Below are 112818 nucleotides of genomic sequence, written 5' to 3' on the forward strand. Positions count from 1 at the left end.
TCCAGGACGCTGATGACGACCTCGCTGAGGTCGAGGCGGCCCTGCTCCACGAGGTCCTCGATGCGGCCGGGGGTGCCGATCACGATGTCGACGCCGCGCTGCAGCGCGCCGACCTGGCGGCCCTGGGGGACGCCGCCGTAGATCTGCGTGGTGAACAGGCCGACGCTGCGGGCGATGGGCTGCACGGTGCGGTCGATCTGGAGGGCGAGCTCGCGGGTCGGTGCGAGGATCAGCGCGCGCGGGGCGCGGCCGAGCTGGCGCTTGCCGCCGGACTTGCCGGACTCGGCCCAGAGCTGCATGAGACGCTCGACCATCGGGGCGGCGAAGGCGATCGTCTTGCCGGAGCCGGTGCGGCCGCGGCCGAGGACGTCCTTGCCCGCGAGCACGTCGGGGGTGGTGGCGGCCTGGATGGGGAACGGCGTCTCGGCGCCGAGCTCGGCCAGCGCGCGGACGATGTTGCCGCCGAGGCCCAGGTCGGCGAAGGTCACGCCGTCCACGTCCGCGGCCTGGATGGCCTCGGCCTCCAGACGCTCGAGGACGACGTCCTCCTGCGGGGCGAACGACTGCTTCTCCTCGCGCGACGGATAGAAGGAGGAGTCGCGGCGGGGGGAGCGGTCGTCGCGGTCGAAGCTGCGGCGCGGGCGGTCGGCGTCGTCGCGACGGGGACGGTCGTCCCGGTCGAACTGACGGCGCGGACGGTCGTCGAATTCGCGGCGCGGGGCGCGGTCGGCGCGGTCGAAGTCGCGGCGCGGGCGGTCGTCCCGGTCACGGCGGGGGGCCCGGTCGTCGCGGTCGAAGTCGCGGCGCGGGCGCTCGTCCCGGTCGAAGCGGCGCGGACGGTCGTCGTTGTCGCGGCGCGGCGCGCGGTCGTCCCGGTCGAAGTCGCGACGGGGACGCTCGTCCCGGTCGAAGCGGCGCGGACGGTCGGCGGAGTCGCGACGCGGCGCGCGGTCGTCGCGGTCGAACTGACGGCGCGGGCGGTCGTCGTACTCGCGACGCGGAGCGCGGTCGTCCCGCTCGAACCGGCGCGGGCGCTCGTCCTCGCGGCGGCCGGCGCGGGCGCGGTCGTCCCACTCGCGCTCGGTGCGGCGGGCGTCCTTCCCGCGCGGCTCCCAGTTCGGGCGCTCGCCACGGCCGGTGCGCTCGGCGCCCCGGGCGTCGCCGCGGGTGCCGTAGGTGTCGCGGCCGCGGGCGGCGCGGTCCTCGGCGCTCCAGCGGTTCTTCTTGCCGGTCTCTGCGGACTCGTCGCGGTAGCCGCGGTGCTTCGGGCTGCGGCTGCCCGCGCCCTTCGGCGCGTGCTGCTGCGCGGGTCGTCGGTCGTTCTTCTTGTACGGGGGCATGGTTGTTCTTCCTGGGTTGTTCTCGAGAAATGCGCGGCGGCGCGCTGAAGCGCACCGGAGTTATCCCCAGCAGACATCGCCCGGGGCCGTTCACATCGTGATGAATCCGCTCACCGACTGGCTGCGGAACCGGCCCACTTGACTGACAAACCCATCCGCGCGACAAAAAGGCGCGGTGTCAAGAGCCGACCTCCCAACGATACAGGATCCCGCCTGAGAGGACGCTGCCGATCCGCAACCCCCTCCCGGGCCACGACGGCCGGGGTATACATGGGGCATGTCCTCCGTCGACGCGATCGTCATCGGTTCCGGCCCCAACGGGCTCGCGGCCGCCGTCACCCTCGCCCGCGCGGGGCTGAGCGTCCGCGTCTACGAACGCAACGCGACGCCGGGCGGCGGTGTGCGGACGGAGGAGATCACGCTGCCGGGCTTCCGGCACGACATCTGCTCCGCGGTGCACCCGCTCGCGCTCGCCTCGGGATTCTTCCGCAAGTTCGGGCTGGCGGACCGGGTGCCGTTCATCACCCCGTCGGCCTCCTACGGGCATCCGCTGCCCGGCGGAGAGGTCGCGGTCGCCTACCGCGACCTGGAGCGCACCGCCGACGCGCTCGGCCCCGACGGCCCCGCCTGGCGCGCCCTCCTCGGCCCGCTCGCCCGGAACGCGGACGCGGTGGCGCAGTTCACCGGGTCGTCGCTCCTCCAGGTGCCGCGCGACCCGCTCGTCGCCGCGCGGTTCGGCCTCGCCGCGCTGTCGCAGGGCGGCCCGTGGTGGGACCTGCCGTTCCGCACGCGGAAGCCGGGCGCCCTGCTCACCGGCGTGATCGCGCACGCCACGCTCCCGCTGCCGAGCCTGGCCGCGTCGGCCGCCGGGCTGGCCCTCGCGACCTACGCGCACGCGCGCGGCTGGCCCATCCCGGTCGGCGGCTCGCAAGCGATCGCGGACGCGATGGTCGAGGACATCCGCGCGCACGGCGGGGAGGTCGTCACCGGTGCCGAGATCGAGTCCCTCGGCGAACTGCCCGACGCGCGCGCCGTCCTCTTCGACACCCACGTCGCAATCGCAGCGCGCCTCGGCGAGGACCTGCTGCCCGCCGACTACCTGCGCCGGGTCGCCCGCTTCCGTGACGGCAACGGCGTCTTCAAGATCGACTTCGCGCTGTCCGGACCCGTGCCGTGGACCAACCCCGAGCTGCTGGAGACCGCGACCGTCCACCTCGGCGGCGAGCGCGGTGCGATCGCCCGCTCCGAGCGCGTGGTGGCCGCGGGGCGCGAGAGCGACGACCCCTACGTGCTCGTCTCCCAGCCGACGCTGTTCGATCCGACGCGTGCGCCGGCCGGGAAGCACGTGCTGTGGGCGTACACGCACGTCCCGCGCGGCTCCACGTCGGACCGCAGCGAGGCCGTGATCGCGCAGCTCGAGCGCTTCGCGCCCGGCTTCCGCGACCTGATCCTCGCGCAGACCACGAGGACCGCGCACGAGCTGGAGGGCTACAACCCCAGCTACATCGGCGGCGACATCTCCTCCGGGATGCCCGACCTGTCCCAGCTCGTCATGCGGCCGGTGCTGTCGCCCGACCCCTGGCGGATGCCGGGCCGCGGGCTCTACCTGGCCTCGTCGTCCGCCGTGCCGGGGCCGGGCGTGCACGGGCTGGCCGGCTACTACGCGGCGCGCAGCGCCCTCCGGCACGAGTTCGGGGTGACCCGGATGCCGTCGCTGGCACCGGAGCGATCGGCCGCCGCGCCGGGCGCCCCGGCCAGCGGCTTCAACCAGACCACCGGCTTCATCGATGAGGAGATCGCCTGATGTCCGTCAACACCCGCCGTTTCGCCTGCACACCCGAAGAGGTCTTCCGCGCCCTCGCCGACCCGTGGGTCTTCCCGACCTGGGTGGTCGGCGCGTCGCGGTTGCGCGGCGCGGACGGGCACTTCCCGGAACCGGGTTCCCGGCTCCACCACTCCGTCGGCGTCTGGCCGCTCGTCCTCAACGACGAGACGACCGTCGAGGAGTGGGACCCGCCGAGGAAGTTCGTGATCGAGGCGAAGACCCGGCCGGTCGGGACTGAGCGGGTCGTCATCGAGGTCCAGCCGCGCGGCAGCGGCTGCGTAGTGCGGATGGAGGAGCGTGCGATCACCGGTGTCGCCGCACGGATCCCGCTCGTGATCGCCGACCCCATCCTGTGGATCCGCAACCGCGAAGCGCTGCGGCGGCTGGAGTGGGTGGCGCGCGGGATCGCCCGGCAGAAGTCGCGGAACTAGGTCCTCGGTCGCAGGCTCCCTCGGCGCTGGGGTCGCGGCATCGCTCCGCGCTGCCCCTGAGCTCCACCGCGGAAACCTCTCCGACATCTGGCGTCGCTACCATCGGCGCATGACGACCACGCGCGTGTCCGCCGAGCCCGCCCGCTCCCCCGGCGTCGCCGAGCTGCTGCGCCTGAGCGACGAGTTCACCTTCTCGCTCTACCCGGCCGAGAGCTGCTACCTGCTCGACGTCTCCGAGCTGGAGCGTCCCGGCGTGACCGTGTTCGTCGGACGCGACGAGGAGGGCGCCGCGCTCGGGATGGCCGCGCTCGTCCGCAAGCCCGACGGCGGCGCCGAGCTCAAGCGGATGTTCGTCCACCCGGACGCGCGCGGACGCGGCCTCGCCGGCGGCCTCCTCGAGGCGGTGGAGGCCGAGGCCGCCCAAGCCGGTGTCGCCACCCTGCAGCTCGAGACCGGCCCGCTGCAGCACGCGGCGATCGCGCTGTACGAGAGCCGCGGCTACACGCGCATCCCGAACTTCGGCGACTACGTGGGCGACCCGCACTCGGTCTGCTACGCGAAAGCGCTCTAGGTCCGCGCCGCCACCTTCTTCTTCAGGAAGATCAGCGGCAGCAGCCAGCCGCCGAGCGCCGTCACCACCCAGACCACGAGGGCGGCGAGGATCCAGGTCAGGAGATCGTCCACCCGGATGCCGCCGGGCAGCAGCGACGCGACCAGCAGCGCAACGAGCGTCGACACGAGCCCGATCCCGCCGAGCAGCGCGGACGCGTACTTCCGGGCGAGATTGAAGATGAAAGGCGCCAGGATGCTCTGCGCCACCGCGAAGACCAGCACCGCGACCAGGAGACCCTCCCAGTCGAGGTGGAACCCCGGAAGAACCCAGGAGGCCACCAGCAGGCCGAGCGCCGCGGTGACCACGAAGATCGCCGCTCGGATCAGGAATCGCACCATGCCCGAAGGCTAGCGGCCTCCCGAGCGGGCGAGAACACCCCTTCTGCCGCGCTGTCCGTCCCGCTAGCCTGGCGCCACCGTCCAGGAGGGGGCACCGTGACCGAGCAGAAGACGACCCCGCGCGCGACCCGCGCGCGCACGAACCGCCCGCGCACGAACCGCCCGGGCGGGTCGACCCTGGGGAACTGGACGATCGCACTGCTCGTCCTGGGCTGCGCCCTCGTCCTCATCGGCGGCGGGATGATCGCGGGCGGCTTCGCGTTCGCCGCGCTCACCGCCGGGCGCGGCGGCTCGTGCGACGCCGCGCGGGTCGCCGACGAGGTGCTGCCGAGCGTGGTCACGGTCAGCGTCACGGGCGCCCGCGGGTCGAGCAACGGCAGCGGCGAGATCATCACCGAGGACGGCTACATCCTCACGAACAACCACGTGATCGCCGACGCCGCGACGGGCGCGAAGCTCGCGGTGCGCTTCAGCGACGGCCACGAGCTCCCCGCCGAGCTCACCGGCCGGGACCCGAAGACCGACCTCGCCGTCATCAAGGTGAAGGCCGACGAGCCGCTGCCGGTCATCGCGACCGGCGACTCCGGGGCGCTCGTGGTGGGTCAGCCGGTCGTCGCGCTCGGTGCCCCGCTCGGCCTCTCCTCGACCGTGACGGCCGGGATCGTCAGCGCGCTCGGGCGGACGGTGCCGGTGCCGAGCGACGACGACAGGAACGCCATCCTGGCCGGAGCCATCCAGACCGACGCGTCGATCAACCCCGGCAACTCCGGAGGTGCGCTGGTCGACTGCGCGGGCCGGTTCGTCGGCGTCAACACGGCGATCGCCACGGTGCCCGGCTCCAGCGGGCAGGCGAGCACCGGCAGCGTGGGGATCGGGTTCGCGGTCCCGGAGTCGCTGGCGCTGCCGATAGCGAAGGAGCTGATCGCGCACGGCGAGGTCACGCATCCGGACGCCGGCCTGACCGTGGTGCCGATCCCGCCGGGCGCGGCCGCGGCGTTCGGTGTGGAGGGCGGGCTGTTCGTGCAGTCGATCGTGTCGGGCGGCCCCGCTCAGCAGGCCGGCCTCCGGGTCGGGGACGTGATCACCGCGGTGAACGGCAACCCCGCGACCGACATCGACGTGCTCACGGCGATCCAGGTCACGAGCAAGGCCGGCGACGAAGTGAAGGTCGACTACACCCGCGACGGCGCCGCGCACACGACGACGGTCACCCTCCGCTGATGCCGACGGGTCCGCGGGGTCAGCTGCCGCGGATGCGGCGGGAGAGCTCGGCCGCGGCGTCGCGAATCCGGGCGGCGAGCGCGTCCCACTCGGCGGGCGGCACGTTCTCGCGCGGAAAGGTCACGGCGATCCCGGCAGCGGGCCACCCGGCGTGGTCGCGCACCGACACGGCGACGGACGCGAAGCCGGGCGTCACATCGCCGTCCTCGGTCGCGTAGCCGCGCTCGCGGGCCTCGGCGACGAGCCGGCGCAGCTCGGCGTACGAGTGCGGGCCGGCGCCGGTGCGGTCCTCGAAGGCGTCGGCGTCCGGGTACAGCGCACGGAGCTGCCCGGCCGGGAGGGAGGCGAGCAGGGCGCGGCCGCTCGCCGTCAGGTGAGCGGGCAGCCGGACACCCACGTCGGTGACGAGCCGCGGCCTCCGGGGAGCCCGCTCCTCCACGATGTAGACGACGTCCCGGCCGTGCAGCACCGCGACGTGACCGGACTCGCCGATCGCGTCGACGAGCGCGGCGACGATGGGCCGCCCGAGCCGGCTCAGCGGCTGCTGTCGAGAGAACCCGCTCGACAGCTCGTAGGCGGCGACGCCGAGCCCGTACCGGCGCGCCTCGGGGAAGTGCAGGACGAAGCCGTGCTCGGTCAGCACGGTCAGCAGGTGGTACACCGTCGACCGCGGGAGGCCGAGGGAGGCGGCGATTCCGGCGGCCGGGACCGGACCGCGCTGCGTGGCGAGGTAGGCGAGAACGCGCAGGGTGTTCTCCGCCGCGGGGACCTTGCTCATCGAGGCTCCTCCCTGTCGGTCGACCACCTTGTCTGGTATCCCGGACACTGATGAGCCTAAACCCCGGGCGTGCCGGAGCGCCTCCGGCGCATGATCGGAGCATGTCCGCCTTCACCACCGGTTCCACCTCCGCAACCACCTCACGCGACGACGCCGAGGCCGCGCCCGTCACCGTCGGTGGCCGCCCGCTCACCATCGCCGAGGTCGTCGCGGTGGCCCGCCACGACGCACCCGTCCGACTTGATCACGCGGCCCTCGAAGCCGTCGAGGCGTCGCGCGCGATCGTCGAGGCGCTCGCCGACGACGTCGAGCCGCACTACGGGATCTCCACCGGCTTCGGCGCACTGGCGACCACCTTCATTCCCGCCGAGCGCCGCGCGCAGCTGCAGGCCTCCCTCGTCCGGTCGCACGCGGCGGGGTCCGGCCCGGAGGTCGAGCGGGAGGTCGTCCGCGCCCTCATGCTGCTGCGCCTGGCCACCCTGATGACCGGCCGCACCGGCGCTCAGCGCCGCACGGTCGAGACCTACGCCGCGCTGCTCAACGCGGGCATCACGCCGCTCGTCCGCGAGTACGGGTCGCTCGGCTGCTCGGGCGACCTCGCGCCGCTCGCGCACTGCGCCCTCGCCGCGATGGGCGAAGGCCAGGTGCGCGTCGACGGACGGCTCGTGGACGCCTCCGACGCCCTTGCGGCGGCCGGCATCGAGCCCGTCGTCCTCGCCGAGAAGGAGGGCCTCGCGCTCATCAACGGCACCGATGGGATGCTCGGGATGCTGGCCCTCGCCCTGCACGACCTCGGCGGTCTGCTCACAACGGCCGACATCACCGCGGCGATGAGCGTGGAGGCGCTGCTCGGCACCGACGCGGTGTTCGCGGCCGACCTCCAGGAGCTGCGTCCGCAGGCCGGCCAGGCCGTCTCCGCCGCGAACCTGCGCGCGCTGCTGGCGGACTCCCCGCTCGTGGCCAGCCACAAGGGCCCGGAGTGCACGCGCGTGCAGGACGCCTACTCGCTGCGCTGCTCGCCGCAGGTGAACGGCGGCGCCCGCGACACGGTCGCCCACGCCACGATGATCGCCGAGCGCGAGCTCGCCTCGGCCATCGACAACCCGGTGCTCACCCCGGACGGACGCGTGGAGTCGAACGGCAACTTCCACGGCGCGCCGGTCGCGTACGTGCTCGACTTCCTCGCGATCGTCGTCGCCGACGTCGCGAGCATGTCGGAGCGGCGGACCGACCGCTTCCTCGACCCGGCGCGCAACCAGGGGCTGCCGCCGTTCCTCGCGCACGAGGTCGGCGTCGACTCCGGGCTGATGATCGCGCAGTACACCGCGGCCGGGATCGTGTCGGAGCTCAAGCGTCTCGCTGCGCCCGCGTCGGCGGACAGCATCCCGTCGTCCGCGATGCAGGAGGACCATGTGTCGATGGGCTGGGCCGCCGCCCGCAAGCTGCGCCGCGCGATCGACGGTCTGACCCGGGTGCTCGCGATCGAGCTCATGACCGCAGCCCGCGGCGCCGACCTGCGGGCCCCGCTGCGCCAGGGCCCGGCGACCGGAGCGGTCACGTCGGCGCTGCGCGCCACCGTCCCCGGTCCCGGCCCCGACCGCCACCTGTCTCCCGAGATCGAGGCCGCCGTCGCCTTCGTCGCCTCCGGCGCCGCCGCCTCCGCCGCCCGCACCACCACCCCCCTCCACTAGCAAACCGCCGAGTACGCGGAAAATCAGCCATTTTCCGCCGAGTGCGCAGAGAATTCGCGTACTCGGCGGTGTGAGAAAGGACCGGACCATGCAGGGATCACGACCCGTGCGCGCGGCGCGCGGCACTCAGCTCAGCGCGAAGAGCTGGCAGACCGAGGCGCCGTTGCGGATGCTGATGAACAACCTCGATCCGGAGGTCGCCGAGCGGCCGGACGATCTGGTCGTCTACGGCGGGACCGGCCGGGCTGCGCGCAGCTGGGAGGCGTACGACGCGATCGTCGCGACCCTGCGTGATCTGGAGGCGGATGAGACGCTGCTGGTCCAGTCGGGCAAGCCGGTCGGGGTGTTCCGCACGCACGAGTGGGCGCCGCGGGTGCTGATCGCGAACTCCAACCTGGTCGGGGATTGGGCGACCTGGCCCGAGTTCCGCCGGCTGGAGGCGCTCGGCCTGACCATGTACGGGCAGATGACCGCGGGGTCCTGGATCTATATCGGCTCGCAGGGCATCCTGCAGGGCACCTATGAGACCTTCGCCGCGATCGCCGACAAACGGTTCGGCGGCACCCTCGCCGGCACGCTCACCCTCACCGGGGGGTGCGGCGGGATGGGCGGCGCGCAGCCCCTGGCCGTCACCCTCAACGGCGGCGTCGTCCTGATCGTGGACGTCGACCGCACCCGCCTGCAGCGCCGGGTCGACCACGGCTACCTGGACGAGCTCACCGAGGACCTGGACGACGCGATCGCCCGCGTCACCGCGGCCAAGGACGAACGCCGCGCGCTCTCGGTCGGCCTGGTCGGCAACGCCGCCACTGTGTTCCCCGAGCTGCTGGCTCGCCGGGTGCCGATCGATATCGTCACCGATCAGACCAGCGCGCACGACCCGCTCAGCTACCTGCCCGAAGGCGTCACCGTCGCGGAGTGGCACGACCGCGCCGCCGCCGACCCGGAGGCGTTCACCATCGCCGCCCGGTTGTCGATGGCGAAGCAGGTGGAGGCGATGGTCGGCTTCCTCGACGCCGGCGCCGAGGTCTTCGACTACGGCAACTCGATCCGCACCGAAGCCCAGCTCGGCGGCTACGACCGCGCGTTCGCGTTCCCCGGCTTCGTCCCCGCCTACATCCGGCCCCAGTTCGAGGAGGGCCGCGGCCCATTCCGGTGGGCGGCGCTCTCCGGCGACCCGGCCGACATCGCCGCGACCGACCGCGCCATCCTGGAGCTTTTCCCGAACGACCACAAGCTGGCCCGCTGGATCACCCAGGCCGGTGAGAAGGTCCACTTCGAGGGCCTGCCCGCCCGGATCTGCTGGCTCGGCTACAAAGAACGTCACCTCGCCGGGCTGAAGTTCAACGAAATGGTCGCCTCCGGCGAGCTCTCCGCGCCGATCGTGATCGGCCGCGACCACCTCGACTCCGGCTCCGTCGCCTCGCCCTACCGGGAGACCGAGGCCATGAAGGACGGCTCCGACGCGATCGCCGACTGGCCACTGCTGAACGCCCTGCTGAACACCGCCTCCGGCGCCACCTGGGTCTCGATCCACCACGGCGGCGGCGTCGGCATCGGCCGCAGCATCCACGCCGGCCAGGTCGTCGTCGCCGACGGCACCCCACTCGCGGCGGAGAAGATCGAGCGCGTGCTCACCAACGACCCGGGCACCGGTGTCATGCGGCACGTCGACGCCGGCTACGAGCACGCTGGCGACATCGCCCGCGCGCGTGGCCTCCGTGTCCCCATGCAGGAGGCCGCCGGAGCGGCCTCGGAGCCGGTCGCCCGATGACCCGCGCGACGCTGCTGACCGGGATCGGCGAACTCGTCACCCTGGACCCCGCCCACCCCGGACCGCTCGGCATCCTCCCCGACGCGGCCCTCCTGGAAGTGGACGGCCGGGTCGAGTGGACCGGTCCCGCGTCGGCGGCGCCGCGCGAGGACGCCGACGAGGTCGTCGACGCGGGCGGCGCCGCAGTGATCCCCGGCTTCGTCGACAGTCACACGCACCTCGTCTTCGGCGGCGACCGGTCGGCCGAGTTCGAGGCCCGGATGGCGGGGCGCCCGTATTCCGCCGGCGGCATACGCAGCACGGTCGCCGCGACGCGGGCGGCCTCCGACGACGAGTTGCGCCGGCGTCTGACCGGCTTCGTCCGTGAGCTGCGCGCCCAGGGCACGACCACGTTCGAGATCAAGAGCGGCTACGGCTTGACGGTGGAGGACGAGGCGCGCATCCTCCGGCTCGCCCGCGAGGTCACCGACGAGACCACATTCCTCGGCGCTCATGTCGTCCCCGCGGAGTACGCCTCCGACCCGGACGCCTACGTGGACCTCGTCACCGGGCCGATGCTGGACGCCTGCGCGCCGCACTCCCGTTGGATCGACGTGTTCTGTGAGACGGGCGCGTTCACCGTGCCGCAGTCGCGGCGCATCCTGGAGGCCGGCGCCGCGCGCGGCCTCGGAGTGCGCGTGCACGCGAGCCAGCTCGGCCCGGGCGACGGCGTCGCGCTGGCCGTGGAACTGGACGCGGCGAGCGTCGACCACGGCACGTACCTCACCGACCGCGACGTCGAGCTGCTGGCCGGATCGCGGACGGTCGCGACCCTCCTGCCCGGCGTCGAGTTCTCGACCCGGCAGCCGTACCCGGACGCCCGCCGCCTCATCGACGCCGGTGTGCGCGTGGCGCTGGCGAGCGACTGCAACCCCGGATCGTCCTTCACGTCGTCCATGGCGTTCTGCATCGCGGTCGCGGTGCGCGATATGGGGATGACGGTCGCGGAGGCGCTGCGGGCCGCGACGCTCGGCGGCGCGGAGGCGCTGCGCCGGGACGATGTCGGGCACCTGCGCCCGGGCGCGCGGGCCGACTACGCGGTGCTCGACGCACCCTCGTACGTGCACCTGGCCTACCGGCCGGGGGTTCCGCTGGTTTCGCGCACGCACGTGGCGTGAGCGGAGGGGCACCGGTCGCGGCCGACCGCCTGGGCGACGGCGCTGGTGCTGTCCCTCCCGCGATCTTCCCCGTCCCGGCGTGGCCGGACTGGTGGTGGCGGGTGGCAGGGGCGACCGCCCTGGTCGGGCGGTGGCGGCGGTCATCCCGCTCATCGTGCGGGCGTTCGAGGCGGGGATGCCGCCGCAGCCTCAGTCGGGCTCTCCTCCACCCGTGACGAACGCACCTCCCGCGACGAACCCCGGCTTCCCGCCGCCGCAGTAGCCGCGCGGACTCAGCGCGAGGCGAGCCCCGCGGCCGCCTCGAGCACCAGGAGCGCCGCGAGGCGGACCGTGCGCTGGTCGGGCGCGTCCGCGGTGGCGTCGACCTCTGCGATGTCGATCGAGCGGACGCGGGCGTCCGCAGCCGCGAGCCGCGCGAACCGCCGCAGTTCCCAGGCCGCGAGGCCGCCCGGCACGGAGGCGGGGCAGCCGGGCGCGACGGAGCGGTCACACACGTCCACATCCAGGTCGACGTGGACGGGTCCGCCGGCGGCTCCCGCGATCTCCAGGGCCTCGGCCATCACCTCGTCGATCGTCCGGCGGTGGAGCTCGTCGCGAGGGATGACGGTGATCCCGTACTCCATCGCCCGGAGCGCGTACGCGGCCGAGTTGGCGAAGTCGGCGATGCCGATCTGGACGATCCGGCGGCCGTCGAGGCCGGCCTCCACCAGTCGGCGCACGGGCGAGCCGTTGGAGACGCCGTCGCGCAGGTCGTGGTGGGCGTCGAGTGTCACCAGTCCGGCGGTCGCCACGTCATCGCCCCAGGCGCCGAGCGCGGCCGGGACGGTGAGGGAGTTGTCGCCGCCGACCGCGACGGTGAGCCGAGAGCGTGACACGGCCTCCGCCACGGCGTCGATCGCGCGGCGCTCACCCTCGGGACCGTCGGGCTCCGCCACGTCGCCGGCGTCGGCGAACCGCAGCGCCTCGACCGCCAGCTCGGGAACATGCAGCGAGTACCGGCGCAGCGCCTCCCGCACCGCGCCCGGCGTCGCGTGAGCTCCCGTCGGGGACAGCGACGTGCGCCAGGTCGGGAGGCCGATCAGCGCCAGGTCGACCTGCTCGTCCGGGAGCTCGGCGAGCGACGGCCAGGAACCGGCCCGGGGCCAGAGGGGATCGACGGAGAGGCTCATACCGCGACGCTAGCAACGCCCTCCCCCCGCCGTCGTCCTGGCGCGCCCCTTCGCCGTCTGGTATCCCGGACACGCACTCGACGCCACCCCGGCCGAGGGGCGGCCGGGGAGTCAGAGCTGGCGGCCCCCCGCGGGGGTCGTGAAGACCGGGGGCTCCGGAGCAGTGCCGTCGGGCCCTGCTCCACCCACGGGCCGCTCGGGCTCACCCGCACCGGCCGCGCCGCCGGCCTTCGCCGCCCGCCGCGCCAGCCGCCGCTCGCGCGAGCCCTCCACGAGGTTGTAGAGCGTCGGCAGCACCACGAGGGTCAGCACCGTGGACGAGAGCAGGCCGCCGATCACGACGATGGCGAGCGGCTGGGAGATGAAACCGCCATGGCCGGTCACGCCCAGCGCCATCGGCGTCAGGGCCGCGATGGTCGCGAGCGCGGTCATCAGAATGGGCCGCAGACGGCGCGAGGCGCCGTGCACCACCGCGTCGCTCACCGTCAGTCCGCGGGCGCGGTACTGGTTGACGAGGTCGATGAGGACGATCGCGTTGGTCACCACGATGCCGATCAGCATCAGGACGCCGATGAGCGAGGCGACACCGAGCGGGATGCCCGAGGCGAGCTGCAGCAGGATCGCGCCGGTCGCCGCGAACGGCACCGAGACCAGCAGCAGCAACGGCTGCCGCAGCGAGCGGAACGTCGCCACCATGACGATGTAGACGATCAGGATGGCCGCCAGCAGCGCGATCCCGAGCTGACCGAACGCGCTCGACTGGCTGGACGAGACGCCGCCGATCTTCGCCGTGGCCCCGGCCGGCAGGTCGGCGTTCTTGAGCGCCGTCGTCACCTCCGCGTTGGCGGTCGACAGGTTGTCGGTGGCCGGCGTCGCCGTGACCGTGGACGTCCGCAGACCGCGCGCGGTCGTCACGGTCGACGGCCCCTTGGCCTCGGTCACGGTCGCGACCGAGCTGAGCGGCACGACGCCCTTGGCTGTCGGGATCGGCAGGTCGGACAGCCCGGCGACCGTGGTCGGCGGGTTGGCGCTCTGCAGGTAGATGTTGAGCGTCGAGTTCTCGATCGCGACGGAGCCGATCTGGGTCGGCTGCATCGCCTGCGAGACGAACGTCCCGACGGCGACCTCGCTGAGGCCGGCCTCCGCCGCCTTCGTGCGGTCCACGCTCACCGACACGTACGGCAGCGAGGCGCTCAGGTTGTCGGTGACCTGCTTCAGCGACTGCTGCTTCTTCAGCTCGGCGACGACCGAGTCCGTGGCCTTCTGGAGGTCCGCCGCGGTGCTCGCGTTGATGTCCACTTGGATGTCGGTCGACCCGCCGAACCCGCTCGAGGCGGACACGGTGATGTCGCCGGCGCCGGTGATCGACGCCATCTCGTTCCGAATGGTCGTCTGGAGCTTGTCCTGGTCGGCGTTCGGGTCGGTTGTGACCGAGAACGTCGTGGCGCCCCCGCCGCCCGTGAAGGCGTCCCGCAGCGTCGAGCCGCTGGAGCCGATCGACACCTGCACGGTCTTCACTCCGGTGGTGTGCAGGAGCTTGTCCTCCACCTTCCGGGCGGCGTCGTCCTTCGCCTGGAGGCTCGCGCCCGGGTCCAGCGTCTGCGACACGGTCAGCGAGTTCTGGCCGCTCGACCCGAGGAAGTTGGTCTTGAGCAGCGGGAACGAGAAGAACGTCAGGATCAGCACGACGACCGCGGCGACGACGGTCAGCACGGAGTGCTTCAGCGTCCAGCGGATGATCGGGAGGTAGCCCCGCTGCAGGCGCGACGGATGCTCCAGCTCGTCGTGGCCGGAGGCCGTGGCCTCCGCGACCGAGAGGTGCGCGGCCTCGTCCTCCGCCTCGCCGCCTTCGTGCTTGCGGGCCTTCGGCGCGCGCAGGAACCAGTACGCGAGCACCGGCACGATCGTCAGCGCGACGAGCAGCGACGAGAGCAGCGCGATGGTGACGGTCAGCGCGAACGGCCGGAACAGCTCGCCCGTGACGTCGCCCACGAACGCCAGCGGCAGGAACACCGCCACCGTCGTGATCGTGGACGCCGTGATCGCGCCGCCGACCTCCCGCACGGCGCGGATGATCGTGACGGCTCGGTCCACGCCGGGCACGAGCTGCCGTTTGATGTTCTCGATGACGACGATCGAGTCGTCCACGACGCGGCCGATCGCGATCGTGAGCGCGCCGAGCGTGATGATGTTGAGCGTGTAGCCGCTCGCCCACATCACGATGAAGGTGATGAGCACGCTGGTCGGGATGGACACCACGGTCACGAGCGTGGAGCGCACAGACAGCAGGAACACCAGGATGACGATGACCGCCATCGCGAGGCCGAGCAGGCCCTCCTCGGCGAGCGAGTTGATCGACTGGGTGATGAACGGCGCCTGGTCGAACACGACGGTGATCGTGGCGTTGTGGCCGAGCTTGGTCTCCAGGCTCGGGATGAGCGCGGACACCGCGTGCGACACGGCGACGGTGTTCGCGGAGGGGAGCTTGGTGACCGCGATGGTGAGTGCGGGCTTGCCGTTGACGCGGGAGAGCGAGCTCACCGGGTCGTCGGTCTGGGCGACCGTGGCGACGTCGCCGATGGTCTTCGGCGTGGCGGCGGCTGCGGCCGCGGCCGCGGACTGGCTGGAGGCCGCGCCTCGTGCGCCGGCGCCCCCGGAGGCCGCACCCGTGCCGCCGTTCCCGCCGGTCGTCCCTGCGGCCCCGTTCGCGCCCGTCGCGCCTGCGGCGCCGGAGCCACCCGTTGCGCCGGAGCCACCCGAAGCACCCGACGCACCCGAAGCGCCCGACGCACCCGTGCTCGACTTGATCAGCGGCAGCCCCGAGATGTCCGCCACCGACGTCAGCTGCGCGCCGGACTGGATGGTGAGCGTCTGTCCGTTCTCGGTGATCGAGCCACCGGGCAGCAGCACGCCGTTCTGCTGGAGGGCGTCCTTGATCGCCGACGCGCTGAGACCCGCCGCGGCGAGCTTGGCCGTGTCCGGCGTGATGGTGATGCGCTGACCGACCTCGCCGACGAGCTGCGCGTCGTTGACGCCGCTGACGGCCTTGATGTCGGGCAGGGCGAGCTTGGTGATGTCGTCGCCGAGGGTTCGCTGGTCGGTGTCGCTGCTGACCGCGAGCTGGATAACGGGGAGGTCGTCGATCGAGCCGGAGAGCACCTGCGGGTTGACGCCCGAGGGCAGCGTCGACTTGATCCGGTTGATCGCCTGGTCGATCTTCTGCTCGGCCGTGGCGAGGTCGGTGCCGTACGTGAACTTCGCCGTGATGATCGACTGGTTGGTGCTGCTGACCGCGGACGTGGAGTCGAGGTCGGGCACGCCCTGGATGGCGGCCTCCACCGGCGTGCTCACGTCGTGGTTGACGACCTCGGGCGACGCGCCGGGGTAGCTGGAGAGCACGACCAGCTGCGGGAAGGAGATCGACGGTGCGAGCTCCTGCTTGAGGCTGGTCAGCGCGACGCCGCCGAAGATGGCGGCCACGATCGTGATCAACGCGATCAGGGCGCGGTTCTTCATGCTGAGAACGGCGAGATAGTGCACGGAGGTCCCCTTGGCGAATGTGAGTGCTGGCACGCGACGACGGCGGCGCTGCCAAAGTATCTCATTGCAGCCTGTGCAAGTTCCTCATCCCCAGGTACCACGTCTCCGCCGACGCAGGCCGTACCGGTGGAGGAGCCTCACACCACGCTGGGGAGCGCCGCCGCGTCGTAGTAGGGCGCGGGCTCGACCGAGGCGACGGCCCAGGCGCGCTCCAGCGCGGCGAACGCGCGCCGCGTCTCGTCCTCGCTGTACGTGATCGGCACGCGCAGGAACCGCTCGAACGCGCCGTCCAGACCGAACCGAGGACCGGCGGCGATGAGGAGGCCGTGGTTGCGCGCGGCGAGCGCGAGCGCCGAGCTGACCGGCGCGCCGATCCCGATCCAGGCCGCGAGCCCGCCGTGCAGCCGCGGGATGCGCCACTCGGGGAAGACCTCCGCCGCCAGCCGGCGCACAGTCTCCCGCCCCGCGGCCAGCTGCCCGCGGCGCTCTTCGAGGATCTCGTGCGTCTGCGGCAGCATCCGCGCGACGACGAGCTGCTCGATCATCGGCGTCCCCAGGTCGGTCGACGGCTTGGCCGCGATCAGGCGCTGGATCAACGGGCGCTCGGCGCGGATCCAGCCGATCCGGAGGCCGCCCCAGAGGCTCTTGGAGGCCGAGCCGATGAGCAGCACGGGCGGATCCCCCGCCGTGCGGTGGGCGTAGCACGGCAGCGGCAGGTACTGGCCGGGCCGGTCGATGTCGAGGTCGGCCGTCGTCTCGTCGCCCACCACCACCGTCCCGTGCGCGGCCGCCGCGGCGAGGATGCGCTCGCGGGTTGCGGGGGACATGGACGCGCCGGTCGGGTTGTGGAAGTCCGGTATCAGGTACGCCAGCGCCGGGCTCGCCCGGCGGATGGCCTGCTCGGCGGCGTCGGCGTCCCAGCCGTCCTCCTCGGCGGCCTCGCGGCCGTCCGTGCCGAGCGGGTGCGGGGCGTCCGCCGGCGGCGTGACCGTGATGGGGAGCAGCCGGGCACCGGCCAGCCGCAGCGCCTCGGTCGCGTGCGGATAGGTGGGCATCTCCACCAGCGCGCGGTCGCCGCGCGACAGGAAGGTGCGGGCGATGAGCGCGATGGCCTGTTGCGCGCCGACCGTCACCAGCACCTGGTCGGCACTGGTCGGGAGGCCGCGCTCGGCGTAGCGGTCGGCGATCGCCTGTCGCAGGTGCGGGAGGCCGACCGGGTCGTAGCCGGAGTCCGGCAGGAAGTGCGGCAGCTCCTCGGCCGCGGCGCGTGCGGCTGCCGGGAGGGAGGCCGCGGCGGGCAGCGCGGCCTTGGTGAAGTCGAGCATCCCCTCGCCGCCGGTCAGCGGCAGCGCGAGCGCCGGGCCGGGGAGGCGCGCGACGCTGCCCGAGCCGCGCACGCTGTCGAGGAAGCCGCCCTCCCGGAGTTGCCGGTAGGCCGCGCTGACCGTGGTGCGGCTCAGGTCGAGCCGGCCCGCCAGGTCGCGCTCGGCGGGCAGGCGGGTGCCGATCGGGATGCGGCCGTCCAGCACGAGCAGGCGGACCCGGTCGGCGAGCGACTGGTAGCCGGGGGCGGCCCCGCGCCAGTCGCCGAGCAGCGACTCCAGGGAGCGGGCGGTCAGTTGGGCGTCGGGCATGCGGGCCACTTTATCTGAATTGGCATCTTGTTGTAAGGCCAATCGAGCGATTGGATTGTCAGCATGTCCCGCTTCCTTCTCACCCGCCGCCTCGGCCAGCTCCTGGTCGGGCTGTTCCTGTACGGCATCGCCATCGCGCTGATGGTGCGGGCGGGCATCGGCGTCTCGCCGTGGGACGTGCTGGCGCAGGGGGTGTCGTACAAGACGGGCATCCCGTTCGGGTTGGTGACCAACCTGGTCGGCGTCGTCGTGCTGGCCTTCTGGATCCCGCTGCGGCAACGGCCGGGGCTCGGGACGGTGCTCAACGTGCTGTTGGTCGGGCCGAGCGCGCAGCTCGGGCTGTGGATCATCCCGCAGCAGACCGCGCTCTGGGCGCAGGTGCTGGTGTTCGCCGCCGGCCTGCTGCTGCTCGCGGTGGCCACCGGCCTCTACATCGGCCCCAAGCTGGGCCCGGGCCCGCGCGACGGGCTGATGACCGGCCTCCACGCGCGCACCGGCCGGCCGATCTGGGCCGTTCGCACGGCCATCGAGGTCACGGTGCTCATCATCGGCTGGTTCCTCGGCGGCAACGTCGGCGTCGGGACGCTCGCGTTCGCGCTGCTGGTCGGGCCGCTGTGCAGTCTCACCCTCCCGTTCTTCGCCATCCGGCTGCCGGAGACCGCGCCCGCGGACGCCGAGCTGGAGGGCGAACTCGAAGGCACGGCGGAGCAGGGCCCCGGCCTCCGCGCGGAGGGTGCGGACGAGCGGGATGCCGTCCGTTTCGACGTGCGAGACGGCATCCTGCTCGAGTCCGACGCGGCCACGCGCTCACGGGCGGTCGACCGGGCGGCTTCCCCGCTGGTGCGCGGCCCGCAGCCCGACCGCGCCCCCTCCGACCCGGCGGCGGCGCGCCGCCCCTCCCGCCTCATCGCCGCCCACTGGCTCGACGACCGCCTCACCGGCCGCACCCGCCGCCCCCGCACCCGCCGCGCCTAGCCGGCAGCTGCCGAGTACGCGAAATCAGGCGAAAACCGCCGAGTGCGCAGACAATCTGCGTACTCGGCGGTTTGCTACAGGGCCTCGGCGTAGATGCGGAGGGCGTCGCGGACGAAGGTGGCGCCGGCGGCGCCGCCGTAGTTGGCGGCGAAGCGCGGGTCGGCGACGTACATGTCGCCGAGGCCGGTCAGGTAGGCGGCGCGCGGGGCGCCGGTGCCGTAGCCGGGCGTGCCCGGGATGTCGGCCAGCCAGTCGGCGTGCCGGCGGGCGAGCGCCTGCGCCTCCTCCGACGCGGGGTCGACCCCGCGGGCGGCGGCGGCCATCCAGTCGGCGGCGAGCGCCTTCTGCCGCTGCTGCCACCCGGCGCGCTCCTCGGCGGTCATCCCGCGCCACCAGCGGTCGGACGCCGCGTAGGCGTCCTTCCCCCAGCGCTCCTCGACCTCCTCCTTGTACCGGGTGTGGTCGAAGCCGTCGAACATCTCCTCAGCCACGATCTCCCCTCCTTCCTCCACAGCGTGGATCGTCGACTCGACCGACGCGATCTGCCGCGCCAGCCGTTCCCGCTCGCTGCGCAGCCAGGTCAGGTGGTCGCGCAGGGCGGGGACCGCATCCTGCCGGTCGTCGAGCACGCGGGCGATGGCCGGGAGCCCGAGCCCGAGGTCCCGTAGCAGGAGGATGCGCTGCAGCCGCACGAGGGAGTCGCGGTCGTAGTGCCGGTAGCCGTTGGCAGCGACCCGGCTCGGCGACAGCAGGCCGAGCTCGTCGTAGTGACGCAGCGTCCTGCTCGTCGTGCCGGCGATGCGCGCGATGTCCTGGATGCTCCAGTCCACGGTCGCCTCCACCATGATCCGTCTCCTCTCGTGTGATGCAGTCACCACGTTAGAAGTTGACGTTACGTCAAGGTCAAGCCCCGGCGCGATACTGTCGTCCGGTGCGCGCAATCCGATCGATGACCACCGTCGCCCCCGGCATCCTCTTCGTCGAAGGACCGGCCTCCAACTGGACCGTCTTCCACGGGCAGGGGCGCGTCGAGCTGGTGGACTGCGGCTATCCCGCCGACCGCCTACTGGTCGAGGAGTCCGTCCGCTCGACGGGCCTCGACGTCTCGGCGCTCGCCCGGATCATCGTGACGCACGGGCACTCCGACCACCTGGGCGCGGCACGCGACTACAGTGAGCGCTCAGGAGTGGAGGTGCTGGCCACCGCGAGCGAGCTGCCGAACGTCCGGCGCGAGGTCACCGAGCAGGTCACAATCGCGGACCTGCTGCCGGTCGCTCTGCGCCGCGGCACGATCCCGTGGGCGGTGTCGGCCATCCGCGCGGGCGGCCTGGGCGACGTCGGCGTTCCATCCGCGCAGGCGATCACGGCCGATGTGCTGGAGCTGTCGACGGGCCACCGCCTGGAGGTGCTGCCCACGCCCGGCCACACGACCGGCCACGCCTGCTTGTTCGAACCGGAGGCCGAGGTCTTGATCACGGGCGACGCACTCGTGACCGGACACGCGCTGCTCCCCGACAAGGGCGAGCCGCAGCAGCTCCCGAGGTTCTTCCATCACGACGCCGACGGGGCCGAGGCGAGCGCGCAGCGGCTCAGCCTGTGCGACGCCCGCTGGGTGCTGCCCGGCCACGGCCCGGCGCTCCGGTTGTAGGCGCCTACCGCTTCGCCCGCGCCGGCACCGTCTGCTGCTCGTCCGAGCCCTGCGGCGTCCGCTCGTCGGCGGCCACGGGCGGCACCGCCAGCTCCCCTGGCGCCGCGAACTCGCTCGACTCGCTCAGCGTGATCGGCGTCGGGTGGATGTGGATGCGCGCACGCGCGGCCGACGCCGGCGCCAGCGGGCGACGGGCGACGGGCCGCACCGGCTCGCCACGGCGGTCCTGTCCCGGCAGCGGCCGCGACCGGCGGCCGTAGATCAGCGACGAGGAGTCGAGCAGCCACGGGACGAGCGCCACGGTGACGCCGTGGCACAGCATGAGCTGCTTGCTCAGGCGGCGGGCGCGATGGTTGTGCAGGAGCGACTCCCACCAGTGGCCGACGATGTACTGCGGCAGGTAGACCGTCACCACCTCGGAGCCGTGCTCCTCGCGGCGGTGTTTGAGGTACTTGATCAGCGGGACGCCGAACTCGCGGTACGGTGACTCGATGATCGTCAGCGGGACGTGGATGTTCTGCTCGATCCATTGCCGCTGCAGCTTCTGCGTGGCCTCCTCCTCGATGGAGACGTGCACCGCCTCGATCGAGTCGTGCCGGGCGGCGATCGCGTAGTCCAGCGCCTTCAGGGCAGGCTTCTGCATCTTGCCGATGAGGACGATGGCGTGGTCGCCGACGCTGCCGAAGGTGGTGACCGGGTCGACCTCGATCTCCTTCTCGACATCGCGGTAGTACCGGTTCACACCGAGCATCAGGAACCAGAGGATCGGCATGAAGATGAACACGAGGTACGCGCCGTGCGTGAACTTCGTGATCGTGACGACGATCAGCACGACGAAGGTCAGCGTCGCGCCGAACGCGTTGATGCAGAGCGAGCGGACGATGCTGCTGCGCTCGCGCTGGCTCAGCACCGCCGCGCCGTCCGTGCCGCTGCCGCGCAGCATCGTGACCCAGTGCTTCACCATCCCTGACTGGCCGAGCGTGAACGACACGAAGACGCCGATGATGTAGAGCTGGATGAGCTGGGTCAGGTTCGCCTGGTAGACGAGCAGCAGGACGGTGGCGGCGAGCGCCAGCAGGATCATCCCGTTCGAGTAGACGAGCCGGTCGCCGCGGGTGTTCAGCGCCTTCGGAGCGTACGAGTCGCGGGCGAGCACCGAGCCGAGCAGGGGGAAGCCGTTGAACGCCGTGTTCGCGGCGAGCAGCAGCACGACCGCGGTGGCCGCCTGCACTATGAAGAAGAAGACGGTGTTGTTGCCGAACGTCGCCGCGGCGATCTGCGCGATGAGCGAGCGCTGCGGGGACGTCGCGCACTGCGCCCAGCCCTGGAGGTCGCAGGGGTTCTCGGCGTAGTGCACACCGCTGATGAGCGCCGTGGCGGTGAGGCCGGCGAACAGGACGATCGCGATGCCGCCCATCATCGCGAGCGTGGTGCGGGCGTTGCGGATCTTGGGCGTGCGGAAGGCGGGAACGCCGTTGGCGACGGCCTCCACACCGGTCAGCGCGGAACAGCCGCTGGAGAAGGCGCGCAGCAGGAGCAGCACCATCGCGGCCTGCGTGACGCTGCTGCTGTGCACGCTGTAGCCGGCCGACTCGGATACGGGCGCGTGGCCGAGCGCGGTGCGGACCAGCGCCGTGACGACCATCACGAAGATGCTGCCGATGAAGATGTAGGTGGGGAGCGCGAACGCCTTGCTCGACTCCCGCACGCCGCGCAGGTTGACGGCGGCGAGGATCACGACGCAGAGCACCGCGAGCCCCACCCGCCACGGCGCGAGGAACGGCAGCGCCGAGATGACGTTGTCGACGCCGGACGCGACCGACACGGCGACGGTCAGCACGTAATCGACCAACAGGGCGGAGGCCACGACCAGGCCGGCCTTCTCACCGAGGTTCTTGTGCGCGACCTCGTAGTCTCCGCCTCCCGAGGGGTAGGCCTTGACCAGCTGCCGGTAGCTCAGCACCACCGTGACCATCAGGATGACGACGGCCGCGGCGACCCAGGGGGCGAACGTCAGGAACGACAGGCCGCCGAGCAGCAGGATCATCAGGAGTTCCTGCGGAGCGTAGGCGACGCTGGAGAGAGCGTCGCTGGCGAAGATGGGTAGGGCGAGGTGCTTCGGGAGCAGCTGTCCTTCGAGCTTCTCGCTCGGAAGCGGGTCTCCGATCAACCAGCGCTTCGGGGATCTCCCCTCATTTGTCACGAGGGACGAGAATACTCGCTGCCAAAACGCTGTCAAATCGGCGCGTCGCGTCGTCGGCGGAAGGCGATTCCGCAAACACTGGGTCGGCGCCCCGCGGAGCATCCGTTGCCGCGGATTCTCGCGGGAGTCGGCTCGTCATCGGCCTCAGTGGGAGCGAGATGAGCATGAGCTGAGTCTTCCTGGGGATCTTTATCGAAATCCGCTCTCACCGGGCGGTTCAGCCGCGGCCGATCGCCTCGACGATCGCGCGGCGAACGCGGAGCAGTTCTTCCTTGAGGAGGGGAACGACGCTCTCCGGGAGGCCGCCGCGCGCCGCCTGCGAGCGCAGGTCGGTGCGCAGCTGCTGCCGGAACTCGTTGATCGCGACCTCCGCCTCCCGCGCCGCGGCGTTGGCGGTCGCGCGGGCGTCGCGGCCCGCCTCGCGCGCCTCCTGCCGAGGGTCCACCCGCGTCGCGTCGCGCTTGGCCTCCCGCGCCGCCGAGGCCAGCTCGGCGCGGAGGGTGCGCATGGCGTCGTTCACGCCGGCACGGACCTCGTCGGCGAGCCGGCGGACGGAGTCGGTGACCTCGTCCTCGATCGCGTCCAGCTCGGGCTCACGGGCGGCGAGCTCGGCGCGGCCGGCGTCGGTGATCGCGTAGACGGTCTTGCGGCCGTCGGTCGTCTTGGTGACCAGTCCCTCCTCCTCCAGCTTCGCCAGTCGGGGGTAGATGGTGCCGGCGCTCGGGACATAGGTGCCGCCGAAGCGGTCGCTCAGCGCCTGGATGAGCTCGTAACCGTGGCGCGGCTCCTCCGCCAGGAGGCTCAGCAGGTAGAGGCGCAGGCTGCCGTGGGCGAAGACGGGGGTCACGCCGACGCCTGCCCCTGGGCCGCCGCGGAGCTGCGCAACACCGAGACGGCGCCGGAGACGGAGTTGACGGTGATGTCGACCCAGTGGCCGTCGAGGCTGCCGGTGGTCGCGGTGTACCCCTTCCCGGCGGATCCCACGACCATCACGTTGTCGAGCTGGACGCGTCCGGAGACGGTGTTGGCCCGGTAGCGGGCGCCGAGGGCCTCCGGGATGCGGATGGTCGTGTCCCCCGAGACGGTGTTGACCTGGATCTCGTCAGGGGTGCCGGAGATGTCCACCATGATGTCGGCGGAGACACCGTCCGCACTGAAGCGCGGAATGGCGCCGGTCGCGGTGATGTCCCCCGAAACCGTGTGCGCGCTGATGCGCCCGGTATGACCGCGGGCCGAGAGCTCGCCGCTGACGGAGTTGAGCTCCAGTGCGCCTTCGAGGCCGTCGATGACGACGTCGCCGGAGACGGTGCTGAGCCGCGCGTCGGTCTTCAGCCCCGAGATGAGCGCGCCCGCGGTGACCACTCCGAACTTGAGGGCGACGTCCCGCGGCACCAGCACGCTGACGTCGGCGCGGGCGCTCGACCGCATCGACTTGAAGACGTCGATGAAGTTGTCCCAGCGCAGCTGCGGGTGGTCGATCTCGAGGCGGTCGTCATCGATGCTGACCTTGAGGTCGCGGCCGGACACCGAGTGGACCTCCACCCGGGCTCCCGGCTCGTCGTGGCCGATGATGTCGATCTGGCCGCCCAGCAGCCCGACCTTGAGGGAGCGGACCAGCTCCACGTCGATCGTGCGGCTCTCGCCGGGCTGGATGAGCCACTTCTCATGTGCCATGCTCTCGCGCTCCTTGCGTCGTGGATATACGTGCTTCTGCGTTCAGGCTCCGGCGGAGCCCTCGGTGACTCGCGATATATCGCGATGTTGACGTATTCACGATATATCGCGAGTTCGCGCGACGCAACCCTCCGCCCCGAATCTCAGGGTCACCTCAGGGACATCCCCCACTCGCCCTCCATCGGTTCCGGAGTTCTGTACGCGACACGCCGGGGGGGGAGCGTACATAACTCAGGAACGGATGGCTGCGGGTGGTCAGCGGCGGGCGAGCCAGGGGTGCAGGAGGCGGGTTACGAAGGGCAGGAGGATGTAGGTCATCGTGGGCGTGAGCAGCAGTGTCGTGATGAGGACCGTCGCGAGCGGCCAGAGCTGGTGCCAGCCGGGGACCAGATAGAACGTGAAATAGGTGAAGGCGAGCGAGAGCGGGAAGAAGCCGAGCCAGATGGTGACGGCCTGCTTCCAGCGCGGCGGGGCGGCAGGGACGCCGGGCTGCGGCTCGTCGAACCAGCCCTCGATGCCGGTGCGGCGCTCCACGCGCGACACCTCGACCAACTCGCGGCCCTGATACAGCCACTCGGCGCGCTCGTCCGAGGCCTCCCACGCCTCCAGGGACGCGGCGTCGGCGAAACGGTAGAGCATGTGCCACTCGTGCGAGTGGGCGGTCGCGCGCACCCAGCCGGAGCCGAGGAAGCCCTCGAACGTGTTGGCGAGGTTGACGCCCGCCTGGACCCAGTGCGTCACCTCCGGGAGGCGAGCGGGGTCGACGCGGCGGGTGATGGAGACGGTGACGGGGATGCGCGGGGGGAGGTCCGGGTTCTGCGCTTGTGGCGCGGAGACGTTCGGCTCTTGTGGAGTCATGCGTCCATTGTCGCCGCCGCGGGTTTCGCGCGCGTTTCGCGAACGCGCTCAGTGCGAGCCGATCAGGCTCCCGCCCTCCCGCACCACGAGCTGCGGGGTCACCAGCCGGTGGCGCGGGTCGTCCACCGACGAGCGCACTCGGCCGCCATGCGCTCCGGTCAGCAGTTCGAGCACTCCCGCCGCCACCTCCTCCAGCGGCTGCCGCACGCTCGAGAACCCGAGCGACGCCGCCACCGGGGTGTCGTCGTAGCCGATCACCGGGATGCGGCCTGCCGTCGCCGTCAGCGCGCCGAGGGCGAGCGAGTCGGAGGCGCAGACCACGGCCTCCACCTCCGTCCGGGCCGTCAACCGGCGCATGGCCTCGGCGCCGAAGGGCACGCCGTCCTCCGCGACCTCCTCGAGCGTCGCGAGCGTGGCGTCGTCCACCGCGCGCGCCTCCCGCATCGCCTCGAGCCAGCCGGCCCGGCGGTCGTCGCCGGTGCCCGACCCGGCCGGCCAGCCGAGGTAGCCGATCCGGCGCAGGCCCCGCGCGAGGAAGTGCTCGGTCGCCTCGCGCAATCCCGAGCGGCCGTCCACGTCCACCCAGAGGTGCAGCGGGTCGGTCATGTCGTCGATGCCCCAGGGCCGGCCGAAGGTGACGAAGGACTGGCCGTGCTCGATCAGCCACTCCGTGCGCGGGTCGCCGTGGAAGGTGGAGGTCAGCACGAAGGCGTCCACGTCCGCGCCGTCGGAGAGCCGGCGGAACTGCTCGATCTCGTCCTGCGGATCGTCCGCCGTGAAGAGCAGGACGCGCAGCCCCTTGCGGTCGGCCTGCTCGGTGAGGGCGTGCAGGAAGCGGTCGAGCACGCTGCCGGAGATGCCGTCGCGGGTCATCGGGTCGAGGCGGATGCCGATGGTGGAGCTCTTCTGCGTGCGCAGCCGGCGCGCGGAGGCGTGCGGCCGGTAGCCGAGCGAGCGGATGGCCTCCTCGACGCGCTCCCGGGTCTCGGGGCGCACGATCGCGGGGGTGTTCAGCACGTTGGAGACGGTCTGCCGCGAGACGCCCGCGGCGTCGGCGACGTCGCTGACCGTCGGCTGTGCGCCCATGCTTCTCCTTCCCCACGCGCTCCGGCCGGAGACGCTGTCTCAGACCTTACCGCTGCGCGTTCGAGCCGGGCCGCTGCCCCCGCTTGACACGTTCCGAAGGCCGTGAGTATGGTGACAGCGTCCCGGTTTGATCGTTCAAAATGCACTGTAGCATCACCGAATTTGATCGATCAAAGGGATGTCGTACCCCGGAACGAGACCACAGGAGGTCGGATGCGCGCAGAGCAGCGGGCCATCGCAGAGCGGCGGACCGACCCCAGCGCTCCGCGTTCGTCCTCCACAGGCCCGCGTCCATCGCGAACGATCCACGACTTCCGCACCCCCACCGCGTGAGCCCGTTCGTTCGGGCACACTCACACCAAGGAGAGAAACACATGCGCAGAATCACATCTCGCTGGCTCGCGGGCGGCGCCGTCGCCGCCGCGGCCGCACTGGCCCTCACCGCTTGCGGCTCCGGCTTCGGAGGAAGCGGCAGCGGCGGCAGCGACACCGGCAAGCTGACCTCGTCGAACAAGGCGCTTACCGTCATGATCGGCTCGTCCGGCGACGCCGAGACGGCCGCGGTCAAGTCGGCTGTCGGCGACTGGTCGAAGAGCTCCGGCACCAAGGCCAGCGTCGTCGCCGCCAGCGACCTCAACCAGCAGCTCGCGCAGGGCTTCGCGGCGAAGAAGCCGGCGGATGTGTTCTACCTCTCGACCGACGCGCTCGCCGGCTACGCCTCAAACGGCTCGCTGCTCGCGTACGGCGACCAGCTCGCCAACAAGAGCGACTTCTACCCGAGCCTGGTCAAGTCCTTCACCTACAACGGCAAGTTCTACTGCGCGCCGAAGGACTTCTCCACGCTTCAGCTCGTCATCAACAAGGACATGTGGAGCGCGGCCGGCCTCACCGACAGCGACATCCCGAAGACCTGGGACCAGCTCCAGGCCGTCGCCAAGAAGCTCACCGCCAACGGCCACGTCGGCCTCGGCATCTCGGGTGAGTACGCTCGCATCGGCTCCTTCATGGTCCAGGCGGGCGGCAACCTGATGAACGACGACAGCACCAAGGCGACCGCGAACAGCGACGCCAACGTCAAGGCGCTCGACTTCGTCAAGCAGATGCTCAACGCGGGCGACCTCAAGTACGCCAAGAACCTCGGCGCGGGCTGGGGCGGCGAGGCGTTCGGCAAAGGCCTGGCCGCGATGACCATCGAAGGCAACTGGATCACCGGCGCCATGAAGTCGGACTACCCGAACATCAAGTACCAGGTCGCCGAGCTCCCGGCCGGCCCGGCGGGCAAGGGCACCCTCCAGTTCACCAACTGCTGGGGCATCGCCGCCGACAGCCCCAACCAGGCCGCCGCGCTCAAGCTCGTCGAGAAGCTGACCAGCAAGGGCGACCAGCTCGCCTTCTCCCAGGCGTTCGGCCCGATGCCGTCGATCAAGTCCGCGGCGAGCGAGTGGAAGTCGGCCAACCCCGACCTCGTCCCCTTCCTCAACGCCGCTAGCTACGCCAAGGGCGTGCCGACCGCCAAGGGCGCGGCCGACGTCGTGACCGACCTCAACAGCAAGCTGGAGACGCTGGCCACGAGCGACCCGAAGACGATCCTCGACGCCACGCAGAAGAACCTCGAAGCGCTGAAGTAAGGATCGCAGCCACCATGTCGCAAGCCACGAGTCGGTCTCGCCGTTCCGGAATCCGGCGCGGCGAGGCCGCCTCGGGGTGGTTGTTCACCGCCCCGGTCATCCTGCTGCTCGGTGTGTTCCTCGTCATCCCGGTGCTCATGGCGCTGTGGGTCAGCTTCTCGGACTGGGGAGGGCGCGGCAGCCCCTTCTCGTCCGACGTGAACTTCGTCGGCCTCAAGAACTACTCGACGCTCCTGGCCGGCGGCGGGCTCGCCGAGCAAGACTTCGGCATGGCGCTGAAGAACAACGCCTGGTACGTCGTGCTGGTCGTCCCGATCCAGACCGCCGTAGCGCTCTTCCTCGCGGTGCTCGTCAACCGGGCCGTGCTCCGCGGGCGCGGCTTCTTCCGCACGGCCTTCTACTTCCCGTCGGTGACCAGCTCGGTGGCCATCACCGTGCTGTGGCTGTTCCTGTTCAGCACCTCCGGCGCGGTGAACAAAGTGCTCTCCTGGTTCGGCGTCAACGGACCGAACTGGTTCAACGACCCGAGCGGGATCATCCACAACTTCCTCGGCCTGTTCGGCGTGACCACCGGCCCCGACGCCCTCACCCAGAACACGCTGCTCGGCGTCTCGTGGTGGGACTGGCTGGGCGGCCCGTCCGTCGCGATGACGGCCTACATCATCATGGCCGTCTTCACCACGAGCGGCACGTTCATGCTGCTCTTCATCGCTGCCCTGCAGAACCTGGGCGGCGACATCACGGAAGCCGCCATGATGGACGGCGCCAACGGCTGGCAGCGGTTCTGGCGCATCACGCTCCCGCAGCTGCGGCCCACGCTGTTCACGGTCCTGACGCTCGGCCTGATCGGCTGCTGGCAGGTCTTCGACCAGATCTACACCGGCACCAAGGGCGCGCCGAGCAAGACCACCCTTACCCCGGCGTACCTCTCGTACCAGACCTCGTTCACGAATCAGGAGTGGGGCCAGGGCGCCGCGATCGCGTTCATCCTGTTCATCATCATCGTGCTGTTCACGATCTTCCAGCGCTGGGTGCTGCGCGAACGGAAGGTGTCCAAGCGGCGCATGCGGCCCTACGACGCGCTGGTGATCGCCGCCACCGCGCCGAGCAACTCGTCCGGCTCCGCCATGAAGGGAGGCCTGGGGTGACCGCCACAACCTCCACCACCGTCTCGCCCGTCGCCGCCTCGCCGGGCGCCTCCGCTTCGCCTCCGGTGCGCCGTCGCCGCCGCACCACGGGCAGCATCGCCGCCACGTCGGTCAGCTACGCGATCCTCGTCGTGCTCGCGGTGGTGTACATCATGCCGTTCCTCATCCAGGTGGCGACGTCGTTCAAGACCGACGCGGACGCGACGGCCAACCCGATATCGCTCATCCCCCAGGTGTGGACGACTGCCGCGTACACGAAGCTGTTCCTCAACTCCGACTTCCCGATCTGGTTCATGAACTCGGCCGTCGTCACCGTGTTCGTGACGCTCGGCCGCGTGTTCTTCGACTCGCTCGCGGGCTACGCCCTGGCGCGACTGCACTTCCGCGGGCGCGGGTTCGTCTTCGCCGCGCTGGTCGCGGTGATGTCGGTGCCGATGGTCGTGCTGCTCATCCCGAAGTTCCTCGTGATCAACCAGCTCGGGATGTACGACTCGTACACCGGCATGATCCTGCCGCTGCTGACCGACGCCGCCGGCGTCTTCATCATGAAGGGCTTCTTCGAGTCCATCCCCGCCAGTGTCGAGGAGCAGGCGCGCATCGACGGCGCCGGCACGTTCAGGGTGTTCTGGTCGATCGTGCTGCCGATGGCGCGGCCGGCGCTCATCACGATCATCATCCTGTCCTTCCAGGGATCCTGGAACGAGCTCGCGCACTTCATCATCTCGACGCAGGACCCGGCGCTCACCACCCTGACGAAGGGCGTCGCGGGGCTGGCGAGCGGGCAGCTCAGCCAGGGCAGCCAGTACCCGATCAAGCTCGCGGCCGCGGCCATCATGACCATCCCGGTCGCCGTGCTGTTCTTCGTCTTCCAGCGCCGGATCATGAACTCCAGCGACGGAGCGGTGAAGGAGTGACCGCCGCCGCACCGACCATTCTGGCCACCTGCGGAGGGCTGGTCGCCGGAGACTGGACCGACTCACGCTACGGCCCCCTCCTCCAGCACGCGATCGAGCTGGCCCAGATCGTCGGCCGCACGCCGCGTGTGACGCACATCAACACGGCCGGCGGCGACCAGCGGCACGTCGAAGGCAGCGAGCTGGAGGCCGCGCGCGCGGCCGGTGTCGACGCGTCGCACGTGCGGTTCTTCCCGCACCCGAACATCCCGGACCTGCGTGAGCACATCCTCGCCCAGGATGTCGTGTGGGTAAGCGGAGGAAGCCTGCTCAACCTGCTGGCCGTCTGGCGCGCGCACGGGCTGGACGAGATCCTTCGGGAGGCCTGGCGGCGCGGCGTCGTGCTCGCCGGCGGCTCGGCGGGAGCGCTGTGCTGGCACGAGGGCGGCACGACGGCCTCCCGCGGTCCGGACATCTCCGCGCTCCCCGACGGTCTCGGCCTGGTGCCGGGATCGCTCGCCGTGCACTACGACTCCGACCCGCGCCGCCGACCGGCGCATCACGCCGCGGTCGCCTCCGGAGAGCTGCCCGACGGTTACGCGCTCGAGGAGGGCACCGGGCTGGTCTACCAGGGCTCGACGCTTGTGGATGTCGTGTCGGAGCGCGAGGACGCGGCAGTGTGGCGGGTCGGGCGTACAGAGGTCGACGGACGCGCGGTCGTGCGTGAGACCCGGGTCGAGCCGCGGGTGCTGCCGGCGCTGGGCGCGGGCTCCGGTCGTGCTCAGGGCAGCGCCACCGCCGGAGTCGCTGCCATCCCACCCGCGCCCAGCCCTCCGGCACCCTCCGCCACTCCCACTTCCCCCACCCCCACACCATCCACGATCGAGGAGGCGCGAACGCCACGATGACCCAGCCGCTCCAACCCTTGCTGCACGACAGCGTCGTGGTGCTCACCGCGCCCAGCCAAGCCTGGTCCGCCGCGGACGGCACCGTCGACGGCGGCGGGATCCACGGGTTCTACCACTCGGACCTCCGGGTGCTCGACCGCATCCTCCTGACCGTCGGCGGCGACGTGCCCGAGCACATCGCCACGGCCGGCCCTGACGCGGCGAGCGCCGTCTTCACCTCGCTCGCCCGCCGGATGGACGATGCCACGGCCGACCCCCGCGTCCGGCTGGACCGCACGCGCACGGTCGTGGCGGGGAGCCTGCGCGAGCGGATCGTCCTCCGCAACGCCCTCAGCACCCCGATCACCACGACCGTCGAGGTCTCCGTGCGAGGCGACTTCACGCCGATGCAGACCATCAAGGCGGGGCTGACGGGCGCCGAGCACGCGGTGTCGACCGAGCGGGCGGACGGCGAGACGCCGACCGGCGCGGCTGCGTCTCCTGCGGCTGCGACTCCTGCGGCTGGGTCTCCTGCGGCTGGGTCTCCTGCGGGGGGACCCGGCGCGGCCGACGATCGGTCGCACGCGGGCGTCGTCTTCCGTTCGGGACCCGTCACCGCGCGCCTGACCGCACCCGGCGCGCGCGTCTCGCTCGCCGGACAGGACGCCGCTCTCACCTGGGACGTCGAGGTGCCGCCCCACGGCGACGTCACCCTCGGCTGGACCATCGACGTCGACGACCCCACCGCCGTCGTCGCGGGCGCCGCGCCGTCGGCCGACTGGGCCGCGTTCCGCGCGGACACCGGCGACTCCCGGCTCGCGTCCTGGCTCGACCGGGCGCTCGCCGACCTCCAGTCGCTGCGCATGTCCACCACCGCGCGCCCGGACGACACCTTCCTCGCCGCCGGCGCCCCCTGGTTCTTCACCCTGTTCGGCCGCGACTCGCTCTGGGCCGCACGCCTGCTGCTGCCGCTCGGCACCGACATCGCCGCCTCGACCCTGCGCGTCCTCGCGCACTTCCAGGGCACCGAGACCGTCGCGGACACCGCCGAACAGCCCGGCAAGATCATGCACGAACTGCGTCCGTCCGCGCTCACCATCCCGGGTGAGGGGGTCGTGCTGCCGCCGCTCTACTACGGCACCGTCGACGCGACGGCGCTCTGGATCGGCCTTCTCCACGACGCGTGGAAGTGGGGGATGGCCGAGGACGAGGTGCGCGAGCTGCTCCCCGCGATGCAGGCGGCGCTCGCCTGGATGCGCGACCACGGCGACAGCGACGGCGACGGCTTCCTCGAGTACGTGGACACCACCGGCCACGGCCTCGCCAACCAGGGCTGGAAGGACTCCGGCGACTCCATCCAGTGGAAGGACGGCACGCTCGCGGACGGCCCGATCGCGCTCTGCGAGGTGCAGGGCTACGCCTACGAGGCCGCGGTCGGCGGCGCCGAGCTGCTCGACGCCTTCGGCCTGGACGGCGCGGACGAGTGGCGCGAGTGGGCCGCGCAGCTCAAGGCCCGCTTCGCCGAGGCGTTCTGGATCGACGACCCGGCCGGCGCCTACCCTGCCGTCGCGCTGGACGCCGCCAAGCGGAAAGTCGACACGGTCACCAGCAACATCGGCCACCTGCTGGGCACAGGGATCCTCACCCCCGAGCAGTCGGCCCTGATCGCGCGCCGGCTGGCGTCGCCGGAACTGTCGTCCGGCTACGGCCTGCGCACCATGTCCACGGACTCGGGCGGCTACTGGCCGCTCAGCTATCACGGCGGTTCGGTATGGGCGCACGACACCGCTATCGCGATCGTGGGCCTGTCGCGCGACGGCCACGCCGCGGAGGCCGACCTGCTCGCCGACGGCCTGCTCGCCGCGGCGGACGGCTTCGGCTACCGGATGCCCGAACTGCACTCCGGCGACTCGGCCGAGCAGACCAGCGCGCCGATCCCCTACCCGGCCGCCTGCCGTCCGCAGGCCTGGTCGGCGGCCGCAGCGGTCGCGGTCCTCTCGGCAAGGCTCGGCCTCCGCGCCGACGCCCAGGCCGGCTCGCTGGACGTGCGCCCGACCCCCGGCGCCGGCAGCATCCGCGTGCGCGGCCTCCGCTTCGCGGGCGCGCCCCGCGACCTGGAGGTCTAGCCGCGCGTTTCGTGCCGAATGTCGCCTCCCGCCCAGCGAAAGTCGACATTCGGCACGAATCCCGCCCTCGCGCGCTCGGCAAGCGATCCCCACATTCGGCACGAATCGCGGCTTTCGCGCGCGCAAACTCGACATTCGGCACCAATGTCGGCGCGGCAGGTCACGCGGGGCAGACCCCCACATTCGGCACGAATCGCGGCTTTTCGCGCGCGCAGAGTCGACATTCGGCACGAATGTCGGAGCGGGCGGAGAGGGGGGCGCTAGATCTGGGCCATGATTTGGCGGGCGATGACGCGGCCGGCGCGGTTCGCGCCGATCGTGCTCGCCTGGGGGCCGTAGCCGGCGAGGAAGATCCGCGAGTCCTGCCACGCCGCGCCGGACGCCACCGTCAGGCCGCCGGCCTTCTCGCGCAGCTTCAGCGGCGCGAGGTGCCGCAGTTCGGGGCGGAAACCGGTCGCCCAGATGATCGTGTCCGCCTTCGTCTTCGAGCCGTCCGCCCAGACGACACCGTCCGGCTCGATGCGGGTGAACATCTCGCGCTCCACGAGCAGCCCGCGGTCGATCCCGGCCGCCACGCGACGCGTGCGCGGGACGCCCGTCCCGCTCACGATGCTGGGGAGCGCCTGTCCGGCGCGGGCCGCCGCGTCCTGCGCCGAGACCGCCGCCACGCCGCCCTCGATCGTCAGCTCCGACTCGTTTCGGAAGTCCACCGGACGGCGGGTCGCCCAGGTCAGGCTCTCGGCGATCCCCTCCAGCTCCAGCAGGAAGCCGATCGCGCTCGTGCCGCCGCCGACTACCACGACCGACTGCCCGGCGAGCTCCTCCGCCGACACGTACGACGACGTGTGCAGGTGGCGGCCGGCGAAGTCGTTCATCCCCGGATACCACGGGATGAACGGCGCGCCCCAGGTGCCAGACGCGTTCACGACCACCCGGGTGCGCGTCTCGCCGCGGTCGTGCGCGACGACGAGGTCGGCGCCGCGGTCGAACACCCGCGAGACGGTCACCGGCCGCTGCACCTCGAGTCCATAGTGCTCCTCGTAGCGGCGGTAGTAGCCCGCGACGATGTCCTTCGCCGGGAGGGCGCGGTCGGCCGTCTCGAAACTGAGACCCAGCTCCGCCATTCCCGGGAGGTCGTTCACGTGATGGGCGCTGCCGAGACGCAGCGCGTCCCACCGGTGCTGCCAGGCTCCGCCGGTGCCGGGGCCGCGGTCCAGGATCACGAAATCCTGGCCGGGGACCAGCTCGAACCGGCGCAGGTAGTACGCGACCGCCAGCCCTGCCTGCCCGGCGCCGACGATCACCACCTGGGTGTCGGTCATGCCACTGATCACGCGCTCATTCCATCATCCGACGCTGTGCGGGAACTCGGGGTCCCTGGGGGCCACCATGCTAAACTCGATGCTAGTTTTCACTGTTTCTGTTGGATCCCCGGGTGCCATTCCCCGGGCAGGATCAAAAGGGGGTCACGCATGGGGCGCGGCCGTCAAAAGGCAAAGCACACCAAGATCGCACGTCAGTTGAAGTCGTTCAGCCCGAACGTCAACTACGATGCCCTCGAGCGTGAGCTCACCGGACATTCCCACCACGACGACGAGCACCAGTACGACGCGTGGGCCGACTACGACCCGGATGGCGACGACGATACCTCAGGGTACGACGACGCCGAAGAGGACGAGTACGAGGACAGCGAGTCCGAGACGCCGAAGCGCGCCTGAGCGCGCGCACGTCATCTCCGCGATCACCCGAGCGGCGATCACCCGGCCCGCGATCACCCGAGCGGGCGGCGTGGAACCACGCTGACGGGCCGTCGGCCGCGCGTGCGCGCCCGAGCGCTCACAACCAGCCCTGCCGCGTCGCGATCGCGACCGCTTCGGAGCGGTTCCGCGCGCCGGTCTTGCCGATCGCGCTCGACAGGTGGTTGCGCACGGTCCCGCCGCTGAGGTGGAGGCGGCGCGCGATATCGGTGATCGTCCCACCCTGGGACGCCACCGCGAGTACCTCGGCCTCCCGCACGGTCAGCGGTGACGCTCCGGACGCCAGCGACTCCGCGGCCAGCGCGGGGTCGACGACGCGCAGCCCGGAGGCGACGCGGCGGACGGCGTCGGCCAGCCGGCCGGAGGGCGTGTCCTTCACGATGAACCCGGCGGCGCCGGCCTCCATCGCCCGGCGCAGGTAACCGGGGCGCCCGAACGTGGTCACGATCAGCGACCGGCACGACGGGAGGTCGCGCGCGAGCTGCGCGGCCACCTGGATGCCGTCGAGGCCCGGCATCTCCACGTCGAGGAGGGCGACGTCGGCGGAGGAGGCCCGCGCCGCGTCGAGGACCTCGTCGCCACGGCCGACCTGCGCCACGACCTCGAGGTCGGTCTCGAGTTCGAGGAGGGCGGCGAGCGCGCCACGGACGAGCGCCTGGTCGTCGGCGAGGAGGAGCCGGATGGTCATGCCACCCTCCGCACCGTCAGCAACGTCCCGCCACGCGGCCCGGCCTCCACCGTCACCGCCGCCCCGAACTCCCGCGCCCGGTCGGTCAGCCCCATGATCCCGGAGCCGCGCACGACCTCGCGCCGCTCCGCGCCGAACGGGGCCGGCCCGCGGCCGTCGTCCTCGATCCGCAGCGCGTCCGGCTCCACCGTGACCCAGCAGTTGCGGGAGCCGGAGTGCCGGATCACGTTCGTCACGCCCTCCCGCAGCACCCAGCCGAACAGCTCGCGCAGCTCCGGCGCCACGTCCTCGCCGTTGCGCGGCAGGTGCGCCTGGATGTCCGCGGCCGCGAGACCGGCCTGGGCCGCCGCGAGCTCCGTCGACAGGCTCATCTCCCGATAGCCGGCGACCGCGGCGCGCAGGTCGGCGAGGGCGGAGCGGGTGAGACGCTCGATGTCGGCGAGCTCGTCCTCCGCGCGGCGCGGGTCGACGGGGATGAGGCGGCGCGCGAGCTCCGACTTCACCGTCACCACGGTCAGCGAGTGGCCGAGGACGTCGTGCATGTCGCGCGAGAACCGGGCGCGCTCCTCCACCACAGCCAGGCGGGCGATCTCGCCCTGCGCGTTCCGCAGCCGGCGGAGCGTGTCGATCTGGCGGGCGAAGGCGCTCATCATGGTCCCGATCGAGACCGTGATCAGGGCGATGAACCAGGCGTCCGCGAAGGTGCCGGTCAGCAGGAAGACGATGACCTGCACGGCACCGAGCGCGCCGATGATCGTGTTCGCCAGCCACGTGCGCGCGATCGACATCCCGGCGACGCACGCCACGTAGACCCAGGTCCAGAGCGCGTCGAGGCCGATGAACGGGATCAGGGTCAGCGTCAGCGCGAAGTACGCCAGCACGCCGATCAGGCGCGTGCGCTCGCTCTCCCACCACAGGATCGGCGGGAGGGCGAGGAAGCCCACGTACACCAGGGTGAGCAGGCCGGTCGAGACGAGCTTGACGGTCAGGGTGGAGGGCGAGGTCCACAGGCCGACCAGCACGGAGATCTGGTACAGCAGACCGATGAACGCTCCCGGATACCAGCGGTAGGCGGACCGGTGCGTCAGCCGCGCCCGCACCCCGGTGGGCCGGTACTCCTCGACGTCGCTGCTGAACACGTCCCTACCCTAGCCAGCCGTCGTCCCGTCGCCCGTCGCCCGCCGCTCAGCCCCGTGCCGCGTCGCGCCGGTAGCGCCACACGATCAGCGCGCCGAGGGCGAGCGTCCAGGCGGCGAGGACGAGGGCGGGCGTCAGGGCGTCGCCGCTCTGCAGCGCACCGAGCTGCCCGACCCGGTTCAACCAGTACGACGGGACGGCCTGCGCGACGTTCGCGACCCAGGCGGGGAAGATCTGCAGCGGGATCCACAGACCGCCGAGCACCGCCATCCCCATGAACACGGCCATGAACAGCGGCTGGGCGAACTCCGGCTTGGCGAACTGCCCGACCAGGATGCCGAGGAGCGCGAACGGCACGACGCCGGCCCAGATCGCCAGGCAGGCGAGCATCCAGCTCAGGGCGGGAAGGTCCGGGTGGTAGAGGGAGATCGACACGGCGACGATGACGACGATGCTGAGCAGCGCGAGCGCCAGGGCGGCGACCAGCTTGGACACCAGGTAGCCGGTGCCGCTGAGCGGGGTGACCCGGAGCTGACGGTTCCAGCCGAGCGAGCGCTCGGTGACGATGGTGAAGGCCTGCGACAGGGCCGCCATCATGCCGCCGTACGCGGACACCTGGATGGTCGTGACGACGATCCACGGGAGGTGGGTGACGGCGTCCACCTGGCCGCGGCCGCCGAACGTGCCGCCGAAGGCCAGCAGCATGACGAGCGGGACGGCGAGGGTGAAGATCATGGCGCGCATGTTCTTGAGCTGGCGCAGGGACTCGCGGCCCAGGTAGGCGATGCTCATCGGAGTGCTCCTTCGGGGTGGGTGGGCGCGGGGTCGGTGGGCGTGGGGTCGGCGGGGAGGGAGGGCGACGACTCGGTGAGGGCGAGGAAGGCGTCGTCCATCGTGTGCGCGGTGACCTCGATGTCGCGGAGGTCGTCGTGCGCGGCGAGGAGGGCGCGCAGGGTGATGTCGGAGTCGTCGCTGACGATCGTGAGGCGCCCATTGCGCTGGTCGACGGACCGGACGCCGGGGAGGGCGCCGAGCTCCGCCGCGACCTCCGGGGTCCACGCGAAGCCGGCGGTGGCGGCGATCCTCCGGCCGGACACGACCGCCTTCACCCCCGCCGGCGTGCCGTCGGCGACCACGCGGCCGCGGGCGAGCATGACGATCCGGTCGGCGTAGGCGTCGGCCTCGTCCAGATAGTGCGTCGCGAAGACGACGGTGCGGCCCCGGTCGGTGAACTCCCGCATCGAGAGCCAGAACGTGCGCCGGGCCTCCACGTCCATCGCGGCGGTCGGCTCGTCCAGAAAGAGCAGGTAGGGGTTCGACACGACGGCGACCGCGAACCGCGCGCGCTGCATCTGGCCGCCGGACAGCTTGGAGACGCGCTGCTTGGCGATCTCGGTGCAGCGGGCTCGCTCGAGGGCTTCGGCGACGCTGAGCGGATGCGTGTGCGCCGAGGCGACGAGGGCGACCGACTCCGCGACCGTGAGGGTGGGGAGCAGTGCGCCGCCCTGCAGCATCGCGCCGACCCTCCCCTGCCGGATCGCGGTGCGCGGGTCGCCGCCGAACAGCTCGACGGTGCCCGCGGTCGGGCGCGCGAGGCCGAGCGCGAGGTCGATGGTGGTGGACTTGCCTGCGCCGTTGGGGCCGAGGAGGGCGATGACCTCCCCAGCCCGCACGGTGAGGTCGACGCCGTCGACGGCGGTGAGCGACCCGAAGGTCTTGCGGAGGCCGCTGAGGCGGATGGCTGGTGAGGTGTTCACCGTCTCAGAGTGCCGGGCGCGCGGCGCCGCCCCGCAGGGAGTGCGTCAGTGATTCGGCGTGACGTTTGTCATGGTCGTGTCAGAGCAGCGCGTCGCGCTGGCGCACGGACCGGAACAGGCCGATGACGCCGGCCACGCCTCCGACCGTGATCAGGGCGGCCCCGAGGAGGAGCAGGAGGTCTTGGCCGACCGGCGCGGTCGCGACAGCGGTGTGGGCGGTCGGATCGCCCTGAGGGAGGGCGGAGGCCGCGGCAGCCGCGCCTCCCCCTCCGGCGCTCCCCGCCGCGACCGACGCGGGGGCCGCGGCCGGGACCGCCGGCAACGACACCATCGCAACGGCGCTGCCGACGTCCGCCGTCGCGCGCTGCAGGACGACGAAGAACACTGAGGCCGGCGAGCCGGGCGCGCGGGCGGGCAGGCTCACCGTCGTGGTCGCGGCGAGCTGGCCGGCGGCGAGGGCGAGCGTCCCGGACGCGGCGATGTAGTCGGCTCCGACGTGAGCAGTGCCGTCGACCGTCGCGAAGTCCACTGTGACCGGCTCGGAGGCGGCCGTGCGCGTGACGTGGACGCTGACGGAGGTGCTGCCCGTGACGACGCTGTCGGCCGCGACGGTGAGGGGACCGGACGCCGCCGTGACGGTGAGCGGCCCGGTGGCCGTCGCTGGGCGCAGGGTGGAGCCGCTCGCGGGGGTGTACGTGGCAGTGATCGTGTGCGAGCCGGCCAGCACGGGCAGGTCGGCGCGCGCGACTCCGCCCGCGCCGACCGCCACGGTCGTGGAGGCTCCGCCGTCGACGGCGAAGGCTACGGTCCCGGCCTCGGGCGGGCCGAGCAGGAACCGGGTGACGGTCGCGGACACCGCGACGGCGCCGGAGGCGGCGGTGGCCGGCGCGCTGAGCACCAGCGCGGTGGCGTCGGTGCACGCGGGCGCGGTCGCGTCGACGGCGATCGACCGGCCGCCCAGCGTCCAGGTCAGCGACGGCTCGGCCGCGGCATCCACCGTCAGCAGCCAGGCGCCGTGGTGCTCGCCCGGCTGGAAGGTCGACGGCTGCCCGCGGTCCACGGCCCCGGGCGACAGGTCGTCGCCGCCGGAGCCGGGGGTCACGGTGACCGGAGCGGAAGCCGCGGAGCGGTAGCCGAGGACGACGGTGCGGGAGGTGACGGCGCCGAGCGGGGCGTCCTGCACGCAGTCGACGAGCGGCGTGAGGGCGTCGGACGCGGCCGTGGAGGTGGGGATCGGCGTCGGGGTCGGCGTCGGAGTGCTCGCCAGCGCCGGCGCCCCTGCGAGCACGACGGCGACGAGCGCCGCCCCGAGCGCGCACGCCAAGCGGAGGCGGGCGCGGGGGGTCACACTGGCCACCCTAGCGGGAGGCCGCGAACGTCCGCGCCTCCACGAACGGGTCACGTCGCGCGGCGTCGCGAACGGAGGAGATCACCCGCCTGGAGGCCCCGGATCGCAGTGAACGGAGGAGATGGGCGGGTCCGGAGGGGCGATGTCCTCCGTTGGCGGCGCCCAGGTGCGGCGGGCTCAGGCCGCGTACGCCCCCACCAGCCGCACCGCGCCGCCGTCGACGCCCTTCGCGCCCTGCTCGAACCCGGTCAGGTCGCGCCCGGCCGTCGACACCGTACCAGCCGGCCAGGTCGGGATCCCGTCCGCCGTGATCGCGGCCGCGATCGCGTCAGCGGCCTCCGGCGCCACGACGGCGAACATCCCGATGCCGAGGTTCCAGGTGCCCTCCGACGACTCCAGGGTGCTGCCGGCGAGATCGCTCAGCACGCGGAACACCGGGCTCGGCGACCACGTGGAGCGGTCGACCTCCACCCACGAGCCGACCGGGAGCACGCGCGCCAGGTTCGCGGCGATCCCGCCGCCGGTCACGTGGCTGAGCGAGTGGACGGCGCCCGCGAACGCCGGGGTCCCGAGCACGCGCAGCAGCGGCGAGGTGTAGAGGCGAGTCGGCTCCAGCAGCGCCTCGCCCACGGTGCCGCCGAACTCGTCCAGACGGTCGGTGAAGGCGACGCCGCGCTGCGCGAGGATGTGCCGCACGAGCGAGAAGCCGTTCGAGTGGATGCCGGACGACGCCAGCGCCAGCACGACGTCGCCGTCGCGGACGCGCTCGGCGCCCAGGAGCTCGTCGGCCTCCACGGCGCCGACAGCGGCGCCGGCGACGTCGTAGTCGTCCGGGCCGAGCAGGCCGGGGTGCTCGGCGGTCTCGCCGCCGACCAGCGCCGTACCGGTCTCCTCGCAGGCGCGGGCGATCCCGGCGACGATCGCCGCGATCCGCTCGGGGACGACCTTGCCGCAGGCGATGTAGTCGGTCATGAACAGTGGGCGCGCGCCGACCACGACGATGTCGTCCACGACCATGCCGACCAGGTCCTGGCCGATCGTGTCGTGCTTGTCGAGCGCCTGCGCGATCGCGACCTTGGTGCCGACGCCGTCAGTGGAGGTCGCGAGCAGCGGGCGGCGGAAGGCCTTCAGCGCCGACACGTCGAACATGCCCGCGAAGCCGCCGACCCCGCCCAGCACCTGCGGACCCTGGGTGCGTGCGACGGCGGCCTTCATCAGCTCGACGGCGCGGTCGCCGGCGGCGGTGTCGACGCCGGCGGCGGCATAGGAGGAGGATGCGGATGGCTCAGTCACTGCTCCATGCTATCCGCGCACCTCACCCCCCGCCGACGCCATCCGTTCCGGAGTTGCGCACGCAACACGCCGGGGCGGAACGTGCAAAACTCCGGAACGGATGGTGGGAGGGCGCGCTACTCCTGGCGGCCGGGGTCGCCGTAGGCGATGAGTCGCTCGTACTCCGAGTCGGGACCGGGCTCGCAGCCGTCGCTCGTCGCGTCGGCGCCGGTATCGGTGGCCGCGACAGTTGCGGCGCGCTCGGCGGCCGCCTCCGCGGCGTCGTCGCCCGGGCGCTCCAGGAGGTTCTTGCCGAGGTGGTGCGCGTCGGGCAGCTCGATCGGGTAGACGCCGGTGAAGCACGCGGTGCAGAGGCGCTCGCGCGGCTGGTCGGTCGCGGCGATCATGCCGTCCTCCGACAGGTAGCCGAGCGAGTCGGCGCCGATCGACTGGCGCACCTCGTCCACGCCGAGGCCGGTCGCGATCAGCTCGGCGCGGGAGGCGAAGTCGATGCCGTAGAAGCACGGCCAGGTGATAGGCGGGCTGGAGATGCGGACGTGCACCTCGGCCGCTCCGGCCTCCCGCAGCATCGAGACGAGAGCGCGTTGGGTGTTGCCGCGCACGATCGAGTCGTCGACCACCACGAGGCGCTTGCCCTTGATGACCTCCTTGAGCGGGTTCAGCTTGAGCTTGATGCCGCGCTGGCGGATGGTCTGCGACGGCTGGATGAAGGTGCGGCCGACGTAGGAGTTCTTGACCAGCCCCTGGCCGAACGGGATGCCGGACGCCTGCGCGTAGCCGATCGCCGCCGGGGTGCCGGACTCGGGCGTCGGGATGACCAGGTCGGCCTCCACCTCGTGCTCGCGCGCGAGCTGGCGGCCCATCTCGACCCGGGCCTCGTAGACGCCGCGGCCGGCGATGGTGGTGTCCGGCCGGGCCAGGTAGACGTACTCGAAGACGCAGCCGGCGCGCTTCTCGGCGGCGAACCGCTGCGTGCGCAGGCCGTTCTCGTCGATCGCGATCAGCTCGCCCGGCTCCACCTCGCGCACGAAGCTCGCGCCGACGATGTCGAGCGCCGCGGTCTCGGAGGCGACCACCCAGCCGCGCTCCAGGCGGCCGAGCACCAGCGGGCGGACGCCCTGCGGGTCTCGTGCGGCATACAGGGTGTGCTCGTCCATGAAGACCAGGCAGAAGGCGCCGCGCAGCCGGGGCAGGACCTCCAGCGCCGTCGCCTCCAGCGTGTGGTCGAGGTCGCCGGTGAGCAGCGCGGTGACCACCGCGGTGTCGGTCGTGTTGCCGCGGGACAGCTCGCCGTCCAGTTGCGGGTAGCGGTCGTGAACGAGCTGCATCAGCTCGGCGGTGTTGGTCAGGTTGCCGTTGTGGCCCAGCGCGACGGTGCCGCTGGAGGTGCGGCCGAGGGTCGGCTGCGCATTCTGCCAGCTGGACGCCCCGGTGGTGGAGTAGCGCGTGTGGCCGACGGCGATGTGGCCGGTCAGCGAGTTGAGCGCGTTCTCGTTGAAGACCTGGGAGACCAGGCCCATGTCCTTGTAGATGAGGATCTTGCTGCCGTCGCTCGTCGCGATGCCCGCGGACTCCTGCCCGCGGTGCTGCAGGGCGTAGAGGCCGAAGTAGCTGAGCTTCGCGACCTCCTCGCCGGGCGCCCACACTCCGAAGACGCCGCAGGCGTCCTGCGGCCCCTTCTCACCGGGCAGAAGATCATGACTCAGACGACCGTCGCCTCCGGCCACAGCGGGCCCCTTTCTCGAGGAATGTCGGGATGTTCAGCTGTCGTCGGACGGGCGGGAGCCGTTGCCCCGCGGGTCGTCCGACTCGGGACCCGGCTCCGCGCCGCGCTCGGTGTCGAGCTCGGCGCCGGTGTCGGGAAGGCGCACGTCGATTCTATCCGCCTGCACGGTGCGGGCACGGCGGGTCACGGCCCGGTCGATCAGGAGGGCGACCAGCGCGCCGACGGCGACGCCGATCGTGGCGCAGATCGCCAGCAGGAAGCCGAAGACCTGGCCGCGGTCGTAGGTGGGGTTCGCCGGGAAGGCGAAGGTGAGGATGAGCGCGATGACGCCGAAGACGATGGCGCCGGTGAGCATGAACCGGAAGTAGCGCGGCGAGCGGTGCACGCGCACCTCGGCCGCGGTGACGGTGGCGTCCACCTCGGGGTCGGGCTGCGCAGAGGCACCGGTCTCCGGCTGCCCGGGTGCGGCGGTGTCGGCGACGCGCGCCTCTTCGGGCACGGCGGACTCCTCCGGGTTCGAGCTCATGCCTCCATTCTCTCGTACCGCACCTGAGCGGACGCCCACTGCGAGAGGGCTCCCGGCACGCTCAGTAGCGGAGCGGGAGGAGGCCGTCAAGGGTCGCGCGCTGACCCGACGCGTGGACCGAGCCGGAGGCGAGACCGTCCTCCCAGGAGAGGCTGCCGGAGGCCAGCGCCAGCCAGGTCGCGGCGTCGGTCTCGATCACGTTCGGCGGCGTGCCGCGGGTGTGCCGCGGGCCGGGGATGCACTGCACGGCGCCGAACGGCGGCACCCGCACCTCCACGGTGTTGCCCGGGGCGCGCTCGGCCAGGAGCTGCAGGAGGTAGCGCACGGCGGTCGCGGTGGTGTTGCGGTCGGCGCCCTCCGCGAGCGCGCCGCGGACCGCCGCGCCGCCGACCTCGTCGGTGATCTTCGCTCTGGCCATGCGTCCATCCTCGCACCGAGCCGTCACAGGTCGGACGGCCGGGTCCGCGCCCTCTAGCATGGGTCGCGTGAAGATTCTGGTCCTCGGTTCCGGTGCCCGCGAGCACGCCATCATCACCGCGCTCCTGGCCGAGGAGGCCGGGCACGCGATCGTCGCGGCCCCGGGCAACGCCGGGATCGCGGCGGACGTCCCGGTCGAGCCCGGCCTCGACCCGCTGGACGGCGCCGCGGTCGCCGAGTACGCGATCGAGAACGGCATCGAGCTCGTCGTGATCGGACCGGAGGCTCCGCTCGTCGCCGGCGTCGCCGACCCGCTGCGCACCCGTGGCATCCCGGTGTTCGGCCCGGGCCGCGCCGCCGCCCAGCTGGAGGGCTCCAAGACCTTCGCCAAGCGGATCATGGAGGAGGCCGGCGTCCCGACCGGCCGCGCCGCCCGCGCGAGCACCCTCGCGGACGCCGAGCGCGCGCTCGACGAGTTCGGCGCGCCGTACGTCGTGAAGGCCGACGGCCTCGCCGCGGGCAAGGGCGTCATCGTGACCTCCGACCGCGCCGCCGCCGTCGAGCACGCGCGCCACTACCTGACGCAGGGCGGCGTGCTGATCGAGGAGTTCCTGGACGGGGAGGAAGTGTCGCTGTTCCTGATCAGCGACGGCCACACCGTTCTGCCGCTGAGCCCGGCGCAGGACTACAAGCGCCTCCTCGACGGCGACGCCGGCCCGAACACCGGCGGAATGGGCGCTTACTCGCCGCTGCCCTGGCTGCCGGAGAACTTCGTGGACGAGGTGATCGACACCATCGCCCTCCCGACCGTGCGGCAGCTGGCCTCCGAGCAGACTCCGTTCATCGGCCTCCTCTACTGCGGGCTCATCGTGACGGCCAAGGGCATCCGCGTCATCGAGTTCAACGCGCGCTTCGGCGACCCGGAGACCCAGGTCGTGCTGCCCCGGCTGCTGACGCCGCTGTCGTCGCTGCTCTACGCGGCGGCCACGGGCGAGCTGTCCGGGATGCCGCGCCCCGAGTTCGCGTTCGACACCGCGGTGACCGTCGTGCTCGCCAGCGAGGGCTACCCGGAGGCGCCGCAGACCGGCCGCCCGATCACCGGGCTGGCCGAGGCCGCGCAGGTCCCGGAGGTGACGATCGCGCACGCCGCGACCGCCCTCGACAGCGACACCGGCGCGTTGCTCGCGACCGGTGGCCGCGTGCTCTCCGTCGTCGCCCGCGGCACGAGCTTCGACGAGGCCCGCGAGCGCGCGTACGACGCGGTCGCCCGCATCCACCTCCCCGGCGCCCAGTACCGCACCGACATCGCCGCCCGCGTCGCCCGCTCCTGACACCCCACCTGGCGCCGCCCAACCGCCGAGTACGCGAATAATCGGTCAGAAACCGCCGAGTACGCAGACAATCTGCGTACTCGGCGGTTTGCTAGCCGAGGAGGCGGGTGAGGAAGGGGTTGCGGAAGCGGGACTCGGGGTCGAGGGACTCGGCGAGGGCGCGGAAGTCGTCGAGGCGCGGGTAGAGCGACGGGACGACACCGTCGACGTCGAGGTAGAGCTTGCCCCAGTGCGGGCGCGCGCCGAGCGGAAGCAGCGCGGCCTCCAGTGCCGGGAGCACGGCCTCGACGCCCGCCTGGTCGCGGAACCAGGTGAAGTGGAGGCCGACCGCGTCCGTGCCGTAGGCGCTCGACAGCCACAGGTCGTCGGCGGCGACCGTGCGGATCTCGCTGATCTGCAGCAACGGCGCGATGACGGGGGCGAGCTCCCGGACCGCCTGGATGGCCTCCACCGCCCGGGCCCGCGGCACCAGGTACTCGGACTGGATCTCCTCGCCGTTCGACGGCGTGAACTCGAAGCGGAAGTGCGCGAGGCGCTCGCTCCAGGGGCCGACCACGCCGAGCTGCTCGGTCGTGTTGCGGACGTCCATCGCCGCGATCATGTGCCGCGCCTCGGTGAGCGCCGGCGCGCCGAAGAAGTCGTCGGCGATCGCCGTCGCGGCGCCGTCCAGCTCCTTCAGCCAGGCGAGCGAGACGGTGTCCTCGTCCCAGGTCGTGAAGAGCGAGACGCTGTACGCCGCCGAGGTGACCTCGTCGAAGCGGCCGGTCACGGCCTCCCACGGGACGCCGCCGAACAACCGCTGCCGCGCGTCGAAGGTCGGCCGGATGTCGAGCACGACCTCGGTCACGACGCCGAGGGCGCCCAGCGAGACCGCCGCGCCCTCGAATCCGGCGTCGCCACGGGCGATGTCCACGAGCTCGCCCGAGCCGGTGAGGATGCGCAGCCCCGCGACCGCTGTCGAGAGGTTGCCGTTGCGGTCGCCCGAGCCGTGCGTCGCGGTCGCGATCGCGCCGGCGACCGAGATGTGCGGCAGCGACGCGAGGTTGTGCAGCGCCCAGCCGGCCGCCTGGAGCTCACGGGCCAGGTCTCCGTAGCGCACGCCGCCGCCCACCGTCACCGTGCGCGCGTCCGGGTCGATGCGGATGTCCGCCGGGAGGCCGGACGTGCTGATGAGGAGTCCGTCCGTGTCGGCCAGGTCGTTGAAGGAGTGCCTGCTGCCGAGCGCGCGCACGGAGGTGGCGCCCGTCACGAGCTCGCGGAGCTCGTCCACAGTGGTCGGGCGCGCGATCCGCTGCGCCTGGTACTCGTGGTTTCCTGCCCAGTTCTTCTCGCCCACAGGGCTCCCTTCTCGACGTCGACGGTGATGTCCGCAGGGTCCCAGTCTAGGGATGTGACCGGGCACATTCCGCACCTCCGGCCTACCCGAAATCGGTCATTGCCGGGCTGAGTACGCCTGTGTATCGTCTGCCGTGAAAGCGGGACCGGCCCGCTGACGGAGGCGTGAGATGGCTGAATTCGAGTACGGCCCGGCGGAGTTCATCGTCGCCCAGTTCGACAACGACAGACCCTCGCCCGGGGTGGTCCAGGCCATCCTCGACCTGGTGGAAAGCGGCACGGTCCGCCTCCTCGACCTCGTGTTCGTGATGCGGCACGCCGACGGCGGGGTCGAGATCGTGGAGTTGGAGGAGATCGGCGACGAGATCGGCATGGCCGACATCACCCTGGAGGCCGGCGGTCTCGCCGGTGCCGAGGACGTGGACTCGATCGCCGAGCTGATCGAGCCGGGAACGACCGGCGCGATCCTGGTGATCGAACACCTCTGGGCGAAGGAGCTCGCCAGCAAGTTCTTCCAGGCGGGCGGCCTGGTGGTGCACAGCGAGCGCATCCCGGCGCCGGTCGTCAACGCGGTCGTGGCCGGGGAGTTCGAGGACTACGCGGAGTCCGACGCCGGTGTCGAGACGGTCGAGAGCTGAGAGCCGAGGAGTGGGGACATGCCTTTAGGACGAATGGGACGCCCGGGACTGATCGGGATGGCGGCGCGCACCGCCGTCGTGGCCGGGACGGCGACCGCCGTTTCGGGCAACGTGCAGCGGCGGCAGGCACAGCGCGAACAGGACAAGTACGAGCAACAGGCGTACGAGGAGCAGCAGCAACAGGCGCAGATGCAGGCGGCTGCTCAGCAGGCGGCCGCGCAGCAGGCGGCCGCGGCTCCGGCGGCGGCTCCGGCCGCGGCTCCCGCTGACGACATGATGGCGAAGATCCAGCAACTCGCCACCCTGCACTCGCAGGGGATCCTGTCCGACGAGGAGTTCACCGCGGCGAAAGCCAAGCTGCTGGCCTGACCGCCTAGCTGCCGAGTACGCGGATTGTCCGCGTACTCGGCACATTTCGCCTGAATTCGCGCGTACTCGACAGTTGCGTGCGGGACCACCGGCGCGTGGCGCGACCCCTACGATGGACGGGTGAGCGAACTGGCAGGCTGGAAGCACGTCTACTCCGGGAAGGTCCGCGACCTCTACGTGCCCGAAGGGGCGGAGGGGCTTGACGACACCGCCGCCGTCCTCGTGGTGGCCTCCGACCGGGTGAGCGCCTTCGACCACGTGCTCGAGCCCGGCATCCCGGGCAAGGGTGAGCTGCTCACCACGCTGAGCCTGTGGTGGTTCGACCGCCTGGGCGAGGTCCCGAACCACCTCATCCCGGATCACGTGCTGGACGGCGACCGCGTCGTGGAGCGCATCCCTGCCGAGGTCGCGGGGCGCGCGATGCTCGTGAAGCCGCTGGACATGTTCCCGATCGAGTGCGTCGTCCGCGGCTACCTGACCGGCAGCGGCTGGGCCGAGTACCAGCAGACTCAGAGCGTCTGCGGCGTCCCGCTCCCCGCCGGGCTCACGGACGGCGACCGGCTGCCGGAGCCGATCTACACCCCGGCGTGGAAGGCCCCGCTCGGCGCGCACGACGAGAACATCAGCTTCGAGCGCACGGTCGAGCTGGTCGGCCCGGAGGTCGCGGAGGAGCTGCGCCGGCTGTCCCTGGAGGTGTACGCACGCGGCGCGGCCATCGCGGAGGAGCACGGCGTCATCATCGCGGACACGAAGTTCGAGTTCGGCGCCGACCGCAGCACCGGCGAGATCACGCTCGCCGACGAGGTGCTCACCAGCGACTCCAGCCGCTACTGGGACGCCCGCACGTTCGCCACGGCCGCGACGCCGGCCGAGCGGATGGCGAGCTTCGACAAGCAGATCGTCCGCGACTGGCTCGCCGCCAACTGGGACAGGCAGGGCACGCCGCCCGAGCTCCCCGCCGAGGTGGTGGAGCGCACGGCCGCCCGCTACCGGGAGCTGCTGGAACGGCTGACCGGGGCGTAGCCGCCCCTACCGCGCCCGATCCGCCCCGCCGACCGGCACAGCCGGTCGCGCCCGCGCCTCCACCGCCTCCCGCGCGTCGAGCCGGCCGCCGATCGCCCGGAGCGCCGCGAGGATGGTCGCCACGTCGACCAGCTCCTGGATGAGCGCGCCCGCCGTCGCCGGGATGACGCCGAACGCCGCGATCAGCATCAGGACGACCGAAACCGCGATCCCGAGCCAGATGCTCTGCAGGGCGATGCGGACGGTGTCCGCGCCGATCCGCACGGCCCGGGCGACGCCGTGGATGTCGTCCACGAGGATCACAGCGTCGGCCGACTCGCTCGCCGCCGTCGCGCCCTTGGCGCCCATCGCGATCCCGACGTCGGCTGCCGCGAGCACAGGGGCGTCGTTCACACCGTCGCCCACCATGATCACCGGCCGCTCGGCGACGCCCGCGACCTCGGCGACCTTGTCGGCCGGCAGGCACTCCGCGCGCACGCGGGTGATGCCGAGTTCTGCGGCGATGTGCTCGGCGGTCTCGCGGGCGTCGCCGGTGAGCATCATCGTGTTGGTGACCCCGAGCGAGTCGAGTTCGCGCAGCGTGGCGGCCGCGTTCGACCGGAGCCGGTCCCTCGCGAGCAGCGCGCCGGCGAAGCGCCCGCCGATCGCGACGTAGACCGCCAGCTCGCCCGGCGCGATCGGGGCGCGCAACGCGTCGGGCGCGTGCTCGGCGACGAACGCGTACTTGCCGACCACGACCTCCCTTCCGTCGATGTCCGCCACCACGCCGTTGGTCGCGGCCTCCTGCGCGGAGCCGGCTTCGCGCAGCTCGAGCCCACGCTCCCGCGCCGCCTGGATGAACGACGCCGCGAGCACGTGGGAGGAGTACTGCTCGGCGCTGGCCACCGTCGCCAGGAGCTCGTCCGCGTCGAACGGCGGCTGCGGCCGCACGTCGCTGAGCGCCGGGGCGCCGTAGGTGAGCGTACCCGTCTTGTCGAACACGGCCGTGCGCGCCCGTGCGAGCTGTTCCAGCACTCCGCCGGACTTGACGATGATGCTGTTGCGCGCCGCGCGGCTCATCCCGCCGATGAACGCGACCGGGGCCGCGATGAGGAGCGGGCACGGCGTCGCCAGCACAAGGACCTCGGCGAACCGCACCGCGTCGCCGCTCAGCCACCACGCGATCCCGCCGAGCGCCAGCGAGAACACGGTGAAGGGCACCGCGTAGCGGTCGGCCAGCCGGACCACGGGCGCCTTGCTCTCCGCCGCCTGCGCGACCAGCGCGACGATCTGCTGGTACTGGGAGGACGCGGCGGTGGCCGTCGCCCGCAGTTCGACGGCCTGCTGCCCGTTCACCGATCCGCTCAGCACCTCGTCGCCCGCCGACTTCTCGGCCGGGATGCTCTCGCCCGTGATCGATGCCTGGTCGAAGGTGCCCCGGGCGGAGAGCAGGACCCCGTCGACCGGAACGATCTCGGACGGCCGGACGAGCAGCGCGGCGCCCACCGTCACCTGGTCGACCGGCACCTCCCGGTAGCCGCCGTCGACCACGAGATGCGCCAACTGCGGCGCGCGCGTGAGCAGGGCGTCGAGCTCGCGTTTCGCGCGGCGGTTGGCATAGTCCTCGAGCGCGTTTCCCCCGGTCAGCATGAGCACGACGAGCAGCGCGGCCACGAACTCGCCGACCAGCACCGTGGCGACGATCGCCGTGATCGCCAGGATGTCCAGGCCGAACCGGCCGTGCGCCATCGCGCGCACCATCCCCACCCCTTGCCACACGGCGACGGCCAGCGCGTAGACGCTGAACACCCACTGCACCAGCCAGCCCGCGCCAGCGAGCGCCAGCACGATGCCGACGACGCCGATTCCCAGCGTCAGCGTCACGACCCAGTACCGGCGGGCCAGCCGAACCATCCGTCTCATCGCACCTCCCGAGAACCATCCTTGGCCAGGCAGGCGCGCCGGAGAAGACCCGACCGGAATCCGGGGAGAAATCGCACGATGGACCCGGCTGTGGAGGACAGCCGCATTCTCCGGCTCGCATGCGCGGGGCGGTAGCGTCGCGACATGGAAACGAACGGCACCGCACACCTCCCCACCGCCGCCGTCGCCGACGCCGCCGTCCGCCTCGGCGTCCCCGTCGCCCCTGCCCCGGTCGCACTCGTCCCGCTCCTCCCCGGCCGTCCGATCTCCGGACCGGCCGCTCCCGTCACGCACCTCGGCAGCGTCGACGTCCTCCTGGAGACCATCGACGACGCCCCGCCCGGCGCTGTGCTCGTCGTCGACAACGGCGGCCGGCGCGACGAAGCCTGCGTGGGCGACCTGATGCTGCTCGAGGCACGGGAGGCCGGCCTCGCGGGCGCCGTGATCTGGGGCCTGCACCGCGACACCGCCCAGCTCCGGGAGATCGGCCTGCCGCTGTTCAGCCTGGGCGCGCATCCCTTCGGCCCGCGCCGGGTCCCGCCCGCCGGGAACGCGATGCGCACCGCGACGCTCGACGGCGTCGCCGTCACGGCCGACGACTGGATCGTCGCCGACGACGACGGCGTCCTCGTCGTCGGCGCCGAGCGCCGCGACGAGCTCTTCGCCCAAGCCCGCCGCATCCAGGCAGTGGAGGGCGCCCAGTCGGAGCGGATGCGGACCGGGACCACCCTGCGCGCCCAGCTCGACTTCACCCGCTACCGTGCGCTCCAGGCCGCCGATCCCTCGCTCACGCTCCGTCGCTATCTGGCCGAAACCGGCGGCGCGATCGAGACCTGAAATACATTCACCATCCCGTGCGTTGCATTACGCATGCCAGAACTTCTTCCCGCCGACTCCGCGATGGGAGCGGTGACCCTCCGCGTCGCCGACCTCGACGCAATGACCGCCTACTACCGCGACGCGGTCACGCTCTCCGTGCTCGCCGCCGAGGGAGGCCGCGTCATCCTGGGGCGCGGCGCGACGCCCTCGGTGATCCTGGAGCACGCGCCCGAACTCAAGCACGCCTCCCCCGGCGAGGCCGGCCTGTTCCACACCGCGATCGTCTTCGACAGCCAGGAGGCCCTCGCCGCAGCGGTGTACTCGGTGGCGCGCCGCGCGCCGGGCACGTTCACCGGCAGCGCCGACCATCTCGTCTCGCAGGCCTTCTACTTCACCGACCCCGAGGGGAACGGCGTCGAGCTGTACTGGGACCGCGACCGCAGCCAGTGGAGCTGGACGCACGGCCAGGTGGAGATGGACACGCTCTACCTCGACCCGAACGCGTTCCTGCGCGAGCACCTGACCGAGCGCGGCGCGGCGCTGGCAGAGCTCCCGGCGCTCGACGGTTCCACCCACACCGATGATCCGCGTTTCGGCGACGCCGTCGTCGGCCACGTGCACCTGTCGGTCGGGGATGTCGCGTCGGCGCGCGCGTTCTACGTCGACCGGCTCGGTTTCGAGGCCACGGCCTCGCTCGGCTCGTCGGCCCTGTTCGTCTCGGCCGGCGGGTACCACCACCACATGGCGATGAACACCTGGAACAGCCGCGGCGCGGGCGTGCGCCGGCTCGCGCTCGGGCTCGGCGAGGTGCAGCTCCGGCTGCCCGGCGCGGACGATGTCGGCGCGCTGACCGAGCGGATGCGGCACTACGGGGTGCCGACGCGGGACGACGGGCGATCGGTGTCGTTCGACGACCCGTGGGCGAACGTCGTGCGGGTGGTCGCGGAGGCGTAGCCGGCGGAGGACATCCGGCGCGACACGCCGCCGGGAAGCAGTGAAGGGAGGACTCCCCGGCCGAATGGGCCGGGGAGTCCTCCCTTGTTCACGTGGCCGCGTCAGTCGGTCGCGGGGGCGGCGTGGATGCCGTGGTGCTCCTCGCCGTCGCGGCGCGCGTCGGCCGCCGGTTCGGCGGCGTGCGCGCCGTGCCGAGCGGCGTCCGCCGGGCCGGAGGCCGCGTGCGCTCCGTGGGCCGTGGTGGAGGTGGCCCCGTCGAGCGGCTCGGCCGCGGCCGCGACGGCAGCTCCGGAACTGTCGTCGGCCGCAGCCTCCGCGCCTCCACCGGCGACGGCGCCCACGGCGACGGGCTCACCGGCCTGGCCGGCCTCGGCCGGACGGCCGGCGCCTTCCGCCCTCGGCCCCCACGCCGGCGGCTTCGGCTTCGCCCACCACACCACGATGAGGGCGCCGAGGAACGCCACCGCAGCCGGCAGCAGCAGTGCCTCCGACATCGCCTGGGTGAACCCGGCGTGCAGGAAGCTCGGCAGCTCGGTCCCCGCGGTCGCGGTCGGCGCTGCGCCGCTGGGAGCCTTCGGCAGGTCGACCGCGAGGCGGCCCGTTATGAGCGCGGAGATGGACGCGCTTCCGAGCACGGCGCCGATCTGGCGCGTCGTGTTGAAGACGCCGGAGCCGGCCCCCGCCTGGTTCATCGGCAGGTTGCGGGTGGTGACGGCCGAGATCGGTCCCCAGACGCCCGACATCGCGATGCCCAGCAGCGCGCTCGGGACGAGCAGCCACCAGATGCTGACGTCCGGGGTCAGCATCCGCGAGTACAGGAACAGCGACAGCGAGAACAGCACCAGGCCCGGCGTCGCGATGAACTTCGGGTTGATCTTGTCGATCAGGCGCCCCATCAGCGGGGCGAGCACACCCGAGAACACCGCGGTCGGGGCGAGCATCAGCGCCGACTGCGTCGGAGTGAGGCCGCGGACCGTCTGGAAGTAGAACACCAGCGGCAGCGCCATACAGGTCACCGCGAAGCCCACCGTCGTGATCGCACCGTTGGACAGCGAGAAGTTGCGGTCCCGGAACAGCGGGAGCGGCAGCAGCGGCTCCTTCTTGTTGAACGCCTGCCAGACCACGAACGCGGCCAGGACGACGATGCCGGCGATGATGAGACCCCAGACCGAGAACGGCCCGTCCCCGATGACGCCCCAGTTGTAGGTGCCGCCCTCCTGGATGCCGAACACCAGCAGGAACATGCCCACCGCCGAGAGCACCACGCCGAGGATGTCGAAGGCGTGCGTGTGCGTCGGGAGCTTCGGCACGAGCCGCATTGCGAGGATGAAGGCCACGACGCCGACCGGGACGTTGATGAAGAAGATCCACTCCCAGCCGAGCCAGTCGACCAGCACGCCGCCGAGCAGCGGGCCGATCAGCGTCGCGACGCCGGCGACGGCGCCCCAGAGGCCCATCGCCGCACCACGGCGGTCCGGCGGGAAGATGCGGGTGATGACGGCCATCGTCTGCGGGGTCATCAGCGAGGCGCCGAGGCCCTGGACGACGCGGGCGGTGATCAGCATCCCGATGCCGCCGCCGGGCATGACGCCGGAGAACCCGCACCACGCCGAGGCCAGGGTGAAGATCACCAGGCCGATCAGGTAGATGTTCTTGGGGCCGAAGCGGTCGCCGAGGCGGCCGGTGATCAGCAGCGGGACGGCGTAGGCCAGCAGGTAGGCGCTGGTGACCCAGATGACCGCGTTGTAGTCCGTACCGAGGTTGAGGCCCTTCATGATCGACGGGTTGGCGACCGACACGATGGTCGTGTCGATCAGGATCATGAAGAACCCGATGACGAGCGCCCAGAGGGCGGGCCATGGCTTCAGTTGGCGTTCCATGTTGTTCTTTCTCTCAATGCTGCTTCTCCTCGTCCCAGGAGATGGCTCCCGAGGCGAGGTCGTCGATGAGGGCTTCGAGGGCGGCGGCTTCGGCCTCCGCCGTCGTGCGCAGGTACCGCACGTCGAGCCAGTACTTCTCGGGCAGCCCCTTCGACCGGACCCGGTGGATCCCGTCGTCGAGCAGGGCGATGTCGGCGCGCATCAGGCCGACGCGGTTGCGGAGGAGGTCGATCACGGTCTCCAGCGGGAGGTTGTGCGCCTCGCCGAGGCCGAGCGGAAACTCCGGGAACTCGTTGACCGGGGTCGCGATGATGTCCGCGACGCGCTCGCCGAGGGCCCGGGTGCCCTCCTCCGTGATCTCGTAGGTGGTGCGCTCCGGGCGGTTGCCCTCGCGCTCGGTGCCGGTCGCGCGCACAAGGCCCTGCCGGGCCAGGCGGTCGACCGTGTGGTAGAGCGAGCCCGGCCGCACCTTGACGAGCCGATCCTCCGAGCGCAGCACGAGCGTTTGATACATCTCGTACGGGTGCGTCGGCCCCTCGGCGAGCAGCGCGAGCGCCGCGACGGCGAGTGGGGTGAGGGACGGGGCGTGCGGCATGGTTCTCGAGGGGGCTCTGTTCGCGGGTTGGATGATCGGAAAGGATTATTCCTTGTGGAATAGTACGCTCGGGGCATTCTTCCGGTCAAGCACCCGATCGAAGGTCGTTGTCACGATCCGATGCTTAGTCGCCGGACGGCAATCATCCGATGTAACTAGATGGGCTAGCTAATCAAGGCCGCAAACTCGGGCTCAGTCAAGTGACCACAACGAACACATCGTTTGATTTTTGGATAGCTAGATGACCTAGCTACCGCTATGATCGTTCCAGACTCACTCGGTCGAGTGGAAGGATCCGACGATGGGTGCTCTGGTCTACGACGGTCAGTCGTTCGAGTTCGATGACCACGCGCTCGCGCACTTGCAGGCGATCATCACCATGAAGCTCCGCAGACGGGAGCCGTTCCTGCTCACCTGGACGCCGGACGGGGCCGACCCGATCGGCCGCCATTCGCTGTGGATCGACAACGCCATCCCCCTCCGCTACGAGTTCGACTCGCCCTCCCCCGAGCGCCTCGACGACCAGTGGCTGAACACCCTCGCCGACCTGGCGTCGCGCGCGAGCGGACTGGTCTTCGCCCCGCAGCCGACCGAACCCGCCCCCGTCTGACCGGACGCGCGCGACCGGCAGGATTATCATCGGAGGCATGGCGACGGGCAGAGGGGATTCCACCCCGCCCGCGTCCGGACCCACGGGCGCGGAGCGGCAGCGCGCCCTCGAGGTGCTCGAAGGCCTGCGGAGCTACCTGGTCGCCGATTCGGCGATGCAGCGCCGCTCCGAGAAGAGCATGAACCTCACGGTCAACGACATCTCGGCGCTCCGCTACCTGCTGCGCGCCCGGGAGCGCGGCATCGCCGTCGGCCCGAAGGAGCTCGGTGACTACCTCGGCATCCAGAGCTCGTCGATCACCGTTCTGCTCGACCGGCTCGAGAAGGCCGGCCACATCCGTCGCGAGCCCAGCCCGTTCGACCGCCGCGCGCTGATCATCGTGCCCGCGGTCCCGGTCGACGAGCTCCATCGCGCGATCCTCGGCGACGTCCGCGAGGAGCTGGTCGACGTCGCAGCGACGCTGGACGACGAGGAGTCGCTGACGGTCATCCGCTTCCTCGACCGGCTGCGCGACGCGCTCGACGGCATCGACGACCTGGCGGCGCAGCCGCACCGGCGGCCCGGCCGCTGAGGCTCGGGCTCCGCTCAGAGCTCCAGTGACCGGTTCAGCTCGATGAGCTGCTCGGCGAACAGCCCGGCGCCGCCCTGCGCGGGATGCCGGATCGCCGGCGCCTCCAGACCCGCCGTCGCGATCGCGCCCTGCGCCTTCCTGCCCACCGCCACGACGGTCTCGATCCGCAGCGCGCGGATCAGCTCCAGCGCGACCGGCGCGCCGGCGCGGACCTCGGCGGGGCGCGGCGTGCGGTTGCTGTGCGGGGTGCCCGCGACGAACGGGTGCAGCGGGTAGACCGGCCACGACAGCGGGATCGGGCCGCGCCAGTCCTTCAGCGTCGCCCAGACGACCCGGCTGGAGGCCTCCCACGGCGCCTGCGGGTGCTCGGGCAGCTCCAGCCCGGGCACCACCCCGGCCGCGGCCTCCCGCGCCGAGACGAACGGGACGCCGGTCACCGTCATCCCCCGCCAGCCCGGCGCCTCGCCCAGCAGGAGGACGGGCGCGTGCGGCATCGCGAAGTACCGCCGCAGGTTGCGCGCGCGGCGCCGGCCCTCGGGATCGTCGCCGTAGAGGGCCTCGGCGTCCTCCGGCTCGGGGAGGGCGCGCAGCAGTTCGAAGAAACGGGCGAAGGGGTCGGCGGCCATGCCCCTACGATGCCACGGGGCGGCGCAACGCCTCAGCGCGGCCGCACCGCCACCCGCGGGAACCCCGTCGCGGCCAGCGCCGCATCCACCTCCGCGAGCGGGAACACCGCGCCGACCTGCTCGGCGAACGGGTACTTCGTGCCGGCCTCCGCGAGGAATCGCACCGCCTCCTCCAGGTGCCGGGGCGCGTAGTTGTGGACGCCGCGGACGGTGAGGAGGCGCCGGACGAGCTGTTCGGGCACGACCGGCAACTCCGGTCCGTTGGAGAGCGAGCCCACGAGCACCAGGACCCCGCCGACGTCGACCACCGGCAGCAGCGACCGCACGGCGGACGGGTTGCCGGAGAACTCGAGGGCGATCGTGGGTGCAGAGGCGCGGCCGCCCGCCTTCGACAGCGCCGACGCCAGGCCGGCGCGGGAGTCCGGCGCCGCCCGCGGATCGGCGACGGCCGCGGCGCCGAAGAGCCGTGCGGCCTCCCGGCGCTCGGGGATCGGGTCGCTGACCACGACCTTCGCCCCGGCCTCCGCCGCCATCGCCGACGCGGTGAGACCGAGCATCCCTGCGCCGGTGATCAGGACGAGCGCGCCGTCGAGGGGGACGATCGCAGCGGCGGCCTCCAGTGCGGCGGCGGCGGTCGCCGTCGAGCAGGACGCGGGCGCCAGGACGGCGGCGGGAAGCTCCTCGGGAACGGCGACGATCGGCGTGCCGTCGAGCAGGTGGGTGTGGGTCGCGAAGCCGCCCGACAGCTCCCAGCCGCGCCGCATCCGCTCGTGACCGTACTTCTGGAGGCTGACGCAGCGCTGCGGGAGGCCGCGGCGGCAGCGCGCGCAGCGGCCGCACGGCACGGCGACGGACCACACCACCCGCTCGCCGAGCGCCACGCGGCGCCCGTCGGTGGTTTTGGCGCCCCCGCGGCCGAGCGCGACGACGCGGCCGACCTGCTCATGGCCGAGCACGAGCGGCGTGGGCGCCGAGCGGTGGCCCAGCGCCGTGTGGATGTCCGAACCGCACACCGTCGCGAGCTCGACCTCGACCAGGACGTCGCCCGGGGCCAGGCGAACGCCGGGGACGGCGACCGCCTCGTGCCGGTGCCCGACGCCCTGCCACACCATCGCGGTCGCGGACGGGTACACGCTGACGCCCATCCCCAGGCTCGCCGGCGGCTCGACGACGCGGGGGGTCACTGCCTTGATCGTCACGCGCGGGTCTGCCCCTCCGGCCGGCCGGGCGCGCGGACGGGGGCCGTCTCGGCGTCCAGCTCGGCGGCGCGCTCTACTTCGGCGGCGCGCTCCACTTCGGCGGCGCGCTCCACTTCGGCGGCGCGCTCCAGCTCGGCGCCCCGTTCCAGTTCCTCAAGGCCGAGCAGCTCCGCCAGGTCCGCGATGCTCGGGATGACAGCGTCCGCGCCGGCGTCGGTGAGCGTCCGCTCGTCGTGGGCGCCGGTCAGCACGCCGACCACGAGGCCCGCACCGGCGGCGAGGCCGGAGACGATGTCGCTCGCGGTGTCGCCCACGACGACCATGCCCTCGACGCTCGACGTACCCGTGCGCAGCAGCGCCGTGAGCGGCAGGTCGGGGTACGGCCGTCCGCGGCCCGCCTCCGACGGGCTCAGCGTGAGGTCGGCGAGGTCGCGCCAGCCGAGGGCGTCGAGCACCGTGTCCTGCGTCGCGCGGGAGAACCCGGTCGTGAGCACGACCGCCACGCCCAGCGACCGGAGGCGCCGGATGAGGTCCTCGGCGCCCGGGACCGGGCGCAGACCCTGGTCGGCGGCGAGTTCGGCGTAGGCGGACTCGAAGACCGCTGTGGCGTGCTCCGCCTGATCCTCGTCCTCCGTGAGCGCGCGGAAGACCGAGAGCTTCGGCTGACCCATCGTGGCGTGCGCGTACGCCCGCGCGCGGCGCTGCTCGTCGTCGGTGACGGCGAGGCCGGCGGCGTCGACGGCGCGGAGGAACGCGCTCTCGACCAGGCCGTCGTCCACGACGGTCGTGCCCGCGAGGTCGAGCACGACGAGCTCGAGGTCCGGGAACGTGTCCGGGTCGTCGGCGTCGACCGCGACGAGCGCAGCCGTGTCGACCTCGGTGTCGATGATCGCGGCGTCGTCGAATTCGCTCGTGATGAGGCCTTCAGGAGACATGGGCCGGTGCCTTTCTGTGCGGAGCTTCGGTGGTCGGCTGTCGGTCGGGGGCGGCGGGTGGAGGGCGCGGTCAGCGGGAGCGCGCGGCCCCGGCCGCGGTCAGCACTCCCGGCGCGGTGGCGAACAGCTCGTCCACCACGCGATCGGCGAGGCCGAGCCCGGTGGTCATCCCGATGCCGGAGGTCACCGACACGACTCGGACGGACGGCGCGGGCGACGAGACCAGGAAGTCGTCGGCGGCGGTCGCGTGGACGCCCTGCCAGCGTTCGAGCACGCGGATCCGGCCGAGGCCGAACAGCGTGCGCGCGCCCTCCAGCAGCAGCTCGAACGCCGTCTCCGACTGGTACGGCGGGACATCGTCGCCGCTCCGCCGGGCGCCGCCGAGGAGGACCGAGCCGTCCGGCCGCTGCGCGAACACCGGGTCGATGTCGAACGCCGCCAGGTCGGGGCGCTCGGCGACGAGCCGCTCCCGGAGGGCGTCGACGCCGGGGACGTGCCGGAATCCGGCGGCCCGGACGAGGGACTGCGCGATGAGCACCGGCGCCGAGAACGGATGCTCGAAGTCCGCCTCCACGAGCAGCATGTCGAGCCCGCAGCGCTGGATGCCGTGATCCTCGGCGATGCCGGGGAACAACCGGTCGACCTCGTGGTCGACTGCGACCACGACGGCGTCGGCGGACACCCGGCCGCGCGAGGTGTGCACCCGGCCCGTCTCGACGCCGGTGACGGTGGTGTGCCAGAAGAAGTCGACGCCGTGCCCGTCGAGCCAGCGCGCGATCGCGGGCGCGGCCTCCCGCGGGTCGACCTGCAGATCGGCGGGGAACAGCGCGCCCCCGACCGGGACTCCCTCGGCGACGGGGACGCGCTCGCGCACGGCCGCGGGGGTCAGCATCCGCATGTCGTGGCCGCCGCGGGTGTCGCGGAACTCTTCGAGCACGGCCAGCTCGTCCGCCGCCTGCGCGACAGCGATGGTCCCGGACTCGCCCAGCCAGAATCCGGCCTCCGCGGCGAGGGTCGGCCACAATTCGCGACCGAGCTCCGCGTACGCTCGCGCCTCGCCCTCCTGGGCGGTGATGCAGAGGTGGCCGAAACCGCGGACCGAGGCGCCCTCGACGCCGGAGGCTCGGTCCAGCACGGCCACCGTCAGCCCGCGCCGGAGCGCCGCAACCGCGTGCCCGAGCCCGACGATGCCTCCGCCGACGATCGCGAGGTCGTAGTGCCTGCCCATTCCCGTCTCCCGTCCGCAGGAAGTCCCGCGACGAAAGTAGGAGCCGGCGACGACGGTGGCGGCAACTCCAGGTAACCGGCCGGTGAACGGCAGCGAACGTCCGCGTGCCGATCGCGGCGACGGCGTGTCGCCTGTTGCACTTCCGTGACGATCGGCGCAGAATCGCAACATGACCGCGAACGAGAACACGCGCGAATTCGATCCGGACATCGTCACGGACTTCCGCGAGCGCATGTCGTACGGGTCGTACCTCGACCTCGGCACCTTGCTCAGCGCCCAGAAGCCGGTGAGCGTGCCGGAGCACCACGACGAGCTGCTCTTCATCATCCAGCACCAGACGACGGAGCTCTGGCTGAAGCTCGTGCTGCACGAGCTCGCGTCCGCGCGCGACCTGCTCCGGGCCGACGAGCTGCAGCCGGCCCTCAAGCGGATCGCGCGCGTCAAGCACATCCAGAAGACGCTCACCGAGCAGTGGTCGGTGCTCGCGACGCTCACGCCGACCGAGTACGCCCAGTTCCGCGGCTTCCTCGGCAACTCGTCGGGGTTCCAGTCGTACCAGTACCGCGCGGTGGAGTTCGTGCTCGGCAACAAGAACCGGCGGATGCTGTCGGTGTTCCGCGAGGACCCGGGCGCACTCGCGCTGCTGACCGAGCTCCTGGAGGCGCCGAGCGTCTACGACGAGTTCCTGCGCTTCCTGGCGCGCGCCGGCCACGACGTTCCGCGCGCCGTCCTCGACCGGGACGTGACGGAGGCCCACGTCTTCAGCCCCGAACTCGTCCCGGTGTTCCGCGACATCTACGAGCACGCGGCGGAGCACTGGAGCGAGTACGAGGCGTGCGAGGAGTTCGTGGACCTGGAGGACAACTTCCAGCTCTGGCGCTTCCGCCACCTCAAGACCGTGCAGCGCACCATCGGCATGAAGACCGGGACCGGCGGCTCCACCGGCGTCAGCTTCCTGCAGAAGGCGCTGGAGCTGACGTTCTTCCCGGAGCTGTTCGCGGTGCGGACCGAGATCGGGGCGCCGGAATGACCGACGCGGCGCCGCGCGCCCACAGCGTTCAGGTGGATGCGGTGTGGAACGGCGGCGGGTTCGACGGCCCGGCGACCTTCCGAATCGACGGCGAGCGCCTTAAGCCCGCCACGGCAGTGGCCGACTCCACTCCGCCTCTCCCTCTCGGCGGGACCCTCTTCCCGTCGCTGACCGACCACCACACGCACCTCGGCCTCACCGACCCCCGCGCGCTCTTCGCCGGCGGCATCACCCACGCGGTCGACCTCGGCTGGATCCCGGCCGTCGCGGCCTCCTGGCTGGCCGACCTCCCGGGTCGCCCTGCCGTCGCGATCGCGGGCGCGCTGATCACCGCCCCCGGCGGCTACCCGGTGGCGTCCGGCTGGGCCGCGGAGGGCGCTGCGGCGGAGGTCGGCGGCCCGCGCGAGGCCCGGGATGCGGTCCGGAGACAGGTCATGCTGGGAGCCTCCCGCATCAAGGTCACCCTCAACTCCGACGCGGGCGAAACCGTGGACGACTCGACTCTGGCCGCGATCGTGGGGGAGTCCCACGCCGCCGGGGTCCCCGTCGTCGCCCACGTCCAGGGCCTGGGTCAGACCGCCCGCGCCGTGGCCGCCGGCGTCGACCAGCTCGCCCACACCCCCTTCACCGAGCGACTCGACGACGCGCTCGTCACGGAGTCCGCGCGACGCGGGATGACCTGGATCAGCACTCTCGACATCCACGGCTGGGGCACCCCGACCGAGCACTACCGCATCGCGGTCGACAATCTCCGCCGGTTCGCCGGCGCGGGCGGGCGCGTGCGGTACGGCACGGATCTCGGCAACGGCGACCTCCCCGTGGGAGTGAACGCACGCGAGCTCGCCGCACTGCAGGAGGCCGGGCTGGCCGGCGCGGCACTCGTGCGCACGATCGCGGGCCGGGCGACCGCCTCCCTCGGCCCCCGCATCGCCTGGACACCCACTCCGCCTCCCGCCGACGACACCGACCTCCCCGCCTGGCTCGCGACCGCCCGCGGCGTGCGCGTCCCGGACCTCCTCATCCTCCCCTCCCACCCGCTTGGACAGGACACCCCATGACCGACCTCCCCGACGACCTGTTCGCCTACGACCCGCTGGACGAGGAGGCCGCCGCGGCCGACGCGGACACGCTCGCCGGCGATCCCCTCGCCGCCGCGCGCGCCCTCGACGCGGCGGACCCGCTCGCGCACTTCCGGGAGCGCTTCGTGGGCGTCGCCCCCAGCGAAGGCGCTCCCGACCTCGGCACCGCCTCCCCGGTCGTCGCCTACTTCGACGGCAACTCCCTCGGACGTCCAACGCTCGCGAGCGTGGAGCGCATCCACCGGTTCCTCGTGGACGGCTGGGGCGGCCGGCTGATCCGCGGCTGGGACGAGGAGTGGATGGAGCTGCCGTTCCGGATCGGCGACGCGCTCGGCGACACGGCACTGGGCGCCGCGGCGGGGCAGGCGTTCATCGGCGACTCCACGACCGTGCTGCTCTACAAGCTGGCGCGCGCCGCCGTCGACTTCCTGCCGGAGCGCAGCGAGATCGTGCTCGACACCGACAACTTCCCGACCGACCGCTACGTGCTCGACGGCATCGCGCGCGAGCGCGGGCTCTCGCTGGTCTGGATCGAGGCCGACACCGAGGCCGGCGTTACGCCCGAGCAGGTCGCGGCGGCGGTCGGCCCGCGCACGGCGCTCGTCGTGCTCAGCCACGTCGCGTACCGCTCCGGCTTCCTCGCCGACGTGCGTGCGATCACGCGCATCGTCCATGACGCAGGGGCGCTTGTGCTCTGGGACCTCTGCCATTCCGCCGGCTCGGTGCCCGTCGAGCTCGACGCCTGGGACGTCGACCTGGCCGTCGGCTGCACCTACAAGTACCTGAACGGCGGCCCCGGATCGCCCGCCTTCGGGTACGTGAACAGCCGGCTCCAGCCCCGGCTCGCCCAGCCGATCCAGGGCTGGATGGGCGTGCGCGACGTGTTCCTGATGGGGCCGGAGTACCAGCCCGCCGACGGCGTGCGGCGATTCATCTCCGGGACGCCGCCGATCGTGGGGATGCTCGCCCTCCAGGACACGGTGACGATGATCGGGGAGTGCGGCATCGGCGCGGTGCGCGCGAAGTCGGTCGACCTGACCACGTTCGCGGTGCGGCTCGCCGACACCTGGCTGACGCCGCTCGGCGTCACCCTCGCCAGCCCGCGCGACCCGGCGCAGCGCGGCGGCCACGTCACGCTCAACCACCCGGCGATGCGCGAGGTCACGGCGCGGCTATGGGAGCGCGACATCATCCCCGACTACCGCGACCCGGACGGCCTCCGCATCGGCCTGTCGCCGCTGAGCACGAGCTTCGAAGAGGTCGCGGTCGGCCTGGCGGCGGTGCGGGATGTGCTGGGCGAGCTGATCACGGAATGAGCGGGGTGGCACAGGTGCGGGAGGCCGGCGCGCGCGGGGCGCCCGACCGCGACGTGGCCGCCCGGGAGGACCTCGAAGCCCGCAGCGGCTCCGCCACCGCCATGCTCCGCACGGTCGTCGGCAGCACCCTGCGCCCGCTCGGCGGTTGGATGAGCGCCGCGGGGGCGGTGGAGCTGATGGCCGCGCTCGGCGTCCCCGCCACGACGGCGCGCTCCAGCCTGGCGCGGCTGTGCGGGCGGGGCGTCCTGGTCCGCGAGCCGCGCGACGGCGTCGCCGGTTATGCGCTCGATCCCGCTGCGCTGCCGATGCTCGAGCGCGGGGACGCCCGCATCTTCGGCGAGCGCCCCGCTCCGGCCTCCTGGTGCCTGGTGTCGTTCTCGTTCCCCGAGCACCAGCGCGCGCAGCGGCACCGGTTGCGGCGCGCGCTCGCGGCGCTCGGCTGCGGGACGGTCGCCGACGGGCTGTGGATCGGGCCGGACACGCTGGAGGACGAGCTCGCGGAGGTGGCACGGGCGTACGGCGCGGACCTGTTCAGGGGCGCACAGCTCGCCGGCGACGGGTCCGCGGAGGACCTCCCCGCCGCCGTGGGCCGCTGGTACGACCTCCCCGCGCTCCGCGCCCTCCACGAGTCCTTCCTCGAGCGCTTCCGGAGCGCGCCTCCCGCGGCCGACGACCGGGACGCCTTCGCCCTGTGGATCCGACTCCTCGACCAGTGGCGCGTGATCCCCTACCGCGACCCCGGCCTCCCCGCCGCGGCCCTCCCCGCCGACTGGCCAGGGCCGGCCTCCGCCGCCCTGTTCACGCGCCTCCACGCCGAGCTCGCACCCCGCGCGCTCGCCTTCGCCGCCGAGACCGCCCGCGCGGACCGAAGCCCCTCCGCCCCACGGTAGAATCGCTGTGGCCCGGATGCGCGAGTGGAGCGGAGATCACCCTTTGTCGACGATCGTTGTGGAAGTCATGCCCAAGGCTGAGCTGCTCGACCCCCAGGGCAAGGCGGTCGCCGGCGCCCTCGCCCGGATCGGCAAGGGCCAGTTCTCGGGAGTCCGCCTCGGCAAGCGGTTCGAGCTGACCGTGGACGGCCCGATCGACGACGCGACCCGCGCCGCGGTCACGGAGATCGCCAACGAGATCCTCTCCAACTCGGTCATCGAGGACGTCGTGGGCATCCACTACCCGGCCGAGGGCGCCTGATGCGCATCGGCGTCATCACCTTCCCCGGCTCGCTCGACGACCGGGACGCGCTGCGCGCCGTCCGCATCGCCGGCGCCGAGCCGGTCGCGCTCTGGCACGGCGACCACGACCTCCAGGGCGTCGACGCACTCGTCCTCCCCGGCGGCTTCAGCTACGGCGATTACCTGCGCTGCGGCGCCATCGCCTCGCTCTCGCCGATCATGACGGAGGTCGTGGACGCGGCGGGCAAGGGGATGCCGGTGCTCGGCATCTGCAACGGCTTCCAGATGCTCGCCGAGGCCCACCTCGTCGCCGGCGGCCTCATCCGCAACGACCACGGCAACTTCATCCGCCGCGACCAGCACCTGATCGTCGAGAACGCGGACACCCCGTGGACCAGCGGCTTCGAGCAGGGCCAGGAGATCGTCATCCCGCTGAAGAACGGCGAGGGCGGTTTCATCGCGTCCGCCGAGGAGCTGAAGCGCCTCGAGGGCGAGGGGCTCGTCGTCTTCCGCTACACCGGTGTGAACCCCAACGGCTCGCTGGACGACATCGCGGGCGTCCGCAACGAGCGCGGCAACGTCGTCGGCCTGATGCCGCACCCCGAGCACGCGGTCGAGCCCGGCTTCGGGCCGGACACGGCGGTCGCGATGCGCTCCGGCGTCGACGGCCTCACCTTCTTCACGTCCGTCATCCGCTCCGCCCTCGTCGAGGCCTAGCAGCCCCGCGTAGCAAGCCGCCGAGTACGCCCGAAATCAGGCCGAAACGCTCGAGTACGCAGAGAATCCGCGTACTCGGCGGTTACGGGAGCCGGGTGTAGACGACGAGGCGCAGGTCGGGGTGGTCGGTCGGGGTGAGCTGGTGGTGCTCCAGGGTGACGTCGCCCTGGCGCGGATGCCGGAAGCGGCGCTCGCGTGACGCGAAGCCGCGGATGTCGTAGCGCTCCCACGCCGCACGGAACGCCGGGCTGGCCTCTCGCAGCCGCTCCACCAGCGCGCGCACGGCCGGATCGCCCGCGCGCGTCCCCGTCTCGGCCCGGAACTCCGCCAGGAAGCGCGCGCTCGTCTCCTCCCAGTCGGGCAGCAGCTCCCGCACCGCCGGGTCGGTGAAGACCAGCCAGAGCAGGTTGCGGTCCTCCCGCGGCACCCGGGCGACGTTCGGGTACAGCCCCGCGTACGCCGCGTTCCAGCCCGCGATGCCCCAGTCGGGCGCGAGCGCGAACGCCGGGTTGGCGCCGAGAGCGTCGAGGAGGCGCTGGACGTGCGCCGGTGCGTCCTCCACCGGCCGGGTGGGCACGAGCGAGGGCAGGCCGAAGCCGGCGAGCGAGAGCAGGTACTCGTGTTCCGGCGGGGAGAGCCTGAGGGTGCGGGCGACCGCGTCGAGCACCGAGCGGGACGGGTTGATCTGCCGTCCCTGCTCCAGCCAGGTGTACCAGGTGACGCTCACACCGGAGAGGTAGGCGACCTCCTCGCGGCGGAGGCCGCGGTCGCGCGAGCGGCCGACCGGCGGCAGTCCGTACTCGGCGCGGGGCGCCTGCTCCCGCCTGGTGCGCAGGAAGCGGCCGAGCTCTCCGCGCCGGTCGTCCTGTTCGCTCACGCGATCGATACTAGTGCTCCCACTACTAGTAGTGACGCCGCCTTCCGCGCACGCGGCGGCGCCAGCAGCATGGGAGCATGCCCGCTCTCCGCTCCCGCACTGTCACCCACGGCCGCAACATGGCCGGCGCCCGCGCACTGCTGCGCGCCGCCGGCGTCGCCCGCGAGGACTTCGGCAAGCCGATCGTCGCCGTCGCGAACAGCTTCACCGAGTTCGTCCCCGGCCACACCCACTTGCAGCCGGTGGGCCGCATCGTGTCGCAGGCCGTGCAGGCCGCGGGCGGCATCCCGCGCGAGTTCAACACGATCGCGGTGGACGACGGTATCGCGATGGGCCACGGCGGGATGCTGTACTCGCTTCCGTCGCGTGAGCTGATCGCCGACTCCGTCGAGTACATGGTCAACGCGCACTGCGCCGACGCGCTGGTCTGCGTCTCCAACTGCGACAAGATCACCCCGGGCATGCTGCTCGCCGCGCTGCGCCTGAACATCCCGACCGTGTTCGTCTCCGGCGGCCCGATGGAGGGCGGCCGCACGGTGCTCGTGGACGGCACGGTCCGCAAGCTCGACCTGATTTCGGCCATGGCGGACTCCGCGAACGACGCCGTCTCCGACGAGGACCTGCTGCGCGTCGAGGAGGCCGCCTGCCCGACCTGCGGCTCGTGCTCCGGGATGTTCACCGCCAACTCGATGAACTTCCTGGTCGAGGCGCTCGGCCTCGGCCTCCCCGGCAACGGCTCGACCCTCGCCACGCACACCGCCCGCCGCGCGCTCTACGAGAAGGCCGGCGCGACCGCCGTCGGGCTCGCGCACCGGTACTACGACGGCGAGGACGAGTCGGTCCTCCCCCGCTCGATCGCGACCCGGGAGGCGTTCGGCAACGCGATGGCGCTCGACATCGCGATGGGCGGCTCGACCAACACGATCCTGCACCTGCTCGCCGCGGCCCGCGAGGGCGGGATCGACTACGACCTGGACGACATCGACCGGCTCTCCCGCCGGGTCCCCTGCCTGAGCAAGGTCGCGCCCAATGGAGCGGCCCTCGTGGAGGACGTCCACCGCGCCGGCGGCGTGCCCGCATTGCTGGGCGAGCTCGACCGCGCCGGCCTGCTCGACCGCGGAGTGCACAGCATCCACGCGCCGTCGCTGGAGTCGTGGCTGGCCGACTGGGACATCCGCGGCGGTTCGCCGACGGACGAGGCGATCGAGCTGTTCCACGCGGCCCCGGGCCGGGTGCGCTCGGCGCAGGCGTCGTCGCAGTCCGCGCGCTGGGACTCCCTGGACACCGACGGCGCCGGCGGCGTGATCCGGGATGTCGCCCACGCCCACTCCGCGGACGGCGGTCTGGCCATCCTCCGCGGCAACCTCGCGCCGGACGGCTGCGTGGTGAAGACCGCGGGCGTGGACCCGAGCATCCTGGTCTTCTCCGGCCCGGCCGTGGTGGTCGAGTCGCAGGAGGAGGCGGTCGACGCGATCCTGACCAAGCGTGTGCAGGCCGGGGATGTGGTCGTGGTGCGCTACGAGGGCCCGCGCGGCGGCCCTGGCATGCAGGAGATGCTGTACCCGACCTCGTTCCTGAAGGGCCGCGGCCTGGGCGCGAAGTGCGCGCTGATCACCGACGGCCGCTTTTCCGGCGGCACGTCAGGGCTGTCGATCGGCCACGTCTCGCCCGAGGCGGCGGCCGGCGGCACGATCGCGCTGGTGGAGGACGGCGACACGATCACGATCGACGTCGCGGCGCGCAGCATCCGCCTGGAGGTGCCCGACGCGGAGCTCGACGCGCGGCGCGAAGCGCTGGCCGCGGGTCGCGGGTTCCGGCCGCTCGACCGGGAGCGTCCGGTTTCGGCGGCGCTACGGGCGTACGCGGCGATGACGCTGTCGGCTGATCAGGGTGCGGCGCGGGATGTGGACCAGCTGACGCGGGCGGCGGTGCCGACCGCCTGAGCGCGTTCAGCGGAACAGGGCTCGCATGGTGCGGTCAGGCTTTGGGCGTGCGCGGCTTCTTCTCCTTCGGCGGCATCCGCCCCACCTGCTCCAGCGCGACACCGATCCACTCGCGGAGGCGGTCGGGCTCGTCGCGCCAGGCGTCCGGGAGCGACACGTAGCCGCCCATCGGACGCTCGGCCGGACCATACGGCCCCGTGCCCTCGATCGCCAGCAGTTCCTCCCGCACGGCGTCGTCGGGAAGGCGGACTCCGACGCTCTCGCCGAACAGGCCGGCGAACATGTTGCCGTTCACGAACGCGCCCAGGTTGGCGAACATCGGCTTGACCTCGACGCCGGGAGCGTCGGGCACCACCGAGCGGAACAGCTCCATGGTCTCCGGCGACGGGCGTGGAATCTGCATGGTTCGGCCTTCCGTGACGGCGGCGAGACGTGCACAACGGCACCTGTCCACATCCTGCCACCCGCCCGGGACGGTGCGCCCCCAACCCCCGGTAGAATGTCTCCCATCCCCCGCCACCGCCAGCAGCCTGGAGTGCCCGCGTGACCGACACCACCGTCCAGCATGTCGTCGACACCGTCGCGAACGCCGCCGCGACTCCGGAGAAGGAGCAGCCGTACGCGGCGCTCGGCCTCAAGGACGACGAGTACGCCCGCATCCGCGAGATCCTGGGCCGCCGCCCCACCTCGGGCGAGCTGGCGATGTACTCGGTGATGTGGTCGGAGCACTGCTCCTACAAGTCGTCGAAGATCTACCTGCGCCAGTTCGGCCAGAAGGTCACTCCGGCGATGAAGAAGAACCTCATGGTCGGCATGGGCGAGAACGCCGGAGTCGTGGATGTCGGCGAGGGCTGGGCGGTCACCTTCAAGGTGGAGTCGCACAACCACCCCTCGTACATCGAGCCGTTCCAGGGCGCCGCGACCGGCGTCGGCGGCATCGTCCGCGACATCATCTCGATGGGCGCGCGCCCGGTCGCCGTCATGGACCAGCTCCGCTTCGGCCGCATCGACGACCCGGACACCGCGCGCGTCGTCCACGGCGTCGTCTCCGGCATCTCGTTCTACGGCAACTGCCTCGGCCTGCCGAACATCGGCGGCGAGACGTACTTCGACTCCGTGTACCAGGGCAACCCGCTGGTCAACGCGCTCTCGGTCGGCGTGCTGCGGCACGAGGACCTGCACCTCGCCAACGCGTCCGGCGCGGGCAACAAGGTGGTCCTGTTCGGCGCCCGCACCGGCGGCGACGGCATCGGCGGCGCGAGCATCCTGGCCTCCGACACGTTCTCCGAGGGCGGCCCGACCAAGCGGCCGGCCGTGCAGGTCGGCGACCCGTTCGCCGAGAAGGTGCTCATCGAGTGCTGCCTCGAGCTGTTCCGCGACAAGCTGGTCGAGGGCATCCAGGACCTCGGCGCCGCGGGCATCTCCTGCGCGACGAGCGAGCTGGCCTCCAACGGCGACGGCGGTATGTTCGTGGAGCTCGACAAGGTGCTGCTGCGCGACCCCACGCTCACGGCGGAGGAGATCCTCATGTCCGAGAGCCAGGAGCGCATGATGGCGGTCGTCAAGCCCGAGCTGCTCGACGCCTTCCTCGCCGTGACCGCCAAGTGGGATGTCGAGACCAGCGTGCTGGGCGAGGTCACCGAGACCGGCCGCCTGGTCATCAACTGGAAGGGCGAGGAGATCGTCAACGTCGACCCGCGCACTGTCGCGGTCGACGGCCCGGTCTACGAGCGCCCGGTCGCCTACCCGACCTGGATCGACGCCCTCCAGGCCGACACCGCCGCCGTGCTGGCGCGGCCGACCAGCGGCGACGAGCTTCGCGAGCAGGTGCTCGCCCTCCTCGGCAGCGCCAACCTGGCCGACAAGAGCTGGATCACCGACCAGTACGACTACTTCGTCGGCGGCAACACCGCGCTGTCGTTCCCGGACGACTCCGGCATGATCCGCGCCGACGAGGAGAGCGGCCTCGGCTTCGCGATCGCGACCGACGCCAACGGCCGGTACTGCCAGCTCGACCCCAAGCAGGGCGCCAAGCTCGCTCTGGCCGAGGCCTACCGCAACGTCGCCGCCTCCGGCGCCGTGCCCGCCGCCGTCACGGACTGCCTCAACTTCGGCAGCCCGGAGAACCCGGAGGTCATGTGGCAGTTCTCGCAGGCGGTGGAGGGTCTCTCCGACGCCTGCCTGGAACTGGAGATCCCGGTCACCGGGGGCAACGTCTCGTTCTACAACCAGACCGGCGACACCCCGATCTTCCCGACCCCGGTCGTCGGCGTGCTCGGCGTGATCGACGACGTCGCCCGCCGCGTCCCGGCCGGCTGGCAGGACGAGGGCGAGAACATCTACCTGCTCGGCGTCACCCGCGAGGAGCTCGACGGCTCGGCGTGGGCCGGCACGGTCCACGGCCACCTCGGCGGACGCCCGCCGGCGGTCGACCTCGCAGCCGAGCGCACGCTCGCCGAGACGCTGCACGCGGCCTCGGTGGAGGGCCTGGTCTCGTCGGCGCACGACCTCGCGGACGGCGGCCTCGCGCAGGCGCTGGCCGAGAGCGTCATGCGCTTCGGCGTCGGCGCCCGCGTCTGGCTCGGCGAGCTGCAGGAGCGGGACGGCGTGGACGCCGCGACCGCGCTGTTCAGCGAGTCCACCGCGCGCGTCATCGTCTCGGTGCCGCGCGAGGACGACGTGAAGTTCCGCGGGCTCTGCGAGGGCCGCGGCGTGCCGCTCCTCCGCATCGGCGTCACCGACGCCGAGGTCGGAGCGCAGCCGGTGCTCGAGGTGCAGGACCTCTTCACCGTGGGCATCGAGGAGCTGCGCGGCGTGCACCGCTCGACGCTCCCCGAGCACTTCGGCCCGACGGTCGCGTAGCCTCCATCCACCTGACAGAACACGCCGTCTCGGACCATGCCGAGGCGGCGTGTTCTGTCAGTTCGTACGGGCCTCGACCAGCTCGGCCTGGCGGCGCGTGAAGAGGCGGACGCGCTGCTGCGTCAGCAGGATGCCGCACAGCACGACGGCGGCGCCGACCGGCTCGTTCCAGCTCAGGTGCTCGCCGAGCACGAGGATGCCGAGCACGACGCCGACGACCGGCGTCACGTAGGTCACGCCCGACGTCGCCGTCGGCCCCCACGCGCGCAGCACGTTCATGTTCCAGATGTAGACCACGCCCGTCCCGAGCGCGCCCAGCGCCAGCAGGCTCAGGAGCACCGGCCAGCTGAACGCGATGGGCGAGAGCGCCACCACCGGCGTGAGCAGCAGCATGATCACCGCCGCGAGGCCGATGTTGAGGAACGCGACCGACGTCGCCGGGATGTCCCGGTGGCTGATGAACCGCCGGATGTACCCGAAGCTGAAGCCGTAGCAGGTGACCGCGCCCAGGCAGGCGAGCTGCCCCCACACGCTGCCGGACAGCGCGGCGATCGACCACGGCCCGACCACGACGACCACTCCGACGACGCCCACGAGCACGCCGAGCACCTGGTCGCGGTTGAGCTTCTCGACGCGGAACGCGGCGGTCGCGAGGATCGCGGTCGTAATCGGCGTCACCGCGTTGTAGATGCTGGCGAGGCTGGAGGACACGTACTGCTCCGCCCAGGCGAAGAGCAGGAACGGCACCACGCAGTACGTGATCGCGACGACCACGAAGTGCAGGTAGACGACCGGCTGGTTCGGGAGCCGGCTGCGCGTGGCCAGCACGATGATCCCGAGCGTCAACGCCCCGAACACCAGCCGCGCCCACGCCACCTGACCGAAGGAGACGCCCTCCAGCGCCACCTTCATGAACAGGAAGCTGGCGCCCCAGACGAGACCCATCGCGACGAACTGCAGAGCGACCTTCACCCGTCGAGGCTACTGCCCGCCACCGACGCCGGACCGGCGGAAATCGGACGCGGCGGCTAGTCGCGCACGGGACGCGCCGAGGCGTCGGGGAAGTCGCCCCCCGGGCGCACCTTGTTGGCAACCGTCATGTACTGCTTCCAGACCCGATGGCGGAGCTGGTCGGCCTGGACACCGCCGACCTTCGCCCGCCGCAACGACACGCCCCCGGTCACGTTGCCGACCCAGACCGCGGTCGTGAGCCGGGTGGTCGAGCCGATGAACCAGGTGTCCTTCTCGGAGTCGGTCGTGCCCGTCTTGCCGAAGACGGGGATGCCGTCGTAAGGGTTCGACGACGATCCGGTGCCGCCGCGGACGACGCTCTGCAGGGCGGACGCCATGGTGGCCGCGACCTCCGGGGTCACGGCCTCCGAGCAGGTGGACGCCGGCACCGGGACCTCCGCTCCGTCCGGCCCGACGATGCGGTCGATCGCGATCGGCGAGCAGTACACGCCCTTGTTCGCGATCCCGGCGAACGCCGCCGCCATCCGCAGCGGCGAGACCTCGTTCGTACCGAGGACGTCGGAGACGTAGGAGGTGAGCGGCTTGCCGTCGGCGCGCCGGACTCCGAACGCCTCCGCCGTCTTGCGGATCTCGCACTGATCGAGCTTCTGCGCCATCGAGAAGTAGGCGCCGTTGATCGAGTGGGCCGTGGCGTACCGGACGGAGACGTTCCCCGGCTTCTGGCCGCTGTCGTTCTTGGGGCCGTACGGGCCGTAGCCCGACCCCTGGCAGCTGTCCTTGAACGAGGACAGGTTGAACGTCCGCGAGTCGCCGTTGACGGTGTCGTTCAGCGACCGGCCGTCCTTCAGCCACTCGGCCAGCGTGAAGACCTTGTACGTCGATCCGGCCTGGAAGCCGTTCGAACCGCCGTAGGCCTCGTCGGTGCTGTAGTTGACGGCCGTGTTCTCCGGGGACGCCTCGTCCTCGTCCGCGTTGAAGTCCTTGTTCTGCGCCATCGCGAGGATGCGTCCGGTGCCCGGCTCGACGGTGACCAGCGACGAGCCCAAGTCGAGCACCTCCGTGGCCCGCGGCACGTGCGCGTCGACCGCGGCGACGGCGGCCGCCTGGAGGTCGAGGTCGAGGGTCGTGTAGATGTCGTAGCCGCCCCTCCGCAGCGCGCTGTAGTGGGAGTCCGTCGGGTCGGGGAGGATCTTGTCGTTCTCGATCAGCCGTTGCACGTAGTCGCAGAAGAAGCCGGCGCCGAGCGGGTTCGCCGTGACGCAGCCGGTGGAGGGCGGCGTGATGTTCGGCTCGATCGGGGCGGCCACCGCCTCGTCGTGCTGCGTCCGGGTGATCCTCTTCTCCTTCAGCATCGCGGCGAGGACATCGTTGTCACGACGGAACTTGTTGTCCGCGACGTTGGCGGGGTCGTCGATGCGGAAGTCGTTGGGCGCGTTCACGGTCGCCACGAGGGTGGCCGCCTGCGGGAGCGTGAGGTCCGCAGCGGTCACGCCGAAGTAGTACTCGGCAGCGGCCTCGATGCCGTACACCGAGCCGCCGAAGTGCGCGATGTTGAGGTAGCCCAGCATGATCTGATCCTTCGGGAGGGTCTTCTCGAGGCCGATGGCGAGGCGCATCTCACGCAGCTTGCGGTCCATGCTGGTCTTGGTGGCCTCCGTGTAGGCGGCCGTGCGCTGGTCCTTGTCGCGGATCGCCTCCGCACGCTGGACCAGGATGTTCTTGACGTACTGCATCGTGATGGTCGAGGCGCCCGACCCGACCTCGCCGGCGGACGCGTTGCCGATCGCGGCTCGCAGCGCCGACGGGATGTCCACGCCGCCGTGGGTGTAGAACCGCGGGTCCTCGGTGGAGGTGAGCGCGTCCTTCACGAACGGGGAGATGTCCTCCCACGCCACGTTCTTGCGGTTCTGGTCGTAGACCGACGCGAGCAGCAGCGGCTCGCCGGCCCCGTCCTTCGCGTAGATGTCGGTCGTCTGCGAGAGCTCGTCCACTGTGAGGGCCTCCGGCATCGTCTCGAACAGATGGATGCCGGTCTCCGTCGCGACGCCGGCGACGGCGACCACCGGCGCCAGCATCGCGCTGACCAGGACCCCGGCTGTGACGCTGAGTCCGACGAAGGCCGCCGCGGCAGCGCCGCGCCGACGTGGTTGTCTCGAGTTGTCCTGCTCCCCCATGGAGCCAGCTTGCCCGATCCATCTGAAAGAAGCCTGACGTGTAACATACGCACCCAGCGGAGAGCTGGCTCGCTGTGGACCGATGCGTCATGCTGGTGCCACCGACGGGAATACCTGCGGCTGGGCGTCGTTATATGCGTTTGCATAGATACGGCGAGAACAACCTGAGGAGCCAGCAATGCAGTACGGAATCTTCTCCGTGAGCGACATCACCCGCGACCCGGTCTCCGGCGAGACCCCGAGCGAGGCGGAGCGCATCGACGCGATCGTGAAGATCGCCACCCACGCAGAGGAGGTCGGGCTGGACGTCTTCGCGGTCGGCGAGCACCACAATCCGCCGTTCTTCTCCTCCTCGCCCACGACCCTGCTCGCGCACATCGCCGCCCTCACCGAGCGCCTGATCGTGACGACGTCCACGACGCTGATCACCACGAACGACCCGGTGCGGCTGGCCGAGGAGTACGCGATGCTCCAGCACCTGTCGAAGGGCCGCATGGACCTCATGCTCGGCCGCGGCAACACCGGCCCGGTGTATCCGTGGTTCGGCCAGGACATCCGCCAGAGCCTGCCGCTCGCGCTGGAGAACTACAACCTCCTCCACCGGCTCTGGCACGAGGACGTCGTGGACTGGGAGGGCAAGTTCCGCACCCCGCTGCAGGGCTTCACCTCCACCCCGCGCCCGCTGGACGATGTGCCGCCGTTCGTCTGGCACGGCAGCATCCGCACCCCGGAGATCGCCGAGCAGGCCGCGTACTACGGTAACGGCTTCTTCGCGAACAACATCTTCTGGCCCAAGGAGCACTACCAGCGCCTGATCGCCTTCTACCGCGAGCGCTTCGAGCACTACGGCCACGGCACCGCCAAGCAGGCGATCGTCGGGCTCGGCGGCCAGGCCTACATCGGCAAGACCTCCCAGGAGGCCAAGAAGGAGTTCCGCCCCTACTTCAACGAGGCGCCCGTCTACGGCAACGGCCCGACGATGGAGGAGTTCACCGAGGCGACCCCGCTCACCGTGGGCAGCCCGCAGGAGGTCATCGACAAGACGCTGACGTTCCGCGAGTGGGCGGGCGACTACCAGCGCCAGCTGTTCCTGATGGACCACGCCGGTCTGCCACTGAAGACCGTCCTGAAGCAGCTCGACCTGCTCGGCGAGGAGGTCATCCCGGTGCTGCGCAAGGAGACCGAGGCCCGCAAGGACCCGTCGACCCCCGACGCGCCGACGCACGAGTCGCTCGTCAAGGCCAAGTACGGCGACGCCGCGCCGCGCCAGCCGCGCCCCAACGCCAACCGCGGCGACAACGTGACCGGCGCCTCCCCCTATCAGGACTCGGCCGACGAGTTCCAGGCGGAGTACCCGGCGCTCTGAGCGCCCGGGTTCCACGCTTCGATCACGAGAGAAGGACACCATGACCAGCACCGACCAGCGCCCGTTCCGGGTGGTCGTCGTCAACGCGGGCGTCAGCGACCCGTCGTCCACCAAGATGCTCGCCGACCGCCTCGCCCTGCGCGTGGAGGCCGCCGCCCAGCGCGATGGCCACACGGTCGAGACACAGAACCTCGACCTCCGGGAGCTGCTTCCCGAGCTGTCCGGCGCGCTCGCGTCGGCGCACCTCGGCCCCCGCTTCACGGCGGCGATCGAGGCCCTGGCGGCGGCGGACGGCATCATCGCGACGGCGCCGGTCTACAAGGCCGGCCCGAGCGGGCTGTTCAGCTCGTTCTTCCAGGTGCTCGACAACGACCTCCTGATCGCGAAGCCGGTCATCCTCGGCGCGACCGCAGGGACGGCCCGGCACGCGCTGGTCGTCGATGAGCAGATGCGCTCGATGTTCGCCTACCTCCGCACCATGACGGCGCCGACCTCGGTGTTCGCCTCGACGGAGGACTGGCAGGACAACGCCCTCGGCAAGCGGATCGACCGCGCCGCGCGCGAGCTCGTCGTGCTGATGGAGACCGGTGTGGAGGCCCGCATCAAGGACACGTCCTGGAACAGCTACCAGCACGAGTTCGGCTCGGCCGGCGGCAACGAGCTCGGCATCGACCTGGGGTCGGACCTGATGCGGTTGGCGGCGGGCGGGACGCTGGGCGGGCCCGCGCGGAGCTGACGCGCAGCTTCGTCGGCTGCTTCCCGCCGTAGTCTGGTGCCACGCACGAGCCGGGCGGAGGAGCAGCCGATGAAAGCCGAAGAGGGCCACCTTCGCCTCGACCACGACGCCATCCACAGCGCCGCCGATCTCTTCCGGGCCGGAAAGGATGCCCGCTCGCGTGTCCCGCGGAGCCGCCACGGCGACTACGTGCCGGCGGCCGATCGCGACCCCGTCGGCATCCTGAAGCGGCAGCACCAGCACCGGGTGGCCGAGCTCATCCCGCTGCGGCTGGAGCGGATGACGGCGAACCCGTTCGCGTTCTACCGGGGATCGGCGGCGATCCAGGCCGCCGATCTCGCGCCGGAGCCGCGGACCGGCGTCGACGTGACCATCTGCGGTGACGCCCACATCGCGAACTTCGGGATCTTCGCATCGCCCGAGCGCAGCCTCGTCTTCGATCTCAACGACTTCGACGAGTCGGCCTACGGGCCGTGGGAATGGGACCTGAAGCGCTTCCTGGCGAGCGTCGTGCTGGCGGCACGCCAGCGCGGCTTCGGGGAGCCGGAGATCAGGATCGCCGCCCTGGAGGCCGCCGCCGCCTACCGCATCGGCCTCCGGCAGATGGTGCGGCTCGACGCTTTGGAGCGCTACTACATCCGCGCCGACGTGAGCAGGTTCCGGAGCGCCCTGAGCTCCCAGCAGGTGCTCGACCGTGCGATCGAGGCCGCGTCCCGGCGCACGTCCGCCCGGGTCGTCCGCAAGATCACCCAGCGCGGCGCGGACGGCGCGATGACGATCGTCGACAACCCGCCGCGGCAGACCCATGTGCCCGAAGCGACCGAGCAGAACGTGCTCTCGATCCTCCGCGGCTACCTGGACACCGTCCCGACGGACATCGCGGTGCTGCTGTCGCAGTACGTGCCGACGGATGCCGCACGCCGTGTCGTCGGCGTCGGCAGCGTGGGAACGCGGTGCTACATCATCGTGCTCACGGGGCCCGCCGGCGAGCCGCTGGTGCTGCAGGTGAAGGAGGCGAGCGAGTCCGTCGCTGTCGAGTTCGGCGGGGCTCCCGCCGGGCGCTCGCCCGTGTTCGACGACCACGCCCACGGCGACGAGCACGGTCACCGGGTCGTCGGCAACCAGCGAGTGCTGCAGGCCGTCAGCGACCCGTTCCTGGGCTATGCCAGGCAGGACGGGCACGCGTTCTACATCCGGCAGTTCCGCGACCACAATGTGTCGATCGACACGGAGGAGCTCGACTTCCGGCCGTTCGCCGACTACGTCGACGCGTGCGGCACCGTGCTCGCGCGCGCCCACGCGCAGTCCCCCAATGCTCCGTTCATCGCGGGATACCTCGGGAGCGGTACGACGTTCGATGTCGCGGTGGTCGAGTGGGCTCTCGCGTATGCCGACCAGGCGCACGCGGACTACCTGACGGTTCGCCAGGCGGTCGCGGACGGGGAGTTCTCCGCGGCGGTCGCTCCCGCACCGCATTCCACCTAGTCGCACCGGTCCCCCGGCGCAGAACGCCCAGTAGTGTGGGCAGGGACGAAGGGGAGCCGCGTGGACGTGCTGGGCGTGCTGGAGTGGATCGGCGTCGTCGTGTGCCTGATCCTGGCGCTGACGGGGCTCGTCCCGGTGATCGCCGCCGCAGCCACGTTCGTCGTCATCCCGTTCCACGCCTGGATCAACCACTACAAGAAGGCCGCGCCGTACCTCCCGCGGGTCGCCATCGTCGTTCCGGCCTGGAACGAGGGCGCGGTGATCGGGGCCTCCATCGACCGGCTGATGGCGCTCGACTACCCGAAGGAGGCCGTGCGCATCTACGTGGTCGACGACGCCAGCACCGACGACACCCCGGTCGTCGTGGCGAACCGCGCCGAGCGGTACCCCGGCAACGTGTTCCTGCTTCGGCGCGAGCGGGGCGGCCAGGGCAAGGCGCACACGCTCAACCACGGCATCGAGCGCATCCTCGCGGAGGACTGGATGGAGGCGCTCCTCATCATGGACGCCGATGTCATCTATCTGCCCGACTCGCTGCGGCGGATGACCCGGCACCTCGCCGACCCCGAGGTCGGCGCCGTCTCCGCGTACATCCGCGAGGGCAGCCGGGACCGCAACTTCCTCACCAAGTTCGTCAGCGTGGAGTACGTGCTCTCGCAGCCCGCCGCCCGCCGCGCACAGAACGTGCTCGGGGCGCAGGCGTGCCTCGCCGGCGGCGCCCAGCTGCACACCCGCGAGAACCTGCTCGCGATCGGCGGCCGGGTGGACACCTCCACGCTCGCCGAGGACACCATCACGACGTTCGAGACGCAGCTGCACGGCAAGAAGGTCGTGTTCGAGCCGCACGCGCACGTCCTCGCCGAGGAGCCGCGCGCGGTGGACGCGCTCTGGAAACAGCGGCTGCGGTGGGCGCGAGGCAACGTGTCGGTCACGGCGCGCTACGCGAAGGTGTGGTTCCGGCCGTCCCGCGTCCACAACCTCGGGGCGTGGACGTTCGGCATCGTGTGGTTCAGTCTGTGGCTGCTGCCGCTGATCATGGTGACCTCGGCCATCGGGCTCGCGGGGCTGCTCTTCCTGCAGAACGAGCTGGCCGCGACCATCTTCCGGGTGCTCTGGATCTCGGCGGCGCTCGCCTACCTGTTCGTGCTCATCCTCGGCTCGCTCACCGACGCGAAGACGAGCCGCAAGGAGCTCAGCCACATCCTGCTGTTCCCCGGCATCGTCAACATGCTGGTGATGATCACGGCGCTGTTCCCGCCGGTCACACTGGTGTGGCTGCCCGGCTTGTTCGGGATCGCACTGACGGGCGAAACGCTCTTCCTGCTGACGCTCGCGATCTACATCTGGATCCCGTTCTCCATGGTCGTCGCCTGGCTGGCCCGGCGGTCGGAGCGTACCCGTGCCGGGCGCTGGCTGGCGCCGGCGCTGATCTACCTGGCCGGGTACGGGTCGCTGCTCTGCGCGATCACGTTCGACTCGTACCTCAAGGAGCTCGCCGGCGCGGAGGCGCGCTGGGACAAGACCGAGAAGGTCGGGCGGGTCACGGCGGGCTGACGCCGCGACCCGACCGCGTGCGGGTCAGTCGACCAGCGTCAGCTTGACGGGGATGTTGCCCCGCGTCGCGTTCGAGTACGGGCAGACGTGGTGTGCCTTCTCCATCGTCTCCTCCGCCGTCTCCCGGCCGAGGCGCGGGATGTAGACATCCAGCTCGACCGCCAGACCGTAGCCGCCGTCTCCGTTGGCGCCGATGCCCACGCTCGCCGACACCGCGGCGTCCGAGGTGTCCAGCTTGCCGGCGCGGCCGACCGCGTGGATGGCGCTGAGGAAGCACGCGGCGAAGCCGGCCGCGAAGAGCTGCTCGGGGTTGGTGCCCCCGCCCGAGCCGCCGAGCTCGCGCGGCGGGCGGGTGTCCAGGTCGATCAGGTCGTCCTCGCTGCGGACGTGGCCGTCGCGTCCGCCTCCGGAGGCGTGCGCGATGGCGGTGTAGGCGATGTCCATACGCACAGCCCAGTCGACGGGACTGAGCGTCCGCTGAAAGCGCGTCCAGGATACTGAGATAGGGGGATTCCGGTAGCGTTGCGTCCGATGAGAGTGCACGGCGTGACGCAGACAACCGAGACCCGCGAGCTGACCGCCGAGGCGGACGACGCCGAGACGGCACGCGCTCTCGTCGAGGAGCAGGTGCCCGACGGTTTCGAACTGCTCCAGGTCCACAACGCCATGCCCCGCGGCGGTCGTGTGATCGCGACCGCGATCATCCGGGAGTCCGCGACGCAGCACATCGAGGCCGACGGGCCCGACTACCCGGCCGCCCGCGATGCGCTGCGCGCCAAAGTAGCGGACGGGCAGCGGCTGCTCTCGATCGTCGTCGACGACTGAAGCGCGCGTCAGCGGACGGTGAAGTCCTGCCCCGACGCGGCCTCCAGCAGCGGCCAGAGTCGTGCCCCGGTCCGTGGCGAGCGGGATGACCGCGTGGCCCGCCCGATCGCCGGAGCGCCCTTCGTGAGCCGGCCCGGCCCGAGGTAGCCGTCGGCGGTCAGCGTGGGGTCGAGCACGGCCCGCACCGGAACCCACGCGCCGTGGTCCTTGCCCTGCGTCCAGGCCGCCTGAAGGTTGTCGGCGAACCGCTTGGCGCGGCTGGGCTGGTTGACGCCGCGGACGCCCGGCGTGCGGCCCGAGGTCGAGTAGCCGGGATGGACGACCAGGCTGCTCACCCCGCTCCCCGCAGCACGGAGCCTGCGTTCCAGCTCGAACCCGAAGACCTGCGCGGCGATCTTCGAGCCCGAGTACGCGCGCCACGACGTGTACGACCGCTCCAGCTGGAGGTCGTCCAGCCGGAGCGACCCCAGCCGGCTGGCCAGCGAGCCGAGCGAGACGATCCGGGCGCCCTCGGTGCGCTCGAGAGCGGGCAGCGCGCGGGCGACGAGGCGGAAGTGGCCGAGCACGTTCGTCGCGAGGACCAGCTCGTTGCCGTAATGGTCGGTGCGGCGTTCGCGCGGCGGGTGCACTATCCCCGCGTTGAGCACGAGGGCGTCCACGCGTTCGCGTTCCAAGATGGCGTCGGCGAGGGCGTCGACCGATCCGCGGTCCGTGACGTCGAGCGGCGTGGCCTCCACCCGGGCGCCGCGCACGCGCCTGCGGATCGCCGCGACGGCGGCCTCCGCGCGCTCGGGGTCCCGGCAGGCGAGCACCACGTGCGCGCCCGCGCGGGCGAGCTGCTCGCCGGTGAAGTAGCCGACACCCGCGTTGCCGCCGGTGATGACGACCGTCCGGCCGTGGGCGTCGGGGAGCTCCGCGGGATCCCAGGCCACCGTCCTAGCGGCCGTTCTCGGAGGCGATGCGCTCGTGGTGGTGGATGACCTCCGCCACGATGAAGTTGAGGAATTTCTCCGCGAACGCGGGGTCGAGGTGGCTCTCCTCCGCGAGCACCCGCAGGCGCTGGATCTGCTCGCGCTCGCGCTCAGGATCGGCGGGCGGGAGCCCGTGCTCGGCCTTCAACGCCCCGACCTGCTGAGTGAACTTGAACCGCTCGGCGAGCATGTGGATGACGGCCGCGTCGATGTTGTCGATGCTCTGCCGGATGCTCTTCAGGCGCTCCAGCGCCTGCACGGTCGACTCGTTCTCAGCCATGCTCCGACCCTACCGGGCGGGAGGGTTGCGCGGACGATGATGACGATTTAGTCTATGCATAGATTATCTACGCACAGAGAAAGGATCGCATCATGTGGACCACAGAGGAGATCGGCGTCACCACACTGCCCCGCGAGCGGGTCTGGGAGGCCGTCCGCGACCTCCATACCGGGGAGCTGACCTACGACGGCGCCGACCGGTTCGAGCTGCACGGGCCGTTCGCGGTCGGCACCGAGCTGACCGTGACGCCCGTCGGCCAAGAACCCATCCGCTCCCGGATCGACGTGCTGGAGGCGGGCCGTGCGTACTCCGACGTGACCGAGTTCGGCGACGTGCGGCTGTCCTTCCGCTACGACCTGGACGACGATCCGGCGGGCACTCGGGTGCGGTATTCGCTCACCATCGACGGCGCGGGAGCGGCCGAGGCCGGCCCAGAGCTCGGCCCGCAGATCAGCGCCGACTTCCCCGAATCGCTCGCCGCCCTCCTGGCCGAGGCGGAGCGCAGGGCGCAGCAGAGCAGACTGGACGCATGACGGACTTCCCCGAGGGACCGGCGACCAGCCCCGGCTTCCTGCTCTGGCACGCAACCCTCCGCTGGCAGCGCGCGATGGTGGAGGCACTCCGGCCCCACGAGCTCACGCACGCGCAGTTCGTGCTGCTGGCCTCCGCCTGGTGGCTGAACGGGCAGTCCGAGAGCCCGAGCCAGGCCCGGCTGTCCGAGCAGACCGGGTCGGACCCGCGGATGACGTCGGAGGTGGTGCGGCGGCTGGTGGCGAAAGGGCTGCTGGAGCGGACGCCGGACCCGGCCGACAGCCGTGCGAAGGTGCTTCGCGTGACGGCGGCGGGCGCCGCGGCGGCCGAGGCGGCCATCCAGTCGGTCGAGGCGGCGGACGCGGCCTTCTTCGCGGCGGCGCAGGCCGCGGCCCCGGGTGCACTGCTGCCGGCGCTCCACGCGATGGCGGGGCGCTGACGGCCCTGTTTCCCCTCACAGCGCCCCGATACGGTGGAGCAATGACCCAGACGCACCTCACCGCACCCCTGGACGAGCGCTCGACGACCGACCTGGCGGGGGCGGGCCTCCGGCTCGCCCTGGTCGACCCGGCGGACACCGCCGCCCTCGACGCGTGGATCGTCGCGGACTTCCGTGGCTTTCACGGACGCCGCCCCAGCGAGGAGGTCCTGGAGGAGGCCAGGGGGAACTTCGGCGGGCGGCGCACGACCGCCGTCTACGACGAGGGCGTGAGCACGCCGGTCGGCACGGTCAACTCGTGGGTCGCCCCGCTCACCGTCCCGGGCGGCGGCAGCCTGGACTCCTGGGCGATCAGCTCGGTCACGGTCGCGCCGACGCACCGCCGCCGCGGCGTCGCGACCGCGCTGCTCGGGGCGGAGCTGCGCACCGCGCACGCGCTCGGCGTGCCCGCGGCCATTCTCACCGTCTCGGAGTCCACGATTTACGGCCGCTGGGGCTTCGGGCCCGCGACCTTCGCGACCGGCTGGAGCGTCGACGCCAAGCGGGTCCGCTGGAACGGCGCCCCGACCCCGGGCCGGCTGGCGTTCACGACGCCCGACGAGTACCGCGAGACCGGTCGCGCCGTCCTCGCCGAGGCCATGGCCTCCCGGCACGGCGAGATCGGCCTCGAACCGTACCTCGCCGACCGGCTCCTCGGCCCGCTGAAGGGCGACGACGACGCGGCCCGCTACCTCCTGGTGCGCTACGACTCCCCGGAGGGACGGCCGGAGGGCTTCGTCAGCTACGTGGTCCGCGGGGGTGAGGAGGACTTCTCCCGTCACGTCGTGGAGGTGAACTACCTCGCGGCCGCGACCGACGCCGCGCTGACCGCGCTCTGGCGCTACCTTCTGGAACTGGACCTCGTCGCCGAGGTGAAGGCCTGGACGCGCGGCGTGGACGAGCCGGTGCAGCTGCTCGTGCAGGACATCCGCGGCGCCCGCATCACCAGCGTCCAGGACCATCTCTGGGTGCGGATCCTCGACGTCCCGGCCACGCTCGCTGCCCGTCGCTACGAGAGCGACGGGGACCTCGTCCTGGAGGTGACCGATGCTCTCGGCTTCGCCGACGGGCGTTACCGGCTGATCGTGGAGGACGGCGAGGCGCGCGTGGAGTCGAGCACGGACCTTCCGGACGTCACCCTGGCGGTCGAGGCACTCGGCAGCGTCTACCTCGGCCACGACCTGGCCCGCGGGCTGGCGCTGGCTGGACGGATCACGGGCGACGCGGAGGCGCTGGACCGGCTGTTCCGAACGGCGGTGCCGCCGCGGCTCAGCACGTGGTTCTAGTTGAGGGAGCCGGAATAGTGGAAGAGTTATTCCGGCTTAGGGGGTGAAAACCGGAATAACTACTGGCTTATTCCGGGTTGTGGTGCTTAACTCGGAATAGGACAAGTGCTATTCCGGGTTGAGGGCTACATGAGCGACGCGAACGACTGGGTTCCCCACGGGGTCGAGACCGTGCCCTGGCGGAGCCGGAGCGGGCGTGGCTCACGCGCCGACCGCACCCTCACCTCCGTCGAGGCGACCATCCCGCCGTTCATCGCCGACCGGGTGTACGTCGGCGACCCGTCCGTGCAGGTCGCCCAGGAGTCGGCCATCCGCGCCCTCGCCGCGCTCGACGCCGACACCGGCCCGGGAGCCGGTGCGATCTCCGCGTTCCTGATCCGCACCGAGTCGATCGCCTCCTCCAAGATCGAGCACATCGAGGCCACCCCGGAGGACTTCGCCCGCGCGCTCGTCGGCGTCCGCGCGAATACGAGCGCCACCGCCATGGTCTCCGCGTCGCGCGCCATCATGCGGATGGTCGACGATGCCGGGACCACGGGCCGGATCACTCTCGAGTCGATGCTCATGGCGCACCGGACGCTCCTCGCCGACGATCCGGGCGATGCGCCGTACGCCGGCCGGGTCCGCGACCTGCAGAACTGGATCGGCGGCAGCGACTTCTCGCCCATCGACGCCGACCACGTGCCGCCCGCACCCGAGCGCGTCCTCCCGCTCCTCCACGACCTCGTCGCCTTCGCCAACCGCGACGACATCCCGGTGATCGCGCAGGCTGCGATCGCGCACGCGCAGTTCGAGTCGATCCACCCGTTCGCCGACGGCAACGGGCGGATCGGCCGCGCGCTGATCGGCGCGATCTTCCGGCGGCGGGGGATGACCTCCGTCACGACGCCGCCGGTCGCCTCCGCTCTCGCCGCCGACCAGGACGGCTACTTCGACCTCCTGACCGCGTACCGCCGCGGCGTGGCGACGCCGATCGTCCGCGAGCTGGCCGACGCCACGAGGATCGCGGCGGAGGAGGCACTGGAGTCCGTGCGCGTCATCCGCGCGCTGCCCGACGAGTGGAGGGCGACGCTGGCTCCCCGCCCCGGAAGTGCCCTCGCGGCGATCGTCGACGGCCTGCTCGACGCCCCGGTGTTCGACGCCGAGTCGGTCGAGGACCGGATCGGGCGTTCGACGTCCGCGACCTACGAGGCGCTGGAGCGGGTGGAGGACGCGGGGATCACCCTCCGCATCACGAACCGCCAGCGGAACCGCGTCTGGGCCGTCACCACGATCATCGACGAGCTGGGGTCGCTCGACTGGCGGATCGCCGCCCGGTCACGCCGGCGCGGCGATCCGGAGCTCCAGGCGCTGCTCGGCGCTTGACCGGGCTCCTCAGTCGACCAGGTCGTGGCGCACGACGATCTCGTCGCGGGCCGGGCCCACGCCGATGGCGGAGATGCGGGCGCCGGAGATGGCCTCCAGCGCGAGCACGTAGTCCTGCGCGTTCTTCGGGAGGTCCTCGAACGTGCGGGCGCCGCTGATGTCCTCGGTCCAGCCGGGGAACTCTTCGTAGATCGGCACAGCGTGGTGGAAGTCGGTCTGCGACGACGGCACCTCGTCGTGGCGCACGCCGTCCACGTCGTAGGCGACGCAGACCGGGATGCGCTCGATGCCGGTGAGGGTGTCCAGCTTCGTGAGCACGAAGTCCGTGACGCCGTTGATGCGGGCGGTGTAGCGGGCGACCGGGGCGTCGTACCAGCCGGTGCGGCGCGGGCGGCCGGTCGTGGTGCCGAACTCGAAGCCGCGCTCGCGGAGGAACTCGCCCCACTCATCGAACAGCTCGGTCGGGAACGGGCCGGCGCCGACACGCGTCGTGTACGCCTTCACGATGCCGATCACGCGGTCGATGCGGTTGGGGCCGATGCCCGAACCGGTCGCCGCGCCGCCCGCCGTCGAGCTGGAGGAGGTCACGAACGGGTAGGTGCCGTGGTCGACATCCAGCATGGTGGCCTGGCCGCCCTCGAACAGCACGTACTTGCCGTCCACCAGCGCCTCGTGCAGCAGCAGAGAGGAGTCGACCACCATCGGCCGCAGCCGCTCGGCGTAGCTCAACAGTTCCTCGACGACCTCGTCCACCCCGATTGCGCGGCGGTTGTACACCTTGACCAGCAGGTGGTTCTTCTGGTCGAGGGCGCCCTCCACCTTCTGCCGCAGGATGTTCTCGTCGAAGAGGTCCTGGATGCGGATGCCGACCCGGTTGATCTTGTCGGCGTAGGTCGGGCCGATGCCGCGGCCGGTGGTGCCGATCTGGCGCTTGCCGAGGAAGCGCTCGGTCACCTTGTCGATGGTGCGGTGGTACTGCGTGATCACGTGCGCGTTGGAGCTGACCTTGAGGCGGGACACGTCGACGCCGCGTGCGATGAGCCCGTCGAGCTCCTGGAACAGCACCTCGAGGTCCACGACGACGCCGTTGGCGATGACCGGCGTGACGCCCTCGGTCAGGATGCCGGACGGCAGCAGGTGCAGCGCGTACTTCTCATCGCCGACGACGACCGTATGGCCGGCGTTGTTGCCGCCGTTGAACTTGACGACGTAGTCGATGCGGCTGCCGAGCAGGTCGGTGGCTTTGCCTTTGCCTTCGTCGCCCCACTGGGCGCCGATGATCACTATCGCGGGCACGTTTCGTCCTCTCGAATGTCGGGAGTGCGTCGGCGCCTCGCGGACGACCGTCGCACTCGATCCTATCGCGCCGGGTTCGACGCCCCCCGCCGGGTCGAATTCGGCACGAATGTCGAGTATCGCGAGCGCAAAGTCGAGATTCGGCACGAATGTCCGCGCGAAGCGGTTGCTTAACTTGCACATGTGTGTGCAAGTTGCGTATCATGGTCGTATGCCCACCACCTCCTCGCCCCGCTCCACCGCGCCCTCGCGCGCACCCCGGCGCGACGCGACCGCGAACCGGGAAGCCCTCCTGGTCGCCGCCGCCGCCGCGCTCAACGAGGACATCGACGCCTCCCTCGAGGCCATCGCCGCCCGCGCGGGCCTCAGCCGGCGCTCGGTCTACGGCCACTTCGCCAACCGCGACGAACTGCTGATCGACGTGTTCACGCGCGGCGCCGCCCGCTTGGCCGCGCTGCTCGACCCGGTGTCGCACCCCGACGCCCGCGTCGAGATCGCGCTGTTCGGCGCGACGCTCTGGGCCGAGGTCGAGCACATCCGGGTCTCCGCCGCTCTCGCCGTGCGCGGGCCGCACCGCGAACTCGTCGGCTCCGCGCTCGACCCGGCGCGCGAGCGGCTGCGCGACACGGTCGGCCGCGGGATGGCGGAGGGCACGATCCGCACCGACCTGGACCGGGAGACGGTCACGCGGCTCATCGAGCACGCGGCCGTGTCCGTGCTGGACGAGGCCACGCGGGCGAAGCTCTCCGACCGCGACGGGCACCGGCTGGTCATCCTGGCCGCGCTCTCCGCCGCGGGGATGGGCTGGCAGGAGGCCGGCGATCTGCTCGCCGACACTCCCGAACTCGCGTTCGACGCGGTGCAGGGCTCTGCTCACCCCACCGCGGAGGCGACCGCCCGATGAAGGTCACCCTCGACTCCGTCGCGAAGGGCCCGCGCGACGCCGCCCTCCCCGCGACCTCCGTCTCCTTCGAGACCGGCCAGGCCGCGCTCTCCCGCGCCGAGACCGAGCAGCGGCCGACCGTGCTCGGACTGATCGCGTCCGGGCGGATGCGGCCGGACACCGGGACGGTCAGCATCGACGGCCGCACCGACTTCGGGGCCATGCGCCGGCGGATCGCGCTGGTGGACGCCCCGGACGTCTGCGAGCCGGCGCCCGATGTGACCGTGGCCGGCATCGTCGCCGAGGAGCTGATGTTCGCCGGCCTCGCGTCCCACCCGCTCGCGGTGCGCCGCCGGCTCGCCGAGCTGGGCGCCGCCGAGTACGCGCGCTACGCGATCGGGACCGTCCCGCCGACGGTGCGCATCCGCCTTCTCACCGAGCTGGCCCTCCTGCGGGCGGGCGTGGAGGGCGTCGTGATCGTCTCCCCCGACCGGCACGGCGGCGACCCCGTGGAGTGGTGGCGGTTCGCGCGCGAACTCGCCGCGCGCGGCATCGCCGTTCTCGTCGTCGCCGGCGACGCCTCCGCCGCGGCGATCGCGGCCTCCGCGCTCGTGTCGCGGCAGTTCCCCGCGGAGGACGACGCCTTCGCATTCCAGACCTACGAAGAAGACCCGGGACGGGACGGGACGACACCGACGATCGGTTCCATCCGGAATCGGGCGACCTGATCGTGGCCGAGCAGTCCGTGGAGAATTCATGAAGATCCCGCAGATGATCGCGGCGGAGTTCCGCCGCCTGACCGCCAGCCCGATGTCCATCGTGGCGCTCATCGCGCTGATGTGCGTCCCGGTGCTCTACGGCGGCCTCTACCTCTGGGCCAACCAGAACCCGTACGCGAACCTCGACCGCATCCCTGCGGCGATCGTCGTGGACGACACCGGCACGACCGTCGACGGCAAGTCCGTGAATTACGGAAGCCAGGTCGCCGACCAGCTCATCAAAGACGGCTCCTTCCAGTGGCACCGGGTCGCCTCGGGCTCCGCCGCGTCCGGCGTGGACGACTCGAAGTACGACTTCAGCATCACCTTCCCGTCCGACTTCTCCGCGGCGCTCGCGTCGGCGTCCGGCACGTCGCCGCAGCGCGCGATCGTCACCCTGACGACCAACGACACCAACAGCTATCTCGCGTCGACCATCGGGACGCAGGCGGCCGAGAAGATTCGCACCTCCATCGTCAAGCAGGTGAACGAGGAGGCCGCCCAGCGATTCCTGCTCGGCCTCGCCGACATCCGCTCCAGCCTGGTGAACGCCGAGGGCGGCGCCGCCCAGCTCGTCGACGGCAGCGCCACGGCGCAGAGCGGGGCCGTCCAGCTCGCGGACGGGACCGCGCAGCTCGCGAGCGGGTCGCAGACCCTCGCGAGCAAGCTCGGCGACCTGTCCTCCGGTGCGGCGCAGGTGCGCGACGGCGCCGCCCAGGTCAGCGCGGGCGCCGCCCGGGTCGCGGCCGGGAACGACCAGCTCGCGGCCAAGGCCGCCCAGGCCGCTCAGGCCTCGGCGCAGCTCGCGGTCCAGGCGCCCGCCGCCGGGCAGCAGCTCATCGCGCAGCTGCAGGCGTCGCACGTCGACCCGGCCGTGATCGCGCAGGTGGAGGCCGGGCTCAGCGGCATCGACCAGAAGGTGCAGGCGGGCAACACGCAGATCCAGTCCGCCGTCGGCCAGGTGAACCAGCTCGCCGCGGGCTCCGACCAGGTCGCCGCGGGAGCGGCGCAAGTGTCGTCCGGGGCGTCTCAGGTCGCCAACGGGGCGTCTCAGGCGCAGGCCGGCGCCGCCCAGCTCGCGAGCGGAGCCGCCTCGGCAGCGTCCGGCTCGGCGCAGCTCCGCGACGGACTGACCACGCTGCACGACGGGACGACGAAGCTCCACGACGGCCTCGCGAAGGGCGTCGCGCAGATCCCGGACAACTCGCCCGCCCTCCAGAAGAAGCAGGCGTCCACGATCGCCGACCCGGTGAACCTGAAGAACGACTCCGTCACCTCGGCCGGCACGTACGGTGCGGGCCTGGCGCCGTTCTTCGTGGCGCTGGCCGGCTGGATCGGCATCTACGCGCTGTTCCTCATCGTCAAGCCGGTGTCCCGGCGGGCGATCACCGCCCTCCACTCGCCGGTGAAGATCACGCTGGCCGGCTGGCTGACGCCGGGTCTCCTCGGTGCGGTCCAGATGATCGGGCTGTTCGCGATCGTCTCGGGAGCGCTCGGCTTCGGCATCCATAACCCGCTCGGCATGTTCGGGATGATGGCGCTCGCGTCGGTGACGTTCGCTGCGATCATCCTCGCGCTCAACGTCTGGCTGGGGAGCGTGGGGCAGTTCCTCGGGCTGGTGCTCATGGTGCTGCAATTGGTCACCGCGGGAGGCACGTTCCCGTGGCAGACGCTGCCCGGGCCGCTCGCAGGGTTGCACCACGTGCTCCCGATGTCGTATGCCGTCGACGGCATCCGCCAGCTCATGTACGGCGGCAACCCCGCGACGGCGTGGGCGGACGCGGGCGTGCTCGCCGTGTGGCTGCTGATCGCACTGCTGGTGTCGGCGATCGGGGTGACCCGGATGACGCACTTCCGGACGCTCCGCGACCTGCGGCCGTCGCTGATCGGCTGAGCCGCGGCGTTCCCGCGCTGGCCGTCGGACCGTGGCACTAGGGTGGGCGGCGTGACCGACCGACTTCGGATCCTGCACCTCAGTGACACGCACCTCTACGGCGACGGCCGCCTCCACTACGGGCTGGTCGACACCCTCGCGGCGCTCGACCGGGTGCTTCTGCGCGCCGGCGAGCTGGAGGCGGTGGATCTCGTGGTGGCGTCGGGCGACCTGTCCGACGACGGGAGCCCGGCGTCGTACCGGCTGCTGTGGGAACGCCTGGAGCCGTGGGCGGCGGAGCGCGGGGCGGTCGTCGTGTACGCGATGGGCAACCACGACCTCCCTGACGGCTTCGAGGAGGTGCTCGGGGAGCGGGAGCGCGTCGTGGCGGTGGGCGGGTTCCGGGTCGTGACCGTCGACACGACGGTCGCGCGGGCCGGGTACGGCCGGCTCGACGACGCGCGGCTGGAGCGGCTCCGGGAGGCGCTGGCCGCTCCCAGCGCGAACGGGACGGTGGTGGTGCTGCACCATCCGCCGGTCGCTCCGACGACGGGACTGTTCGAGACCCTGCGCTTGATCGACCCCGCTCCGCTGCTGGAGGTGTGCTCGGAGGGGGACGTGCGGCTGATCCTGGCCGGCCACTACCATCACGCGCTCGTCACTTCGGCGGGCGCGCGAGAGATCCCGGTCGTGGTGGCGCCGGCCGTCGCCAACACGACGGACGTCCTCTGGCCGCCGCCGCGGGAGCGCGCAGAGCGCGGCGCCGGGTTCGCGGTGGTGGAGCTGTCGGCGGAGGGGACGGTGCGTACGCACGTCGTGCGCGCCCCCGCGGCCGACGACGGCGAGACGGTCTACGACCTCGACGCGGACGCGATCGCGCGCATCGCGGCGAACTCCGGCTGGCAGGGCGCCCGATGAGCGGCGCGGGCTACTCGGGCACGCCGCTCTGGAAGAAGCTGGGCCTCAAGCCCGGAATGCGCGCTCAGCTCCTGCATGCCGACCGCGGTTGGGCGGTCCCGGTGGAGGACGGCCCAGCGGACGTCGAGTGGCTCGCGCCCGCCTCGACCGAGCCGGCCGGGCTCATCGTCGCGTTCTACCGGGAGGCGGCCGACTACGTCGCCGAGCTGGACGCTCTGGCCCCGCGCATCCACCCGGCCGGGATGATCTGGGCGGCCTGGCCCCGGAAAGCCGCCGGCCACGTCAGCGACATCGACGAGAACCTCATCCGCGACACCGCGCTCGCCCGCGGCCTCGTCGACGTCAAAGTAGCCGCCCTCTCCGCCGACTGGTCCGCCCTCAAACTCGTCATCCGCCGCACCAACCGCTGACCCGAGCACCCGCCGAGTACGCGAAAAGTCTGCGTACTCGACCGTTTCGGGCTGATTTTGGGCGTACTCGGCTGTTACTGCGCGAAGGGGACGTGCTGGAGGATCCAGGCGTGCATGGCGACGGCGGCGGCGGCCGAGGCGTTGATGGAGCGGGTGGAGCCGAACTGGGAGATCTCGACGACCACGGCGGCGGCCTCCAGGGCGGCAGCCGAAAGGCCCGGGCCCTCCTGGCCGAACAGCAGCACGCACTCGCGCGGCATCCGGTAGGTCTCGATCAGCACCGACCCCGGCACGTTGTCGACCGCCACGATCGGGACCCCGGCCTCCCGCGCCCAGGCGACGAAAGCCTCCACGTCGTCGTGGTGGACGACGTGCTGGTATCGGTCGGTGACCATCGCCCCGCGCTTGTTCCAGCGCCGCCGGCCGATGATGTGCACGGTGTCCGCCGCGAACGCGTTCGCGCTGCGCACGATGGAGCCGATGTTCATGTCGTGCTGCCAGTTCTCGATCGCCACGTGGAACGGGTGGCGGCGCCGGTCCAAGTCGGCGACCACGGCCTCCATCCGCCAGTACCGGTAGCGGTCGATGACGTTGCGGGTGTCGCCGTGCCGCAGCAGCTCGGGGTCGTAGCGCTCGTCGTCCGGCCAGGCGCCCGGCCACGGGCCGACACCGTGAGTGGTCAGCTCGGCGGACGGCGGCAACTCGCCGGGAGGCTCGCTCGGCGGACGGTTCTCACTCACCGACCCAGCGTAGCCGGGGCCGTCGCAATAAGCTGGTGCCGTCACTTCATCATCGGAAGGGGTCCTGCGTGACGCGACGCGACGAGATCGAATGCTGGCTGACCGACATGGACGGCGTCCTCGTCCACGAGAACTCCGCGCTCCCGGGCGCCTCCGAGCTGATCCAGCAGTGGCGCGACCAGGGCACGCCCTTCCTGGTGCTCACCAACAACTCGATCTACACCCCGCGCGACCTCGCGGCCCGGCTGCGCGCCTCCGGTCTCGACGTTCCCGAGGAGTCCATCTGGACCTCCGCGCTGGCGACGGCCGACTTCCTGAAGTCGCAGAAGCCGGGAGGCAGCGCGTACGTCATCGGCGAGGCCGGCCTGACGACCGCGCTGCACGAGGCGGGCTTCATCATGACCGACACCAACCCGGACTACGTCGTCGTCGGTGAGACCCGCAGCTACTCGTTCGACGCCATCACGAAAGCCGTCCGGCTGATCGGCGCCGGCGCACGGTTCATCGCGACGAACCCGGACGCCACCGGGCCGAGCGCCGAAGGTCCGCTTCCCGCGACGGGCGCCGTCACGGCGATGATCACCAAGGCGACCGGCGGAATGGAGCCGTACGTGGTGGGCAAGCCCAACCCGATGATGTTCCGCTCCGCGCTCAACCGCATCGGGGCGCACTCCGAGAACACCGCGATGATCGGCGACCGGATGGACACCGACGTCGTCGCGGGCATCGAGGCCGGCCTCCACACGATCCTGGTGCTGACCGGGATCAGCGACCAGGCCGAGATCGACCGCTACCCGTTCCGCCCGGACGAGATCCTGTCCGGCGTGAAGGAGCTGGTGGAGACGGGGCCGGTCGAGTCAGACCTCTGAGGCGCGGCGCGGGTCGTGCGCTCGGTGAGCGCGCCCGTCAGCCGTTCGGTCCCGGCCCCGCCACCGAGGACGTCAGCGGCTCGCCGCCGGAACGGTTCGCGAAGCAGTAGTACGAGCGCTGCCCGCTCTTCCACTGATCCTCGGTCGCCGGGAAAGCGCCCTGCACCTGGAGGTCGGGGTAGGCGGCAGCGGCGCTCAGGTTGATCACGCCGGACGCGGTGCACAGCGTGTTGATCTGCTGGGCGAGCGCGTCGGCGCCCGGATACGGGGCGGCCGGGTCGGCGGAGACGAGGTTCGTGTACACGAGCTGCGCCGCGTGCGGCGCCGCGCAGTCCACGACGGTGAACGTCTCGGCCCAGGGGCCCGTGAACGGCTGGATGCACTCGCCGCCGCCGAGCGTGTCCCAGGCGTGCGTCCCCGGCCCGACGGCCGCTGCGGGCTTCGGGCTGACCGTGGGGGTCGGCGTCGGGGTGGGGGTCGGGGTCGCCGACGGCGTCGCGGACGACGAGGCCTTGGGGGCGGGCGCGGAGGCGCCGAACAGGGACGGGAGGCGCGTGCCGAGCGCGAACAGGCCGACCAGGACGAGGACGACCGCGAGGGCGCCGAGGACCAGGAACAGGCGGCGGTCGATGGGAGTCTGAGGGCCGGACGGCGACGCCGGGGGTGCGGGTGGGGTCGTGGGGGGTGGGGTCGTGGGGGGTGCGGCGGTGCTCGAGATACCAGGCGCGCCGGGGGTGCCGGAGGTGCCCGGTGTGCCGGGCGCGGCCCAGGTCGCGGGGGTGGATGCGGCTGGCGCGGCTTCGGCGGAGGGGGCCCCACCGGCAGGCGCTGAACCCGCGGGAGCGGTACCGGCGGCGCCGGGCGCGGCAGCTGCCGGGGCGGCCTCGCCGGCTGCCGCGGCTGCGGCAGCACCAGCAGCAGCGGCAGCGGCGGCAGCGGCGGCACCAGCAGCACCAGCACCACCAACAGCGGCACCGTCGGTCTCAGCACCTTCGGCGCCCGTCGCGGTGGTTACATCCCGCGGCGGCGTCGTATCGCGGGCTGCTGCGGCGGCGTCGAACGCGACGGTCGGCGTGTCCAAGGCGTCGAAGGCCGCAGTCGGCGTCAAGAGATCGTCGAATCCGACGGTCTCCGAGGCGATCTGCGGGCCCTCCAGCCCGGCCGACGGCTCATCGAAGGCGTAACCGGTGGCGTCCGGATGGCCGGGGTGGCCGTGTTCAGAGGATGCTTCGTGCCGCGGCAAGGCATCGGTCTCCGGCTGGGCCGCCTCTTCCTGCTCTGCCGCGAGCTGGGGGAAGAGGATGGCGTCCATCCCGAGGGCGGACGCAGGGAGCATGGCGTCGCCGCCGGGCGCCGCCGCGTGGCCGACCGGCTCGACGGGTGACGCAGGCTCGACAGGCTCGACGGGCGGGGACGACTCGAGCCCGGCCGGTCCACTGGGCGGCACGGGCGTCCCCGGCGCGTTGACCGGGAGGGAGGCACTGTCGGTGTCCTCGCCGGCGGCGCCGTGGGCTGGCTCGTCGTCCAGACCGAAGTCGCCGAAGAGGGCGGCGATCCCGTCGGGCTCCTCGTCGTCAGGCCCGTGTCCGGCGTCGGCGGCCTCAACGGGCGCGGGACCGCTGGGGGTGCCCTCCGGCGTCGAATCGGCGGCGGGAGCGAAGCTGTCCGGAACGGCAGCCGACGCCGCGGCGAGCGCCTCCGCGTCGAAGGGGCTGGTCGCGGGCGACGGCGGCGCACCGAGCATCGCCTCGGTCTGAGCGGCTCCGCCGTACGCGGGCGTCTCGTCCGGCTCGACGTGGCGAGGTGGTGTCGGCGCGACGTCGAAGGCTTCGCTCGTGCCGCCGGCCGCCGCCCAGGCGCGCGCCTGCGCCTCGGCCTCGGCACGCGCGGCCGCCGCCTGCTCCTCGCGCTGGGCGGCCTCCGCCTGCGCCTGCGCGTCGGCGCGCGCCTGTTCCTCGGCCCGCGCACGCTCGGCAGCCTCAGCCTGCGCCTGCGCGTCCACGCGGGCCTGTTCCTCGGCCCGCGCACGCTCGGCAGCCTCAGCCTGCGCCTGCGCATCCACGCGGGCCTGTTCCTCACCCCGCGCACGCTCGGCAGCCTCCGCCTGCGCCTGCGCGTCCACGCGCGCCTGTTCCTCACCCCGCGCACGCTCGGCAGCCTCCGCCTGCGCCTGCGCGTCCACGCGGGCCTGCTCGTCGACCTGCGCACGCTCGGCGGCCTCCGACTGGGCCTTGGCCTCTGCTTCGGCCTGCAGCGCGTCTTTGCGAGACATCGCGGCCGGCGGGATCGGGATGATTCCGGTGGTGTCTCCGAGGAGGGGACGGGGAGCCGGCCGCTCCTCCTCGAACATCCCGAGGAGCGCCGCCAGCCCGTGGCCCTCGATGGGGCCCGTCGGGGCGGGCTCGGTGGCCGCGGGCTCGGACGCCGCGGGTTCGGTGGCCGTGGGTTCGGACGCCGCGGGCTCGAATGCCCCGGGTTCGGTCACTGGCGGCTGGAACGCTGGAGGCTCCGCCGCTGGCGGCTCGGACTGGGCAGGTTCGGTCAGCCGAGGCTTGGGCGCTGCAGGTTGCGGCGCGAGGGGCTCCGCCGCTGCAGCCCCCGTCGCGGTGGGCTCGGAGACCGCGCGCTCACCCGAGGTGGGCTCGAATGCCGCTGGTTCAGTCACCGGCGGCTGGAAAAGTGCGGGCTCTGGCGCGGAGGGCTCGAGCGTTCCAGCCTCCGGCGCAGTCGGCTCGAACGCTGCAGGCCCCGGCGCAGTCACTTCGAACGCTGCAGACCCCGGCGCTGAGGGCTCGGACGCTGCAGGCTCTGGCGCTGCCGGCTCAGGGGCGGTGAAGCCGGGAACCGCCTGATCCGGCGTGGTCGGCTCCAGCACCTCGTCGGGACCGGAGAAGCGGTCGCCGACCTCCGGAGGCTGCGGCAGGCGAAGCGCGGCCACGAAACCGGTCGGCTCGAACGGTTGCGTCGGGGGTGCGGCGGCGGTCGGAGTCGACTCGGTCGCGGGCGAAGAATTCGGGGCAGCCTGGGTCGGCGGCTCACTCCCGGACTCCGGCATGGCCGGAGGGAGCGGGGTCGGGTTCGAGGGTGTCGGCTCGACGAAGTTGGATCGGCGCACGGGAGGGGCGTCGGACTCGCCAGTCGTGTCGTCCTCGAGGTCGCCGAACGGGAGCCGGGATTCGGACGCCGGGCTTTCGCTGGGCGTCAGGTTCCAGACGAAGCCGGGCGCGGTCGGGGCGATCGACGCAGCGTCCACCGGGCCGTCGACGTTCTCGCCGCCCGAGGGTTCGCCCGCGTCCGGTTCGCGGAGCAGTTCCTCGAACGCGGACGGGGCCGTGGGGGCCGATGGGACCGGCGCAACCGGCTCGCCCGGGGTGAAGGCGGCCGTGGGCGCAGCAGGCTCCACGGGCTCAACACCCTCCTCAGGCACCTCCGGCTCCCGAGCCCCAGCCCGCGTACCATCCGGAGACCCCGCTCCCGCGTCCGCCCTCGGGGCCGGGGGTCGCGTCAACGGGCGTCCGCCGCTGAGCTGCGCGAGGAACCACTCCGAGGTCCCCACCTCCGGCTCGGTCGGCTGGTCCCGGTCCGGCTCGTCCTCGGCCGGCGGTTCGCGGTGTTCCGCCACTACTCCAGCCCCAGATCCTCGAGGCCGATGGCGGCGAAGTACGGGTAGCCGGCCGACTCGATGACCTCGCGCGCGCCCGTGTTGCGGTCGACGACCACGGCGACACCGGCGATCTCGGCGCCGACCTTCTTCAGGGCCTCGATGGCCTTCAGCGGGGAGCCTCCGGTCGTGGAGGTGTCCTCCAGCACGATGACGCGCTTGCCCGCGAGGTCCGGGCCCTCGACCTGCTTGCCGCGGCCGTGGTCCTTCGGCTCCTTGCGGACGACGAAGGCGTCGTAGGCGAGCCCACGGGCCGCGCCCTGGTGCAGGATCGCGGCCGCGACCGGGTCGGCGCCCATCGTCATCCCGCCGACCGCGACCACGTCCGGGATGTCCGCGATCAGGTCGATCATGACCTGGCCGATCAGGGGCGCCACGCGGTGGTCGAGGCTGACCTTGCGCAGGTCGACGTAGTAGCTGGCCTTCTTGCCGCTGGTCAGCGTGAAGTCGCCGTGGAAGACCGCCTCGGCGGAGATGAAGTCGATGAGCTGCTGTCGTGCGTCGGTCACGTCTGACATTCTACGGTTAACCGGTACCCCGCAAGGGGGTCGGCGGTCCCCGATACGATCGGGGCATGCGCGTCGCCACCTGGAATGTGAACTCCATCCGCACCCGAGTCGCCCGGGTGGTGGACTGGATGGTCCGCGAGGATGTCGACGTTCTGGCCATGCAGGAGATCAAATGCAAGCCGGAGCAGTTCCCGTACGAGGCGTTCGAGGCGGCCGGCTACGAGGTCGTCCTGCACGGCCTCAACCAGTGGAACGGCGTCGCGATCGCCGCCCGCCTGCCGATCGAGGACGTCGAGATCGGCTTCCCCGACATGCCCGGTTTCTTGAAGGACCACGACGGCCCCGACCTCCCGAAGGAGGCCCGCGCGATCGGCGCGACGGTCGACGGCGTGCGGCTGTGGAGCCTATACGTTCCCAACGGCCGCTCGCTCGCCGACCCGCACTACGTCTACAAGCTGGACTGGCTGGCCGCCCTCGCGGCCGACACCCAGCGCTGGCTCTCCGAGAACCCGGGCCAGCAGCTCGCGCTGATGGGCGACTGGAACGTCGCGCCGCTCGACTCCGACGTCGGCGACCCGAGCCTGATCCCGGGAGTCTCCACCCACATCTCGCCCCCGGAGCGCACGGCGTTCGCCGCCTTCGAGAAGGTCGGGCTGACCGACGTGGTCCGGCCGATCGTGCCGGACGGCTACACGTACTGGGACTACAAGCAGCTCCGCTTCCCGCGCAACGAGGGGCTGCGTATCGACTTCATCCTCGGCTCCCCCGCGTTCGCCGACCGGGTGACGGGCGCCGGTATCCACCGGAACGAGCGCAAGGGCGACGCACCGAGCGACCACGTCCCCGTGCTGGTGGAGTTGGCGGACGTCGCCGGCGACGAGGACGACGACGACCGGCCGATGATCTGGTGAGCGCGCCTCGCTGATCGCGCCCGGGCTGATTGGCCCGGGCCGATTGCGCCGCGGGGCGCCGACGCGGTATTCCGGACTCATGCGCACCGCGCCGCCGCGCCCACAGGCCATCGCCCTCCTCATCGCGTTCGGCGTGCAGTTCGCGCTAGGGATGCTGCTGAACCTGTTCGTGGAGCTGCCGAAGACGCACCCCGGCAGCACCGGAGGCGAGTACTTCTCCCGGTCGTTCACGAGCCTCGGCTGGGCGCTCAGCGGCGGCGCGGGACCGGCGCTCCTCCTCCACGCCTGGCTCGCCCTCCTGCTCGCGCTCGGGACACTGGCGCTGTTCGCCCGCTGCCTGGCCGGTCGCGTGCGCGGCTGGCGCTGGCCCACCGGCGTCGCCGCCCTCTTCACGGTGGGCGCGTTCTTCAACGGGATGAGCTTCGTCGACTACGGCGAGGACTTCAGCTCGGCGATCATGGCCGGGTGTTGGCTGATCGCGGTGACGCTGCTGGTGACCGCGGTGGTGCGGCGGGGGCGGGAGGTTGTGGTCAGCGTATGAGGCCGACGGACCGGCGGCCGGCGACGCGGGCCGGGCGGATCACGCAGGCCTTCACCCGCTCGACCCCCTCGGCCGTTCTGCGCGCCAGACCCGGCCAGGCGTTCGCTCCAACGTCACTTCGCCCGCTGCCCGCCCCCTAGAACAGGGTGACTTTCACGATGGTCACCGGTCCGCCACTGATCGCCACCGGACCGGTGGTCTTGGGGCCGGTGATCGTGGCGCTGCCGGACTTCCATTGCAGTTGCCCGATTCGATTGCCGTTCGTGTAGGTGCCGACCCCGCCGACACTGACCGACAAGCTCCCTGTGCCCTGGTATCCGCGGTATGGATTCGAATACAAGCACATGGACGTAGTCGTGCAGCCGGGACCGACGATGCTGACGCCGCGAGCCTGAACGTTCGGACGGGTGCCCACAACCGCACCGGTATGCGCATCGACGACCGTCACGGTGTCGAAGCTGGGTGCGAACCCCGGGAACGACGGCAACTGCTGGTCTTGCGGGAGTTCGTGAATGCCGTCCTCGTCCGCGCTCGCGGCTGGCACAACGATCAGCACCCCACTCAGTGTGAGGGCTGCCGCTCCCGCCGCCGCGGTGAGAATGCGCTTTATGGTCATTAGAAAGTCCTTTCAGGGCCAGATTGCCAATTTCACATGACAATTTCATACCTGAGCGGTCGGCACAACCCTTCCGCAACCTTTCGTTACGCCGCGTTGCACACCCGCGAGCGGCCGCTGGGCCGCTGTCGGTAGCGTCGGAGGACCATGCCCTCCCGCTCCTCCTCGTCCGCGTTCTCCGTCGACTTCGTCGGTGTCGGGCGGGCGTTCGGGGGGCCGCGGCGGCGCGGGGTCGCACCGTCAGCGCGGCCCGTGCTGCGGGACGTGTCGCTGACCGTTGCGGCCGGGGAGGTCGTCGCGATCCTCGGGGCCAGCGGGTGCGGCAAGTCGACGCTGCTGCGCATCGCGGGCGGGCTCGACTCGCCTACAGCCGGTGCGGCGCGGATCGACGGGTCGCCCGTCGCCGGGATCGACGCGCGGTGCGCCATGGGGTTCCAGGAGCCGCGGCTGCTGCCGTGGCGGTCGCTCGCCGACAACGTCGCGCTCGGGCTGCCGCGCGGACTCGACCGCGGCGACGGGCGCGAACGGGTCGGCCGCCTGCTCGAGCTCGTGGGGCTCGGCGCTTCCGCTGAGCTGCGGCCGCGGGAGGTCTCGGGCGGGATGGCGCAGCGTGCCTCGCTCGCGCGGGCGCTCGCCAGGAACCCGGGAGTCCTCCTCCTCGACGAGCCGTTCGGAGCACTGGACGCGCTCACCCGGCTGCGGATGCAGGACCTGCTCCTCGACGTCCACGCCGCGAACCCCGCCACCATCCTTCTCGTCACGCACGACGTCGACGAGGCACTCCAGCTCGCCGACCGCGTCATCCTGCTGGGCCGCGAGGACGGCCGTGACGGCGCGACCATCCGTCGCGTCGTCACGGTCCCCGGCACGCGGCCGCGCGACCGGGGCTCCGCGGCGCTCGCCGAACTGCGTGCCGAACTGCTCGACGGGCTCGGCATCGACCGGCACGGGAGGGCGCTCGACGACCACCAGGCGCCGGCCATCGCACCGTTCCCCTACTGAGCCGCACCAGCACGACAGCTCAGCACCGCACACAGCACCCGCACAGCACCGCTCCACCAGATCCGAGAGGCACCCGATGCACCGCAGACTCACCATCCTCACCGCCGCCGCGGCGGTCGCCGCCGCTGCCGCGCTCCTGCTCTCCGGCTGCGTCGCCGGTGAGGGCGCCGCGTCCGGCTCCCAGAGCACCTCCGGCGTCACCAAGGGCGGCACGCTCAACATCGACTTCGCGACCTACAACCCGCTCAGCCTGGTCATCAAGAAGGAGGGCTGGCTCGAGAAGGCCCTCAAGAAGCAGGACATCACGGTCAACTGGGTGCAGTCCGCAGGCTCCAACAAGGCCAACGAGGCACTCCGCTCCGGCGCGATCGACGTCGGCTCCACGGCCGGCTCGGCGGCGCTGCTCGCCCGCGCCAACGGGTCCGCGATCAAGACGATCGACATCTTCTCGCAGCCCGAATGGTCGGCGCTCGTGGTCGGCGCGAACTCCCCGATCACCTCGGTGAAAGACCTCAAGGGCAAGCAGATCGCGGCGACCAAGGGCACCGACCCCTACTTCTTCCTGCTGCAGGCGCTGGAGGCCAACGGGCTGTCCGCGAACGACGTCACCATTCAGAACCTCCAGCACGCCGACGGCTGGGCGGCACTGCAGAACGGCTCGGTGCAGGCCTGGAGCGGGCTCGACCCGATCATGGCCAATGCCCAGAAGTCCGGGGCGAAGCTGCTCTACCGCAACGTGAAGTTCAACACCTACGGGTTCCTCAACGCGACGGAGTCCTTCCTCGGCTCGAAGCCGGACGTCGCCCAGACGGTCGTGAACACCTACGAGCACGCGCGGGCATGGGCGCTGAAGCACCCGGACGAGACGGCGAAGATCCTCGCGGACGTCGCCGGGATCGACCCGTCGGTCGCGACCACGGTCATCACCGAGCGCACCAACCTGGGCGTCTCCAACGTGCCAGGCGCGGCCCAGCTCGCGGTGCTGAAGAAGGTCGGCCCGATCTTCGTCCAGTCCGGCGACGTGCGCACGCAGGGCGACATCGACACGGCGCTCGGCAGCCTCCTCGACCCGACCTTCGCGAAGAAGGCCGACCCGACCGCGATCGGCGGTTGAGCGCGGGATGACGTACCAGAACGCTCCCGACGGCGACGGCCCGCTGATCGTGGTCGGGGGACCCGACGGCGGCCTCTCCGTCGCGCGCGAGACGCCGCGGGAGGCCGCACTGCGGGCCGCCTCGCCGCGCGCGGCGTTCCTCTCGCGCCGATGGGTGCGGGTGGCCGGAGGCGCGCTGATCCCGCTCGTGCTGCTCGTCGCCTGGCAGCTGGCCTCCACCTCGGGCGCGTTCTCCTCCTCCCAGCTCCCCACCCCCGCGATGGTCGTGCAGGCCGGCGTCGACCTCGCGCAACGCGGCCTGCTCGGCCTCTACATCGCGATCTCGACGCAGCGCGTCCTGATCGGCTTCGCGATCGGCGCCGCGCTCGGGCTGCTGTTCGGCGCGATCGTCGGACTGTCGCGGCTCGGCGACATCCTGTTCAGCCCGACGCTCGGCGCGGTCCGCGCGGTGCCCTCGCTCGCCTGGGTGCCGCTGCTGATCCTGTGGTTCAAGATCGGCGAGGACTCCAAGATCATCCTGATCGCGATCGGCGCGTTCTTCCCGGTCTACACGACGGTCGCCGCCGCCCTCCGGCACGTCGACCGGCAGCTCGTGGAGGCCGGGCGGGCGTTCGGCCTCGGCGGGATGCGGCTGTTCACCACGGTGCAGCTGCCGTCGGTGCTGCCATCGGTCGTGTCAGGGCTCCGGCTCGCGCTCGCCCAGGCGTGGCTGTTCCTCGTCGCAGCCGAGCTGATCGCGTCCTCGATGGGGCTCGGCTTCCTGCTCAGCGACTCGCAGAACAACGGCCGCACCGACCGGCTGGTTCTGGCGATCGTCCTGCTTGCGGTCCTCGGCAAGCTCACCGACTCGCTGGTCGGGCTGTTCGAGCGGTGGGCGAACCGCCGCTGGGCCTGACCCGACGCCGGCCCAGCCCCTTTCCCACCATCCCAGCCGACTGTCGACCCCTCGTAGTCAGCGCCGATCCCGCCTACCGTCGGGCCCGAATCCGCACACATCGGAGAAAGGAATCGGCCCATGACCACCGTGACCGAGAGCATCGACGTGAACGTGCCCGTCACCACCGCGTACAACCAGTGGACCCAGTTCGAGAGCTTCCCGCACTTCCTCGACGAGGTGGAGGACATCCGCCAGGTCGACGCCACCACGAACCACTGGCGGGTGAAGATCGGCGGCGCCGTCCGCGAATTCGACACCGTCATCACCGAGCAGCACCCGGACGAGCGCGTCGCCTGGAAGAGCGTCGCCGGGGACGTCGTCCACGCGGGCGTCGTCACATTCCACCGCCTCTCCGACGACAGCACGCGCGTCACTGTGCAGTTCGACTGGGAGCCGGGCGACGCGCTGGAGAAGCTCGGGGCGGCACTGGGCGTGGACGACCACGCCGTCAAGAAGGACCTCCGCAACTTCAAGGAGTTCATCGAGGCGCAGCCGGCGGAGACCGGCGCCTGGCGCGAGGACATCGACCGCGGAGGCGTCGCCTGACCCGAGTCGGCTGACCCGAAGGGTCTGCTAGGTTCTCGCCCCATGAACCCTGGGGAGCAGCCGCCGGATCGGAGATTCGCGCGGCTGCTCCTGGGTTACGACGAGACGCGACGCAAGTTCCGGGAGACCACGGTCCCGCTGCTCTGCACGACCAGGGAGTCGCAGACCTTCCGCACGGCCGTGAGCGGAGCGATGATCGGCGGCGTCGTGCTCAACGCCATCGGCGGCTCGCGGCACACCGTCGAGCAGCCCGAGCAGCACGGCGAGAGCGCGACAGGCGCCCACACGATGATCCACATCCAGCTCACCGGGGAGAGCGCGCTGGAGCAGGACAACCGGTCCACCATGGTGCGGGCCGGCGACATCACCGCCTACTCCGCCGCGCGCCCCTTCCAGCTCGATCACGGCGGTGAGAGCCTGATCGTCCGGATCCCGCACCACGCCCTCCCTGTTCCCGCGAGGACGGTCGACGAGGTGGTAGCGGTGCGCTTCGAGCGGGAGCGGCCTCTCGTCGGCATCATTCACCCGCTCGCCGTGCAACTCGGGCGAACCGCGCACCGGCTCGAGGGCAGCGCGGGCCGGCGGCTGGTCGAAAGCGCGGTGGGGATGCTCGGCGCCGCCGTCGTGGAGGCGGTGCAGGACCGCGGGAGCGGAGCGCGCGAGTCCCAGCTCGACCGGGTCATCGACTACATCGAGCTCAACCTCTCCCGCCCCGACCTCACGGTGGCCGAGATCGCAAGCGCCAACTTCATGTCCGTGCGCAAGCTGCACGCCCTCTTCGGCGAGCACGACAGCACCGTCGCCGCCTGGGTGCGGTCGCGGCGCCTGGAGCGCTGCCGGACCGATCTGGCCGACTCGGAGTTCAGCGGCCTCCGGATCGCCGAGGTCGCGGCCCGCTGGGGGTTCAAGGACGCTGCGCACTTCAGTCGGCTCTTCACGGATCGGTACACCATGTCGCCGCGCGCCTTCCGCGCCTCCGTCGCAGGGGCTGCGGCACGCTGACGGGTGGCGGGCCCGCCGACCGGACCCGCCACCCGCGGTCGTGCCGCGCCGGCCGCTACGCGCGGCTCGACGGTTCGGTGCGGCTCGATCGGCGCTTCAGCGCCTGCCCGACCGCGAGGCAGCCGCTCGTCAGCAGCAGCGCCACGGCGAGCGTCGCCATCTTCCAGGCGCTCGTGAGCGCGGCGCCGGTCGTCGCAAGGGCCCCGGCCCGATCGGCGGCGTCCGAGCTCACGGGGGTCACGCCCTCCTCGTCGAGCGTCCCGGGGTCGAGCGGTGGGACCACGATGTCGGTGTCGTCGTCGACGCAGACGGCGCCCGTCACAGGGTCGTCCTCGCAGACTCCTTCCGTGGTGATGGCTGCGGAGTTCACGATGGAGACGCCTGGCTCCACCTCGGGGCGGACATCCGCCGAGACGACGATCTCCCTCCGCTCCCCCGCGGCCAGCTCGCCGAGCTCCCACACCAGCGTCGAACCGGACGACGACGGACTCGGAGCGACCGAGGACTCCACGAAGGCGAGGTGGTCGGGGAGGGTGTCGACCACGACCACGTCGGGGGCGGGGATCACGCCGAGGTTGGCCGCCACGAGCACATAGTCGAGACGCTCGCCGGCCACCACGACCGTCCGGCCGTCATCCTTGGCGATCGACACCGCGGGGAGCGTCATCGGGTCGGCCGGCGGCGGGGGCACCGGGCCGAAGTCCTCGGCGAAGGGGACCTCGAAGCTGCTCTCGAACAGGTTGGAGAGGACGGTCTTGATCTGGTCGTTCGCGGCCCGGACCCCGCTGCCGAGCGGCGTCCCGCCGCCCAGGCCGTGCGTGAACGTCTTGCGGAAACCGAGTGTCACCGGACGGTCGAGCGGCTTCTTCTTCGTGACGTGGATGCTGCCGTCGGCGGAGGTCGTCGCCCCGAGGTAGGCGTCGTAGCCCGGCGTGGAGGTGGCGGGGTCGACCTCCAGGGTGAAGCCGCGGAGGGCGCCGGCGTCGGTGAGGGTGACCCGGTCGGCGAACTCGATGGGAGCGGACCCGAAGTCCGGCGCGGTCTCGAACCGCGCCAGCAGTGTGTCGAGCTCGGCGTGGAGGGCCGGCAGATCGACGGGCTCGACCACGACCGTGACGCCATCGGGGCCCATGATGCGCCGCTCCACGGAGAAATCGCTCCGCTCGAGGTACGGCAGCGGCTGGGAGACGTTGTCCCGCGCGAACAGGTGCCACGCCGTGATCTGCGCGGCGAGCATGATGTCGGACGCCTCGGCGGTGCGGAACGTCAGCGGCTGCGAGCCGTCGGCGGCGATGGAGAGGCCGCGCTCGGCGGCGAGCTGGAGGCCGGCGTTCAGGGTGCGCGAGATCCGCACCGCCGTCTCTTCGGGCACCAGGGTCGCCAGGTCGAAGTACTCGGAGCCATCGGGCACCCGGTAGTCGACGTGGAGGATGTCGATGCAGGCCAGGACGCTCTCCGGAAGGTAGGCGCCCGTGACGGAGTCGCGGCCTAGGAAGTAGTACGGCATCCCCACGACGGGGTCACCGTTGGAGTGCCGCAGCGCCGGGAGGGGCAGCCCGGCGTGCGCCGCCTCGATCCGGTCCACGTCCAGGCGGACGTGGCTGTAGAGGCCGCCGTACAGAGTGGGCCTGGTGTCCCAGTCGATGTCCGCGATGTCGCGCGGAACCGCCTCCGCCGGGGGTGCCGACGCGGTGAGCACCCCGAGGGTGACGCTGAGCGCGACGACGACCGCCAGGGCCGACCCGATCCGTGTTCCGATCCGTTTCATGGTGCAGTGCCTTTCGAATGAACGGGCCCGGTTTCGGCCCGCGCATCCAGGCTCGGCGAGAGGAGCGGTGCGGCGGCGCGCTCGTGCACGCATATCCAGGTCCGGCCGCGAGAACGGCACGGATCGTCACGTCAGCGCCCGGTGAACTCGTCCATCGAGTTGTAGACGCCGAACAGCCGCCCGACGGCATCCCAGGCGCGTGTCGGGAGGACGCCCTTCAGCGTCTTCGCGAGCCCGACCGACCACGGCAGCAGGAGGACCGGCTTGCCCGCGAGCATCGCCCGCCAGACCCGGTCGACCACGTACTCCGGGGTGAGGATCGGGGTGAGCAGCGGCCCGCGGGCTCCCTCGAACATCCCGGTGTCGATGTAGCTGGGCGCGACCGTCGTCACCTTCACGTGGCCGTAGCCCTGCTGCTCCAGCTCGAGGCGGAGGCTGTCGCTCCAGTTGATGACCGCCGACTTGCTCGCCGCGTAGACGCTCATGCGCGGATTGGCGAGGGTGCCGGCCGCTGAAGCGATGTTGACGATGCGCGCCTCGCGTGGGCTCGCGATCATCCCGCGCAGGAACTCCCGCGTCGTGTACATCGGCGCGAGCGCGTTGACCTGCATGGTCGCTCGTGTGTCGTCGCCGTTGTCGTGGTCCCAGAAGAATTTGCCGCGCACGATGCCCGCGTTGTTGATCAGCACGTCCACGCCGCCGAGCTCCTTGCGGACCGACTGCGCGGCCTGGGCGATCCCGCCGAGCTCGCGGAGGTCGACCACGTATGGGTGGATGCTCGTCCCGACGGCCGCGCCTCCCGCCGCCGAGCTCGGGGAACCGGCCGGGGCGCCCCACGCGGTGACGGTGCGGCCGGCGAGCACCTCGGCGCGCAGCCGATCGGTGAGCCGGGTGAGGCCGGCCTCGTCGCGATCCCACAGCACGACGTCGCGGGCGCCCTCGCGGACCGCGCGCTCCGCGTACAGGAGGCCCATCCCGGAGGCCGCGCCGGTGATCAGAACGCGTGCGCCTCGAACCGTTCTCGCCATTCGTCCATCATCTCAGGCCCCCTCCGCTCCGGCGAGGCACCGCCCGGTACCTGGCCCGCATCGCGGGATCGAGGTGCTCGGTCGCGTAGGCGAGCATCGTGCGCGGCATCCGGGCGGCGTATTCGTCCAGGAAGCGGAGGAGCAGCGTACGGTCGACGCGCTTGCCGGTTTCGCGCAGCATCCAGCCGACGGCCTTGTGCATGAGGTCCTCCGGGTCGTCCAGCAGCCGTGCCGCCAGCTCCAGCGTCGTGGAGGCGTCGCCCGCCTTGAGGAAGGCGAAGGTGGCGAGCACGGCAACCCGGCGCTCCCACAGCACGGGGCTTCCGGCGAGCTCGTCCAGCACCCCGCGCGGTCGGTCCACAAGGTATTCGCCGAGCACGTATTCGGCGGAGCCGTCCACGAGGTCCCAGTTGTTCACGCGGCCGTCGCGCACCACCTGGAGGTAGAAGGCGACCAGCCGCTCACGCTCGGCGTCGTCGCGGGTCCGGGAGGCGCTCGCCCGCGCGAAGGCGGCGTTCAAGACGATGAGCCCGGCCAGCCGGTGCTCGTGGACCGGGCTGTCCAGCAGAGCGCGGACCTCGGTGAGCGGTAGGGCTGCGAAGCGCTTCGCGACGGCACGGACCTGCGGAACGCGCACGCCGAGGAAGACGTCGCCCTCCCCGTACTGGCCGGGGCCGGTCTTGAAGAAGCGCTGGAGGAAGGCGGCGTCGGCCGGGTCGGCCGCTGCGGCCAGAGCCGCCATGACGGCGGCGGCGGTCTGCTCCGTGGTCACGAGAGCACTCTAGGTCTCCGTGGCGTGCGGAAGTCGCGGGGTGCGGAAGTCGCGGGGTGTCCGGCCTTTCCCGAATGTACGGACACCCCGCGGGCAGCCTCCCCTCGAGCTGCACCGGTCCGCTGCGAGGACGTGCCGGCATAGAGGAGAGCGCCGGCTGTGCCATTCATGACGCGGCGGAGGGGATTCCATCGGTGCGATTCGTCAGCGGCGGCCGCTATGGCGTTTTCCTGCGCGATCCGCCGCAGGCGCGCAGGTTTCTGCCGAAACTGTCAAAAAATCGTCCGGACTTCGCAGCTAGGCTCGGACCGGAGCGCCTCTTCGGCGCTCCATCGCAGTGCCGCGAGCCGCGGCCGATCGTACGACGGGAGGTTCGTCATGTCTCAATTCGTCCCGCAGTTCACTGCAGGAGCCATTGTCGGGGAGCCCGAGGTCGTCGAGGACGCCCGCTCGGTTCGTGAGGTCGCGACGCATCCCGCGTGGCTGCGGCTCAAGGAGGCGGCGACCGCCCTCCAGTCGCTGCAGGTCAAGGACGGCTCGGTCGAGCAGGAGTCCGACAAGGCCGCCGCCGCGGAGCTGACCGGCACGATCGTCGACGCCGTCGCCGAACTCGCACCGTTCTTCCCGCACGACGCCTCGTATCTCGAGGCCCTGCGCCGCGACTTCGGCCGCTGGGCGGACGAGGGCTTCGGCGTGCCGGACTTCCTCGACGCGCTCAATGAGTTCCAGCCGCAGCAGCACCGCGTCGACGGGCTCGGCCACCTCGTGGTCTTCCCGATGTACACGCAGAACGGCAGCACGAACCGCTTCGTGGAGGCCGTGCTCGTGGAGGTCATCTGGCCCGAGTTCGTGGCGGCGCTGGAGGCCGGCGACTACGGGAACAAGCTGTTCGTCGCGCTGCGCTTCGTGGACTTCACGCCGGGTTACGACACCAACTCGGCCGTGCTGTTCCCCGAGACGGTCGCGATGCGCGAGATTCCGTCGTTCACGTGGGGGGCGATCTTCCAGGATCGGGAGGCCGCCCGCTATCGCCGGGTCGTGCGTGCCGCGGCACAGATCACGAAGCTGGAGCTGCCGGAGGACGCCGCCGTGATGCTGGAGGACCAGCGCCTGACGGAGGAGACCTTCGTGATGTGGGACATCATCCACGACCGCTCCCACATGCGCGGCGACCTGCCCTTCGACCCGTTCATGATCAAACAGCGCATGCCCTTCTTCCTCTACTCGTTGGAAGAACTGCGCTGCGACCTCACCGCGTTCCGCGAATCCGTCCGGCTCGAACGACAGTTGGGCGCCCTGCCGGAGTCGGAACTGTCCGAGCCGCAGAAGCAGATCCGCGACCACGCGAAACTGGTGCAGTACGCGGTGATCTTCGACCGGATCTTCCGGTTCGCGATCACCGGCAGCCGCATCCGCAACTACGACGGCCTCGGCGGCCAGTTGCTGTTCGCCTGGCTGCACCAGCACAACGTCCTGCACTGGACCGACACCCAGCTCACCATCGACTGGGCTGACGTCCCCGACGTGGTCGTGGCCCTGTCGGACCGGATCAACGACCTGTACTGGAGGTCGATCGACCGGCCCAAGGTCGCGCACTGGCTCGCCGCGTACGACATGCTCACCGAGACGCTGACGCCGAACCCGGCGTCGGTGTGGGCACGCGGCCTGTCGGACGAGGTGCTCGCCGGGCCACCGAAGGGGTACACCGACGCCGTCCTGGACGACGAGTTCCCCCTGTCCATGTTCTACGAAGCGCTCAACAAGAAGATGACCGCCGTCATCGAATCCACCTCCGGGATCACCGGAACGACGGACGAGGCGTGACGGATCAGGAAGGTTCGACGCCGGCGCGGTTCTCACCCGAAGGGACCGCGCCGGCGCCGGCGACCGGCGTCGCCGGGCGCCTCGTGCTGATCGCCGGTGCGACCAGCGCGTCCGGCGAGGCGGTGGCGCGCGCGCTCACCGCGGCGGGCGCGACCGTTCTCGCGGTCGGCACGCGACAGGAAGCTCTGGACGCGCTGGCGGAGGCCGTGCCGGGCGTCGACACCCGGACCTGCGACCTGGCCGACCGCGACGCGGTGGCCGAACTGGCGATGCGTATCCACCTCAAGTTCGGCCGGCTCGACGGACTGGTGCACCTGGTCGGCGGCTGGCGCGGCGGCGGCGGTCTCGCCGGTCAGAGCGACGCGGACTGGGACTTCCTGGACCGCGGCTTCCGGACCCTGCGGAACACCACGCGCGTCTTCTACGACGACCTGGTCGCCTCCCCCGCCGGCCGGCTGGCCGTGGTGTCCTCCACCGCGGTCGACAAGCCGTACGCGGGCGGCGCGAACTACGCGGCAGCCAAGGCGGCGGCGGACGCGTGGACGCGCGCCGTCGCGCAGGGCCTCGGCAAGGAGGCGCCGCAGTCGGCGGCCGTCGTGTTCGTCGTCAAGACCCTCGCCGGGCTCGAAGCTCGTCTCGGCGAGGAGGTCGTGCACCTCTGGGACGCCGACGCCGCGTCGCTCAACGGCGCGCGCCTCCCCCTCTGACATTCGTGCCGAATGTCCACTTTCGCGGCGCTATAACGTGCATTCGTGCCGAATCGGGGCCGCGCTTTCAGCGAATCTAGGATGGAACAGTGACGCTTCAACTCCATGACCTCAACCTGCGCGGCTTCGCGTCGGACAACTACGCGGGCGTGCACCCGGAGATCCTCGACGCGATCGCCGCCGCCAACAACGGGCACCAGATCTCCTACGGCGAGGACGTGTACACCGAGCGCCTCCACGAGGTGTTCGCGGAGCACTTCGGCGAGGGTGTCCAGGTGTTCCCGGTGTTCAACGGCACCGGCGCCAACGTCGTCGGCCTGCAGTCGATGGTGCCGCGCTGGGGCGCGGTGATCTGCGCCAAGACCGCGCACATCAACACCGACGAGGCGGGAGCCCCCGAGAAGGTCGGCGGCCTCAAGCTGCTGACCGTCGAGACCCCGGACGGCAAGCTCACGCCCGAGCTCATCGACCGGGAGGCCTGGGGCTGGGGCGACGAGCACCGCGCGCAGCCGCTCGCCGTCTCCATCACGCAGACCACCGAGCTCGGCACCGCCTACAGCGTCGAGGAGATCCGGGCGATCGCCGACCACGTGCACGCGCGCGGCATGAAGCTGCACCTGGACGGCGCCCGCATCTCCAACGCCGCCGCCACCCTCGGCGTCCCGCTGAAGGAGTTCACCACCGACGCCGGCGTCGACGTGCTCAGCTTCGGCGGCACCAAGAACGGGATGCTGTACGGCGAGGCCGTCGTCGTCCTCAACCCGGCCGCCTCCGAGGGTCTGCTCTACCTGCGCAAGCTCAACATGCAGCTCGCCTCCAAGATGCGGTTCATCTCGGCGCAGCTCATCGCGCTGCTGCACGACGACCTCTACCTGCGCTCCGCGTCGCACGCCAACGCGATGGCGTCCCGGCTCCGCGGCGCGCTGGAGGCCGGGATCGCGGACGGCAGCATCCAGGGCGTCGGCTTCAGCCAGGCCACCGAGGCGAACGGCGTCTTCGCGACCCTCCCGGCCGGCGTCGCCGACCGGCTGCGGCAGCACTTCCGGTTCTACGACTGGGATGCCGCCCGCCACGAGGTGCGCTGGATGTGCTCGTTCGACACGACCGAGCAGGACATCGACGACTTCGTCGCCGCCCTGGTGGCCGAGCTGGCGGCCTGACCCGCCCCACCCCCTCTAACTGGGGCCAGACCGGGGTACAAGCGTGTCCTCCATTCGACGGACACATTTGGTAGTCTCTAAGAGTCGACGGAGGAACCCGAATAATCCTCCAGCGATAACCCCGAAACGTATGCCGGGCTGTGTGGAGTAACCCTAGTATCCACACCGCCCGGCATCGTGGTTAATGGCTGTCGTATCAGCCGAACCTCGGGATCAGGGCGTCGGCACCGGCGCGCCGCCGCGCCAGGTCACCGGGACCACGTGGAGGCCGCGGTACACCGTCGCGTCGTCCCAGGAGTGGAACAGCATCCAGTCCTTTCCCTTGAACGACACCAGGTCGGCGCCGCCCGGCCCGAGGTAGCTGCCGCCGCTGCCCGACGTCGAGAGGATCGGGCCGTCGTGCTTCGTGTACGGGCCGAGGAGGCTGGCGGAAGTGGCCGCCCCGGTCGCGTAGGAGCTTCCGCCGTAATCGTTCGCCGAATACAGCAGTACGTACGAGCCGGCGTGCTTCACGATCACGGGCGCCTCGACCAGGTGGCCTTCCCAGGGCTCGGTCTGCTTGATAAGCTTCGTCGCCTCCCCGACCAGCGCGGCGCCGTCGGCGGAGAGCTCCTGCACGTGGATCCAGGTGTCGAGGCCGCAGCAGTTGCCGTCGTTCTTCCACACCAGGAACCGGGTGCCGTCCTGCTCCGTGAAGACGCTCGCGTCGATCGCGCCGCCGTCATCGACCGGGCACACCAGCGGGGTGGCGGACGGCGACGAGAACGGCCCGGCAGGGTCGGTCGCGAACGCGGCGCCGATGCACTGGCGACCGCTGGCCGTGTCCGCCGCGGTGAAGTAGAGCGCGTACCGTCCGCCGGGCAGCGCGGCCGGGCCGGGCGCCCAGGTCTTGCCGGGCGTGGCCCACGACGGCAGTTCCGGGAGCGCGTCGGCGCCGCTCATCGTCCAGTGGCGCATGTCCCTACTCGTCGCGAACGGGACGTTGACGCCCGGCGCGTTCGTCGCGTACGCGTAGACACGGTCGCCGACCACGAGCGCGCCCGGGTCCGGGAAGTCGCGGTCGAGCTGGAACGCGGCGGTCGTCGGTGACGGGCTCGGCGCGGCGGCGTCCGCGGAGCACCCCGAGAGCACCCCGAGCGCGAGCGCGGCGGCGAGCACCGTGCCCGCCGCCGCGCCGACCTGCCTGCGCCTCACCCCTTGACCCCGCTGGTCGCGACGCTCTCCACGATCTGCTTCTGCGCGAAGAAGAACAGGATGAGCACCGGGACCGACGCCACCACCGCGCCCGCCATGACGATCGCGAAGTGGGTCGAGTAGGCGCCCTGGAGCTGTGACAGCCCGGGCTGCAGCGTGAGGTTCTCCGGGCTCAGCAGCACGTAGACCGGCCAGAGGAAGTCGTTCCAGTTGGCGAGGAAGCTCAGCACGGCGAGCGTGGCCAGCGCGGGGCGCGCCAGCGGGATCACGATCTGGAGGAAGATCCGCAGGTCGCCCGCGCCGTCGATGCGCGCGGCCTCCTCGATCTCCGCGGGCAGCCCCACGAAGAACTGCCGCAGGAAGAACACGCCGAACGCGCTCGCCGCCCCCGGGATCGTGATCGCCCAGATCGAGTCGAGCCAGCCGAGGTTCTGCACGATCAGATAGTTCGGGATGAGGAAGATGACCGGCGGCACCAGCAGCGTCGCCACGATCAGCCCGAACACGATCCGCTTCCCCACGAACTCCAGCCGGGCGAGCGCGTACGCGGCGAGGGAGGCGGTGACCAGGATGATCAGCGACTGCAGCGTCGCGGCAGCCAAGCTGTTGAGGAACCAGCGGAACACCGGCTGCTGCCCGTTCGCGATGGTCGCGTAGGCGTCGAACGAGAACGGGTTGGGCAGCGCCGAGTACGGGTTGCGGATCGCGTCGCCGTCCGTCTTGAACGACGTGAGGAGGATCCACACCAGCGGCAGGATCACGATGAGCGCGAGCACGATGAGGGCCGCGTACAGCACGCTCGTGCGAAGCGCACGCTGCGGGGTCTGCTTGCGCCGCGTCGGGATGCGCCGGGGCTGCTCGGGGGCGGCCGAGCCGGGCTGCCCGGGCCGGGAGGTCACGGTCGTCATGAGACGCTCTTCTCTGCCCGCTCCCGCTGGAGGCGGAAGTTGACGATGCTGATGATGGCGAGGAAGGCGAAGAGCACGTAGCTCATCGCGGACGCGGCCGCCATGTTGTTCTGCGACAGGCCTTGGTCGGCGATGTACATGATCGCCGTGCGGGTCTGGTTGCCGGGGCCGCCCTTGGTGAGCAGGAACGACTGGCCGAACATGTTCGCGCTCGCCAGGATCGTGATGGTCACCACGAAGGTCATCACCTGCCGGAGGCCCGGGAGCGTGACGCTGAGGAACTGCCGGAACGCGCCTGCGCCGTCGAGCGCCGCGGCTTCGTAGAGGTCGGCGCTGATCCCCTTGAGCCCGGCCAGGATGATGACGGTGTTGAAGCCCATCGTCCACCAGACGGTGACGCCGACCAGGGCGATCCACGCCCACGGGACATCCACGGTCCAGGGCAGGTTGTCGGGCAGCCCGAACATCCCGAGCACGTGGTTGACCATGCCCGACTGGGTGTCGAGCAGATATTTCCAGATCACGCCGATGACGGCGACGCCGAGCACGTA

At 71.8% G+C, this 112818-nt stretch carries 104 protein-coding genes (2 of these 104 only partly in view); 56 read left to right on the top strand and 48 right to left on the bottom strand.

Going from position 1 to position 112818, the window contains the following annotated elements:
- On the bottom strand, positions 1–1340 hold the 5' portion of the coding sequence (locus tag AC1ROW_RS08925; protein WP_493018525.1) for a DEAD/DEAH box helicase. It extends 688 nt beyond the left edge of the window; the window shows 1340 of its 2028 coding nt (coding positions 1–1340); it begins with the start codon at positions 1338–1340; its stop codon lies beyond the left edge, outside the window.
- A gap of 277 nt (positions 1341–1617) precedes the next feature.
- On the opposite strand from AC1ROW_RS08925, the gene AC1ROW_RS08930 reads away from it, so the two are divergent.
- From AC1ROW_RS08930 to AC1ROW_RS08940, 3 genes are all read left to right on the top strand, one after another.
- A complete protein-coding gene (locus AC1ROW_RS08930) occupies positions 1618–3144 on the top strand; it encodes a phytoene desaturase family protein (protein ID WP_493018526.1) in 1527 nt (508 codons plus the stop codon).
- Entirely contained in the window at positions 3144–3596 is a 453-nt protein-coding gene (locus AC1ROW_RS08935) for an SRPBCC family protein (RefSeq protein WP_493018527.1), read from the top strand. Before AC1ROW_RS08930 ends, AC1ROW_RS08935 begins: the two co-directional genes overlap by 1 nt.
- Before the next feature lie 109 nt (positions 3597–3705).
- Positions 3706–4167 (top strand): GNAT family N-acetyltransferase, encoded by a 462-nt coding sequence (locus AC1ROW_RS08940; protein WP_493018528.1) that lies wholly within the window; start codon positions 3706–3708, stop codon positions 4165–4167.
- On the opposite strand, the gene AC1ROW_RS08945 is transcribed toward AC1ROW_RS08940, so the two are convergent.
- Complete coding sequence (locus AC1ROW_RS08945; protein WP_493018529.1) at positions 4164–4547, bottom strand: phage holin family protein; 384 nt, start codon at positions 4545–4547, stop codon at positions 4164–4166. The two genes, AC1ROW_RS08940 and AC1ROW_RS08945, sit on opposite strands and share 4 nt — an antisense overlap.
- Before the next feature lie 96 nt (positions 4548–4643).
- Between AC1ROW_RS08945 and AC1ROW_RS08950 the strand changes: the two genes are divergently transcribed.
- Positions 4644–5768 carry a S1C family serine protease gene (locus AC1ROW_RS08950; protein WP_493018530.1) on the top strand — a complete coding sequence of 375 codons (1125 nt, stop codon included), beginning with the start codon at positions 4644–4646 and terminating at the stop codon, positions 5766–5768.
- A 19-nt stretch (positions 5769–5787) separates the two neighbouring features.
- Here the strand turns inward: AC1ROW_RS08950 and AC1ROW_RS08955 are convergent, their stop codons facing one another.
- Positions 5788–6546: an IclR family transcriptional regulator gene (locus AC1ROW_RS08955; protein WP_493018531.1), complete on the bottom strand. Its 759-nt coding sequence runs from the start codon at positions 6544–6546 to the stop codon at positions 5788–5790.
- Positions 6547–6647: 101 nt separating this feature from the next.
- On the opposite strand from AC1ROW_RS08955, the gene hutH reads away from it, so the two are divergent.
- The 3 genes from hutH (at position 6648) to hutI (ending at position 11168) form a co-directional block, all read left to right on the top strand.
- Positions 6648–8237 (top strand): histidine ammonia-lyase, encoded by a 1590-nt coding sequence (hutH, locus tag AC1ROW_RS08960; RefSeq protein ID WP_493018532.1) that lies wholly within the window; start codon positions 6648–6650, stop codon positions 8235–8237.
- An 88-nt stretch (positions 8238–8325) separates the two neighbouring features.
- Positions 8326–10011 carry a urocanate hydratase gene (hutU, locus tag AC1ROW_RS08965; protein ID WP_493018534.1) on the top strand — a complete coding sequence of 562 codons (1686 nt, stop codon included), beginning with the start codon at positions 8326–8328 and terminating at the stop codon, positions 10009–10011.
- Positions 10008–11168, top strand: coding sequence for an imidazolonepropionase (gene hutI / locus AC1ROW_RS08970; protein WP_493018535.1), 1161 nt, complete (start codon positions 10008–10010; stop codon positions 11166–11168). The genes hutU and hutI overlap by 4 nt, the downstream gene beginning before the upstream one ends.
- 272 nt (positions 11169–11440) lie before the next feature.
- Here the strand turns inward: hutI and AC1ROW_RS08975 are convergent, their stop codons facing one another.
- The 3 genes from AC1ROW_RS08975 to yczR all read right to left on the bottom strand — a co-directional run bounded on the left by AC1ROW_RS08975 (position 11441) and on the right by yczR (position 17511).
- Positions 11441–12337: an arginase family protein gene (locus tag AC1ROW_RS08975; protein ID WP_493018537.1), complete on the bottom strand. Its 897-nt coding sequence runs from the start codon at positions 12335–12337 to the stop codon at positions 11441–11443.
- 111 nt (positions 12338–12448) lie between these two features.
- Positions 12449–15877 (bottom strand): efflux RND transporter permease subunit, encoded by a 3429-nt coding sequence (locus tag AC1ROW_RS08980; RefSeq protein ID WP_493019004.1) that lies wholly within the window; start codon positions 15875–15877, stop codon positions 12449–12451.
- Positions 15878–16014: 137 nt separating this feature from the next.
- Positions 16015–17511 (bottom strand): MocR-like transcription factor YczR, encoded by a 1497-nt coding sequence (yczR, locus tag AC1ROW_RS08985; RefSeq protein WP_493018538.1) that lies wholly within the window; start codon positions 17509–17511, stop codon positions 16015–16017.
- A 63-nt stretch (positions 17512–17574) separates the two neighbouring features.
- On the opposite strand from yczR, the gene yczE reads away from it, so the two are divergent.
- Positions 17575–18486, top strand: a complete 912-nt coding sequence (gene yczE / locus AC1ROW_RS08990) for a membrane protein YczE (protein WP_493018539.1) — start codon at positions 17575–17577, stop codon at positions 18484–18486.
- Between the two features lie 74 nt (positions 18487–18560).
- Here the strand turns inward: yczE and AC1ROW_RS08995 are convergent, their stop codons facing one another.
- Positions 18561–19316, bottom strand: coding sequence for a MerR family transcriptional regulator (locus AC1ROW_RS08995; RefSeq protein WP_493019005.1), 756 nt, complete (start codon positions 19314–19316; stop codon positions 18561–18563).
- A 119-nt stretch (positions 19317–19435) separates the two neighbouring features.
- On the opposite strand from AC1ROW_RS08995, the gene AC1ROW_RS09000 reads away from it, so the two are divergent.
- The gene (locus AC1ROW_RS09000; protein WP_493018540.1) at positions 19436–20134 is read left to right on the top strand and encodes an MBL fold metallo-hydrolase; all 699 of its coding nucleotides are present in this window, start codon (positions 19436–19438) and stop codon (positions 20132–20134) included.
- Positions 20135–20138: 4 nt separating this feature from the next.
- On the opposite strand, the gene AC1ROW_RS09005 is transcribed toward AC1ROW_RS09000, so the two are convergent.
- The 5 genes from AC1ROW_RS09005 to AC1ROW_RS09025 all read right to left on the bottom strand — a co-directional run bounded on the left by AC1ROW_RS09005 (position 20139) and on the right by AC1ROW_RS09025 (position 25955).
- Complete coding sequence (locus tag AC1ROW_RS09005; protein ID WP_493019006.1) at positions 20139–22304, bottom strand: APC family permease; 2166 nt, start codon at positions 22302–22304, stop codon at positions 20139–20141.
- Positions 22305–22554: 250 nt separating this feature from the next.
- Positions 22555–23184 carry a PadR family transcriptional regulator gene (locus AC1ROW_RS09010; RefSeq protein ID WP_493018541.1) on the bottom strand — a complete coding sequence of 210 codons (630 nt, stop codon included), beginning with the start codon at positions 23182–23184 and terminating at the stop codon, positions 22555–22557.
- Entirely contained in the window at positions 23181–24011 is an 831-nt protein-coding gene (locus tag AC1ROW_RS09015; RefSeq protein WP_493018543.1) for a DUF4097 family beta strand repeat-containing protein, read from the bottom strand. Before AC1ROW_RS09015 ends, AC1ROW_RS09010 begins: the two co-directional genes overlap by 4 nt.
- A 255-nt stretch (positions 24012–24266) precedes the next feature.
- Positions 24267–24869 (bottom strand): antibiotic biosynthesis monooxygenase, encoded by a 603-nt coding sequence (locus AC1ROW_RS09020; RefSeq protein WP_493018545.1) that lies wholly within the window; start codon positions 24867–24869, stop codon positions 24267–24269.
- Between the two features lie 48 nt (positions 24870–24917).
- The gene (locus AC1ROW_RS09025; protein ID WP_493018546.1) at positions 24918–25955 is read right to left on the bottom strand and encodes a LacI family DNA-binding transcriptional regulator; all 1038 of its coding nucleotides are present in this window, start codon (positions 25953–25955) and stop codon (positions 24918–24920) included.
- A 374-nt stretch (positions 25956–26329) separates the two neighbouring features.
- Here AC1ROW_RS09025 and AC1ROW_RS09030 point away from each other — a divergent pair, with 374 nt between their 5' ends.
- The 5 genes from AC1ROW_RS09030 (at position 26330) to AC1ROW_RS09050 (ending at position 32637) form a co-directional block, all read left to right on the top strand.
- Positions 26330–27583, top strand: coding sequence for a sugar ABC transporter substrate-binding protein (locus AC1ROW_RS09030; protein ID WP_493018548.1), 1254 nt, complete (start codon positions 26330–26332; stop codon positions 27581–27583).
- A 14-nt stretch (positions 27584–27597) separates the two neighbouring features.
- Complete coding sequence (locus AC1ROW_RS09035; protein ID WP_493018549.1) at positions 27598–28731, top strand: carbohydrate ABC transporter permease; 1134 nt, start codon at positions 27598–27600, stop codon at positions 28729–28731.
- Between the two features lie 65 nt (positions 28732–28796).
- Positions 28797–29645 (top strand): carbohydrate ABC transporter permease, encoded by an 849-nt coding sequence (locus AC1ROW_RS09040; RefSeq protein WP_493019007.1) that lies wholly within the window; start codon positions 28797–28799, stop codon positions 29643–29645.
- Positions 29642–30532 carry a Type 1 glutamine amidotransferase-like domain-containing protein gene (locus AC1ROW_RS09045; RefSeq protein WP_493018550.1) on the top strand — a complete coding sequence of 297 codons (891 nt, stop codon included), beginning with the start codon at positions 29642–29644 and terminating at the stop codon, positions 30530–30532. The genes AC1ROW_RS09040 and AC1ROW_RS09045 overlap by 4 nt, the downstream gene beginning before the upstream one ends.
- Entirely contained in the window at positions 30529–32637 is a 2109-nt protein-coding gene (locus tag AC1ROW_RS09050; protein ID WP_493018551.1) for a glycogen debranching N-terminal domain-containing protein, read from the top strand. The genes AC1ROW_RS09045 and AC1ROW_RS09050 overlap by 4 nt, the downstream gene beginning before the upstream one ends.
- A 260-nt stretch (positions 32638–32897) precedes the next feature.
- Here the strand turns inward: AC1ROW_RS09050 and AC1ROW_RS09055 are convergent, their stop codons facing one another.
- Complete coding sequence (locus AC1ROW_RS09055; protein WP_493018552.1) at positions 32898–33959, bottom strand: NAD(P)-binding domain-containing protein; 1062 nt, start codon at positions 33957–33959, stop codon at positions 32898–32900.
- Between the two features lie 150 nt (positions 33960–34109).
- Here AC1ROW_RS09055 and AC1ROW_RS09060 point away from each other — a divergent pair, with 150 nt between their 5' ends.
- The gene (locus AC1ROW_RS09060; RefSeq protein WP_493018553.1) at positions 34110–34355 is read left to right on the top strand and encodes a DUF3073 domain-containing protein; all 246 of its coding nucleotides are present in this window, start codon (positions 34110–34112) and stop codon (positions 34353–34355) included.
- A gap of 118 nt (positions 34356–34473) precedes the next feature.
- On the opposite strand, the gene AC1ROW_RS09065 is transcribed toward AC1ROW_RS09060, so the two are convergent.
- From AC1ROW_RS09065 to AC1ROW_RS09105, 9 genes are all read right to left on the bottom strand, one after another.
- Positions 34474–35082, bottom strand: a complete 609-nt coding sequence (locus AC1ROW_RS09065) for a response regulator (protein ID WP_493018554.1) — start codon at positions 35080–35082, stop codon at positions 34474–34476.
- The gene (locus AC1ROW_RS09070) at positions 35079–36221 is read right to left on the bottom strand and encodes a sensor histidine kinase (RefSeq protein WP_493018555.1); all 1143 of its coding nucleotides are present in this window, start codon (positions 36219–36221) and stop codon (positions 35079–35081) included. Before AC1ROW_RS09070 ends, AC1ROW_RS09065 begins: the two co-directional genes overlap by 4 nt.
- A gap of 46 nt (positions 36222–36267) precedes the next feature.
- Entirely contained in the window at positions 36268–37011 is a 744-nt protein-coding gene (locus tag AC1ROW_RS09075) for an ABC transporter permease (RefSeq protein ID WP_493018556.1), read from the bottom strand.
- On the bottom strand, positions 37008–37976 hold the full coding sequence (locus tag AC1ROW_RS09080) for an ABC transporter ATP-binding protein (RefSeq protein ID WP_493018557.1): 969 nt from the start codon (positions 37974–37976) through the stop codon (positions 37008–37010). The genes AC1ROW_RS09075 and AC1ROW_RS09080 overlap by 4 nt, the downstream gene beginning before the upstream one ends.
- 79 nt (positions 37977–38055) lie before the next feature.
- On the bottom strand, positions 38056–39324 hold the full coding sequence (locus AC1ROW_RS09085) for a Calx-beta domain-containing protein (RefSeq protein ID WP_493018558.1): 1269 nt from the start codon (positions 39322–39324) through the stop codon (positions 38056–38058).
- A gap of 177 nt (positions 39325–39501) precedes the next feature.
- Positions 39502–40617, bottom strand: coding sequence for a phosphoribosylformylglycinamidine cyclo-ligase (gene purM, locus AC1ROW_RS09090; protein ID WP_493018559.1), 1116 nt, complete (start codon positions 40615–40617; stop codon positions 39502–39504).
- 116 nt (positions 40618–40733) lie between these two features.
- Positions 40734–42344, bottom strand: coding sequence for an amidophosphoribosyltransferase (purF, locus tag AC1ROW_RS09095; protein WP_493018560.1), 1611 nt, complete (start codon positions 42342–42344; stop codon positions 40734–40736).
- 33 nt (positions 42345–42377) lie between these two features.
- The gene (locus AC1ROW_RS09100) at positions 42378–42869 is read right to left on the bottom strand and encodes a hypothetical protein (protein WP_493018561.1); all 492 of its coding nucleotides are present in this window, start codon (positions 42867–42869) and stop codon (positions 42378–42380) included.
- 61 nt (positions 42870–42930) lie between these two features.
- Complete coding sequence (locus AC1ROW_RS09105; RefSeq protein ID WP_493018562.1) at positions 42931–43287, bottom strand: sterol carrier family protein; 357 nt, start codon at positions 43285–43287, stop codon at positions 42931–42933.
- Positions 43288–43354: 67 nt separating this feature from the next.
- Here AC1ROW_RS09105 and purD point away from each other — a divergent pair, with 67 nt between their 5' ends.
- Positions 43355–44617: a phosphoribosylamine--glycine ligase gene (gene purD, locus AC1ROW_RS09110; protein WP_493018563.1), complete on the top strand. Its 1263-nt coding sequence runs from the start codon at positions 43355–43357 to the stop codon at positions 44615–44617.
- 91 nt (positions 44618–44708) lie between these two features.
- Here the strand turns inward: purD and AC1ROW_RS09115 are convergent, their stop codons facing one another.
- The gene (locus AC1ROW_RS09115) at positions 44709–45953 is read right to left on the bottom strand and encodes an FAD-binding protein (RefSeq protein ID WP_493018564.1); all 1245 of its coding nucleotides are present in this window, start codon (positions 45951–45953) and stop codon (positions 44709–44711) included.
- A 169-nt stretch (positions 45954–46122) separates the two neighbouring features.
- Here AC1ROW_RS09115 and AC1ROW_RS09120 point away from each other — a divergent pair, with 169 nt between their 5' ends.
- The 3 genes from AC1ROW_RS09120 (at position 46123) to AC1ROW_RS09130 (ending at position 47982) form a co-directional block, all read left to right on the top strand.
- Positions 46123–46590, top strand: coding sequence for a DUF6325 family protein (locus AC1ROW_RS09120; protein ID WP_493018565.1), 468 nt, complete (start codon positions 46123–46125; stop codon positions 46588–46590).
- 18 nt (positions 46591–46608) lie between these two features.
- Complete coding sequence (locus AC1ROW_RS09125; RefSeq protein WP_493018566.1) at positions 46609–46959, top strand: SHOCT domain-containing protein; 351 nt, start codon at positions 46609–46611, stop codon at positions 46957–46959.
- Between the two features lie 120 nt (positions 46960–47079).
- Positions 47080–47982, top strand: coding sequence for a phosphoribosylaminoimidazolesuccinocarboxamide synthase (locus AC1ROW_RS09130; RefSeq protein ID WP_493018567.1), 903 nt, complete (start codon positions 47080–47082; stop codon positions 47980–47982).
- Between the two features lie 6 nt (positions 47983–47988).
- Here the strand turns inward: AC1ROW_RS09130 and AC1ROW_RS09135 are convergent, their stop codons facing one another.
- Positions 47989–49884, bottom strand: a complete 1896-nt coding sequence (locus tag AC1ROW_RS09135) for a heavy metal translocating P-type ATPase (RefSeq protein WP_493018568.1) — start codon at positions 49882–49884, stop codon at positions 47989–47991.
- Between the two features lie 144 nt (positions 49885–50028).
- On the opposite strand from AC1ROW_RS09135, the gene AC1ROW_RS09140 reads away from it, so the two are divergent.
- Both AC1ROW_RS09140 and AC1ROW_RS09145 read left to right on the top strand, forming a co-directional pair.
- A complete protein-coding gene (locus AC1ROW_RS09140) occupies positions 50029–50721 on the top strand; it encodes an RraA family protein (RefSeq protein WP_493018569.1) in 693 nt (230 codons plus the stop codon).
- Between the two features lie 33 nt (positions 50722–50754).
- Positions 50755–51657, top strand: a complete 903-nt coding sequence (locus AC1ROW_RS09145) for a VOC family protein (protein ID WP_493018570.1) — start codon at positions 50755–50757, stop codon at positions 51655–51657.
- Between the two features lie 101 nt (positions 51658–51758).
- On the opposite strand, the gene AC1ROW_RS09150 is transcribed toward AC1ROW_RS09145, so the two are convergent.
- Together AC1ROW_RS09150 and AC1ROW_RS09155 are read right to left on the bottom strand one after the other, a co-directional pair.
- Positions 51759–53537: a DHA2 family efflux MFS transporter permease subunit gene (locus AC1ROW_RS09150; protein ID WP_493018571.1), complete on the bottom strand. Its 1779-nt coding sequence runs from the start codon at positions 53535–53537 to the stop codon at positions 51759–51761.
- Positions 53538–53550: 13 nt separating this feature from the next.
- Complete coding sequence (locus tag AC1ROW_RS09155) at positions 53551–54132, bottom strand: PadR family transcriptional regulator (protein ID WP_493018572.1); 582 nt, start codon at positions 54130–54132, stop codon at positions 53551–53553.
- Between the two features lie 301 nt (positions 54133–54433).
- Between AC1ROW_RS09155 and AC1ROW_RS09160 the strand changes: the two genes are divergently transcribed.
- Both AC1ROW_RS09160 and AC1ROW_RS09165 read left to right on the top strand, forming a co-directional pair.
- On the top strand, positions 54434–54742 hold the full coding sequence (locus AC1ROW_RS09160; protein ID WP_493018573.1) for a DUF7882 family protein: 309 nt from the start codon (positions 54434–54436) through the stop codon (positions 54740–54742).
- 37 nt (positions 54743–54779) lie between these two features.
- Entirely contained in the window at positions 54780–55313 is a 534-nt protein-coding gene (locus AC1ROW_RS09165) for a MarR family winged helix-turn-helix transcriptional regulator (RefSeq protein ID WP_493018574.1), read from the top strand.
- Positions 55314–55327: 14 nt separating this feature from the next.
- Here the strand turns inward: AC1ROW_RS09165 and AC1ROW_RS09170 are convergent, their stop codons facing one another.
- From AC1ROW_RS09170 to AC1ROW_RS09185, 4 genes are all read right to left on the bottom strand, one after another.
- Positions 55328–55939, bottom strand: coding sequence for a uracil-DNA glycosylase (locus AC1ROW_RS09170; protein WP_493018575.1), 612 nt, complete (start codon positions 55937–55939; stop codon positions 55328–55330).
- Between the two features lie 32 nt (positions 55940–55971).
- Positions 55972–57138: an alcohol dehydrogenase catalytic domain-containing protein gene (locus AC1ROW_RS09175; protein WP_493018576.1), complete on the bottom strand. Its 1167-nt coding sequence runs from the start codon at positions 57136–57138 to the stop codon at positions 55972–55974.
- Positions 57135–58073: a phosphonatase-like hydrolase gene (locus AC1ROW_RS09180; RefSeq protein WP_493018577.1), complete on the bottom strand. Its 939-nt coding sequence runs from the start codon at positions 58071–58073 to the stop codon at positions 57135–57137. Before AC1ROW_RS09180 ends, AC1ROW_RS09175 begins: the two co-directional genes overlap by 4 nt.
- Positions 58074–58143: 70 nt before the next feature.
- Positions 58144–59301: a TIGR03364 family FAD-dependent oxidoreductase gene (locus tag AC1ROW_RS09185; protein WP_493018578.1), complete on the bottom strand. Its 1158-nt coding sequence runs from the start codon at positions 59299–59301 to the stop codon at positions 58144–58146.
- Positions 59302–59470: 169 nt separating this feature from the next.
- Here AC1ROW_RS09185 and kynA point away from each other — a divergent pair, with 169 nt between their 5' ends.
- Genes kynA through purQ form a run of 6 tightly spaced genes read left to right on the top strand, consistent with a single transcriptional unit; the run spans position 59471 to position 64615 of the window.
- Positions 59471–60331, top strand: coding sequence for a tryptophan 2,3-dioxygenase (gene kynA, locus AC1ROW_RS09190; RefSeq protein ID WP_493018579.1), 861 nt, complete (start codon positions 59471–59473; stop codon positions 60329–60331).
- Positions 60328–61389 (top strand): amidohydrolase family protein, encoded by a 1062-nt coding sequence (locus AC1ROW_RS09195; protein WP_493018580.1) that lies wholly within the window; start codon positions 60328–60330, stop codon positions 61387–61389. Before kynA ends, AC1ROW_RS09195 begins: the two co-directional genes overlap by 4 nt.
- Entirely contained in the window at positions 61386–62726 is a 1341-nt protein-coding gene (locus AC1ROW_RS09200) for a kynureninase (protein ID WP_493018581.1), read from the top strand. Before AC1ROW_RS09195 ends, AC1ROW_RS09200 begins: the two co-directional genes overlap by 4 nt.
- Positions 62723–63616, top strand: a complete 894-nt coding sequence (locus AC1ROW_RS09205; RefSeq protein WP_493018582.1) for a PaaX family transcriptional regulator — start codon at positions 62723–62725, stop codon at positions 63614–63616. The genes AC1ROW_RS09200 and AC1ROW_RS09205 overlap by 4 nt, the downstream gene beginning before the upstream one ends.
- A 43-nt stretch (positions 63617–63659) precedes the next feature.
- Positions 63660–63917 (top strand): phosphoribosylformylglycinamidine synthase subunit PurS, encoded by a 258-nt coding sequence (gene purS, locus AC1ROW_RS09210; protein WP_493018583.1) that lies wholly within the window; start codon positions 63660–63662, stop codon positions 63915–63917.
- Positions 63917–64615 (top strand): phosphoribosylformylglycinamidine synthase subunit PurQ, encoded by a 699-nt coding sequence (gene purQ, locus AC1ROW_RS09215; RefSeq protein ID WP_493018584.1) that lies wholly within the window; start codon positions 63917–63919, stop codon positions 64613–64615. Before purS ends, purQ begins: the two co-directional genes overlap by 1 nt.
- An 82-nt stretch (positions 64616–64697) precedes the next feature.
- On the opposite strand, the gene AC1ROW_RS09220 is transcribed toward purQ, so the two are convergent.
- Entirely contained in the window at positions 64698–65501 is an 804-nt protein-coding gene (locus AC1ROW_RS09220; RefSeq protein ID WP_493019008.1) for a helix-turn-helix transcriptional regulator, read from the bottom strand.
- A 68-nt stretch (positions 65502–65569) separates the two neighbouring features.
- Here AC1ROW_RS09220 and ilvD point away from each other — a divergent pair, with 68 nt between their 5' ends.
- Positions 65570–67435: a dihydroxy-acid dehydratase gene (ilvD, locus tag AC1ROW_RS09225; protein WP_493018585.1), complete on the top strand. Its 1866-nt coding sequence runs from the start codon at positions 65570–65572 to the stop codon at positions 67433–67435.
- A gap of 34 nt (positions 67436–67469) precedes the next feature.
- Here the strand turns inward: ilvD and AC1ROW_RS09230 are convergent, their stop codons facing one another.
- Complete coding sequence (locus AC1ROW_RS09230) at positions 67470–67838, bottom strand: TfoX/Sxy family protein (RefSeq protein WP_493018586.1); 369 nt, start codon at positions 67836–67838, stop codon at positions 67470–67472.
- 140 nt (positions 67839–67978) lie between these two features.
- Here AC1ROW_RS09230 and purL point away from each other — a divergent pair, with 140 nt between their 5' ends.
- Complete coding sequence (gene purL, locus AC1ROW_RS09235) at positions 67979–70297, top strand: phosphoribosylformylglycinamidine synthase subunit PurL (RefSeq protein ID WP_493018587.1); 2319 nt, start codon at positions 67979–67981, stop codon at positions 70295–70297.
- Between the two features lie 57 nt (positions 70298–70354).
- On the opposite strand, the gene AC1ROW_RS09240 is transcribed toward purL, so the two are convergent.
- Together AC1ROW_RS09240 and AC1ROW_RS09245 are read right to left on the bottom strand one after the other, a co-directional pair.
- On the bottom strand, positions 70355–71269 hold the full coding sequence (locus AC1ROW_RS09240) for a DMT family transporter (RefSeq protein WP_493018588.1): 915 nt from the start codon (positions 71267–71269) through the stop codon (positions 70355–70357).
- 56 nt (positions 71270–71325) lie between these two features.
- Positions 71326–73443: a transglycosylase domain-containing protein gene (locus AC1ROW_RS09245; RefSeq protein WP_493018589.1), complete on the bottom strand. Its 2118-nt coding sequence runs from the start codon at positions 73441–73443 to the stop codon at positions 71326–71328.
- Positions 73444–73621: 178 nt separating this feature from the next.
- Between AC1ROW_RS09245 and AC1ROW_RS09250 the strand changes: the two genes are divergently transcribed.
- From AC1ROW_RS09250 to AC1ROW_RS09265, 4 genes are all read left to right on the top strand, one after another.
- Positions 73622–74809 carry an LLM class flavin-dependent oxidoreductase gene (locus AC1ROW_RS09250; RefSeq protein ID WP_493018590.1) on the top strand — a complete coding sequence of 396 codons (1188 nt, stop codon included), beginning with the start codon at positions 73622–73624 and terminating at the stop codon, positions 74807–74809.
- A gap of 40 nt (positions 74810–74849) precedes the next feature.
- Entirely contained in the window at positions 74850–75545 is a 696-nt protein-coding gene (locus AC1ROW_RS09255; protein ID WP_493018591.1) for a CE1759 family FMN reductase, read from the top strand.
- Between the two features lie 69 nt (positions 75546–75614).
- Positions 75615–77030, top strand: coding sequence for a DUF2252 domain-containing protein (locus tag AC1ROW_RS09260; protein WP_493018592.1), 1416 nt, complete (start codon positions 75615–75617; stop codon positions 77028–77030).
- A 75-nt stretch (positions 77031–77105) separates the two neighbouring features.
- A complete protein-coding gene (locus tag AC1ROW_RS09265) occupies positions 77106–78584 on the top strand; it encodes a glycosyltransferase (RefSeq protein WP_493019009.1) in 1479 nt (492 codons plus the stop codon).
- A gap of 24 nt (positions 78585–78608) precedes the next feature.
- Here the strand turns inward: AC1ROW_RS09265 and AC1ROW_RS09270 are convergent, their stop codons facing one another.
- Positions 78609–79028: an organic hydroperoxide resistance protein gene (locus AC1ROW_RS09270; RefSeq protein ID WP_493018593.1), complete on the bottom strand. Its 420-nt coding sequence runs from the start codon at positions 79026–79028 to the stop codon at positions 78609–78611.
- 102 nt (positions 79029–79130) lie between these two features.
- Between AC1ROW_RS09270 and AC1ROW_RS09275 the strand changes: the two genes are divergently transcribed.
- On the top strand, positions 79131–79409 hold the full coding sequence (locus AC1ROW_RS09275; RefSeq protein ID WP_493018594.1) for a hypothetical protein: 279 nt from the start codon (positions 79131–79133) through the stop codon (positions 79407–79409).
- Positions 79410–79417: 8 nt separating this feature from the next.
- Here the strand turns inward: AC1ROW_RS09275 and AC1ROW_RS09280 are convergent, their stop codons facing one another.
- Both AC1ROW_RS09280 and AC1ROW_RS09285 read right to left on the bottom strand, forming a co-directional pair.
- Positions 79418–80341 (bottom strand): SDR family NAD(P)-dependent oxidoreductase, encoded by a 924-nt coding sequence (locus AC1ROW_RS09280; RefSeq protein ID WP_493018595.1) that lies wholly within the window; start codon positions 80339–80341, stop codon positions 79418–79420.
- Between the two features lie 4 nt (positions 80342–80345).
- Positions 80346–80660 carry a chorismate mutase gene (locus AC1ROW_RS09285; protein ID WP_493018596.1) on the bottom strand — a complete coding sequence of 105 codons (315 nt, stop codon included), beginning with the start codon at positions 80658–80660 and terminating at the stop codon, positions 80346–80348.
- 92 nt (positions 80661–80752) lie between these two features.
- Between AC1ROW_RS09285 and AC1ROW_RS09290 the strand changes: the two genes are divergently transcribed.
- The 4 genes from AC1ROW_RS09290 (at position 80753) to AC1ROW_RS09305 (ending at position 84320) form a co-directional block, all read left to right on the top strand.
- Positions 80753–81193 (top strand): SRPBCC family protein, encoded by a 441-nt coding sequence (locus AC1ROW_RS09290; RefSeq protein WP_493018597.1) that lies wholly within the window; start codon positions 80753–80755, stop codon positions 81191–81193.
- Entirely contained in the window at positions 81190–81630 is a 441-nt protein-coding gene (locus AC1ROW_RS09295; protein WP_493018598.1) for a MarR family winged helix-turn-helix transcriptional regulator, read from the top strand. The genes AC1ROW_RS09290 and AC1ROW_RS09295 overlap by 4 nt, the downstream gene beginning before the upstream one ends.
- A gap of 41 nt (positions 81631–81671) precedes the next feature.
- On the top strand, positions 81672–82955 hold the full coding sequence (locus AC1ROW_RS09300; RefSeq protein WP_493018599.1) for a GNAT family N-acetyltransferase: 1284 nt from the start codon (positions 81672–81674) through the stop codon (positions 82953–82955).
- A 129-nt stretch (positions 82956–83084) separates the two neighbouring features.
- A complete protein-coding gene (locus AC1ROW_RS09305; protein ID WP_493018600.1) occupies positions 83085–84320 on the top strand; it encodes a Fic family protein in 1236 nt (411 codons plus the stop codon).
- A 9-nt stretch (positions 84321–84329) separates the two neighbouring features.
- On the opposite strand, the gene AC1ROW_RS09310 is transcribed toward AC1ROW_RS09305, so the two are convergent.
- On the bottom strand, positions 84330–85616 hold the full coding sequence (locus AC1ROW_RS09310) for an adenylosuccinate synthase (RefSeq protein WP_493018601.1): 1287 nt from the start codon (positions 85614–85616) through the stop codon (positions 84330–84332).
- Positions 85617–85827: 211 nt separating this feature from the next.
- On the opposite strand from AC1ROW_RS09310, the gene AC1ROW_RS09315 reads away from it, so the two are divergent.
- From AC1ROW_RS09315 to AC1ROW_RS09335, 5 genes are read left to right on the top strand one after another with little or no spacing between them, the layout of a single operon-like run.
- Positions 85828–86520, top strand: coding sequence for a TetR/AcrR family transcriptional regulator (locus AC1ROW_RS09315; protein WP_493018602.1), 693 nt, complete (start codon positions 85828–85830; stop codon positions 86518–86520).
- Positions 86517–87227 (top strand): hypothetical protein, encoded by a 711-nt coding sequence (locus AC1ROW_RS09320; protein WP_493018603.1) that lies wholly within the window; start codon positions 86517–86519, stop codon positions 87225–87227. Before AC1ROW_RS09315 ends, AC1ROW_RS09320 begins: the two co-directional genes overlap by 4 nt.
- Before the next feature lie 28 nt (positions 87228–87255).
- Complete coding sequence (locus AC1ROW_RS09325) at positions 87256–89151, top strand: YhgE/Pip family protein (protein WP_493018604.1); 1896 nt, start codon at positions 87256–87258, stop codon at positions 89149–89151.
- 51 nt (positions 89152–89202) lie between these two features.
- On the top strand, positions 89203–90048 hold the full coding sequence (locus AC1ROW_RS09330) for a metallophosphoesterase family protein (protein WP_493018605.1): 846 nt from the start codon (positions 89203–89205) through the stop codon (positions 90046–90048).
- Positions 90045–90458 carry a DUF3052 family protein gene (locus AC1ROW_RS09335; RefSeq protein ID WP_493018606.1) on the top strand — a complete coding sequence of 138 codons (414 nt, stop codon included), beginning with the start codon at positions 90045–90047 and terminating at the stop codon, positions 90456–90458. Before AC1ROW_RS09330 ends, AC1ROW_RS09335 begins: the two co-directional genes overlap by 4 nt.
- Positions 90459–90532: 74 nt before the next feature.
- Here AC1ROW_RS09335 and AC1ROW_RS09340 read toward each other — a convergent pair whose 3' ends face one another.
- Positions 90533–91198 (bottom strand): TrmH family RNA methyltransferase, encoded by a 666-nt coding sequence (locus AC1ROW_RS09340; RefSeq protein ID WP_493018607.1) that lies wholly within the window; start codon positions 91196–91198, stop codon positions 90533–90535.
- A 68-nt stretch (positions 91199–91266) separates the two neighbouring features.
- Between AC1ROW_RS09340 and AC1ROW_RS09345 the strand changes: the two genes are divergently transcribed.
- Positions 91267–92067 (top strand): HAD-IIA family hydrolase, encoded by an 801-nt coding sequence (locus AC1ROW_RS09345; RefSeq protein WP_493018608.1) that lies wholly within the window; start codon positions 91267–91269, stop codon positions 92065–92067.
- Between the two features lie 37 nt (positions 92068–92104).
- On the opposite strand, the gene AC1ROW_RS09350 is transcribed toward AC1ROW_RS09345, so the two are convergent.
- Positions 92105–95494: a septum formation family protein gene (locus AC1ROW_RS09350; protein ID WP_493018609.1), complete on the bottom strand. Its 3390-nt coding sequence runs from the start codon at positions 95492–95494 to the stop codon at positions 92105–92107.
- A 194-nt stretch (positions 95495–95688) separates the two neighbouring features.
- The gene (pyrE, locus tag AC1ROW_RS09355) at positions 95689–96237 is read right to left on the bottom strand and encodes an orotate phosphoribosyltransferase (RefSeq protein ID WP_493018610.1); all 549 of its coding nucleotides are present in this window, start codon (positions 96235–96237) and stop codon (positions 95689–95691) included.
- Positions 96238–96302: 65 nt separating this feature from the next.
- On the opposite strand from pyrE, the gene AC1ROW_RS09360 reads away from it, so the two are divergent.
- Together AC1ROW_RS09360 and AC1ROW_RS09365 are read left to right on the top strand one after the other, a co-directional pair.
- Positions 96303–97148 carry an exodeoxyribonuclease III gene (locus AC1ROW_RS09360; RefSeq protein ID WP_493018611.1) on the top strand — a complete coding sequence of 282 codons (846 nt, stop codon included), beginning with the start codon at positions 96303–96305 and terminating at the stop codon, positions 97146–97148.
- Between the two features lie 79 nt (positions 97149–97227).
- A complete protein-coding gene (locus tag AC1ROW_RS09365; protein ID WP_493018612.1) occupies positions 97228–97689 on the top strand; it encodes a hypothetical protein in 462 nt (153 codons plus the stop codon).
- 136 nt (positions 97690–97825) lie between these two features.
- Here the strand turns inward: AC1ROW_RS09365 and AC1ROW_RS09370 are convergent, their stop codons facing one another.
- Positions 97826–98305, bottom strand: coding sequence for a hypothetical protein (locus AC1ROW_RS09370; RefSeq protein WP_493018613.1), 480 nt, complete (start codon positions 98303–98305; stop codon positions 97826–97828).
- A 147-nt stretch (positions 98306–98452) separates the two neighbouring features.
- On the opposite strand from AC1ROW_RS09370, the gene AC1ROW_RS09375 reads away from it, so the two are divergent.
- The 5 genes from AC1ROW_RS09375 to AC1ROW_RS09395 all read left to right on the top strand — a co-directional run bounded on the left by AC1ROW_RS09375 (position 98453) and on the right by AC1ROW_RS09395 (position 102906).
- Positions 98453–99307, top strand: a complete 855-nt coding sequence (locus AC1ROW_RS09375; RefSeq protein WP_493018614.1) for an ABC transporter ATP-binding protein — start codon at positions 98453–98455, stop codon at positions 99305–99307.
- 76 nt (positions 99308–99383) lie between these two features.
- Positions 99384–100421, top strand: coding sequence for an aliphatic sulfonate ABC transporter substrate-binding protein (locus tag AC1ROW_RS09380; protein ID WP_493018615.1), 1038 nt, complete (start codon positions 99384–99386; stop codon positions 100419–100421).
- A 7-nt stretch (positions 100422–100428) separates the two neighbouring features.
- Positions 100429–101316: an ABC transporter permease gene (locus tag AC1ROW_RS09385; RefSeq protein WP_493018616.1), complete on the top strand. Its 888-nt coding sequence runs from the start codon at positions 100429–100431 to the stop codon at positions 101314–101316.
- Between the two features lie 120 nt (positions 101317–101436).
- On the top strand, positions 101437–101904 hold the full coding sequence (locus AC1ROW_RS09390) for an SRPBCC family protein (RefSeq protein ID WP_493018617.1): 468 nt from the start codon (positions 101437–101439) through the stop codon (positions 101902–101904).
- Between the two features lie 42 nt (positions 101905–101946).
- Positions 101947–102906, top strand: coding sequence for a helix-turn-helix domain-containing protein (locus AC1ROW_RS09395; RefSeq protein ID WP_493018618.1), 960 nt, complete (start codon positions 101947–101949; stop codon positions 102904–102906).
- A 55-nt stretch (positions 102907–102961) separates the two neighbouring features.
- Here the strand turns inward: AC1ROW_RS09395 and AC1ROW_RS09400 are convergent, their stop codons facing one another.
- The 3 genes from AC1ROW_RS09400 to AC1ROW_RS09410 all read right to left on the bottom strand — a co-directional run bounded on the left by AC1ROW_RS09400 (position 102962) and on the right by AC1ROW_RS09410 (position 106474).
- Positions 102962–104674, bottom strand: coding sequence for a hypothetical protein (locus AC1ROW_RS09400; protein WP_493018619.1), 1713 nt, complete (start codon positions 104672–104674; stop codon positions 102962–102964).
- Between the two features lie 131 nt (positions 104675–104805).
- On the bottom strand, positions 104806–105702 hold the full coding sequence (locus AC1ROW_RS09405) for an SDR family NAD(P)-dependent oxidoreductase (protein WP_493018620.1): 897 nt from the start codon (positions 105700–105702) through the stop codon (positions 104806–104808).
- 7 nt (positions 105703–105709) lie between these two features.
- Positions 105710–106474, bottom strand: a complete 765-nt coding sequence (locus tag AC1ROW_RS09410) for a DNA alkylation repair protein (RefSeq protein ID WP_493018621.1) — start codon at positions 106472–106474, stop codon at positions 105710–105712.
- Positions 106475–106852: 378 nt separating this feature from the next.
- Here AC1ROW_RS09410 and AC1ROW_RS09415 point away from each other — a divergent pair, with 378 nt between their 5' ends.
- From AC1ROW_RS09415 to AC1ROW_RS09425, 3 genes are all read left to right on the top strand, one after another.
- Positions 106853–108298: a DUF6421 family protein gene (locus AC1ROW_RS09415; protein WP_493018622.1), complete on the top strand. Its 1446-nt coding sequence runs from the start codon at positions 106853–106855 to the stop codon at positions 108296–108298.
- Positions 108299–108381: 83 nt separating this feature from the next.
- The gene (locus tag AC1ROW_RS09420; RefSeq protein ID WP_493019010.1) at positions 108382–109005 is read left to right on the top strand and encodes an SDR family NAD(P)-dependent oxidoreductase; all 624 of its coding nucleotides are present in this window, start codon (positions 108382–108384) and stop codon (positions 109003–109005) included.
- Between the two features lie 89 nt (positions 109006–109094).
- Positions 109095–110165, top strand: a complete 1071-nt coding sequence (locus AC1ROW_RS09425) for a threonine aldolase family protein (protein ID WP_493018623.1) — start codon at positions 109095–109097, stop codon at positions 110163–110165.
- 213 nt (positions 110166–110378) lie between these two features.
- On the opposite strand, the gene AC1ROW_RS09430 is transcribed toward AC1ROW_RS09425, so the two are convergent.
- The 3 genes in view from AC1ROW_RS09430 to AC1ROW_RS09440 are tightly spaced (each overlapping or abutting the next) and all read right to left on the bottom strand, a layout consistent with a single transcriptional unit that may run on beyond the window.
- On the bottom strand, positions 110379–111359 hold the full coding sequence (locus tag AC1ROW_RS09430; RefSeq protein WP_493018624.1) for a glycoside hydrolase family 43 protein: 981 nt from the start codon (positions 111357–111359) through the stop codon (positions 110379–110381).
- Complete coding sequence (locus AC1ROW_RS09435; RefSeq protein ID WP_493018625.1) at positions 111356–112267, bottom strand: carbohydrate ABC transporter permease; 912 nt, start codon at positions 112265–112267, stop codon at positions 111356–111358. Before AC1ROW_RS09435 ends, AC1ROW_RS09430 begins: the two co-directional genes overlap by 4 nt.
- A protein-coding gene (locus AC1ROW_RS09440; RefSeq protein ID WP_493018626.1) for a carbohydrate ABC transporter permease crosses the window boundary here: on the bottom strand, positions 112264–112818 show its 3' portion. The gene runs 456 nt beyond the window's last position; 555 of the gene's 1011 nt are visible here — the last part of the coding sequence; its start codon lies beyond the right edge, outside the window — the gene reads right to left on this strand; the stop codon is at positions 112264–112266. The genes AC1ROW_RS09435 and AC1ROW_RS09440 overlap by 4 nt, the downstream gene beginning before the upstream one ends.

The organism is Leifsonia sp. GW821-FHT13C09, from assembly GCF_058806435.1.

What these genes read in the sequence shown, in the direction of transcription:
- AC1ROW_RS08930 (WP_493018526.1), top strand. Translation starts at nt 1,618, where the DNA reads ATGTCCTCCGTCGACGCGATCGTCATCGGTTCCGGCCCCAACGGGCTC.
- AC1ROW_RS08935 (WP_493018527.1), top strand. Translation starts at nt 3,144, where the DNA reads ATGTCCGTCAACACCCGCCGTTTCGCCTGCACACCCGAAGAGGTCTTC.
- AC1ROW_RS08940 (WP_493018528.1), top strand. Translation starts at nt 3,706, where the DNA reads ATGACGACCACGCGCGTGTCCGCCGAGCCCGCCCGCTCCCCCGGCGTC.
- AC1ROW_RS08945 (WP_493018529.1), bottom strand. Translation starts at nt 4,547, where the DNA reads ATGGTGCGATTCCTGATCCGAGCGGCGATCTTCGTGGTCACCGCGGCG.
- AC1ROW_RS08955 (WP_493018531.1), bottom strand. Translation starts at nt 6,546, where the DNA reads ATGAGCAAGGTCCCCGCGGCGGAGAACACCCTGCGCGTTCTCGCCTAC.
- hutH (WP_493018532.1), top strand. Translation starts at nt 6,648, where the DNA reads ATGTCCGCCTTCACCACCGGTTCCACCTCCGCAACCACCTCACGCGAC.
- hutU (WP_493018534.1), top strand. Translation starts at nt 8,326, where the DNA reads ATGCAGGGATCACGACCCGTGCGCGCGGCGCGCGGCACTCAGCTCAGC.
- hutI (WP_493018535.1), top strand. Translation starts at nt 10,008, where the DNA reads ATGACCCGCGCGACGCTGCTGACCGGGATCGGCGAACTCGTCACCCTG.
- AC1ROW_RS08975 (WP_493018537.1), bottom strand. Translation starts at nt 12,337, where the DNA reads ATGAGCCTCTCCGTCGATCCCCTCTGGCCCCGGGCCGGTTCCTGGCCG.
- yczR (WP_493018538.1), bottom strand. Translation starts at nt 17,511, where the DNA reads ATGCCCGACGCCCAACTGACCGCCCGCTCCCTGGAGTCGCTGCTCGGC.
- yczE (WP_493018539.1), top strand. Translation starts at nt 17,575, where the DNA reads ATGTCCCGCTTCCTTCTCACCCGCCGCCTCGGCCAGCTCCTGGTCGGG.
- AC1ROW_RS09000 (WP_493018540.1), top strand. Translation starts at nt 19,436, where the DNA reads ATGACCACCGTCGCCCCCGGCATCCTCTTCGTCGAAGGACCGGCCTCC.
- AC1ROW_RS09015 (WP_493018543.1), bottom strand. Translation starts at nt 24,011, where the DNA reads ATGGCACATGAGAAGTGGCTCATCCAGCCCGGCGAGAGCCGCACGATC.
- AC1ROW_RS09020 (WP_493018545.1), bottom strand. Translation starts at nt 24,869, where the DNA reads ATGACTCCACAAGAGCCGAACGTCTCCGCGCCACAAGCGCAGAACCCG.
- AC1ROW_RS09025 (WP_493018546.1), bottom strand. Translation starts at nt 25,955, where the DNA reads ATGGGCGCACAGCCGACGGTCAGCGACGTCGCCGACGCCGCGGGCGTC.
- AC1ROW_RS09030 (WP_493018548.1), top strand. Translation starts at nt 26,330, where the DNA reads ATGCGCAGAATCACATCTCGCTGGCTCGCGGGCGGCGCCGTCGCCGCC.
- AC1ROW_RS09035 (WP_493018549.1), top strand. Translation starts at nt 27,598, where the DNA reads ATGTCGCAAGCCACGAGTCGGTCTCGCCGTTCCGGAATCCGGCGCGGC.
- AC1ROW_RS09050 (WP_493018551.1), top strand. Translation starts at nt 30,529, where the DNA reads ATGACCCAGCCGCTCCAACCCTTGCTGCACGACAGCGTCGTGGTGCTC.
- AC1ROW_RS09055 (WP_493018552.1), bottom strand. Translation starts at nt 33,959, where the DNA reads ATGACCGACACCCAGGTGGTGATCGTCGGCGCCGGGCAGGCAGGGCTG.
- AC1ROW_RS09060 (WP_493018553.1), top strand. Translation starts at nt 34,110, where the DNA reads ATGGGGCGCGGCCGTCAAAAGGCAAAGCACACCAAGATCGCACGTCAG.
- AC1ROW_RS09065 (WP_493018554.1), bottom strand. Translation starts at nt 35,082, where the DNA reads ATGACCATCCGGCTCCTCCTCGCCGACGACCAGGCGCTCGTCCGTGGC.
- AC1ROW_RS09075 (WP_493018556.1), bottom strand. Translation starts at nt 37,011, where the DNA reads ATGAGCATCGCCTACCTGGGCCGCGAGTCCCTGCGCCAGCTCAAGAAC.
- AC1ROW_RS09100 (WP_493018561.1), bottom strand. Translation starts at nt 42,869, where the DNA reads ATGAGCTCGAACCCGGAGGAGTCCGCCGTGCCCGAAGAGGCGCGCGTC.
- AC1ROW_RS09105 (WP_493018562.1), bottom strand. Translation starts at nt 43,287, where the DNA reads ATGGCCAGAGCGAAGATCACCGACGAGGTCGGCGGCGCGGCGGTCCGC.
- AC1ROW_RS09120 (WP_493018565.1), top strand. Translation starts at nt 46,123, where the DNA reads ATGGCTGAATTCGAGTACGGCCCGGCGGAGTTCATCGTCGCCCAGTTC.
- AC1ROW_RS09125 (WP_493018566.1), top strand. Translation starts at nt 46,609, where the DNA reads ATGCCTTTAGGACGAATGGGACGCCCGGGACTGATCGGGATGGCGGCG.
- AC1ROW_RS09135 (WP_493018568.1), bottom strand. Translation starts at nt 49,884, where the DNA reads ATGAGACGGATGGTTCGGCTGGCCCGCCGGTACTGGGTCGTGACGCTG.
- AC1ROW_RS09140 (WP_493018569.1), top strand. Translation starts at nt 50,029, where the DNA reads ATGGAAACGAACGGCACCGCACACCTCCCCACCGCCGCCGTCGCCGAC.
- AC1ROW_RS09145 (WP_493018570.1), top strand. Translation starts at nt 50,755, where the DNA reads ATGCCAGAACTTCTTCCCGCCGACTCCGCGATGGGAGCGGTGACCCTC.
- AC1ROW_RS09150 (WP_493018571.1), bottom strand. Translation starts at nt 53,537, where the DNA reads ATGGAACGCCAACTGAAGCCATGGCCCGCCCTCTGGGCGCTCGTCATC.
- AC1ROW_RS09155 (WP_493018572.1), bottom strand. Translation starts at nt 54,132, where the DNA reads ATGCCGCACGCCCCGTCCCTCACCCCACTCGCCGTCGCGGCGCTCGCG.
- AC1ROW_RS09160 (WP_493018573.1), top strand. Translation starts at nt 54,434, where the DNA reads ATGGGTGCTCTGGTCTACGACGGTCAGTCGTTCGAGTTCGATGACCAC.
- AC1ROW_RS09165 (WP_493018574.1), top strand. Translation starts at nt 54,780, where the DNA reads ATGGCGACGGGCAGAGGGGATTCCACCCCGCCCGCGTCCGGACCCACG.
- AC1ROW_RS09170 (WP_493018575.1), bottom strand. Translation starts at nt 55,939, where the DNA reads ATGGCCGCCGACCCCTTCGCCCGTTTCTTCGAACTGCTGCGCGCCCTC.
- AC1ROW_RS09180 (WP_493018577.1), bottom strand. Translation starts at nt 58,073, where the DNA reads ATGTCTCCTGAAGGCCTCATCACGAGCGAATTCGACGACGCCGCGATC.
- AC1ROW_RS09185 (WP_493018578.1), bottom strand. Translation starts at nt 59,301, where the DNA reads ATGGGCAGGCACTACGACCTCGCGATCGTCGGCGGAGGCATCGTCGGG.
- kynA (WP_493018579.1), top strand. Translation starts at nt 59,471, where the DNA reads ATGACCGCGAACGAGAACACGCGCGAATTCGATCCGGACATCGTCACG.
- AC1ROW_RS09195 (WP_493018580.1), top strand. Translation starts at nt 60,328, where the DNA reads ATGACCGACGCGGCGCCGCGCGCCCACAGCGTTCAGGTGGATGCGGTG.
- AC1ROW_RS09200 (WP_493018581.1), top strand. Translation starts at nt 61,386, where the DNA reads ATGACCGACCTCCCCGACGACCTGTTCGCCTACGACCCGCTGGACGAG.
- AC1ROW_RS09205 (WP_493018582.1), top strand. Translation starts at nt 62,723, where the DNA reads ATGAGCGGGGTGGCACAGGTGCGGGAGGCCGGCGCGCGCGGGGCGCCC.
- purQ (WP_493018584.1), top strand. Translation starts at nt 63,917, where the DNA reads ATGCGCATCGGCGTCATCACCTTCCCCGGCTCGCTCGACGACCGGGAC.
- ilvD (WP_493018585.1), top strand. Translation starts at nt 65,570, where the DNA reads ATGCCCGCTCTCCGCTCCCGCACTGTCACCCACGGCCGCAACATGGCC.
- AC1ROW_RS09230 (WP_493018586.1), bottom strand. Translation starts at nt 67,838, where the DNA reads ATGCAGATTCCACGCCCGTCGCCGGAGACCATGGAGCTGTTCCGCTCG.
- AC1ROW_RS09245 (WP_493018589.1), bottom strand. Translation starts at nt 73,443, where the DNA reads ATGGGGGAGCAGGACAACTCGAGACAACCACGTCGGCGCGGCGCTGCC.
- AC1ROW_RS09250 (WP_493018590.1), top strand. Translation starts at nt 73,622, where the DNA reads ATGCAGTACGGAATCTTCTCCGTGAGCGACATCACCCGCGACCCGGTC.
- AC1ROW_RS09255 (WP_493018591.1), top strand. Translation starts at nt 74,850, where the DNA reads ATGACCAGCACCGACCAGCGCCCGTTCCGGGTGGTCGTCGTCAACGCG.
- AC1ROW_RS09260 (WP_493018592.1), top strand. Translation starts at nt 75,615, where the DNA reads ATGAAAGCCGAAGAGGGCCACCTTCGCCTCGACCACGACGCCATCCAC.
- AC1ROW_RS09270 (WP_493018593.1), bottom strand. Translation starts at nt 79,028, where the DNA reads ATGGACATCGCCTACACCGCCATCGCGCACGCCTCCGGAGGCGGACGC.
- AC1ROW_RS09285 (WP_493018596.1), bottom strand. Translation starts at nt 80,660, where the DNA reads ATGGCTGAGAACGAGTCGACCGTGCAGGCGCTGGAGCGCCTGAAGAGC.
- AC1ROW_RS09290 (WP_493018597.1), top strand. Translation starts at nt 80,753, where the DNA reads ATGTGGACCACAGAGGAGATCGGCGTCACCACACTGCCCCGCGAGCGG.
- AC1ROW_RS09295 (WP_493018598.1), top strand. Translation starts at nt 81,190, where the DNA reads ATGACGGACTTCCCCGAGGGACCGGCGACCAGCCCCGGCTTCCTGCTC.
- AC1ROW_RS09300 (WP_493018599.1), top strand. Translation starts at nt 81,672, where the DNA reads ATGACCCAGACGCACCTCACCGCACCCCTGGACGAGCGCTCGACGACC.
- AC1ROW_RS09305 (WP_493018600.1), top strand. Translation starts at nt 83,085, where the DNA reads ATGAGCGACGCGAACGACTGGGTTCCCCACGGGGTCGAGACCGTGCCC.
- AC1ROW_RS09315 (WP_493018602.1), top strand. Translation starts at nt 85,828, where the DNA reads ATGCCCACCACCTCCTCGCCCCGCTCCACCGCGCCCTCGCGCGCACCC.
- AC1ROW_RS09320 (WP_493018603.1), top strand. Translation starts at nt 86,517, where the DNA reads ATGAAGGTCACCCTCGACTCCGTCGCGAAGGGCCCGCGCGACGCCGCC.
- AC1ROW_RS09325 (WP_493018604.1), top strand. Translation starts at nt 87,256, where the DNA reads ATGAAGATCCCGCAGATGATCGCGGCGGAGTTCCGCCGCCTGACCGCC.
- AC1ROW_RS09335 (WP_493018606.1), top strand. Translation starts at nt 90,045, where the DNA reads ATGAGCGGCGCGGGCTACTCGGGCACGCCGCTCTGGAAGAAGCTGGGC.
- AC1ROW_RS09360 (WP_493018611.1), top strand. Translation starts at nt 96,303, where the DNA reads ATGCGCGTCGCCACCTGGAATGTGAACTCCATCCGCACCCGAGTCGCC.
- AC1ROW_RS09365 (WP_493018612.1), top strand. Translation starts at nt 97,228, where the DNA reads ATGCGCACCGCGCCGCCGCGCCCACAGGCCATCGCCCTCCTCATCGCG.
- AC1ROW_RS09370 (WP_493018613.1), bottom strand. Translation starts at nt 98,305, where the DNA reads ATGACCATAAAGCGCATTCTCACCGCGGCGGCGGGAGCGGCAGCCCTC.
- AC1ROW_RS09375 (WP_493018614.1), top strand. Translation starts at nt 98,453, where the DNA reads ATGCCCTCCCGCTCCTCCTCGTCCGCGTTCTCCGTCGACTTCGTCGGT.
- AC1ROW_RS09380 (WP_493018615.1), top strand. Translation starts at nt 99,384, where the DNA reads ATGCACCGCAGACTCACCATCCTCACCGCCGCCGCGGCGGTCGCCGCC.
- AC1ROW_RS09385 (WP_493018616.1), top strand. Translation starts at nt 100,429, where the DNA reads ATGACGTACCAGAACGCTCCCGACGGCGACGGCCCGCTGATCGTGGTC.
- AC1ROW_RS09390 (WP_493018617.1), top strand. Translation starts at nt 101,437, where the DNA reads ATGACCACCGTGACCGAGAGCATCGACGTGAACGTGCCCGTCACCACC.
- AC1ROW_RS09395 (WP_493018618.1), top strand. Translation starts at nt 101,947, where the DNA reads ATGAACCCTGGGGAGCAGCCGCCGGATCGGAGATTCGCGCGGCTGCTC.
- AC1ROW_RS09400 (WP_493018619.1), bottom strand. Translation starts at nt 104,674, where the DNA reads ATGAAACGGATCGGAACACGGATCGGGTCGGCCCTGGCGGTCGTCGTC.
- AC1ROW_RS09405 (WP_493018620.1), bottom strand. Translation starts at nt 105,702, where the DNA reads ATGGCGAGAACGGTTCGAGGCGCACGCGTTCTGATCACCGGCGCGGCC.
- AC1ROW_RS09415 (WP_493018622.1), top strand. Translation starts at nt 106,853, where the DNA reads ATGTCTCAATTCGTCCCGCAGTTCACTGCAGGAGCCATTGTCGGGGAG.
- AC1ROW_RS09435 (WP_493018625.1), bottom strand. Translation starts at nt 112,267, where the DNA reads ATGACGACCGTGACCTCCCGGCCCGGGCAGCCCGGCTCGGCCGCCCCC.